Annotated in this window: 117 protein-coding genes and 2 pseudogenes (2 of these 119 cut by a window edge); 42 read left to right on the forward strand and 77 right to left on the reverse strand. The window is 38.0% G+C overall.

The genetic code is table 11. From position 1 onward, the window contains the following. The 5 genes in view from FM071_RS08850 to FM071_RS08870 are tightly spaced (at most 41 nt apart) and all read right to left on the reverse strand, a layout consistent with a single transcriptional unit that may run on beyond the window. Nucleotides 1–1,267 carry the 5' portion of an ATP-binding protein gene (locus tag FM071_RS08850; RefSeq protein ID WP_193110639.1) on the reverse strand. 470 nt of this gene lie to the left of the window's left edge, so only the first 1,267 of its 1,737 coding nucleotides appear in the window; its start codon is at nucleotides 1,265–1,267; its stop codon lies off the left edge, out of view. A gap of 8 nt (nucleotides 1,268–1,275) precedes the next feature. Then, nucleotides 1,276–2,520 carry an OmpP1/FadL family transporter gene (locus FM071_RS08855; RefSeq protein ID WP_193110640.1) on the reverse strand — a complete coding sequence of 415 codons (1,245 nt, stop codon included), beginning with the start codon at nucleotides 2,518–2,520 and terminating at the stop codon, nucleotides 1,276–1,278. A 41-nt stretch (nucleotides 2,521–2,561) separates the two neighbouring features. Then, a complete protein-coding gene (gene nfo / locus FM071_RS08860) occupies nucleotides 2,562–3,452 on the reverse strand; it encodes a deoxyribonuclease IV (RefSeq protein WP_193110641.1) in 891 nt (296 codons plus the stop codon). Next, the gene (locus FM071_RS08865) at nucleotides 3,449–3,919 is read right to left on the reverse strand and encodes a hypothetical protein (protein ID WP_193110642.1); all 471 of its coding nucleotides are present in this window, start codon (nucleotides 3,917–3,919) and stop codon (nucleotides 3,449–3,451) included. The genes nfo and FM071_RS08865 overlap by 4 nt, the downstream gene beginning before the upstream one ends. Continuing rightward, nucleotides 3,919–4,080 (reverse strand): hypothetical protein, encoded by a 162-nt coding sequence (locus tag FM071_RS08870; protein ID WP_193110643.1) that lies wholly within the window; start codon nucleotides 4,078–4,080, stop codon nucleotides 3,919–3,921. The genes FM071_RS08865 and FM071_RS08870 overlap by 1 nt, the downstream gene beginning before the upstream one ends. 102 nt (nucleotides 4,081–4,182) lie before the next feature. On the opposite strand from FM071_RS08870, the gene FM071_RS08875 reads away from it, so the two are divergent. Next, nucleotides 4,183–5,451 (forward strand): Y-family DNA polymerase, encoded by a 1,269-nt coding sequence (locus FM071_RS08875; protein WP_193110644.1) that lies wholly within the window; start codon nucleotides 4,183–4,185, stop codon nucleotides 5,449–5,451. A gap of 32 nt (nucleotides 5,452–5,483) precedes the next feature. After that, nucleotides 5,484–6,434 (forward strand): DUF234 domain-containing protein, encoded by a 951-nt coding sequence (locus FM071_RS08880; protein WP_193110645.1) that lies wholly within the window; start codon nucleotides 5,484–5,486, stop codon nucleotides 6,432–6,434. On the opposite strand, the gene FM071_RS08885 is transcribed toward FM071_RS08880, so the two are convergent. Then, nucleotides 6,404–7,210, reverse strand: a complete 807-nt coding sequence (locus tag FM071_RS08885; protein WP_193110646.1) for a J domain-containing protein — start codon at nucleotides 7,208–7,210, stop codon at nucleotides 6,404–6,406. The genes FM071_RS08880 and FM071_RS08885 overlap by 31 nt on opposite strands. 158 nt (nucleotides 7,211–7,368) lie before the next feature. Here FM071_RS08885 and purF point away from each other — a divergent pair, with 158 nt between their 5' ends. Next, complete coding sequence (gene purF, locus FM071_RS08890) at nucleotides 7,369–8,724, forward strand: amidophosphoribosyltransferase (RefSeq protein ID WP_193110647.1); 1,356 nt, start codon at nucleotides 7,369–7,371, stop codon at nucleotides 8,722–8,724. Then, nucleotides 8,724–9,683, forward strand: a complete 960-nt coding sequence (gene mnmL / locus FM071_RS08895) for a tRNA modification radical SAM protein MnmL/YtqA (protein ID WP_193110648.1) — start codon at nucleotides 8,724–8,726, stop codon at nucleotides 9,681–9,683. Before purF ends, mnmL begins: the two co-directional genes overlap by 1 nt. Before the next feature lie 15 nt (nucleotides 9,684–9,698). Here the strand turns inward: mnmL and FM071_RS08900 are convergent, their stop codons facing one another. The 6 genes from FM071_RS08900 to FM071_RS08925 all read right to left on the reverse strand — a co-directional run bounded on the left by FM071_RS08900 (nucleotide 9,699) and on the right by FM071_RS08925 (nucleotide 14,862). Continuing rightward, nucleotides 9,699–10,244, reverse strand: a complete 546-nt coding sequence (locus tag FM071_RS08900) for a DUF2393 family protein (protein ID WP_193110649.1) — start codon at nucleotides 10,242–10,244, stop codon at nucleotides 9,699–9,701. Further along, complete coding sequence (locus FM071_RS08905; protein WP_193110650.1) at nucleotides 10,241–10,753, reverse strand: DUF2393 domain-containing protein; 513 nt, start codon at nucleotides 10,751–10,753, stop codon at nucleotides 10,241–10,243. The genes FM071_RS08900 and FM071_RS08905 overlap by 4 nt, the downstream gene beginning before the upstream one ends. Nucleotides 10,754–10,762: 9 nt before the next feature. After that, nucleotides 10,763–11,443, reverse strand: coding sequence for a bifunctional phosphoribosyl-AMP cyclohydrolase/phosphoribosyl-ATP diphosphatase HisIE (gene hisIE, locus FM071_RS08910; protein ID WP_193112067.1), 681 nt, complete (start codon nucleotides 11,441–11,443; stop codon nucleotides 10,763–10,765). Between the two features lie 2 nt (nucleotides 11,444–11,445). Next, a complete protein-coding gene (locus FM071_RS08915) occupies nucleotides 11,446–12,534 on the reverse strand; it encodes a prohibitin family protein (RefSeq protein ID WP_193112068.1) in 1,089 nt (362 codons plus the stop codon). 36 nt (nucleotides 12,535–12,570) lie between these two features. Then, nucleotides 12,571–13,497, reverse strand: a complete 927-nt coding sequence (locus FM071_RS08920; protein WP_193110651.1) for a branched-chain amino acid transaminase — start codon at nucleotides 13,495–13,497, stop codon at nucleotides 12,571–12,573. Nucleotides 13,498–13,668: 171 nt separating this feature from the next. Then, complete coding sequence (locus FM071_RS08925) at nucleotides 13,669–14,862, reverse strand: hypothetical protein (RefSeq protein ID WP_193110652.1); 1,194 nt, start codon at nucleotides 14,860–14,862, stop codon at nucleotides 13,669–13,671. A 152-nt stretch (nucleotides 14,863–15,014) separates the two neighbouring features. Between FM071_RS08925 and FM071_RS08930 the strand changes: the two genes are divergently transcribed. From FM071_RS08930 to FM071_RS08980, 11 genes are all read left to right on the forward strand, one after another. After that, nucleotides 15,015–15,308: a hypothetical protein gene (locus tag FM071_RS08930; protein ID WP_193110653.1), complete on the forward strand. Its 294-nt coding sequence runs from the start codon at nucleotides 15,015–15,017 to the stop codon at nucleotides 15,306–15,308. A gap of 158 nt (nucleotides 15,309–15,466) precedes the next feature. Further along, complete coding sequence (locus FM071_RS08935) at nucleotides 15,467–16,645, forward strand: putative porin (protein WP_193110654.1); 1,179 nt, start codon at nucleotides 15,467–15,469, stop codon at nucleotides 16,643–16,645. A 77-nt stretch (nucleotides 16,646–16,722) separates the two neighbouring features. Next, nucleotides 16,723–17,727 carry a phosphate ABC transporter substrate-binding protein PstS gene (gene pstS / locus FM071_RS08940; protein ID WP_193110655.1) on the forward strand — a complete coding sequence of 335 codons (1,005 nt, stop codon included), beginning with the start codon at nucleotides 16,723–16,725 and terminating at the stop codon, nucleotides 17,725–17,727. A 56-nt stretch (nucleotides 17,728–17,783) separates the two neighbouring features. Next, nucleotides 17,784–18,764: a phosphate ABC transporter permease subunit PstC gene (gene pstC, locus FM071_RS08945; protein WP_193110656.1), complete on the forward strand. Its 981-nt coding sequence runs from the start codon at nucleotides 17,784–17,786 to the stop codon at nucleotides 18,762–18,764. After that, nucleotides 18,761–19,564 (forward strand): phosphate ABC transporter permease PstA, encoded by an 804-nt coding sequence (gene pstA, locus FM071_RS08950; protein ID WP_193110657.1) that lies wholly within the window; start codon nucleotides 18,761–18,763, stop codon nucleotides 19,562–19,564. The genes pstC and pstA overlap by 4 nt, the downstream gene beginning before the upstream one ends. Before the next feature lie 11 nt (nucleotides 19,565–19,575). Continuing rightward, nucleotides 19,576–20,358 (forward strand): phosphate ABC transporter ATP-binding protein PstB, encoded by a 783-nt coding sequence (gene pstB / locus FM071_RS08955; RefSeq protein ID WP_193110658.1) that lies wholly within the window; start codon nucleotides 19,576–19,578, stop codon nucleotides 20,356–20,358. Next, nucleotides 20,358–21,020 (forward strand): phosphate signaling complex PhoU family protein, encoded by a 663-nt coding sequence (locus FM071_RS08960; RefSeq protein ID WP_193110659.1) that lies wholly within the window; start codon nucleotides 20,358–20,360, stop codon nucleotides 21,018–21,020. Before pstB ends, FM071_RS08960 begins: the two co-directional genes overlap by 1 nt. A gap of 12 nt (nucleotides 21,021–21,032) precedes the next feature. Continuing rightward, nucleotides 21,033–22,412 carry a sensor histidine kinase gene (locus FM071_RS08965; protein ID WP_193110660.1) on the forward strand — a complete coding sequence of 460 codons (1,380 nt, stop codon included), beginning with the start codon at nucleotides 21,033–21,035 and terminating at the stop codon, nucleotides 22,410–22,412. Nucleotides 22,413–22,541: 129 nt separating this feature from the next. Then, on the forward strand, nucleotides 22,542–23,972 hold the full coding sequence (gene glnA, locus FM071_RS08970) for a type I glutamate--ammonia ligase (RefSeq protein ID WP_193110661.1): 1,431 nt from the start codon (nucleotides 22,542–22,544) through the stop codon (nucleotides 23,970–23,972). A 169-nt stretch (nucleotides 23,973–24,141) separates the two neighbouring features. Continuing rightward, a complete protein-coding gene (gene leuA, locus FM071_RS08975) occupies nucleotides 24,142–25,800 on the forward strand; it encodes a 2-isopropylmalate synthase (RefSeq protein WP_193110662.1) in 1,659 nt (552 codons plus the stop codon). Between the two features lie 10 nt (nucleotides 25,801–25,810). Continuing rightward, nucleotides 25,811–26,743 (forward strand): sensor histidine kinase, encoded by a 933-nt coding sequence (locus tag FM071_RS08980; protein WP_193110663.1) that lies wholly within the window; start codon nucleotides 25,811–25,813, stop codon nucleotides 26,741–26,743. On the opposite strand, the gene FM071_RS08985 is transcribed toward FM071_RS08980, so the two are convergent. From FM071_RS08985 to alaS, 8 genes are all read right to left on the reverse strand, one after another. Continuing rightward, on the reverse strand, nucleotides 26,740–27,216 hold the full coding sequence (locus tag FM071_RS08985; protein ID WP_193110664.1) for a hypothetical protein: 477 nt from the start codon (nucleotides 27,214–27,216) through the stop codon (nucleotides 26,740–26,742). The two genes, FM071_RS08980 and FM071_RS08985, sit on opposite strands and share 4 nt — an antisense overlap. Further along, complete coding sequence (locus tag FM071_RS08990; RefSeq protein ID WP_193110665.1) at nucleotides 27,216–29,222, reverse strand: penicillin-binding protein 1A; 2,007 nt, start codon at nucleotides 29,220–29,222, stop codon at nucleotides 27,216–27,218. The genes FM071_RS08985 and FM071_RS08990 overlap by 1 nt, the downstream gene beginning before the upstream one ends. Next, nucleotides 29,219–29,911, reverse strand: coding sequence for an ATP-binding cassette domain-containing protein (locus FM071_RS08995; RefSeq protein WP_193110666.1), 693 nt, complete (start codon nucleotides 29,909–29,911; stop codon nucleotides 29,219–29,221). The genes FM071_RS08990 and FM071_RS08995 overlap by 4 nt, the downstream gene beginning before the upstream one ends. Next, entirely contained in the window at nucleotides 29,908–30,999 is a 1,092-nt protein-coding gene (locus FM071_RS09000; protein ID WP_193110667.1) for an aminotransferase class I/II-fold pyridoxal phosphate-dependent enzyme, read from the reverse strand. Before FM071_RS09000 ends, FM071_RS08995 begins: the two co-directional genes overlap by 4 nt. Further along, nucleotides 30,999–32,720, reverse strand: a complete 1,722-nt coding sequence (locus tag FM071_RS09005; protein ID WP_193110668.1) for a sensor domain-containing diguanylate cyclase — start codon at nucleotides 32,718–32,720, stop codon at nucleotides 30,999–31,001. The genes FM071_RS09000 and FM071_RS09005 overlap by 1 nt, the downstream gene beginning before the upstream one ends. Before the next feature lie 95 nt (nucleotides 32,721–32,815). After that, nucleotides 32,816–33,370 carry a septum formation inhibitor Maf gene (gene maf / locus FM071_RS09010; RefSeq protein WP_193110669.1) on the reverse strand — a complete coding sequence of 185 codons (555 nt, stop codon included), beginning with the start codon at nucleotides 33,368–33,370 and terminating at the stop codon, nucleotides 32,816–32,818. Further along, on the reverse strand, nucleotides 33,360–33,896 hold the full coding sequence (locus tag FM071_RS09015) for a hypothetical protein (RefSeq protein ID WP_193110670.1): 537 nt from the start codon (nucleotides 33,894–33,896) through the stop codon (nucleotides 33,360–33,362). Before FM071_RS09015 ends, maf begins: the two co-directional genes overlap by 11 nt. Further along, on the reverse strand, nucleotides 33,896–36,448 hold the full coding sequence (alaS, locus tag FM071_RS09020; protein WP_193110671.1) for an alanine--tRNA ligase: 2,553 nt from the start codon (nucleotides 36,446–36,448) through the stop codon (nucleotides 33,896–33,898). The genes FM071_RS09015 and alaS overlap by 1 nt, the downstream gene beginning before the upstream one ends. A gap of 150 nt (nucleotides 36,449–36,598) precedes the next feature. On the opposite strand from alaS, the gene FM071_RS09025 reads away from it, so the two are divergent. From FM071_RS09025 to FM071_RS09035, 3 genes are all read left to right on the forward strand, one after another. Beyond that, nucleotides 36,599–37,426, forward strand: coding sequence for a hypothetical protein (locus FM071_RS09025; protein ID WP_193110672.1), 828 nt, complete (start codon nucleotides 36,599–36,601; stop codon nucleotides 37,424–37,426). A 189-nt stretch (nucleotides 37,427–37,615) separates the two neighbouring features. Continuing rightward, nucleotides 37,616–37,987: a NifU family protein gene (locus tag FM071_RS09030; RefSeq protein ID WP_193110673.1), complete on the forward strand. Its 372-nt coding sequence runs from the start codon at nucleotides 37,616–37,618 to the stop codon at nucleotides 37,985–37,987. A 1-nt stretch (nucleotide 37,988) separates the two neighbouring features. Beyond that, on the forward strand, nucleotides 37,989–38,585 hold the full coding sequence (locus FM071_RS09035; protein WP_193110674.1) for a flavin reductase family protein: 597 nt from the start codon (nucleotides 37,989–37,991) through the stop codon (nucleotides 38,583–38,585). A 19-nt stretch (nucleotides 38,586–38,604) separates the two neighbouring features. On the opposite strand, the gene FM071_RS09040 is transcribed toward FM071_RS09035, so the two are convergent. The 5 genes from FM071_RS09040 to FM071_RS09060 all read right to left on the reverse strand — a co-directional run bounded on the left by FM071_RS09040 (nucleotide 38,605) and on the right by FM071_RS09060 (nucleotide 42,568). After that, nucleotides 38,605–39,309: a c-type cytochrome gene (locus tag FM071_RS09040; RefSeq protein ID WP_193110675.1), complete on the reverse strand. Its 705-nt coding sequence runs from the start codon at nucleotides 39,307–39,309 to the stop codon at nucleotides 38,605–38,607. A gap of 75 nt (nucleotides 39,310–39,384) precedes the next feature. Continuing rightward, complete coding sequence (locus FM071_RS09045) at nucleotides 39,385–39,891, reverse strand: DUF1858 domain-containing protein (protein WP_193110676.1); 507 nt, start codon at nucleotides 39,889–39,891, stop codon at nucleotides 39,385–39,387. A gap of 105 nt (nucleotides 39,892–39,996) precedes the next feature. Further along, nucleotides 39,997–40,560: a Tll0287-like domain-containing protein gene (locus FM071_RS09050; RefSeq protein ID WP_193110677.1), complete on the reverse strand. Its 564-nt coding sequence runs from the start codon at nucleotides 40,558–40,560 to the stop codon at nucleotides 39,997–39,999. After that, a complete protein-coding gene (locus tag FM071_RS09055) occupies nucleotides 40,557–40,832 on the reverse strand; it encodes a DUF134 domain-containing protein (RefSeq protein WP_193112069.1) in 276 nt (91 codons plus the stop codon). The genes FM071_RS09050 and FM071_RS09055 overlap by 4 nt, the downstream gene beginning before the upstream one ends. 23 nt (nucleotides 40,833–40,855) lie before the next feature. Beyond that, complete coding sequence (locus FM071_RS09060; RefSeq protein ID WP_193110678.1) at nucleotides 40,856–42,568, reverse strand: oleate hydratase; 1,713 nt, start codon at nucleotides 42,566–42,568, stop codon at nucleotides 40,856–40,858. Nucleotides 42,569–42,634: 66 nt separating this feature from the next. Here FM071_RS09060 and FM071_RS09065 point away from each other — a divergent pair, with 66 nt between their 5' ends. Further along, a complete protein-coding gene (locus tag FM071_RS09065) occupies nucleotides 42,635–43,585 on the forward strand; it encodes an MBL fold metallo-hydrolase (RefSeq protein ID WP_193110679.1) in 951 nt (316 codons plus the stop codon). Between the two features lie 69 nt (nucleotides 43,586–43,654). On the opposite strand, the gene FM071_RS09070 is transcribed toward FM071_RS09065, so the two are convergent. The 4 genes from FM071_RS09070 to FM071_RS09085 are packed head-to-tail and all read right to left on the reverse strand — an operon-like array spanning nucleotide 43,655 to nucleotide 46,721. Beyond that, nucleotides 43,655–44,098 carry a 2-thiouracil desulfurase family protein gene (locus FM071_RS09070; RefSeq protein ID WP_193110680.1) on the reverse strand — a complete coding sequence of 148 codons (444 nt, stop codon included), beginning with the start codon at nucleotides 44,096–44,098 and terminating at the stop codon, nucleotides 43,655–43,657. Continuing rightward, nucleotides 44,085–45,500: an aldehyde dehydrogenase family protein gene (locus tag FM071_RS09075; protein WP_193110681.1), complete on the reverse strand. Its 1,416-nt coding sequence runs from the start codon at nucleotides 45,498–45,500 to the stop codon at nucleotides 44,085–44,087. Before FM071_RS09075 ends, FM071_RS09070 begins: the two co-directional genes overlap by 14 nt. 34 nt (nucleotides 45,501–45,534) lie before the next feature. Beyond that, nucleotides 45,535–46,215 (reverse strand): YeeE/YedE thiosulfate transporter family protein, encoded by a 681-nt coding sequence (locus FM071_RS09080; protein ID WP_193110682.1) that lies wholly within the window; start codon nucleotides 46,213–46,215, stop codon nucleotides 45,535–45,537. Next, complete coding sequence (locus tag FM071_RS09085) at nucleotides 46,212–46,721, reverse strand: YeeE/YedE thiosulfate transporter family protein (protein ID WP_193110683.1); 510 nt, start codon at nucleotides 46,719–46,721, stop codon at nucleotides 46,212–46,214. The genes FM071_RS09080 and FM071_RS09085 overlap by 4 nt, the downstream gene beginning before the upstream one ends. 87 nt (nucleotides 46,722–46,808) lie before the next feature. Between FM071_RS09085 and FM071_RS09090 the strand changes: the two genes are divergently transcribed. Beyond that, on the forward strand, nucleotides 46,809–47,207 hold the full coding sequence (locus tag FM071_RS09090; RefSeq protein WP_193110684.1) for a thioredoxin fold domain-containing protein: 399 nt from the start codon (nucleotides 46,809–46,811) through the stop codon (nucleotides 47,205–47,207). Here FM071_RS09090 and FM071_RS09095 read toward each other — a convergent pair. From FM071_RS09095 to FM071_RS09105, 3 genes are all read right to left on the reverse strand, one after another. Further along, a complete protein-coding gene (locus FM071_RS09095) occupies nucleotides 47,204–48,187 on the reverse strand; it encodes a hypothetical protein (RefSeq protein ID WP_193110685.1) in 984 nt (327 codons plus the stop codon). The two genes, FM071_RS09090 and FM071_RS09095, sit on opposite strands and share 4 nt — an antisense overlap. After that, nucleotides 48,187–50,355, reverse strand: coding sequence for an FAD-binding protein (locus FM071_RS09100; RefSeq protein WP_193110686.1), 2,169 nt, complete (start codon nucleotides 50,353–50,355; stop codon nucleotides 48,187–48,189). Before FM071_RS09100 ends, FM071_RS09095 begins: the two co-directional genes overlap by 1 nt. A gap of 73 nt (nucleotides 50,356–50,428) precedes the next feature. Next, complete coding sequence (locus FM071_RS09105) at nucleotides 50,429–50,758, reverse strand: YraN family protein (protein WP_193110687.1); 330 nt, start codon at nucleotides 50,756–50,758, stop codon at nucleotides 50,429–50,431. A gap of 89 nt (nucleotides 50,759–50,847) precedes the next feature. Between FM071_RS09105 and FM071_RS09110 the strand changes: the two genes are divergently transcribed. Beyond that, a complete protein-coding gene (locus FM071_RS09110) occupies nucleotides 50,848–51,228 on the forward strand; it encodes a DUF6394 family protein (RefSeq protein WP_193110688.1) in 381 nt (126 codons plus the stop codon). A gap of 9 nt (nucleotides 51,229–51,237) precedes the next feature. Further along, entirely contained in the window at nucleotides 51,238–52,908 is a 1,671-nt protein-coding gene (locus FM071_RS09115; RefSeq protein ID WP_193110689.1) for an NAD-binding protein, read from the forward strand. Here FM071_RS09115 and FM071_RS09120 read toward each other — a convergent pair. From FM071_RS09120 to FM071_RS09170, 11 genes are all read right to left on the reverse strand, one after another. Next, entirely contained in the window at nucleotides 52,905–54,974 is a 2,070-nt protein-coding gene (locus tag FM071_RS09120; RefSeq protein ID WP_193110690.1) for a molybdopterin oxidoreductase family protein, read from the reverse strand. The two genes, FM071_RS09115 and FM071_RS09120, sit on opposite strands and share 4 nt — an antisense overlap. A 124-nt stretch (nucleotides 54,975–55,098) precedes the next feature. Then, complete coding sequence (locus tag FM071_RS09125) at nucleotides 55,099–55,833, reverse strand: SDR family NAD(P)-dependent oxidoreductase (protein ID WP_193110691.1); 735 nt, start codon at nucleotides 55,831–55,833, stop codon at nucleotides 55,099–55,101. 8 nt (nucleotides 55,834–55,841) lie between these two features. Continuing rightward, entirely contained in the window at nucleotides 55,842–57,104 is a 1,263-nt protein-coding gene (locus FM071_RS09130; protein WP_193110692.1) for a homoserine dehydrogenase, read from the reverse strand. A gap of 2 nt (nucleotides 57,105–57,106) precedes the next feature. Then, the gene (locus tag FM071_RS09135; protein WP_193110693.1) at nucleotides 57,107–58,336 is read right to left on the reverse strand and encodes an LL-diaminopimelate aminotransferase; all 1,230 of its coding nucleotides are present in this window, start codon (nucleotides 58,334–58,336) and stop codon (nucleotides 57,107–57,109) included. 71 nt (nucleotides 58,337–58,407) lie between these two features. Continuing rightward, the gene (locus FM071_RS09140) at nucleotides 58,408–59,265 is read right to left on the reverse strand and encodes a hypothetical protein (RefSeq protein ID WP_193110694.1); all 858 of its coding nucleotides are present in this window, start codon (nucleotides 59,263–59,265) and stop codon (nucleotides 58,408–58,410) included. Beyond that, complete coding sequence (locus FM071_RS09145; protein ID WP_193110695.1) at nucleotides 59,259–60,062, reverse strand: hypothetical protein; 804 nt, start codon at nucleotides 60,060–60,062, stop codon at nucleotides 59,259–59,261. The genes FM071_RS09140 and FM071_RS09145 overlap by 7 nt, the downstream gene beginning before the upstream one ends. Continuing rightward, a complete protein-coding gene (gene rlmB, locus FM071_RS09150) occupies nucleotides 60,055–60,738 on the reverse strand; it encodes a 23S rRNA (guanosine(2251)-2'-O)-methyltransferase RlmB (RefSeq protein ID WP_193110696.1) in 684 nt (227 codons plus the stop codon). Before rlmB ends, FM071_RS09145 begins: the two co-directional genes overlap by 8 nt. Before the next feature lie 37 nt (nucleotides 60,739–60,775). Continuing rightward, nucleotides 60,776–61,591, reverse strand: a complete 816-nt coding sequence (rsmI, locus tag FM071_RS09155; protein WP_193110697.1) for a 16S rRNA (cytidine(1402)-2'-O)-methyltransferase — start codon at nucleotides 61,589–61,591, stop codon at nucleotides 60,776–60,778. Between the two features lie 11 nt (nucleotides 61,592–61,602). Continuing rightward, nucleotides 61,603–61,803 (reverse strand): 50S ribosomal protein L31, encoded by a 201-nt coding sequence (rpmE, locus tag FM071_RS09160; protein ID WP_193110698.1) that lies wholly within the window; start codon nucleotides 61,801–61,803, stop codon nucleotides 61,603–61,605. Between the two features lie 106 nt (nucleotides 61,804–61,909). Next, entirely contained in the window at nucleotides 61,910–62,581 is a 672-nt protein-coding gene (locus FM071_RS09165; protein ID WP_193110699.1) for a 16S rRNA (uracil(1498)-N(3))-methyltransferase, read from the reverse strand. Between the two features lies 1 nt (nucleotide 62,582). Continuing rightward, on the reverse strand, nucleotides 62,583–62,996 hold the full coding sequence (locus FM071_RS09170; protein WP_193110700.1) for a hypothetical protein: 414 nt from the start codon (nucleotides 62,994–62,996) through the stop codon (nucleotides 62,583–62,585). A gap of 47 nt (nucleotides 62,997–63,043) precedes the next feature. Here FM071_RS09170 and FM071_RS09175 point away from each other — a divergent pair, with 47 nt between their 5' ends. Then, nucleotides 63,044–64,261 (forward strand): molybdopterin molybdotransferase MoeA, encoded by a 1,218-nt coding sequence (locus tag FM071_RS09175; RefSeq protein WP_193110701.1) that lies wholly within the window; start codon nucleotides 63,044–63,046, stop codon nucleotides 64,259–64,261. Between the two features lie 9 nt (nucleotides 64,262–64,270). Here the strand turns inward: FM071_RS09175 and FM071_RS09180 are convergent, their stop codons facing one another. The 9 genes from FM071_RS09180 to FM071_RS09220 all read right to left on the reverse strand — a co-directional run bounded on the left by FM071_RS09180 (nucleotide 64,271) and on the right by FM071_RS09220 (nucleotide 71,572). Next, on the reverse strand, nucleotides 64,271–64,852 hold the full coding sequence (locus FM071_RS09180) for a 6-pyruvoyl trahydropterin synthase family protein (RefSeq protein WP_193110702.1): 582 nt from the start codon (nucleotides 64,850–64,852) through the stop codon (nucleotides 64,271–64,273). A 113-nt stretch (nucleotides 64,853–64,965) separates the two neighbouring features. Then, complete coding sequence (locus tag FM071_RS09185; RefSeq protein WP_193110703.1) at nucleotides 64,966–65,724, reverse strand: 7-carboxy-7-deazaguanine synthase QueE; 759 nt, start codon at nucleotides 65,722–65,724, stop codon at nucleotides 64,966–64,968. A 9-nt stretch (nucleotides 65,725–65,733) separates the two neighbouring features. Beyond that, nucleotides 65,734–66,699: a GTP 3',8-cyclase MoaA gene (moaA, locus tag FM071_RS09190; protein ID WP_193110704.1), complete on the reverse strand. Its 966-nt coding sequence runs from the start codon at nucleotides 66,697–66,699 to the stop codon at nucleotides 65,734–65,736. A 54-nt stretch (nucleotides 66,700–66,753) separates the two neighbouring features. Further along, the gene (locus FM071_RS09195; protein ID WP_193110705.1) at nucleotides 66,754–67,272 is read right to left on the reverse strand and encodes a hypothetical protein; all 519 of its coding nucleotides are present in this window, start codon (nucleotides 67,270–67,272) and stop codon (nucleotides 66,754–66,756) included. 46 nt (nucleotides 67,273–67,318) lie between these two features. Beyond that, nucleotides 67,319–67,804 carry an RDD family protein gene (locus FM071_RS09200; RefSeq protein WP_193110706.1) on the reverse strand — a complete coding sequence of 162 codons (486 nt, stop codon included), beginning with the start codon at nucleotides 67,802–67,804 and terminating at the stop codon, nucleotides 67,319–67,321. A gap of 80 nt (nucleotides 67,805–67,884) precedes the next feature. After that, a complete protein-coding gene (locus FM071_RS09205; protein WP_193110707.1) occupies nucleotides 67,885–68,853 on the reverse strand; it encodes a c-type cytochrome in 969 nt (322 codons plus the stop codon). Between the two features lie 10 nt (nucleotides 68,854–68,863). Next, nucleotides 68,864–70,078 carry a cytochrome b gene (locus FM071_RS09210; protein WP_193110708.1) on the reverse strand — a complete coding sequence of 405 codons (1,215 nt, stop codon included), beginning with the start codon at nucleotides 70,076–70,078 and terminating at the stop codon, nucleotides 68,864–68,866. Nucleotides 70,079–70,093: 15 nt separating this feature from the next. Further along, entirely contained in the window at nucleotides 70,094–70,630 is a 537-nt protein-coding gene (petA, locus tag FM071_RS09215) for a ubiquinol-cytochrome c reductase iron-sulfur subunit (protein WP_193110709.1), read from the reverse strand. Nucleotides 70,631–70,696: 66 nt separating this feature from the next. Next, nucleotides 70,697–71,572 (reverse strand): hypothetical protein, encoded by an 876-nt coding sequence (locus tag FM071_RS09220; protein WP_193110710.1) that lies wholly within the window; start codon nucleotides 71,570–71,572, stop codon nucleotides 70,697–70,699. A 302-nt stretch (nucleotides 71,573–71,874) separates the two neighbouring features. Here FM071_RS09220 and FM071_RS09225 point away from each other — a divergent pair, with 302 nt between their 5' ends. From FM071_RS09225 to FM071_RS09255, 7 genes are all read left to right on the forward strand, one after another. Next, nucleotides 71,875–72,696 (forward strand): substrate-binding periplasmic protein, encoded by an 822-nt coding sequence (locus FM071_RS09225; RefSeq protein ID WP_193110711.1) that lies wholly within the window; start codon nucleotides 71,875–71,877, stop codon nucleotides 72,694–72,696. Continuing rightward, nucleotides 72,683–74,698, forward strand: a complete 2,016-nt coding sequence (locus FM071_RS09230; RefSeq protein ID WP_193110712.1) for a putative bifunctional diguanylate cyclase/phosphodiesterase — start codon at nucleotides 72,683–72,685, stop codon at nucleotides 74,696–74,698. The genes FM071_RS09225 and FM071_RS09230 overlap by 14 nt, the downstream gene beginning before the upstream one ends. Further along, a complete protein-coding gene (locus tag FM071_RS09235) occupies nucleotides 74,676–75,911 on the forward strand; it encodes an OprD family outer membrane porin (protein ID WP_193110713.1) in 1,236 nt (411 codons plus the stop codon). Before FM071_RS09230 ends, FM071_RS09235 begins: the two co-directional genes overlap by 23 nt. A 241-nt stretch (nucleotides 75,912–76,152) precedes the next feature. Continuing rightward, a complete protein-coding gene (locus FM071_RS09240) occupies nucleotides 76,153–76,803 on the forward strand; it encodes a TnsA endonuclease N-terminal domain-containing protein (protein WP_193110714.1) in 651 nt (216 codons plus the stop codon). Beyond that, nucleotides 76,800–78,677, forward strand: coding sequence for a Mu transposase C-terminal domain-containing protein (locus FM071_RS09245; protein ID WP_193110715.1), 1,878 nt, complete (start codon nucleotides 76,800–76,802; stop codon nucleotides 78,675–78,677). Before FM071_RS09240 ends, FM071_RS09245 begins: the two co-directional genes overlap by 4 nt. Before the next feature lie 7 nt (nucleotides 78,678–78,684). Further along, nucleotides 78,685–79,557: a TniB family NTP-binding protein gene (locus FM071_RS09250; protein ID WP_193110716.1), complete on the forward strand. Its 873-nt coding sequence runs from the start codon at nucleotides 78,685–78,687 to the stop codon at nucleotides 79,555–79,557. Continuing rightward, nucleotides 79,558–80,721, forward strand: a complete 1,164-nt coding sequence (locus FM071_RS09255; RefSeq protein ID WP_193110717.1) for a TniQ family protein — start codon at nucleotides 79,558–79,560, stop codon at nucleotides 80,719–80,721. It begins immediately after the preceding gene. A gap of 31 nt (nucleotides 80,722–80,752) precedes the next feature. Here FM071_RS09255 and FM071_RS09260 read toward each other — a convergent pair whose 3' ends face one another. The 6 genes and pseudogenes from FM071_RS09260 to FM071_RS09285 form a co-directional block, all read right to left on the reverse strand. Further along, nucleotides 80,753–81,274 (reverse strand): carboxymuconolactone decarboxylase family protein, encoded by a 522-nt coding sequence (locus tag FM071_RS09260; RefSeq protein ID WP_193110718.1) that lies wholly within the window; start codon nucleotides 81,272–81,274, stop codon nucleotides 80,753–80,755. A gap of 86 nt (nucleotides 81,275–81,360) precedes the next feature. Beyond that, entirely contained in the window at nucleotides 81,361–81,945 is a 585-nt protein-coding gene (locus FM071_RS09265) for a TetR/AcrR family transcriptional regulator (RefSeq protein WP_193110719.1), read from the reverse strand. Nucleotides 81,946–81,948: 3 nt separating this feature from the next. Then, the gene (locus FM071_RS09270) at nucleotides 81,949–82,392 is read right to left on the reverse strand and encodes a GNAT family N-acetyltransferase (protein ID WP_193110720.1); all 444 of its coding nucleotides are present in this window, start codon (nucleotides 82,390–82,392) and stop codon (nucleotides 81,949–81,951) included. Between the two features lie 3 nt (nucleotides 82,393–82,395). Continuing rightward, a pseudogene (locus FM071_RS10875) lies at nucleotides 82,396–82,677 on the reverse strand (isochorismatase family protein); the annotation flags it as partial. A gap of 121 nt (nucleotides 82,678–82,798) precedes the next feature. Continuing rightward, a pseudogene (locus FM071_RS09280) lies at nucleotides 82,799–82,999 on the reverse strand (IS256 family transposase); the annotation flags it as partial. A gap of 63 nt (nucleotides 83,000–83,062) precedes the next feature. Then, complete coding sequence (locus FM071_RS09285) at nucleotides 83,063–84,613, reverse strand: AAA family ATPase (protein ID WP_193110722.1); 1,551 nt, start codon at nucleotides 84,611–84,613, stop codon at nucleotides 83,063–83,065. Between the two features lie 105 nt (nucleotides 84,614–84,718). Between FM071_RS09285 and FM071_RS09290 the strand changes: the two genes are divergently transcribed. Then, a complete protein-coding gene (locus FM071_RS09290) occupies nucleotides 84,719–85,567 on the forward strand; it encodes a DNA adenine methylase (protein ID WP_193110723.1) in 849 nt (282 codons plus the stop codon). Here FM071_RS09290 and FM071_RS09295 read toward each other — a convergent pair whose 3' ends face one another. From FM071_RS09295 to mnmG, 4 genes are all read right to left on the reverse strand, one after another. After that, complete coding sequence (locus FM071_RS09295; RefSeq protein ID WP_193110724.1) at nucleotides 85,568–87,004, reverse strand: DNA double-strand break repair nuclease NurA; 1,437 nt, start codon at nucleotides 87,002–87,004, stop codon at nucleotides 85,568–85,570. It abuts the gene before it with no gap. 8 nt (nucleotides 87,005–87,012) lie between these two features. Beyond that, nucleotides 87,013–89,097 carry an ATP-binding protein gene (locus FM071_RS09300; protein ID WP_193110725.1) on the reverse strand — a complete coding sequence of 695 codons (2,085 nt, stop codon included), beginning with the start codon at nucleotides 89,095–89,097 and terminating at the stop codon, nucleotides 87,013–87,015. 141 nt (nucleotides 89,098–89,238) lie between these two features. Continuing rightward, a complete protein-coding gene (locus tag FM071_RS09305) occupies nucleotides 89,239–90,900 on the reverse strand; it encodes a hypothetical protein (protein WP_193110726.1) in 1,662 nt (553 codons plus the stop codon). 90 nt (nucleotides 90,901–90,990) lie between these two features. Beyond that, nucleotides 90,991–92,874, reverse strand: coding sequence for a tRNA uridine-5-carboxymethylaminomethyl(34) synthesis enzyme MnmG (gene mnmG / locus FM071_RS09310; RefSeq protein ID WP_193110727.1), 1,884 nt, complete (start codon nucleotides 92,872–92,874; stop codon nucleotides 90,991–90,993). Nucleotides 92,875–92,964: 90 nt separating this feature from the next. Here mnmG and FM071_RS09315 point away from each other — a divergent pair, with 90 nt between their 5' ends. The 5 genes from FM071_RS09315 to FM071_RS09335 are packed head-to-tail and all read left to right on the forward strand — an operon-like array spanning nucleotide 92,965 to nucleotide 97,542. Next, nucleotides 92,965–93,171, forward strand: coding sequence for a hypothetical protein (locus FM071_RS09315; RefSeq protein WP_193110728.1), 207 nt, complete (start codon nucleotides 92,965–92,967; stop codon nucleotides 93,169–93,171). Continuing rightward, the gene (locus FM071_RS09320; protein WP_193110729.1) at nucleotides 93,168–93,854 is read left to right on the forward strand and encodes a tetratricopeptide repeat protein; all 687 of its coding nucleotides are present in this window, start codon (nucleotides 93,168–93,170) and stop codon (nucleotides 93,852–93,854) included. The genes FM071_RS09315 and FM071_RS09320 overlap by 4 nt, the downstream gene beginning before the upstream one ends. Nucleotides 93,855–93,876: 22 nt before the next feature. Then, nucleotides 93,877–94,497, forward strand: a complete 621-nt coding sequence (gene ribE / locus FM071_RS09325; RefSeq protein ID WP_193110730.1) for a riboflavin synthase — start codon at nucleotides 93,877–93,879, stop codon at nucleotides 94,495–94,497. Between the two features lie 9 nt (nucleotides 94,498–94,506). After that, nucleotides 94,507–96,282, forward strand: a complete 1,776-nt coding sequence (recQ, locus tag FM071_RS09330; protein ID WP_193112070.1) for a DNA helicase RecQ — start codon at nucleotides 94,507–94,509, stop codon at nucleotides 96,280–96,282. 12 nt (nucleotides 96,283–96,294) lie between these two features. Continuing rightward, entirely contained in the window at nucleotides 96,295–97,542 is a 1,248-nt protein-coding gene (locus FM071_RS09335) for a hypothetical protein (protein WP_193110731.1), read from the forward strand. Here the strand turns inward: FM071_RS09335 and FM071_RS09340 are convergent. From FM071_RS09340 to rplM, 15 genes are all read right to left on the reverse strand, one after another. After that, nucleotides 97,534–98,298: a tRNA (5-methylaminomethyl-2-thiouridine)(34)-methyltransferase MnmD gene (locus FM071_RS09340; RefSeq protein ID WP_193110732.1), complete on the reverse strand. Its 765-nt coding sequence runs from the start codon at nucleotides 98,296–98,298 to the stop codon at nucleotides 97,534–97,536. The genes FM071_RS09335 and FM071_RS09340 overlap by 9 nt on opposite strands. Further along, nucleotides 98,295–98,786 carry a hypothetical protein gene (locus FM071_RS09345; RefSeq protein WP_193110733.1) on the reverse strand — a complete coding sequence of 164 codons (492 nt, stop codon included), beginning with the start codon at nucleotides 98,784–98,786 and terminating at the stop codon, nucleotides 98,295–98,297. Before FM071_RS09345 ends, FM071_RS09340 begins: the two co-directional genes overlap by 4 nt. Before the next feature lie 10 nt (nucleotides 98,787–98,796). Continuing rightward, complete coding sequence (locus tag FM071_RS09350; protein ID WP_193110734.1) at nucleotides 98,797–99,099, reverse strand: hypothetical protein; 303 nt, start codon at nucleotides 99,097–99,099, stop codon at nucleotides 98,797–98,799. Continuing rightward, a complete protein-coding gene (gene luxS / locus FM071_RS09355) occupies nucleotides 99,090–99,614 on the reverse strand; it encodes an S-ribosylhomocysteine lyase (RefSeq protein ID WP_193110735.1) in 525 nt (174 codons plus the stop codon). The genes FM071_RS09350 and luxS overlap by 10 nt, the downstream gene beginning before the upstream one ends. Before the next feature lie 60 nt (nucleotides 99,615–99,674). Further along, nucleotides 99,675–100,832 (reverse strand): sensor domain-containing diguanylate cyclase, encoded by a 1,158-nt coding sequence (locus FM071_RS09360; protein WP_193110736.1) that lies wholly within the window; start codon nucleotides 100,830–100,832, stop codon nucleotides 99,675–99,677. After that, on the reverse strand, nucleotides 100,813–101,232 hold the full coding sequence (locus tag FM071_RS09365; RefSeq protein ID WP_193110737.1) for a hypothetical protein: 420 nt from the start codon (nucleotides 101,230–101,232) through the stop codon (nucleotides 100,813–100,815). The genes FM071_RS09360 and FM071_RS09365 overlap by 20 nt, the downstream gene beginning before the upstream one ends. Beyond that, nucleotides 101,229–103,112 carry a TonB-dependent receptor plug domain-containing protein gene (locus FM071_RS09370; RefSeq protein ID WP_193110738.1) on the reverse strand — a complete coding sequence of 628 codons (1,884 nt, stop codon included), beginning with the start codon at nucleotides 103,110–103,112 and terminating at the stop codon, nucleotides 101,229–101,231. The genes FM071_RS09365 and FM071_RS09370 overlap by 4 nt, the downstream gene beginning before the upstream one ends. A 168-nt stretch (nucleotides 103,113–103,280) precedes the next feature. Then, nucleotides 103,281–104,237 (reverse strand): thiamine pyrophosphate-dependent enzyme, encoded by a 957-nt coding sequence (locus FM071_RS09375; protein WP_193110739.1) that lies wholly within the window; start codon nucleotides 104,235–104,237, stop codon nucleotides 103,281–103,283. A gap of 9 nt (nucleotides 104,238–104,246) precedes the next feature. Further along, on the reverse strand, nucleotides 104,247–105,470 hold the full coding sequence (locus FM071_RS09380; protein ID WP_193110740.1) for a 2-oxoacid:ferredoxin oxidoreductase subunit alpha: 1,224 nt from the start codon (nucleotides 105,468–105,470) through the stop codon (nucleotides 104,247–104,249). Continuing rightward, entirely contained in the window at nucleotides 105,471–105,866 is a 396-nt protein-coding gene (locus tag FM071_RS09385) for a 4Fe-4S dicluster-binding protein (protein WP_193110741.1), read from the reverse strand. 10 nt (nucleotides 105,867–105,876) lie between these two features. After that, complete coding sequence (locus FM071_RS09390) at nucleotides 105,877–106,434, reverse strand: pyruvate flavodoxin oxidoreductase subunit gamma (RefSeq protein WP_193110742.1); 558 nt, start codon at nucleotides 106,432–106,434, stop codon at nucleotides 105,877–105,879. 110 nt (nucleotides 106,435–106,544) lie between these two features. Beyond that, nucleotides 106,545–107,192, reverse strand: a complete 648-nt coding sequence (locus FM071_RS09395; protein ID WP_193110743.1) for an HAD family hydrolase — start codon at nucleotides 107,190–107,192, stop codon at nucleotides 106,545–106,547. Continuing rightward, nucleotides 107,192–108,691 (reverse strand): peptide-binding protein, encoded by a 1,500-nt coding sequence (locus FM071_RS09400; RefSeq protein ID WP_193110744.1) that lies wholly within the window; start codon nucleotides 108,689–108,691, stop codon nucleotides 107,192–107,194. The genes FM071_RS09395 and FM071_RS09400 overlap by 1 nt, the downstream gene beginning before the upstream one ends. A 96-nt stretch (nucleotides 108,692–108,787) precedes the next feature. Further along, nucleotides 108,788–109,180, reverse strand: coding sequence for a 30S ribosomal protein S9 (gene rpsI, locus FM071_RS09405; RefSeq protein ID WP_193110745.1), 393 nt, complete (start codon nucleotides 109,178–109,180; stop codon nucleotides 108,788–108,790). 8 nt (nucleotides 109,181–109,188) lie between these two features. After that, nucleotides 109,189–109,611: a 50S ribosomal protein L13 gene (rplM, locus tag FM071_RS09410; RefSeq protein ID WP_193110746.1), complete on the reverse strand. Its 423-nt coding sequence runs from the start codon at nucleotides 109,609–109,611 to the stop codon at nucleotides 109,189–109,191. Between the two features lie 251 nt (nucleotides 109,612–109,862). On the opposite strand from rplM, the gene FM071_RS09415 reads away from it, so the two are divergent. The 6 genes from FM071_RS09415 to FM071_RS09440 all read left to right on the forward strand — a co-directional run. Further along, nucleotides 109,863–111,314 (forward strand): OprD family outer membrane porin, encoded by a 1,452-nt coding sequence (locus FM071_RS09415; protein WP_193110747.1) that lies wholly within the window; start codon nucleotides 109,863–109,865, stop codon nucleotides 111,312–111,314. A 17-nt stretch (nucleotides 111,315–111,331) separates the two neighbouring features. Beyond that, nucleotides 111,332–112,084, forward strand: a complete 753-nt coding sequence (modA, locus tag FM071_RS09420) for a molybdate ABC transporter substrate-binding protein (protein ID WP_193110748.1) — start codon at nucleotides 111,332–111,334, stop codon at nucleotides 112,082–112,084. Further along, complete coding sequence (locus FM071_RS09425) at nucleotides 112,081–112,482, forward strand: TOBE domain-containing protein (protein ID WP_193110749.1); 402 nt, start codon at nucleotides 112,081–112,083, stop codon at nucleotides 112,480–112,482. The genes modA and FM071_RS09425 overlap by 4 nt, the downstream gene beginning before the upstream one ends. Beyond that, complete coding sequence (gene modB / locus FM071_RS09430) at nucleotides 112,475–113,167, forward strand: molybdate ABC transporter permease subunit (RefSeq protein ID WP_193110750.1); 693 nt, start codon at nucleotides 112,475–112,477, stop codon at nucleotides 113,165–113,167. Before FM071_RS09425 ends, modB begins: the two co-directional genes overlap by 8 nt. Then, nucleotides 113,164–114,012, forward strand: a complete 849-nt coding sequence (locus FM071_RS09435) for an ABC transporter ATP-binding protein (protein ID WP_193110751.1) — start codon at nucleotides 113,164–113,166, stop codon at nucleotides 114,010–114,012. Before modB ends, FM071_RS09435 begins: the two co-directional genes overlap by 4 nt. A gap of 86 nt (nucleotides 114,013–114,098) precedes the next feature. Next, nucleotides 114,099–115,343: the 5' portion of an EAL domain-containing response regulator gene (locus FM071_RS09440; protein WP_193110752.1), read on the forward strand. It continues 414 nt past the right edge of the window; only the first 1,245 of its 1,659 coding nucleotides appear in the window; it begins with the start codon at nucleotides 114,099–114,101; its stop codon lies beyond the right edge, outside the window.

Consider the following 115,343-nt stretch of genomic DNA (forward strand, 5'->3'; position numbering starts at 1 on the left):
TAGGCTCAGTTTTTGTCTTCTCACTCAGTTCATAAAAGGTGTCGAAAATCTTTCTGACATTCTTTTCACTCTCACCGACATACATGGAGAGAATCTTTGAACAGTCAAAAGCAAGCACCTGACGCTTCAAAGATTTTGCCAGTGAATAAGCCGTCATAGTTTTTCCTGTTCCCGCCGGACCATAGAAAATAATGCGCGCATCAATACCGCTTTTTTTATCTTTAATACCCCATTTTACAAGACGGTTCACCACCTCTTTGTCGACCTGACGCATCAAATTTTCCAATGTCTGACGCGTTTCATTATTGAGTACGACATCTTCAAGTGACGTTTCACTCTCGACAAGTTCAAAGATATCCTGTTCTTCAACAAGTGCATTGAGCTTCAAGCGTGTCACTTTTTTTGTCTTTTGTGGATGCATAATGCTCTGAAGCACATCATCAACGATATAAAAAGAGCGGCTGATACCACCAAAAGGGTTGAGCATCTCTTCATAGTCTATTATCCCGCTGCTAAGCAGATTTGAACCCTCTTCCAAAAGTGAACGGTTCTTGATACGCTCATACTCATCAGTCGAAATCAGATCAATCAGTGTATTCATCTCACGCAGACTCGCATCCGTCGCACTATACTCCTCACGCAAAAGCGCGATAAAAATCACCTGTTCATGATTATTCATCTTCTTTTGTTTAAAGAATTTATCGAGTACAAGACTTTCCGATGTCTGAGCGACTCTCTCTTCAATACGTTTTTCAAGATGTTTGAGTTTGTTTTGAAGTCTGTCAATTCCTAAAGAGTGCTCATGCACATTTTGACGGATGACAGACATCTTTTGGTACAACTCTATACGAAAGAACTGATCTTGAAGATACTCAAGATGATCGGCATACGGCTTAATATCCGGCAAATCAAGATCGAGTGTTCCATCTTGAAGCAGTTTTAAGAATGAAGGAGTAAGCCCCACTGCCGTGTTTAAAAGTTCAAGCGGTGTGACTTCCGAGATCTTCATCGGTGTGAAACTCTGCTGGTGCAGCCAGCCGAGTTCAAGCAGATTTTTCACCTCGATGAGATGATCGAGATGATCGTAATTCTTATCGCCGTAGAGATCTTGCAGCAGCGTAATGACGAGAACATCATCCTGCCCCTCAACATACTTTTTCGCGATAGTGCGCAGAATATTCGCTTCTGCCACACTTGTTTTTAGATGTATGAAAATATCACTCTTTGCTACATCTTGTGTATTTAAAAAATTAACTAATGTCTTCAAATATTTCCTTAAAATTTATAACCGAGACCTGCAGAGATGATCAAAATATCACCATCTGAAAATTCTCCGTTGAGACTTGTATTATGTACTTTTCTGCTTTTATGCATAGAATAAAGACCTGAAAGACCGACATCGATTTTATCATTGATTTTGTAACGTCCACCAAGTGAAACCGATGTTGTGTCTGTATCCGGAAGTTCAAAACCTACTGTTGCTTCAGGAGTTGGTGTTTCATCAATTACCAAACCTGCCATAACAGTTAAATCATTCAGCTCTTGTGTGAGACCAAAACGGAAAGTATTTGTATCTTTCCAATCTTTTGGAATTACTGTACCAAAAATAGCTTCAAGTACCGGACCTTGTGAACCATCATAATCAAAATCTAATTGATTATATGCAGACCACATTGTTCTCTCATATACCATTTCAAGAGTAGTCTTTGTTTCAAAAGTATATGCTGCTGCTATATTCCATGATGCAGGTAGAGGGACACTTACACTTGCTGAACCATCATACGTTGAACCACCAGCAAGACTTGTTGCCAATTTTGCATTACCTTCTACGCTCAAATCAACTTTTGAACGGTATGTAAGCCCTATTTCTAATTCTTTTGTTGGCTGATATGCCAAAGCAAGGTTATATCCAAAGTCCGTAGAATCACCTGTCATATCACGAGAAACTGTTCCTAGACCACCTAAAGCAGGAATATTTGTAATACCATTACTTTTAACAATACCACTAGTATTAACAATCCTAAATCCAACTGCAAAACCTAATTTATCATTAATTTTAAAGGCAGCCGTAGGATTGACTTCAACTATTTCTAGAGTAAACTCTTCTGCAGAAGTTCTTGCAGGTTCAGTTTTCCATTGCTTAGAAAGTCCACCAGGTGCTGTAATACTCACACCTACTCTTGCATTATTTTCACCTAATTTTGGTGAAACATAATGGAGTGTAGGAACAACAAAATCTTCTTTTTCAGAGTGTAAGTTTTGATTTGTCAAAGCACCAACACTTCCTTTATATTTTACTTTATCAAGCCCAATATAAGTCAAATCCACTTCAAGATTATTCTTGTCTTGCATAAAGACCATTTTTGCAGGGTTGTAGTACGCTGCATCCGCATTTTCATGATTGTGTGCAATGTTCGCTGCACCCAAAGCTACTGCATTTGTAGAAGTTTCGGGGATCTTGTATCCGCCTGCCATTAAAACCGAGCTTGCCACAAGTGACATCAAAGCAATTTTTTTCATTTTTCTTCCCTTTTTTTTTATTTTCTGCCAACGATATTACACTATTTATTCTCAAAAGAGTATAAAAGTTCTATTTCCTCTTTCCAGATCGTCTCATCGATCGTCTCTAAAATGAGCGGAATATCATTCATGCGTTCATCGTTCATAATGAACCTAAAAGCATCAAGCCCGATTTCGCCCTTTCCTAAAGAGTGATGTCTATCCACATGGCTGCCTAATGGCGGTTTGGAGTCATTAAGATGCATTCCCATTAAGTATTTAAAACCGACAATCTTGTCAAATTCACTCCATGTTGCATCATAAGCCTCACGTGTTCTTATGTCATAACCAGCCGTGAACATATGACAGGTGTCAATGCAGATACCAATACGGCTTTTATCTTCCACTTTGTCGATGATGTGAGCCAGATGCTCAAATCTCCAGCCAAGGTTGCTTCCCTGCCCTGCCGTATTTTCTATGACAGCGCTCACGCCGCTTGTCTTATCAAGTGCAATGTTGATGGATTCTGCTATAACATCAAGGCATTTGTCCTCTATTGGCTGCATCACTTCACGGTTTTCTTTGTCTTTTTTACTTACTTTTGCCAGATGGCTTCCGGGATGAAAATTGAGTCTGTCAAGCCCAAGTTGCGCACAACGCTCAAGTTCATCAATAAAAGCTGCACGTGATTTTTCAAGCTTCTCAACTTCGGGATGCCCGAGATTGATCAAGTAAGAATCATGCGGAAGAACATGTTTTGGAAGAATGCCGCTCTTTTGAAGATTCTCTTTAAACTTCTCTATGGTCTCACCATCAAGCGGCTTTGCAACCCACTGTCGCTGATTTTTTGTAAAAAGAGCAAAAGCTTTTGCCCCTATCTCCATAGCATTTAACGGTGCATTGTAAACACCGCCGCTTGCACTCACGTGAGCGCCTACAAATTTATTACTCATTGAACATCCTTGATTTTAAATAGTATGTGATTTTTTCTATCTTTAAAATAGATCTCTTTTGGAGTCACACGGTAACTTATCTCCACCTCTTGCGTGAGAATACGCTGCGTAAATCCAAAAGAACTCTTTTCAAAGTTGCTTCCGTTGAAAATCTTTCTGCCAAGCAATATGTTTTGCAGTATATTTTCAGGGTAAGCGCTACTAAGATACGCTTCGTTGAAACTCTTTTTTGAGATACATCCCTCATCGCTCACGCAGATAAGATGATTGATCTCAATTCTTTTAACAACCGTTCCTGCCATAAAGAGTTCCAACTGCAGAGCATCATCTGTGTTTCTGATATAACCAATATCTGAAAATCGAAATTTCTTTGTTTTTATGGTTACAATTTTAGTAGTCGTGTGCTCATAATTCTTGACACTGCATGCCGAAAAAAACAATAATGCAACTACTAAAAAATATTTCATTAGTCGTTTGGTAAAAATTTACCGCATTTTTTTTCAGCCGTTCCGCCGAAACTCTTTACTTCTACCGCTGTACCGTTTTTAACAATCGTTTGTCTTTTACAATCATCTTTTGCTATACATTCTTCATTTTTACATCCAATATTTTCTGCTACTTGTGCCATAATAATCTATCCTTATTTAAAAAAAGTTTTGAAATTATAGTAAAATATTTGCAATTTGTCATAAAAGTACCAAGCGTAAAAAAAATCTAATAAACTTTTAAAATGAAGATCCATATAGATATCGACTGCTTTTTTGTTTCTGCCGCTCGTATTGTTGACCCCTCACTTGAGCATAAGCCTGTCGTTATTGGCGGGAGAAGCGATACAAAAATATTCTCACGTGAGGCTAAAAATCAAACGGTCAATTTTGAGAATTCAGGAAGTTTTGTTCCCACATTTTATAAAGCATACGAAGCAAAGGATGATGATATAGCATCTTTTATGGAAAATGGCAGACTTCGAGGCATCTTGACAACAGCGAGCTATGAAGCTAGAGCCTTTGGTATCAAGACCGCTATGAGTCTGCGTGAGGCAAAAGAGCGATGCCCCGAGGTCATCATCAAAGCACCGAACATGACTTTATACCAAGAACTTTCGCACAAACTTCACGATTTTCTCGCACTGAAAATTCCGCTGATAGAACAGGCAAGCATTGATGAGTTCTACGGTGACTTAGAAGGCTGGATAGCAGATGAAGATGTAGCCGCATTCATCGATGCACTCCGCCATGAGATAAAAAAAGAACTGCAGCTGCCCGTCTCCATCGGTGCTGCCAAAACACGCTACATCGCCAAACTCGCCACTACGTATGCTAAGCCCTTTGGCTCCAAGATCATTACTCCTTGGGACTTTGATACGTTTATCAATCCTATCAAGGTTGAAAACTTTGCAGGTATCGGCCGCAGTATGCGCAAAAAACTTCACGATGCACAGATTCACACACTTGGAGAGCTGCGAAAACGCCGCGGTACACTGGAGTCATGGGGACCTTATGCAACAGAGCTTTATAAACGGGTCAACTGTGAAAGCGATACCCCAATTGAGACTAAACACAAAAGAAAATCCATCGGTATCTCACGCACTTTCGATCCTCTTTTTGATCGTAATGAGCTTCGCAGACGTGTTCATATTTTGGCACGACATCTCAGTTTTGCCATTTTAAAACTCGATGTCATTCCGACCGTTTTTCATCTGAGCATCCATTATGAGATGAATCAAAAATCACACATCAACATTTCACGCGCAGAGATATTTACCGAAAAGAAGTTTGATGCTTTATGCCTGGAGATGCTGCATCAAGCAGACAAACACAGAAGGCTGCAGGTCATTCGCTTAAGCATTAACTGCTCGAGCTTTACAAAACACTCACGCAAGGAGCTCTCTCTCATAGGTTTTGAAGATGAACAGAAAATGCACAACCTAAGTAAACAGGTACAAAAACTACGTGAGAAATATGGCATCGATACTATAAAATTCGGCAGCGAAATGTAAAAAATTCTCTAATCTATGTTACAATTATCTCCATGACAAATAGGAAACTTCTAGAGCAGTTTCGCTCTTTTTACTTTCAAAACTATCCTGACGATATGGAGACGCAGATCTCCTACTTTGCTGTCTTTGGCGGACTTGATTGGGATATTGACACAACAAAGCCCATCTCGGAGCTCATTCAAACACTCATTTTAGACAACTTTGAAGCCATCGATGCAAAGATGCGTGAGCTTACACTCAATGAAACCATTAACAGAAAACTACTCAAAGCACTTGCAACCGGAGACAGACGCATATTTTCAGCTTTTAACAAAGCGGGGCTGAACAACGGAAACGGCGGAGCGGCACTCAACTATCTACAGGAAAAAGGGTTGATCCAACTCGAATACTCACGCGAAGAGCATCCACGTGAGAAATACCCAAAGACAAAACTCAAACGCGAAGAGGCACGCCACCGTATCTCTCATAAAGTTCTCTTTACACATCCCTTCATCCGTTTTTGGTTCTATTTTATCATACCGCATATAAAAGAGATAGAAACAAAAAAATATGATGCTTTTTTAAAGGATTTTGAACTACGCCACAACAGTTACACCAGTCTAGTGTATGAAGAGCTCTCAGAGGTACTGCTGAACTACAATCTGCGTGATGCAAACATTATGAGTTCGGGGAGTTACTGGGATGCCAATCTTGAGATAGATATACTGACACTGACACAAAACGGGCGCATCTATGTCGGCGAATGCAAATGGACAAACCATAAGGTCAATAAAAAAGAGCTGCACAAGATAAATGACAAGTGTAAAAAACTTGGAATCGAACCGACACAGATAGTTTTTTTCTCGAAACGGGGATTTTCAAATGAACTTAAACAGCTGCAGGGAACTTCACTCGCACTCTACAGCAGTGAAGATTTTGAAGCACTTGTCAAAACAAGGCCAAAAGGGAAACTCTATCCGTTAATTACCCGCAATGCCTCATAAGCCTCACGCAGGAGTTGAAACTTCTGTGTATAGTGCTGTACCATATGGGGTGCTTCATGGATGATCTTATCGGGATGATATACTTTCGTCAATTTTTTATAGCTTTTTTTCAAGGCATCCTGACTCGCTCCGACAGGACATTCCAAAATCGTATAGAACTCTTTTTTCTCTTCAAGTTCATCCGCTTTGGCCAAATCACCAAAAGAGAAGTTTGCAAAATCAGAGTAAAGTTTTGACATAAAATGATTGTCATAGGTATATTGAATCTGATAGTGCAGAATATGCCGCTTGTTCAGTGCTTTTTCAAGTCTTGCTTTGGCTTTATAGGCACTCACATCTATCACCATCGAGATGTCAGTCCCGCGTTCTACATAGACCTCGAGCTGTGAACGGAGATAGTTCGTCACCCATGCATTCGGAGAGTCCAAAGAGATAAGTACCGTATTTTTATCATAGGCATAAAGATGCACTTTTATGATCTCCGGTTCTTCCATCTTGTCGAGTTCTATCTTAATAGGCTGTGTGCCGTACTTTAACATAGAACGAAGAAAAAACTCATGATTGAAATCATGAGTGCGTGCATGAAATTTACTCAATTTTCGTATAAATTCTTCACGTACGTCTTTTAATGTTTCATTGCGAAAAACAAGGACAGCCTTAGGTAAAAAGAGCATACCTCTTGTGTGTTGATTTAAGAACTCTTTCATCCACTGGGAATTTAAAGTTTCAAATCCGGTTGTGATGAGAATAAGGTTATTACGTAAAACAATATCCATCTACACTGCCTTTTACACATTATTTATTATTAGTATAGCAAAAAAAGTTCCACTTATGAAGAAAACTATTCTTGATAATTAAGATAGCTTTGAGATTATTTATAGATATTTTGAGTATAATTGCATTATTATTTTACTACCCCTTTTAAGGATAAAATTTGCGCGAAAATATGAATGAAAAATGTGCTGTTGTCGGTATTTTTGGTCACGAAGAAGCTTCCAAGTTAGCTTACTTTTCTCTTCACTCACTGCAGCATCGTGGGCAAGAGGCTGCAGGGATAAGCTCTGCTGACGGCCACAAGGTCCATACTATTAAAGATCGTGGACTTGTGATGAAGGTCTTCAATGAAGAGAATCTAAAGACACTCAAAGGCTCTGCAGCTGTAGGTCACACCCGCTATTCGACTGCAGGCGACGACTCCATTTTAGATGCCCAGCCGGTATTTGCACGCTATGACCTTGGTGAAATGGCAATAGTACATAACGGAAACCTGACAAACGCCGAAGAAGTACGTAACGCTCTTATTGAAAAAGGTGCTATTTTTCAAACCTTTATGGACACGGAAAATCTTATCCACCTTATTGCAAAAAGCATGAAAGAGCATCTGCTTGACAGAATCATCGATGCCGTTCAAAGAATAGAAGGGGCATTTTCTTTGGTATTTTTAAGCCGGACAAAAATGTTTGCAATGCGTGACAGATTTGGATTTCGTCCACTCAGTCTCGGTCGTCTTCCAAACGGTGGCTACATCGTAGCAAGTGAAACTTGTGCTTTTGACTTGGTCGGTGCAACATTCATTCGTGATGTCGAACCGGGTGAACTTCTTGTTTTCGAAGAGGGAAAAGCACCACAAAGTATCAAAATTTACGAGCCACAGCCAAAACACTGTATCTTTGAGTATGTTTACTTCGCACGTCCCGACTCTTCGGTTTTTGGTCAGTCTGTCTATGAAACACGTAAAAACATGGGAAAAGAGCTCGCGCGCATCGAGCCTGTTGAAGCCGATTTAGTTGTCCCTGTTCCAGACGGCGGTGTTCCGGCAGCTATCGGATATGCCCAAGAGAGCAAGATCCCTTATGAGATGGGAATAATGCGAAACCACTACATCGGCCGCACATTCATCGAGCCGACACAAGAGATGCGTGACCTGAAAGTAAAGATGAAACTCTCTCCGATGACAGACATCATCAAAGGCAAACGCGTCATTGTTGTTGATGACTCCATTGTCCGTGGTACAACATCAAAACGTATCATCCGTATGCTTAAAGAGGCAGGAGCTTCTGAAGTGCATATGCGAATCTCATCTCCACCAACAACAGATCCATGTTACTATGGTGTTGATACTCCGGATAAAGACAAACTCATCGCCGCAAATATGAGCACACAAGAGATCTGTGAATTTATAGAAGCGGATTCTCTCGCTTATCTTGATGAAGCATCTCTGCTTAGAAGTGTCAATGCAACAGATGAGAGCTACTGTACTGCTTGTTTTACAGGTAAATACATCGTTTAATGAAGCAAATCTATACATATGGCAGCTACCTGCGTGAGAAGTTTGGTGCCAAAGTTTACAAAGTCGGCATCAACATCTCCGGTTTCACCTGTCCAAATATCGACGGGACTGTAGCAAAAGGCGGCTGTACTTTTTGTGAAAACGACTCATTTTCGGCAAGTACGGATGAAGTTCAAGAGCTCAAAGGTTTTCACCTTAATCTTGATTCAACAGAAAATCCTTTCTTACAAAAGCAGCTGCTGCAACTGCAGCAACAGTTCGATGCCATTTCCAAACGACAAAAAAATGAGTATGGTGCCCAAAAATTTCTCGTCTATTTTCAATCATTTACAAACACCTATGCTCCCTTTGAGACACTCAAAGCACTCTATGAAAAAGCACTCTCTTTTGATGATGTCATCGGTCTTAGCATCGGTACACGCTCAGACAGTATCACCGATGAAACACTTACATACCTCAGTGATATTGCAAAAACAAAAGAGATCTGGATAGAGTTCGGCATACAGTCGGTATATGACAAGACATTACAAAGGATCAACAGAGGCCACGACAGTGCCAATGTCAAAGAATGGATAATGAAGTCCAAAGATGCCGGATTGAATGTTTGCGGTCATCTGATCTTCGGTCTTCCCGATGAAACGCAGGAGATGATGCTTGAAACTGCAAAAGAGGCTTATAACTGGAGAATTGATTCTGTCAAGTATCATCCACTTTACGTCGTAAAACGTACCGCTCTTGCCAATGAATATACTCGTGGAGAGTTTAAGCCTATCAGCGAAGAACTCTACATCGATACACTTATAAAAGCTTTACAGATGAAACCCGAAAATGTAAGTGTGCAAAGAATAACAGCGGGGATCAATGATGATTCTCTCTTAGCGCCGCAGTGGTGTCGAGATAAAAATGAGCAGATCAAACACATCAATCATGCGTTCAAAAAGATAGGTCTCAAATACTAAAAGAGTCTCACTCTGCTAATGTCCCCAAACTTTTGCAAATTGTGCCGTAGAGCTAAAATAAGGCGGATAGTCGAAATAGACTCGAAAGCGTTTTGATTCTCCAGGTTTAAGATTTTTTGCTACGATGAACTCTTTTTCAATTGTCTGCGGCTTGTTAGACATTCCCAGACCGCTAGAGAAAAATGACATAATTCCATTTGGTTTATAGAAATTACCGCCTTTTACATTTCCCGTTGCATGCCCTTTATTTACCAGTTTAATATCAAAGGTCACTTTCCCTATAGGATAGTTTCCGACATTGGTGACAATACCCGTATAGATGATTTTTTCTGTACTTAAAAGACGTTTGTTCTGCATTTTACTGAGTGTGACTTTCTTTGTATATTTATCAACTACAAAAACGGAAAAGACTGCTAAAAAGGCACTGATGAGAGCAGTTGAAAAGAGCATGGAGTACTTCATTTTATCGTCTTTTTGTTGCAGTGATGCAGCGACACCACCTATAAAGATAAGCAGAATGACCCCAAGTACCAGATAGTGCCAAATATTAAAGAGTATCATTTACAATTCGCTCCCAGTGAAATATTGTAATCTCGTTTATATGTAAAAGGTTCGACAATAATTTTAAATTCTTTTGTCTGCCCTTTTTTGATATCTTCTTCAACTATCGACATCTTAGCAAAAGGCTTTAATCTATATATGTAATTCTTATATTTATTTGCTGTCACTTTATAGACATTTGCGGTAATCTTGCAGGATTTAAAATCAAACTTCGAATCATTGGTAATAGTGCCTTTAACGACAACTGCCTGAGAAAAATTGAGTTTTTTCTGTGAGACAAGCTCTGTATGATTTTTAAAAAGAAATTTATGCATCTGCATGTAACCGAGTGTCGGTCCGAGTAAAAACACAGCAAAGGCAAGCAGTACAAAAAAGATAGCCAAAGTCAGCTTTCTTCGTAACAAAACCGCCAAGATGATAAAAAGTACAAAAAGCGCGATAACAGAACCAAAAAGAATGTAATCATAAGGTATGAGCCCATCTATAAAGTTCTGCAGCTTTATCTTCATAGAAATCTTTTACGCTTCTCTTGAATTTTTTTCAGCAATACCGCTTATACCAAAACGGCGTGCAAGTTCTTGTTTGATTCTATCCGGTGAGATATTCTTAGAAGCAAGAGCAACAAGCATATGGTAGGTAAGATCTGCTGCTTCATAGACCATTTCAGCTTCATCATCATCTTTATGTGCAAAACAGTACTCACCGGCTTCTTCCACGACTTTTTTCAAAATCGTATTTTCACCTTTTGAGAGTAGTTTCGCAGTCCATGATGTCTCAGGATCCGCACTCTTTCTCTCTTGAATCGTATGGTAAAGTGTATCTATCACACCGTAAGTATTATTGAGATTCACTTCAACCTCACTCTCTACTTCCCCACTCTCAAGCTCCGTAAAAAAACATGATCTGCGTCCTGTATGGCACGCTACACCGTTTTGCTTCACCTTAATGAGCAGTGTGTCATTATCACAGTCGATATTAAACGACTTTATCTCTTGTGTATGTCCGCTGCTCTCACCTTTTTTCCAGATACGTTGTTTTGAACGGGAAAAATAGTGCGCGATTTTTGTTTTGAGAGAAAGCTCTAATGCTTCACGATCCATATAAGCCATCATCAACACTTCATTTGTCTCAGCATCCTGAACAATGACAGGGAGAAGATCCTGCTTCTGCCAGTCGACTCTATTTAAAACTTCATCCATCTCTATTTCGCCGTCGTTCTTTGCTTCGCGTTTTTCATATCTACCCATATATTTGGAGTAGAACCGCCAGGTGTTAAGAAGATCTTCGCATCTTTATTCTCACGCAATGCGTCATTGAACTTGTTCTGAACTTTCATCTGCTCTAACTGCAACAGTTTCGGTGTCAAAGATTTCGCTATTGCAATGTTTGCTGCTGCATTTGCTTTGGCTTCTATTGTGATGGCATCTGCTTTACCTTGCGCTTCGATTCTCGCTTTTTGTGCAATACCCTGTGCTTCTGCCGCTTTTTTGAGAGCCTCTTGTTTTGCACGCTGCACTTCCTGCTCAGCACGCTGCACTTCTTGTTTTGCTATCTGAACACGTTCAATCTGATCTTTTACTTTTTGCGGTAGAATGATGTCACGAAGCTGAATAGACTGTAAAATTACTGGTTTGTTCTTCAATCCGTCAACACTTTTGCGAATCCCCTCTTCTATCTCGGTAGCAACTTTATTTCTGATAGTCGGCAGTGACTCAGCATCATATTTACCAATGACATTACGAACAATATCACGCACAACAGGGTTGATTATCTTATCTTCCCAGCTAAATCCCCAGTTAGAGATCGTTTGTGCTGCAAACTGAGCATTAAGTCTATACTGCACCGTCAATTCGATTGAAACAGGAAGACCGCGTTTATCTAAAACAGTTACTGCAGGTTTTGTAATGATCCCAGAATTTGTTCTCATACTTACCTCATTGCGTGAGACATAGTTGATGATACGCACTTTTGTATCAACCGTATAAACCTTTTGAATGATAGGAATGATAAAATGCAGTCCCGGTAATAGTGCCTGATCCTGATACTTTCCGTTTGTGCTTAAAATACCGCGCTCACCCTCTTCAATGATGGTAAATGGTTTTGCCAATACTAAAACAACGACAACAGCGACTAAAAAGTACATTAGTGCCGCTTTACCACCGCCGAAGTTGAAGTTCATATTTGGCATCTGTGGACCATTTGATCCCCCGTTACTACCTGAGTTCGACTGTTTAAAACCGCCGCCCTCGCTCTTTTTTTTGTTAAAATAATCGTTCATATCTGAAGCCATTAATATATTATCCTCTTTTTTCATTGCATTTTCTGCTTATAATTCATCAACATACGTTAAGTAATGCTCATATTTTTTGTTTCTTCCAAAGACGATATCGAAATACGAACTTTGGATAATAGCCGTTATCTCACCGCGTGAGCCTATCCCTATCTCTCTTGCATCAACCACAGCAATAGGTGTGATCTCTGCAGCCGTTCCTGTTAAGAACGCTTCATCTGCCACATAGACTTCTTCACGTGTGATACGGCGGCGTGTTACTGTGTAACCCATATCTTCTGCCATCTCAATGACCATTTTTTGTGTGATTGAAGCCAATGCATTATCACTAGGCGGCGTGATGATCTCACCGTCTTTTATCATAAAGAATGCCGCACCGCTCGCTTCTGCCACATACCCCTGATCGTCAAGCAGAAGTGCTTCATCGTAACCGCAGTCAATAGCTTCATATTTTGCCATTTGCGAGTTGAGATAGTTTGCCGTTGCTTTTGCTTTCCCCATATTTGAAGTATTTGCAGGACGTGTCATAGATACAATTTTGAGTCTAATACCTTTACGCATTCCCTCTTCACCAAGGTAAGCACCCCACTCCCATGCAGCAACAGCCGTTTCAACAGGAGCATCTTTATGGTACAGACCCATTACACCGTAACCCAAAAATGAGAAAGGACGAAGATAGACATTATCGCCGGTAAATTCATTTTTACGCACAAGTTCTATCTGTGCAAGATTGAGTTCCTCAACTGTGTAAGGAATGTTAATGAGTGTCATCTTTGCAGACTCTTTGAGTCTTTTTGTGTGATCGTTCAAGCGGAATATTGCATAGCCTCTGTCTGTTTTATAGGCTTTCGTACCCTCGATAACACCATTTCCATAGTGAATAGTATGCGTGAGCACATGCACTTTCGCATCGTCCCATGCTACAAATTTTCCATTCATCCAAATATATTTGGCTGCGTCCATAAATTCTCCAAGCTGTTGATATTTTATAATTGTTGCTATTTTATCTAAAATGGTATTTACATTGTATTAAGGAGTATAAGGATTAAAGGTATTTAATCATAAAGCCCTTTAGAGAGGGCTTTATCTGATTAAACAATAAGGGGAAATGAAATTTTAAAATTTGCGTTTATGTTAGAATTTTACTTCTGCTGTTAGCATATAGTCTACACCATTATAACTATCGGCACCTTGCGTCGTATCAGTCAATGGAAGAATACCTTTATCATAATCTTTTACAGTTGCATTGGCTACCCATTCAACATTTCTGTTTTGTTTCCATGCTGCACCAATGATATAAGATTTTTTATCATATTCTTTATCTCCATCATTAGCTTCAGGTGTCCAAAAATCATATCTTGCAAGTAATTTATACTCTTTTTCTTCACCCATACGAAATTCAGTATTCACAGACCAGCCTTTACCCGCTTTACTTGATGCAATACCGCCTACTTTATTAACATGAGAATCTAAATATTGCGCTGCAACTAGGAAGTTTGGTTGGTTATAAACAGTATGTAAACCGTAAAAGTTCATATCTTCTGATGATCCATTTACAGTTAAATGTTCTTGATTTAATTGACCATAAAATGATGCATCGAAATATGTTTTACTTTCTTGCTTATCTTTTCCACTGACACCTAGTAAGTGAGCAGTAGTTCTCCATTCAAAGCTCATTCCGTTATCACGTTGATATTTATGATATCCTTCACCATTGAAAATACCGATATCTGCCTCAAAGTATTTTGTTCTCGTTTTTGTCATAATACCAAAATCAGCTGAATTTGAAAGATCACCCGCTCTTTTTGTCTCAACGAGAACTTTTGAAATGCTTCTGTAGTACCAAGAGTTATGCTCTTCATAATCATGCCAAGGACGGTGAGCTAAACCAATTTCAACGCCTGTTGCAGGAAGAATATTATTTAGGTAAAGATATGCATATTTTGCACGAACTTTTTCATCACCAGTAACATCTTTAGATACATCGAATGTTATACGATAGTATGATTTTGGATCATCTAACAGGTATGCTTTTAATTGGAAATAAGCACGACGGATTTCAAATTGTGAATCACTAGATTTTTCTGTAACATCATCACCCAACTTGTCGTAATCATTATATTTATAGCCAATGTAAGTCAAACCAGAAAATTTCAGTTTATCAGCTTTTGAAAATACTGATGTCGGAGTTTCAATAAGAGTACGTCCTTCAGCAGGTTTCGTAAAAACTTGACCATTTTCGTCTTGGTATAATTTAGTAACGCCTGCATTTGCAGCAACTGTGCCTAGAGTTAAAGCAGCTAAAGCTGATAAAACGATTTTTTTCATTTGTGAATTCCTTTTGTTTTTCGTTTGTTCGGCGAAAGTATAAAATAGGAAGGTTACATAATGATTACAAGAATACAACTGTTTTGTAATCTTCTTGTAATCTTCTTTTTCTATTATTGCACTATCAATTTACAAAGGAGAGCTAAAAAGTTATGACAAACAACAAAAATAAAATACTTAGTATTGCACTGATTGTTTTTTCTTTATTTCTTTTTACTGCTCCTATTGTAGATACGATTTGTTTTGATGCAGGCAGTGAAAAAGTTTTAGACTTTGACAACGAGACAGAGCCAGAATATGATGATGATAAAAAAGAGGCTACTTTTTTGAACACTTATTCATTTTATAATCTTTTTACATCTAACGAAAAACCTCTCTATCACGTATGCTTCCATAGCCATCATAACAATTCATCTTTATTAAAACCGCCCATACTCCACTCTTAATCACTCACTATTTCATTATATTGTAAAGTTTGAACGCCTGAATATTGTTTTTTATCTGTTTGTTCAATATTTTCGAATTCTATCTCCAGAAGTTCAACTTTACAATATATAAATTCAATTTTATATCTATTACAAACAAAAGAAAAAAGGACTTCACAATGAAAAAAATCGTTTTATCAGCTTTAGCTGCTTGCACTATGACAACAACAATCAATGCAGAAACGACTACAAAGGTATCCAATACAGATACAGAAAAAAAATTTCTGGATAGATTCCATTTCAAAGGTGATTTAAGATTACGATATGAAAGCAAAGAAACCGACTACAGAGACGCAACTGACACTACGAACAAATACACATATCATAATAGATATAGATTACGACTGGTAGGAGCCATAGATTTAACTGACAAATTGACATTCGATATCGGTATGCGAAGTGGTTATGGAAATCCAACTTCCGGTAATCAGACATTTTTAGACGATAAAGCCTTAAGTGACTATTTCTGGCAATCTCTGAGATTCAATATTTTAGATATTGCTTATAAAGATGGAGACAATACAGTAAAAGTCGGAAGACATCCATATATGGTATACAGACCGATCAAGTCTCAGCTTATTTGGGATAACGACATCTCATTCAACGGTGTAAGTTATAACTATGAAAATGATTCTCGCATCATCAACGCAGGTATCAATCAACCAACATACGCAGAAAGAGTCAACGCAAAAGATAGTGTCAATCTTTATTTTGCGCAATATGTAGAGAAAATAAAATTAGAAAACTCTCAATTGAATTTAGGCGCTTCTCTTTATTATTACGATGGTTTAAAAGGCAATACTGCTATGTATTATCCTGAAAAAGGCGGTAAAAAAATGGGCAATACTTTTGTAACAGATGCATCCGGAGTGGATGTATATAAAAATGATTTTCATATTGTAGAAGCGTTTGGAGAGTTCAAGCTCAAAGATATCTTTGGTAAACCGCTCGCACTTGCCGCCAGTATGGCATATAATGCTGCAGCCAGTGATAAGAACTTCGGATATGATCTTGCAGTAAAAATAGGTAAAGCAAAACATGTTCATGATTGGCAACTGAAATATTCTTATACTGACATTCAAGAAGATGCTGTCCTTGGAGATCATAGTGATTCTGACAACTTTGGCGGTGGTACTGCTGCAAGAGGACATGCGATCAGAGCAAAATACAAGTTTGGCAAAAACACCTATCTTGCAGGAACATTCTTTTTCGATACACTTTATGGAAATAGAAATGGTTCTACTAAGCCGGCAGCGGACTATGAACGTGTCCAGTTGGATGCCATCATCAAATTTTAATATGAAAGATTACTGTAATCAATCTGTAACCAAACTGTTTTATACTTTCACAACTTAAAATTTAAAAGGTGTAACAAATGACAAAAGTAATCAAACTTGCTCTTGCAACTTCAGTTTTAGCCGGCAGTCTTATGGCTAACGACGTTCTGAACGGTAGTGGTGCTTCATTTCCATACAGTGTTTACAATGCATGGACAAAGGCATACTATAAAACTACGGGGAACAAAGTAAACTATATCTCAAAAGGTTCTTCTAAAGGAATCAAAGATGCAAAAGCTCGTGCAGTTGATTTTGCAGGAACTGACAAACCTTTAAGCCCGAAAGTTTTGAAGAAAAACGGTCTTTACCAATTTCCTGGTGTTGTCGGTGCGATTACAATGGGTTACAACCTTCCGGGTGTTGACAATCTTAAACTAAGCCGTGCAGCTATCGTTGCCATCTCTGAGGGGAAAGTCGCTTATTGGGATGATGCTGTTATTACTTCAACGAATAAAGGCCTTAAACTACCACATAAACCAGTTACATTCGTTCACCGTGCAGACGGTTCAGGAACTACCTTTAACTACACATATTTTCTTTCAAAAGTATCAAAAGAGTGGAGACACACATACGGTGCAAAAAAATCACTTAACTGGCCGGGACATCAACACATCGGTGGAAACAAGAACACAGGTGTTGCAAGTCTTATCAAACAAACACCATTCTCTGTTGGTTACATTGACTATGCTGATGCAAAACACAACGACATCGTGATGGCTTCAGTTGAAAACAAAGCTGGAAAATTTATCAAACCCTCCCTTAAAGCATTCCAAGCAGCAGCAGCAAAAGCTGATCTTAATCCTAAAAAAGATTTCTACTCTGTAATCGCTGATCCTAAAGGTGCGGATTCTTATCCGATCGTTGCTGCAACATTTGTTCTTGTACCGAAAGAAAAACCGGCGACAGATAAAAAAGTTACAGCTTTTTATGACTGGGCTTATAAAAATGGTCAAGATATCGCAAAAGGTTTAGGTTTTGTTCCACTACCGGACTCTTTAACTGATAAAATCAGAAAATACTGGGAAGCAAAAGGGATTAAATAATCCCTTTGTAATCTATTTTTACTATAATATCACCATTATACTGACTGGAAATTTATATGGAAAAACTCTTTCAAAAGATCTCATTTACCAGTGCCTCTTTGGTACTCGCACTGTTACTTGGAATTTTTGTAACTCTCTTTTTACAGGCAAAACCAGCGATTGATGAATTTGGCTTCAATTTTATTGTAGATAAACGATGGAATCAGGAAGTACCTCTCACGCAGACTGGCAACCTCACGCAAGACACAACTACAGTCGTACAAACACCGGAAGCTGCAGAAGATGATGATATGATCGCTGATGAAGACGATATGATCCTTGATGAAGATGACGAAGATGAAACAGCCACAAAAACAGTTTATGGTGGTCTGGTTCCAATTCTCGGAACGATTTTCTCAACACTCATCGCCCTTGCTTTCGCACTGCCTATCGCCATGGGAATCGCTGTCTTTTTAGCAGAGATGGCTTCGAAAAATGTTGCCAAATATGTTGGTATAGCCATTGAGCTTTTGGCCGCTATTCCGAGTATTATCTTTGGAATGTGGGGACTGTACTATTTTGCTCCTATCATCTCCGATATATTCGGTGGTTTTCAGGTATCACTTCTTACGGCCGGTCTTGTACTTGGTGTTATGATTCTGCCGTTTATGGCAGCCATTACCCGTGACTCGATGAACACTACACCGGATGTTTTAAAAGAGTCAGCCTATGCACTTGGAGCGACAAAGTTTGAGGTCGTCAAAGATGTCATCTTTCCATTCTCAAAAGTTGGTATCATCGGTTCCATCATTTTGGCTTTGGGTCGCGCGCTTGGTGAGACAATGGCCGTTGCATTTCTTATCGGTGCGGTTTACTCCATTCCCGAAAAGATCACCGATCCTACTATTTCCATTCCTGTCGCGATGGCACTTAACTTTGGTGAAGCAAGCGGTCTTGGTGAAAATGCACTCTTTTATCTCGGACTTATTCTCTTTATCTTGAGCTTTGCATTTATCGCTTTTGCAAAATTCTATTTCCTAAAAAGGAGCAGAGTATGAGACTTTTAATAAACAAGATATTCCTCTCTCTTTCTATCCTTTCCGCACTTATCGGTTTGGCTTTTTTAGGTTGGATTTTAGTAACGATCTTCATTCACGGCATCAGTTCTCTACACCTGAGCCTCTTTTTAAACGACCTCGTTGACGGCGGACTTCGTAACCTTATCATAGGACAACTGGTTCTAGCAGGTTTAGCAGGTGCTATCGGTATACCGCTTGGAATGCTTGCCGGTATCTATACACGTGAGTATGGTCATGGAAAATATGCCGAAATCATCAGAGACCTCAGTGATATCATGATGTCTGCGCCTTCCATTGTCATCGGTGCTTTTGTATACGCTTTTGCCGTTGCACCGTTTGGCGGTGCGAACGGATTTGCCGGTGTCATTGCACTCTCCATTATGATGATCCCGATTATCATCAATACAACCGATTCTATGCTCTCCCTTGTTCCAAAAGAGCTGCGTGAGGCCGGTGTAGCACTGGGGGCATCACGTTACAGAGTCATTTTGGATATTGTCATCAAAGCTGCGAAAGTGGGAATCATGACGGGTGTTTTGCTTGCATTTGCAAGAATAGCAGGAGAGACGGCACCGCTGCTCTTTACTTCTGAGACAAGCAACTACTTCTCGCTCGATCTTACTTCAAGTTTTCCATCGTTGACAGTAAGTATCTATAACCTTGCAAACGAACCGCAGGAATCAAGTCGTGACCTTGCATGGGCAGCGTCATTCATACTTACTATGCTTGTACTCATCATCAATCTCAGTGGTAGATATATCACAAGAAACAAAAAATAAGGATAACTTTTATGAATGTAATGAAAATAAAAAAATTCTCTTTTACCTATGCCGGTGTTGACCACCCGTCACTTAGAAATATCACTCTGCCGATAGAACAAAATAAGATCACGGCACTTATCGGTCCAAGCGGATGTGGTAAATCGACACTGCTTCGCTCTATGAACCGTATCCATGATCTCTATCCGGGTAACAAATATGACGGGAAGATCGATCTTTTAGACGAAGAGACAGGAAAATATAAGAATATCCTTAATATAAAAAAAGAGAATGAGTTTATTGAACTGCGTCAAAAAGTCGGTATGATCTTTCAAAAACCGACACCGTTTCCAATGAGCATCTTTGACAATGTCGCCTATGGTCTCAAAATTGCCGGCATCAAAAACAAAAGCGAGCTTGCAGACCGTGTTGAAGCTTCTCTCAAAGGCTCAGCACTATGGAAAGAGGTGTCAGACAGACTCGACAAGTCAGCTATGGGACTCTCAGGTGGACAGCAGCAGCGTCTCTGCATTGCACGCGCCGTTGCCGTAAAACCGGAAGTCCTGCTCTTTGATGAACCGACATCAGCGCTTGACCCGATCTCTACGGGAGCTATCGAAGAGTTGATAGTCGAGCTTAAAAAAGAGGTCAGTATTGCCATTGTTACGCATAATATGCAGCAGGCAAGCCGCATCAGCGACTATACAGCTTTTATGTATCTTGGCGATTTAATAGAGTTTGATAAAACAGAAAACATCTTCTTGAATCCAAAAGAGAAACAGACAGAAGATTATATTACAGGGAGATTTGGATAATGTTACCAACTTTTAAAGAAGACTTAGACAACGTACAGCAGAAGATTACAGACCTTGGCAACGGCCTTGTCAAAGCCAATGAGCTTATACTAGAAGCTCTCAAAGACTGCGACAGCAAAAAGTTCAGCAAAGCGAGAGAGAACATCAAGAACGTAACGTCAAAAACAGATGAGATTGACAACAAGATCATAAAGATATTGGCTCTTTACACACCTGAGGCAAGAGATCTTCGCCGTGTTGTCGGTTATCTGAAGATCACCAACGAGATTGCAAGAGCCTGTTCAAATACACGCAGTTTTATTCGTGGCTTTACAGATGTATGTAACGACCTTGATGTTGAGACTATCAATGAATATGCCCTGCCAATGCAGACATCTACCGTTAATGCCATCAAAACAACCATTGCCATGATGGCTATTCAAGATCCCGACGAGCTGCGTGAGATGTATGACGAAGTTATCATTGATGAGAACAAAGCCGACGATCTCTATGAAATGATAGAGAGAAAACTGGTCGCAGAAGCGGAAAGTTGTAAAACTTCTTTTGAAAAGTATCATAGAATGCTCAGAGCACTCAGAAAAAGTGAGAAGATCGCTTCACGTGCCTTTGCCGTTGCCAGCCTGCTTTTATACATCAGCGTTGGTGGATCCCTCCACAACTAGAAGGAGTTGAGAGTGTTGAAATTTCATCAGATTGTCTTACGAAAGTTTTTAACACTCTTTGTTTTACTCTTTGCTATCGTAGGCGGTATTGTCTATTACTGGACCTATGAATTTTACATACAATCTACAAAAAATGCTTTAGTAGAAGACACCAAACTTCTCTCTCTGCAAATCAACAATACGACAGACTTCGACAAACTTGTAAAACTCGTTCGAAAAAATCTCAATCTTCGCATGACCGTTGTCCGTGATGACGGCACTATCCTTGCCGAATCAGACAAAGATAAAAAAACAATGGACAACCATAGATACCGTGATGAGATTGTTCAAGCAAGAGAAAACGGGATCGGGTTTAAAATACGCCATTCCAACACTGTGAACAAAGATCTTCTCTATGTAGCAAGAAAAATTGTTCTCGATGATAAGATCATCTATCTTCGTCTCGCCAAAGAAGCTGAAGGTATCCAGGCAGAAATTCTGTATCTTGGTCTCAAGATATTAGCTGTCATCATTCTCTTTTTTATTGCCGTCTTTATGGCATCGTATAAATTAAATACAGAGATACAGTATGAAACCAATAAAATAGTCGATTTTTTAAAATCTCTGGTAAAACAGAAAAAATCCACCTATATCAGCTCCGAATACTCTCAGGAATTTGCCTACATTACAAAACTGCTTACAAAGATAGCACAGATCATCGTTAAAAAAGAGAAAAAGAAATCCAAATACACAGAAAAGCTCCAGCTTGCAAACAGCCAAAAAGATGATATCATCTCAGCCATCTCTCATGAGTTTAAAAACCCCATAGCAGTTGTCAACGGCTACTCGCAGACACTTTTGGATGATGAGAACATAAACCCCAATATCCGTAAAAAGTTTCTTGAAAAAATTCACAAAAACGGAACAAAACTCTCAGCCCTTATAGATACGCTCCGCCTCTCTATCAAACTCGATTCTAAACAGCAAAAGATCACAAAAACAGAGGTTAACCTCTTTGATTTGGTAAGTGATTGTGTTGATACGATCAAACCAAATTACCATAACAGAGAAACGATCATAGAAGGCGACAAAGATCTGAGAATTGCTGTTGATGAAGGGTTGTTCGACATTGTACTGTGTAATCTTATTGAAAACGCCTATAAATATTCAGAAGATGAAGTGCATATACGAATCACTCCTGATTCTCTTGAAATCATTGACAGCGGTGTGGGAATAAAACCCAAAGATATTGACAAAATTACAGAAAAATTCTACAGAGCCAATACAAACAAATGGAACAATTCTCTAGGACTCGGGCTCTTTTTAGCGAACAATATCATCAAACTCCACAATTTCACCCTTGAGATAGAAAGTGAAATTAACAAAGGCTCTGTTTTTAGAGTGAAGTTTTAAAGAATAGACATCTGTTACTGTAATAATTTGAAACATATCCTCTTTGTGCATATTTTTTAATCATAATTACATCAAAGATTACAGATTATTGAGATATACTATTACCAGATAAAATTCAGGAGAAAATTAATGGGAAAATTCGTTAATAACATAGAAGAGTTCTTTACATTTTGTAATGAAAATGACGTTCAATTCGTAGATTTAAGATTTAGTGACATCAAAGGTGCATGGCATCACCTTTCATACCGCTACTCTGCAGTAAATGCAGAAATTTTGGAAAATGGTTTTCCATTTGACGGTTCTTCAGTAGAAGCTTGGCAGCCAATCAACCAATCAGATATGATTTTAAAAGCAGACATTGGTACGGCATTTTTAGATCCGTTCACTGCTGATCCGACTGTTATTCTTATCTGTGATGTTTATGACATCTACAAAAATGACCTTTATGAGAGATGTCCTCGTTCTATCGCTAAAAAAGCACTCAAACATGCTGAAGAGATCGGGATTGCAGATGCTGCATACTTTGGACCTGAAAATGAGTTCTTTATCTTTGATGATGTGAAATTTGTTGACAATATCAATGAAGCAGGTTACAAAGTAGATACTGAAGAGGGTGAGTGGAACTCAAATACTGAGTACCCGGATATGTACAATACCGGACACCGTCCTGGTACAAAAGGCGGTTACTTCCCGGTTGCGCCTACTGATTCAACTGTAGATATGCGTGCAGAAATGATGCAGGTACTTGAACAAGTCGGTCTTGAAGTTGTTCTTGGTCACCACGAAGTTGCTCAAGGTCAGGGTGAAATCGGAATCGTTTTCGGTGATATCATCACTGCCGGTGACAATGTTCAAAAATACAAATATGTTGTAAAAATGATCGCACACCTTAACGGAAAAACAGCTACATTCATGCCGAAACCGCTCTACGGTGACAATGGAAACGGTATGCACGTTCACCAATCACTATGGAAAAACGGTAAAAACCTTTTCTATAAAGAAGGAAACTACGGAAACTTAAGTGAAATGGCACTGAACTATGCTGGTGGTATTTTCAAACATGCTGCCGCAGTTGCTGCGTTTACTAACCCATCAACAAACTCATACAAACGTCTTCTTCCTGGTTTTGAAGCACCAAGTATTCTTACTTACTCTTCTCAAAACCGTTCAGCTGCATGTCGTATTCCATACGGTGCAGGTGAGAAAGCGACTCGTATCGAGATGCGTTTTCCAGATTCATCTTCTTGTCCATACCTTGCGTTTGCAGTTATGATGATGGCTGGACTTGATGGTATCAAAAACTCTACTATTCCTGTTGGACCAATGGATGAAGATCTTTTTGAACTTTCTCTTGATGAAATTCGTGAGAAAAAAATTCCTCAAATGCCACATACATTACGTGAAGCGCTTGAAGGTCTTATTGCAGATAATGAATTCTTAAAACCTGTATTTACAGATGAGTTCATCAATGCATACCAACACTATAGATTTGAAAGAGATGTATGGCCTGATGAAGGTCGTCCGACTGCTTACGAATTCAAAACTACATACCAGTGCTAGTTCTTTCTCCCTTTTTGGGAGAGAAAACTCACAAATAATAAAAATTATCCTTTAAAATTCCAACTAACTCCAAAAATTCTTTTTAAAAACTTCCAAATTCGCTATAATTCGCACAATGATAATCAATGTAAGAGTGCATTATCAGAAATTTCAAGTTAAAGGGTTTCTTATGAAACATATACCAAACGGCAAATACAAGCCATATCCTAAAATAGACTTGCCAGATCGTACCTGGCCGGACAATACAATCACAAAAGCACCGCGCTGGTGCAGTGTCGATCTTCGTGACGGAAATCAGGCACTTATCAACCCGATGGATATGAATAAAAAACTTGAACTTTTTGCACTCTTACTCAAACTCGGTTTTAAAGAGATAGAGGTTGGATTTCCATCTGCTTCCAAAATAGAACACGATTTTTTGCGTAAACTCGTCGATGACAATCTTATTCCTGATGATGTAACCGTTCAGGTTCTCGTTCAGGCACGTGAGCATTTGATAGCAAAGACATTTAAGGCTTTGCGCGGTGTTAAAAAAGCAACTGTACACCTTTACAACTCGACTTCCATCGCACAGAGAAAAATCGTCTTTAGTAAAACGCAAGAAGAGATTATTCAGCTTGCACTTGACGGTGTCGATTTGGTTAAAAAGTATGAAGCAGACCATGACGGTAAAATCTTTTTGGAATACTCGCCTGAGAGTTTTACAGGAACAGAATTGGAATTTGCCGCACGTATCTCAAATGAAGTAACAGCTCGCTGGGGCATAGCCGATGACAGACAAGTCATCATCAATCTTCCGGCAACTGTGGAGATGGCAACGCCAAATATCTATGCCGACCAGGTTGAATGGATGAGCAGACATTTAGATAATCGTAAAAATGTCATCATTTCAACCCATACACATAATGACAGAGGCACTTCGATTGCCGCGACAGAACTTGCACTTTTGGCAGGTGCCGACAGAGTGGAAGGGACACTTCTTAGTAATGGTGAGAGAACAGGAAATGTGGATATCATCACTCTGGCTCTTAATATGACTACACAAGGCATAGAAAGTGGTTTGGATTTCTCAGATGTCAATGAAGTCGTCGAAGTAGTTGAAAAAGTGACGGAGCTTCCAACACATCCACGCCATCCTTATGTCGGAGAGTTGGTCTACACTGCATTTTCCGGTTCACACCAGGATGCAATCAACAAAGGTCTTGCCTATCAGCAGGCAAAAGAAGACCCTTTTTGGGAAGTGCCATATCTGCCGATAGACCCTGCTGATGTAGGACGCACATATGAGTCTATCATCCGTATCAATTCCCAATCGGGAAAAGGCGGCGTAGCTTATATTTTGGAAAAAAATTACGGATACCAACTCCCAAAAGCGATGCATCCGGAGATTGGCCGTGCCGTCCAGGCTTTAAGTGATGAAAAAGGGCGAGAGCTTGAACCCGAAGAGATTTTGCAGGTTTTTAAAGATACCTATTTCAACATAAATGAGCATATCAGCTTCAAAGATGTTTCATTAACAAGTGACAACGGTACTTCAAAATGTGTTTTAACCTACAGTTACAATGGTAAGGAAGTCACTTCTGAAGGTGAAGGAAACGGCCCTATAGATGCCTGTAAAAATGCACTAATGAAAGAGTATAACCATGATTTTACAATCAAATCATACTCAGAGCACTCATGTGGTGACAAAAGTACAGCCAAAGCAGTAGCCTATATAGAAATACAGAGCAAAGAAGTTCTTTCTTGCTTCGGTGTCGGTGCAGATAATGACATCACCGTAGCATCGATTAAAGCGATGTTCTGTGCGCTCAACAGGGCATTTTCTTAAAAGATTCTCTATGGAAGAAGATAAAAGTAAAAAAATCCTTCATGAGATAGAGTTACTTTTAAAAAGTACAAAGATCGAGGCACTCCATGAGAGTGCCTGTGATCAAATCCCCCAAAAGATAAATGAACTCGTTGCATCTTACGAAGAGCAAAAAAGACGCGATGCTAAAACCATAAAAAATCAGGCATATTTCATAAAGCAGATAGATAAACGAACTATCAATATCAATGCTACGAGCCAAAGAAAAGATGCCTTGCTCGCACAGCAGTCAAAGATGGCAGCAATGGGCGAAATGATGGACGCCGTAGCACATCAATGGAAACAGCCTCTCAATTCTCTGAGTATGATGAACGATATGCTTATGGACGACTTTAAAAATGATCTTGTCGATGAAGCGTACATTCAGGATGTTACAGAAATGACGCATATGCAGATAGAGCATATGATAAACACACTCAATGAGTTTAGAACATTTTTCAGACCATCAAAAGATGCGCAGGACTTTTCCGTTTCAGAGTGTCTTGAGAGTGTACAGGTACTTATGAAAGATGAACTCCTAAAAAACACTATCTCTGTCAATGTCGATATACAAGAAGATATCACTCTTCATGGACAGGTCAATGAATTTAAACACCTCTTTTTAAATCTTATCAGCAACGCCATTGATGCATTTAACGAAAAAGCGATACAAAACCGCACTATTGAGATCAAAACATTTCAAAACGATCATCACGGAATTATTGAATTTGAAGATAACGCAGGCGGTATTCCACAGCATGTCATCAACTCTATTTTCAAGCCAAACGTCACCACAAAAGCTGATGGCAAAGGAACAGGAATCGGCCTTTATATGAGTTCACAGATCGTGCAAAAGCACAATGGCTCCATCTCTGTCGAAAATGCCAATGACGGCGCACTCTTTCGAATCTCCATTAAATCCTAAAAAGAGAGTCCGACAACAACTTCAGGATAACTATTTGAGCATTCACCCAATCTGTTGCAGTCACTGTAGTACTCTATAATATACCCAAGTCCGACATAAGAGTTTTTACTCGTTGTTATTGCCAAGCCTGCTCTTGCCCCGTATGACTGGTAATCTTTATAACTGCTGACAAATGTATTGCGCCCAAAAACACCTATATAAGGATGAAACTTTCTATTTAAAGGCAGATAGTATGTTCCTTCTAGCTGCAACTCCTGCATGGAGGGTGTACCTCCCATCCATGCTCTGTAACCAACTCCAACAGAAAGATTATCTGCTATAAAATAGTTTCCGTATACCCCCGCTACTGTATAGTTTTGGTTATATGCCCTGCCTGCACCTATAGAAGCACCAATGTTTTTGTTCCCTCGTAAAAAAATATCAGCATTGGCTAATGAAATCAGTGCGACACACAGTATAAAAATTTTCTTCATCAAAATAATAACTCCTCTTCCGGATTATTTACCTGTTCAGATCGCGGCGGTTTTGAAATGTCACTGAAATACTCTTTTTTACCGTTCACATTCACTTCAATAATGCCTTCAGGAACATCGAACTTTCTTTTTATCTGAGGATATAGCTTGAGCACATCTCTAAAATAATTTGCAAACGCAGGTCCCGCGACACGTCCGCCCGTCTCTTTATGATACATCGGTGTATTGTCATCGTTTCCAAACCAGACAACCGTCTCTATGGTCGGTGAATAGCCTGCAAACCAGGCATCGATATTGTTGTTTGTCGTTCCTGTCTTACCGGCGAGTTCTATACCTTTGACACCCGCGCGTCGTCCTGTACCCCGTTTAACCACATCACGCAGGATCGTCGTCATAATGAAAGACTGTGTCGGCTTTGTAATAGGGTATGAGACCTCTTGTTTCTCATAGATAATCTCATTTCTCTTCTCTATTGAGTTGATAAGATGCGGTACTACCTGAACACCGTAATTTGAAAAAGATGTATAGTACTGTGCCAGCTCCAGCGGTGACATAGACATCGTTCCAAGGGAAATAGAAAGATCGTTTGGAATATTTTTGATATGAAACTTTTTCAGCTCTTTTAGGAGTTGATTGAGTCCTATATCATTAACCAGATTGATCGTAGCGAGATTACGAGAGTGAATTAATGCCTCACGCAAGGTAATGAGCCCTTTATAGTTCTTCTCGTAGTTTTTCGGACGCCATTTCATATCTTCACCATTCTTTTCATACTCATATGTTTTTGCAATGTCAACCAACTGTGTTGCCCCACTGTAGCCAAGATCAATAGCCACTTGATAGATAAAGGGTTTAAAAGCGGAACCAGGCTGTCGTTTCCCCTGTGTCGCTCTGTTGTATGAACTCTCTTTATAATCCACCGAACCGACAAGTGCAAGTATATCTCCCGTTTTTGAATCAAGTGATACAAGCGCACCGTTGAGCTGAGACACATTGACATCTTGCAGTGTAAACTCAGTGTCACCTGTACTTTGTGCTTTTTGGAGATCTTTCTGATCTTTTATCTTATACTTCTCAATACGCTCCAAGGCCTTGTTGTAAGCAAATTTTAATGATTCCCGTCCGGCTTGCTGCAGTCCCAGATCAATTGTTGTATAAATTTCATAACCACCTGTTTTAAGATCATCATATCCCATCTTTTTAAAGCGACGTGCCACCTCATCTACAATAAAAGGTGCCTTATTCTGTGTGAGCGTATCATTGTAGACTGTCGGTCTCTCCATCAGTGCTCTTTCAAAAGTTGCATCATCGATCCAGCCGAGTGTATGCATGCGCGTAACAACACGATTCGCGCGTCCCATAGATATCTCATAGTTCTTTGTCGGGGCATAGGTACTTGGTGCCTTTGGAAGTCCTACAAGTATAGCGATCTCTTTAAGCGTCAGATCAGAAAGTTTTTTATGAAAATATCCGTCTGCTGCTGTTTTAATACCATAGTACCCATGTCCAAAATAGATCTCGTTGAGATAACGCTCGAGTATCTGCTCTTTACTCAAAGCATGTTCAATTTTAAAAGAGTAGATAAGCTCTTTGATCTTACGAGAGAGTTTTTTCTCACGCGTAAGCAGTTTATTTTTAACAAGCTGCTGGGTAATTGTACTGGCTCCCTCAACCATCTTTCTCGCTTTGACATCTTTAATGACAGCGCGAAAGATCGCATCGAAATTGACACCGGAGTGCTCAAAGAATGTCGTGTCTTCGATTGCTACAAGCGCTTCAACGACACGAGGCGGTATCTCTTCAAAAGGTGCATAGTAACGATGCTTTTTTCCAAAGATATTGGCTATCTTCTCTCCATTTTTATCATAGATACGGCTTGTCTGTGCCGGTTTATAGTCAGTCAGGGAAGAGATATCATAATTATAAGCGAAGTAGTAGTACGCTACCAGTGCAAACGGTGATAAAAACCCTAAAAGTAAAAGTGTTAAAAATATCTTTTTTATCATTGTCTAAAATTCCTGTTTGAAAAATTCGCCTCGATGAGTATTTTCGTATATGTCTCTTTCGGCGAAGAAATAACTTCCTGCATTGTACCATTTTCTACGATAACACCGTTTTTAATGACACAAATATCTTCACATATTTCTTTTGCCGAGAGTATATCATGCGTAACAAAAAGCATCAAAAATCCCTCTCTCTTTTGCAGCTTTTTGAGCAGTGTGAGTATGACCTCTTTCGTATTTGGATCAAGTGCCGTTGTCGGTTCATCCAAAAGCAGAAGTTTTGGATGTTTTTCCAAAGCCATTGCAATAACGACACGCTGCAGTTGTCCGCCTGAAAGTTCAGGAGGAAAACGTTCCAAAAGATCAAGTGAGAGTCCTACTTCTTCAAAAAGCTCTTTGATTCTCGACTCATCGACAAAGAACTGTTTTTTTATTTTTGTCAGCGGTGAGAGTGCTGTAAACGGATTCTGCGGTACAAAACCGATGCTCTCTCCCGGTATCAGCTCAAATTCACTCTCATAATCCAGCGTAAATTTCATATTTTTAGGCAGCATATCCAGCAGTGCTTTGAGTGTCAGACTCTTTCCGCTGCCGCTTTGGCCGATAAGTGCAAGTGAGCTTTTAATGCTAAATGCAATATCAACAAGTGTTTTGTCATCTAATGAGATGCGCAGCTCTTTTATATCTATCATAACAGACCTACCAGCTCTTGGCATACATTTTGCAATTCAGCCCTGCTCTCACCAAGTCGCGCGATCAGCCTGACAATAGCACTCGGCACTGTCGGCTGACGAATACCGCCTATCGCATAACCTTTTTCTAAAAGTGCATCTTTGATGGTAATGACTTTTCTATTGTCTCCCACAGGAACAGCTGCTATAAGTCCATCCATTTGTATACCTAACTCTTGCTTAACGATGCTTTTTCTCTGCTCTATCTCCTCACGCAGCATATCTGCGTGAGCGAGAATAAATGCAAGTGAATTATGGGCTAAGAGTGTATCATATAAAGAGAGTGAGGTCGCGTAGATGATTGGTTTTGCCCGATTAAGAAGATATGACACAATATGTTCACTAGCCAAAATGAAAGCACCGAAGCTTCCGTATGCTTTGCCGAGTGTTCCCATTTTTATGTGATTTGGTGCTATATCTATACCATAGTGTTCATAAACACCCATAAGTGTTTCACCGACAACACCACTGCTATGCGCCTCATCTACAATCAAAATCGCTTCATTTTCATTACAGACAGCAAAGACCTCACGTGAGCAGAGATCACCATCCATAGAGTAGATGCCTTCAACGGCGACGATATTTCGCTTTGCCTGAGAAGTTTTCAGCATCTCTCGCAGCACGTTCATATCATTATGCGGAAAGAACATAACATCAATGCCGTGAAGCTGTGATGCAAGCACGCCTGAAGCATGGTACAGTTCATCCATAAAGAGCTTGTCACCTTTACGTACGAGTGACTCTATCAGTGCTATATTTGCATTGAAACCACTGCCAAGAACAATGCCTGCTTCAAAACCGTTCGCTTTACATAAAGCATCTTCAAACTCTTTGTGTATCTGATGATAGCCATTGACAAGCATCGATGCCTTGCTTGCGTGAATCTCCGTCTCACCAAGTTGGTCACATGTCTTTTGATGCAGGGTTTTGTTATGTGCCAGACCAAGATAATCATTGGAAGCAAAATCATGTAACTCATTTGAAACAATTTCTCGTGTTCTGTATCGTCCTGCGCGCTTTAGTGCTTCTAGCTCTTTTTTGTAAAACATTATCGAACAACTACTCGATTTCTTCCGCTGTTTTTTGCTTCATAGAGTGCTTCATCAGCTCTTTTATAAAGAAAATCTTCTGATTCTCCCTTAATATACTCCGTTACACCAAAACTCATTGTTATCGGAAGAATTTTTTTGCTTTTTTCTACTAATACTCTTAACTTTTCTGCAATTTTTACGGCATCGTCTTTTGTTGTATACGGCAAAATAATAACAAATTCTTCACCCCCTACTCTACACACCTTGTCAGCCTCACGCAATGACTCTTTGACGAGATTTGCATAATAGATAAGCACTTCATCACCGACACTGTGTCCGTGTTCATCATTTACTTTTTTAAAGAAATCAATGTCAAGCATTATAACACTTAATGCATGCTCGTAACGTTTGGCATTATATATTTCTTCATCTATTTGTGTCTCATAAAACCTTCGGTTATAGAGACCTGTCAAAGAATCCCTTATTGTTATATCTTCAAGTTCTTCTTTATATCTCTCTTCTTTTGTAATGTCGGCAAAGATAACACTGTAATGATTTTGTTCCCTGTCTATCACAGCAGCATTGACTAGGAAATAATAGATCTTCTCTTCTATAATCATCTTGACTTTATAATGCTCATCAGGATGATCTATAACTTTTTCAAGCCAGTTGTATGCAACCGTTCCCTTGGAGAGGTATCCCTCTTCATCGACAAAGAAGTTACACACGCAGGTGTTTTCATCCCTAAATTCATCCAAGGATTTATATTTGCTGAAATATTTGAAAAAAACTTTATTGGTATCAATAATATTTTTTTTATTATTAATGATGATCATATTACTGGAAGAATCAATTATATTTTTATAATATTTTTTTTGTTTTCGCATATTATAGTACATAACAATATTTACGACACCTGCAATAGCCATAAAAAAGAGCAAAGTAAAAACAATCCATCTAAACTGAAAAAATTGTAGATCTTTACTCTCTATATTACTTAACTTTTTAAAAGCCAAATAATGACCGATAGTCTTTTCATTTGTATCCTTTAAAGGGTATGCAACAATAAGGTAACCATCTACAATCCTATATTCTTTATTAAAAAAAGTCTCAATTTTATTATCAGAGAGCAACTTTACCAACGATTTCTTTGCATCTAAATTCGCAATATAATAACCATCTACAAACATTTTCGTAAAAGGATGTGTCAAATGCTTCGCATATTTTTTATCAGCCAAAACAACAGAGTCGATCTCTTCTTTTTCAAAGGTTTTTGCAATTGAGTTAAAATGCGAAATGATCTCTATAAATCCGATAAACCTCTCATGATCAAAAAGAGGAACCATCGCTTTAATACTCATGTCATAACTGCCTACGCTTATAGCAACACTTGCTTTATGCTGTTTTTCCATCTTAGAAATTTCTGCTCTGCTTCCAGAGAGATCGTCTCCCTTTGCCTTAGTCCAGCTTCTATAAAGAGAAATCCCATCTCTATCTATTATCTGTATCCAAATGTTTTGATAGAGTGTATTTGCTTTATATTGATGGATGAGATCAGCATAATACCCTTGTGGTATTTTCTTCTTTAAAATAAATGATCTTATTTTTTCATCAGTTGCCAAAGAGAGCGCGATAGCGAGTGTCGATTTTTCTTTGATCTCTAGAAAATGTGCAATATCACTGCGTATCTCTTTTGTTGTGGCTTTGTATTTTTCAGTTAGTATCTCATCTTGTTTCACTTTTATGTAATCATTGTAAACAAACACGAAGCTTATGAAAAACAAAAAAACAAAGACTGCTGAAATAATGACCCAATTTCCTTTAGAAACTTTCACTATAGTTCTCCAAATGTCTGCAGTACTTCAACAGATAGACCCATGGCAGTACTCTCATATCCACGGACTTCTTTTATATAGGTTTTACAAAAACCTTCCACCATACATGCACCGGCTTTACCGCGCCACTCTCCACTCTTGAGATAGGCATCGAGATCATCTTGGTCGAATTCATCAAAAAGATAATCAGTTTTAGATATATCGACGATCTTTCTATCTTTTGCATGGTAGATCATACAGGTGATAATACTAGTAATATTTCCACTTTGTGTCATTAAAATATTACGAGCATCGTCCTCACAGCGTGCTTTTCTAAGAATGTGATTTTGTGAAGTAACGACCGTGTCGGCAACCAAGAGCGGGTACTCTTCAATGCCAAAAGCCTTAAAATTGGCTTCATACTTTCCCATGGTCGCCTGATAGACAAAGTTTTTGGGGCTTGTTGCAACTATGTTCTCTTCATCGAAATCAACACTCTCTTGAATAAAATCAATGCCGGCCTCACGCAAAAGTATTGCCCGAGTCTCTGAAGAGGAGCAGAGTCTAATACGCATTACGAAGCGTAACTCCCAAATAAATCGCGATGATACCAAGAATAATATTGACAGGAACCATATATTTTCCAATAAGCTCAAGCGCTTTTTTCGCACCTGCCATATCACCTTTGTCAAGAAGCTTTTGCGCTTTGTTTCGGCGCACTATCATAGCAAAGAGATTTGCAGACATAATCATCCAAATTACCTCTTTCGTATGCACAAGATTATAAATATGCATTGCATAATCATCGATGACATTTCCGTTCGCATCGACTGCCGCCGCACGAAAACCAAGCCCAACTGCCATAATGACAGCTGTAGCAATAAGAATAAGCACAAAAGGAGTCACAATAGTAAAAAGACGTTTGAGTGCATGTGAAATGCGTGTCAGTCTATGTACCGGTGATTCTATCTCTACAAAGGACTGATGAGCTGCAAAACGCATAGCAATCATACCCCCTACCCAGACCACGGCTGAGATAACGTGAAGAAAAACAATCTGTGTTCTATAGTCTGCAAACAGTTCAACCATAAACTCTTTCATTACGCCAACGCCTCTTTGATGAAGTTCATTGCTTCCACTTTTGCTTCAGGAAGTTTTGTTTTATCTTTTCCACCCGCTTGAGCAAAGTCCGGACGACCTCCTCCGCCACCACCAAGTATTGGAGCGATTTTTTTGATCCAGTCACCCGCTTTTGCATCACACCCTTTTACACCGGCAGCAATGAGAACTTTATCGCCTTTAACTTGGAAAAGCATTGCACAGAGTTTCTCATTTTGGTTTTTCAGCTCATCTATCTTCTCTTTTATATCACCATTTGGCAGTTCATTGACTACCACGGCAACACCATTGATATCTTCAGCTTTGATCTCGACTTTTGCAGCTGACTGCGCCTCTTTGAGTTCAGATTTTAGCTCATTGATGTTTGATTTGAGTCTATGGATACCGGCGATAAGATCGAGGTTTTTCACTTCTGACTGCGCCTCTTTTAAAAGAGCGCGCTGCTCATTGAAATATCTGTAGGCTGCATTACCGCAGACCGCTTCGATTCTTCGCACACCCGCACTGACACCGCTCTCTTTTGTGATAATGAAATTACCAATATTTGCCGTGTTTTCAACATGCACACCACCGCAGAACTCAACCGAAGTATCTGCAAAACTGACAACACGAACTTCGTCACCGTACTTCTCACCAAACTGTGCTTTTGCACCTGATTTTTTTGCTTCTTCTATGTTCATCACTTCTGTTTTTGCAGGAATAGCACGCATGATCTCCACATTGACACGCTCTTCTATCTCAGAGAGTTCCGCTTCGCTCACAGCCTTTGGATGAGAGAAATCAAAACGAAGTCTATCTGCTTCAACGAGAGAACCCGCTTGAGAGATATGATCACCAAGTACATCAAAAAGCACCGCATGAAGCAGGTGTGTAGCCGAGTGATGTTTTGTAATCTCATTGCGTGAGATATCGACGATTGCATCGACGTTAATACCGATTTTAATGCTTGAAGTGACTTCGATCTTTGAGAGATTTATATCGAAGAATTTCTTTGTATCGAGTACTTTTGCACGGCATTGAAGCTCACCTCTGTCACCGCACTGTCCACCGCTCTCTGCGTAAAAAGGTGTCACATCCAACATAACCCAGCCGGTTTGACCGATGTCTAAAGCATCTATACGCTTAAAGTTCTCGTCTAAAAGAGCAAGCACTTTTGAAGCATGGTGTGTTGTTTCATAACCGACAAATTCATTTGTACCGAACGCTTCGAGTAACTCTTTAAAGTCACCATGAACCGCATCATCACCGCTGCCTTTCCATGCTGCTTTTGCACGGCTTTTTTGCTCCTGCATCAATACTTCAAATTTCGCACTGTCGAGTTTCAAACTCTTCTCACGCAGCATATCTTCTGTAAGATCGAGTGGAAAACCGTAAGTGTCGTAAAGTTTAAAAGCCACTTCACCCGAAAAAACATCCTTCGTATTTTGCAGTTCCATGTTAAACAGTGCTATTCCCGATTCGATAGTTTTGAAAAAGCGTGCCTCTTCAAGCTCTATCTGTTCCTTGACAGCCGGTGCTTTTTTACCGAGATAATCATACTCATCTCCCATGATATCCACGAGCGTATCGACAAGCTTGTGCATAAACGGCTCACGGAATCCTAAAAGATAACCATGACGTACGGCACGGCGAAGAATTCTTCTCAGAACATATCCACGCCCTTCATTTGAAAAGTTCACTCCCTGTGCCAAAAGGAAAACAGCCGTTCTGATATGGTCGGCAATAACACGGTATGACGCGCCGCTTGCATAAACATACTCTTTGCCTATCATATCTTCGACTTTACGGATTATCGGCATGAAAAGAGAAGAACCGTAGTTTGAAAGTGCCCCTTCTTTAATGGCAACGACACGCTCAAGTCCCATACCTGTGTCTATCGAAGGTTTCTCCAGTGGTATTCTCTCGCCACCCGGCTCTTTAACCTCATACTGCATGAAAACAAGGTTCCAGATCTCTAAAAATCTGTCGCCTTCACCACCCATATAGTCTTCAGGTCCGTCAAAATGCTCTGCACCCTGATCGTAAAATATCTCTGAACACGGCCCGCATGGTCCTGTGTCACCCATAGCCCAGAAGTTATCTTTGTCTCCCAAACGCATGATTCTATCCGCTGCAATATGCCTTTTCCAAAGCTCTTCAGCCTCATCATCGCTCTCGTGAACCGTCACCCAAAGCTTATCTTTGTCCAGGTGCAGCACTTGCGTGATGAACTCCCACGCATAAGCAATAGCATCTTCTTTGAAGTAATCGCCGAAACTGAAATTACCCAGCATCTCAAAGAACGTATGGTGACGAGCCGTATGGCCGACATTTTCAAGGTCATTATGCTTCCCGCCGGCACGAATACATGTCTGACACGATGTTGCACGCGGATTTTTGGGACGTGGCACTTCACCGGTAAAGATTGACTTGAAAGGGACCATTCCCGCATTGTTAAAAAGCAGCGTCGCATCATCTGGGACAAGCGGTGCTGAAGCTACTCTTGTGTGATTTTTTGATTCAAAAAATTTTAAAAATTCTTCTCTGACATTCATTATGTTTTTCTCTTTTATAAAATTACGCGATTATAACCAAAATGAGCTAAATTTTTGGATTTTTTCTCTATTTTTTTCGAAATCTCAAAAATAATTCACCTGTTAACTATAATTAATTATAATAGTCTATTTTAAAATATCGGAGAGAAAATGAAAAAAATCCTACTTAGCGGCCTCTTGGCTACACTGCTTGGTTCAACACTCATGGCAGAAAATATCAGCAGTTATGAATATGCCCAATATAAAGAAAAAAACGATGTCAAAAGTATTTTGCGTGACAACAATTTAAAAATCGTCGGTGAATATGATGCAATGCAAAACCCAAACTATCATGTAATCGCTTACACAAATGACACACTCATGGCAGATGCTTCAAAAGATGACGATGATGCTTTTGCGGCTGTACAAAAAGTGATGATCAATAAAGCTGACAAACAACTCGTATTTACAAACCCGGAGTACTTTTTACATGCATTTTTAGAAGATGACTATAAAGCCGATGATGCTAAAAGTCTCAATGCGACCCTTGCAAAAGCATTTGGAAAATTGACACCATCAAAAGATGGGCTCGATGCAGATGATATTGAAGGATATCACTTTATGATGGGAATGCCTTACTATGAAGATATGATAGAAGTAGCAAAAGGAAAAGATCTCGCGCAAAAACTGCAAACAAATGCAGGAGAAAATATTGTCTTTAAAATCGACATGCCTGAAGCTACACTTTACGGTGTTGCAATGCCGAGCGAAAAAGGTGAAAAATATTATGTTTCTGAAATTAAAGGACAAAAAAATGCAGCCTTTTTACCGTATATGGTTCTTATAGAAAAAGATAGCGACGGGGAACAAGAGGCAAAAATCCTTCATCCGAAATATTACCTTGCCATCTCTTATCCAAACCTCAGCATGGGTGAATTTATGGGAATCTCAGGAACACCTGGAGATATTGAAGAGTACTTCACTGCACTTTTCAAATAACCTCACGCATAAGCAGAAAATTTTTCTGCTTGTGTATAAATTTTCTTTTAAATAACCACAAAACTGCACCATTTACACAAAAGACAAATAACACCATAGCTAAATTTTTTTACTATGTTAATTTGAAAAGATTATTTTAATTATAAGTTACTATAATTAACTTAATAATAATATTTTAAGGGATAAAAAATGACATTTTTAGATGAAGATATTTATTCTGCTGTACAAAACTATCTGCCTAAAGTCAGTGAATATGTCCAATCCCATGGAGGGGACATCAAACTTCTTGGTGTAAAAGATGGAACAGTCTATATTGCACTGACAGGTGCATGCGGAGGGTGTTCCATGAGTTTGATGACAACAAAAATGGTTGTGCAGAAAAAACTGCGTGAACTGATTCACCCGGAGCTTAGTGTAGTCAATGTTGATGGAACACCTGAAAATGTTATGCCTGAAGATGCCTATACAGGTGAAGATGAAAGCAGTGATACACAGACTGAACAGTTTTCACAAGAGAAACAAGGTATGGTTGATAAATTAAAACATATCGTAGGACTTTAATATGATCGTAGATTATGCAGACAAAGCCCTCACGCAGCGTTACCAGCTTATGGCACAGACTATCATACCAAGACCTATTGCCTGGATTGTCACTGAAAATGAGAAAGGGATTATTAATATTGCACCTTTTAGTTATTTCATGGGGCTTAGTTCTAAGCCTGCTACCATGATAGTAAGCATCGGACATAAAAGTGACGGCAGTGAAAAAGATACACTGAAAAACATCAAAGAGAGTAAAAAATGCACTATTTGCATGGTAGATGAAGAACACCTTGAATCCATGCATTTTAGTTCAAAAGAGCTGCGTAAGGATGAAAGTGAAGCTAATGCATTTGACATCAAAACAACAAAAATTTTTGAAGATTTTCCGCCTATGGTGGAGGATGTTCCAAGTGCATTTTTTTGTGAATTCTACCAGGAAATAGAACTCAAAGGATCAAAAACAATTCCTCTTGTAGTAGAGATCAAACAACAATTCATAGATGATGAAATCATCACAAACAGAGAAAAAATCACACTCGAATACGCACCAGTTGCAAGAGTTGGCAAAAGTTATGCACTTTTAGGCGAACAGATAACTCCGCCAAAAATACCGTAGTTACTACATAACTGCGGTACTATTTTTTAAATGATAAAATCCACTCAACAATAATTTTCAGATCATCATCACTTAAACTCTTGAATGCAGGCATTATGGCGCCATTGGAACTTGCATACTTCCCTTTGCTTCCATTGTGAATGCTCTGTATTAAACTTTTTTCACTATTACCTTTTGTATTTGCAATGGTTTTAAAAGAGGGACCTACTATTTTCTTATCTACCTTATGACAGGAGAGACAATTGTTTTGTAAAGCTAAACGCTCACCTTTTGGCATAGCATTGAGTTTATTCTGTAATGCTTGGGCATCATTGAGATTTTTCAAAGTAAAATGCTCAAACATATACTCTGCGATAGCTTCAAGCTCATCTTCACTGACCTTTCCTTTTTGAGAAGGCATCACGCCATAACTCTCCAAACTGTGCTTATCACAAAATGATTTGCTTACACTTGGCTTGATTACATAATCTTTGACAAAAGATATTGCCCTTGGAACCTTTTCACTCTCATTGGGTGCTTTGATGAAGTCTCTAATATGAAAAGCAACAGCCATCATAGGTGGTGCTTTCTCATCTTCAAATGTTTTTGGAGGCAGATCCAGATTATGACACTGTGAACATTTTTTCTCTATAAGTTTTTTGCCGTCTAGTCGAGGTTTATGTTGAGTATTGCATCCTATAAACAGAAGAGCTGATAGTATTGATAAAATTATTTTTTTTCTCATTTTAAATCCTTATTTTGTAGTTTGAAACTTACTATTAACCCACAGTCAAGGAGAATCTGCATACTTACACTATGACTATTTTTGCACATAAGTGACAAATTTGTCTTTTGCTACTTCTTGAGAAAAAACCTGATGTCCATTTTTTTCAAACTCTTCTATTAAAGGCTCAGGTTTAAAATCTGATGTTATCTGTAATATCTCACCATTTTGCATTTTACGTAAAATATTATACGATTTTGCTAAAGGATTTTCTTCTTTATCAAGCAGTTCATTGGCATCTATAGACTCTTTTGGCTCATTAGCTATCCATTCAGGTGCTTTTTCTGCTTCTGTTTTTTCTACCGCTTTAACTTCTACAGGAGTTTGTCCTACAGCTACGCGAAGCTGATTAAGCAGATCCATAGGATCCATGCCGCCGACAACTGCAGCCTGACGTACTCCTGCTATTTTTGCAAGTGTTCGTCGCAGTACAGGATTATTAAGTTTTTTAAATTTTGGATTTATCTTAATGAGGATATCTTTCATCCCTTCATAATCATTCAGTAAATCTGCAATTTTTGTCTCTAATGTTATCTCTTTCATCTCTTACTCTCCTTGAAAAGGCCTTCTAAAAGCCTTTTAATAGATCTCTCATCTGATCTTACTGTAGCGATCTGTCTGAAATCCACCTGCATCTTCCACTCCCTTTTATTTTACGATTGTAACAACAAAGGCACCTCTAAAGTCACCTTTTTTATAACCGACTGCTTTGTCATTTGGATATTTCGCTTTGATGAGTTTATATGCTTCGGGATCTCTTGCCTGTGCATCTCCATGACAAGTAAGACAGACACCTTTTTGGATAAAAAGAGGTTTATAAACTTTATAACTGTTTTTAGCAATCTCTTTGACGATCATCTTCGGTACTTTTTTACCGGCTTTCACATCTGCTTGAATCTGCTCTAGTACTTTTACCTCATCTGCTGTTGGTTTATCTGCAGAGTTTCTATATTTAAGTGAAATTCTTCTTGCACTTACACCCTCTTTATAGCTTTTATTTACCTCTGCAACAAGTTTAGAAGCTTCCTCTGAACAAAATTTAGCCGCCTGCACCACTCCACCTACTTTCATATTTTGTTTCATATGATTTTTGAGTGTTTTACCCATTTTCATCATGGCAGCTTTTGCCTCTTGTTTGATTTCCTTGTTTGTTGCAGCACTTAAAAGTGTTGCACTTGCTACTAACATCATTGATAATGCAATTTTTTTCATTTTTCTTCCTTATTTTGAGTTTGCGTTTTAATATTTAACGCTTTTGTATCTAAAAGTGCGTCGGCTATCTTTTTTCTGGCACCTTCGATGAGACGTGAAAAGGTCGTGCGTGAGATACCCATTTTATCGGCACACTCCTGCTGATAAAGGCCTTCATAATCCACAAGACGAATTGCTTCCATCTCATCCTCACGCAACACTACCCACTCCAAATCCGTTTTTCTTACGCCACATGGTTTAAAACAGACACCGCTGTGATCAGCATCTATAATGCGCTCTTCAAAGAAAAAAACCTCTAAAGCAGCTTCTCATAAATTGTATTTTCGAGTTTTTTCTTTATGACACTCTCTACTAATCGCATTAGCAGACCTTCATGCTCACTTTTTATTGTTTTCACCGCTGCTGCTAAAGCTCTGATATCATACTGACTCGGGTAGCTTTCAGGAACTTTTTTATCAAGACCTAGCAGTGTATAAACCGCTGTGATAGCTGAACGGACAGAATACTCAACAGTAAAGACACAATCACCCTCTATTTCACAAAACTGCCCTAAAAAGGCTAGATTTACGCTGTCTTTTGGTACGACCTGCGGTCTGTCCCCTGCAACTCTCGGCATAAACTGGCTTGTGATGTATGGCATCATAGCAGGAATGACTATACACTCATCAACATACACCTGCATATCCTGCTCTTCAATGCCAAAATGATACAGTAACTCTTTGAGCAGCTCTTCTCCTGAGCAATCACTCATCTTTTTATCTATAAAGTCCCCTGTGTTATCAGGAAAAAGTGCATACGCCCAAGCCACGGTATAATCAAAAGGCTGATTTTTAAACTGCGGTTGTCTGTTAACCGTGACGCTCATAAGCCAGCTCGAATCTTTGATGGTAATAATTCCACCCGTTGCCGTTCTGTGAAGCAAAAATTTTCGCTCAGCAAAGCTTTCTAAAAGTTGGCGCAGTTTCGGGCCTTTTGCAGTTATAGTAAATGACTCCCATTTTGTTTTGTCTATGTCACCGCAAAAAACTTCCGGTCTTCCAAACGCAGCATCTTTTTGTGCTATCTTTTTCCACAGCGCCCAGCACGCGCCCTCGCTGCGATTTAAGACGGGAGCCGTGTTCATATCGCCAAGCGTAGAGTTTTCCACCATAGAACCGTTGGTAAAAAAGACAAGATCATCTTCACTTGTTTGTATAACCTCTTCCTTGCCCTCTTTAAGAAGATGTATGGCGGTTACTGTTTTTCTATTTGGCTGGATGTCTATGTCCAAATCTGTTACAGTAGTGTTAAAAACAAAGTTGACACCTTTTTCCTCAAGGAGCGTTTTTAAAGGCAGTGTCAATGATTCATATTGATTGTACTTAGTAAATACCAATCCCCGCATCGTACTCATACCCGGTAAAAGATGGATAAACCGGTGCATATAACGCTTCATTTCAACAACACTGTGCCATGGTTCAAAAGCGAACATACTTCGCCAGTAAAGCCACATATCTGTCTCAAAATAAGAAGACTCAAAATACTCTTCAACACTTAGAGCGCCCAAATCTTCCTCTTTTGTCAAAAGTAGTTTTGTCAGCTCTTTTATATGTTTTTCTTCTAAACCTAAGCCCGTTGAATGCTGCTTTTCACCTCTGTTATAAATCACCCGTACTTTTGAAAAATTCGGATCAATGTCATTGAGTGCCTTAAACTCCTCTAATACAGTTCTGCCCTCTTCCTCAAGTGAAGGCACCGCACCGTAAAGGTCCCATAAACACTCATAATGCTCTTCCATCTCACGCCCGCCACGTGCCACAAAACCATCCTGCGGGTTGCCGGTACCGTCAAGTGCTCCACCCACTAAACCACTCTCTTCAAATATCGTTATCTGAGAGCCTTTCATGTAGCCATCACGCATCAAGTATTCTGCCGCAGCCAAAGAGGCTATACCCGATCCGATTAAAAAAGCTCGTTTATTTTCAATGTCTGCAGGTTTATGTGGATGGACTCTTTGATAATTATTCATGATTGGGTATCCTTTTCATAAAATTTTTACTATTAACCATTATATAACAAAACAGAGGAAGAAAAATTGAAACTGACTTTTTTAGGTACAAGTGCGGGCAAGCCGACAAAAGAGAGAAATGTCACAGCCCTTGCTCTTGAGTTTGACCAGGATAATAAGTGGTATCTTTTTGACTGCGGGGAAGCTACGCAACATCAAATACTCAAAACTTCACTCTCCATCGGAAAACTCTCTGCAATCTTCATCACACATCTCCACGGTGACCATTACTACGGACTTCCCGGACTACTCTCATCAAAAACACTCGACAAAGCCTTTGCTCCGCTGAGCATTTATGGACCAAAAGGCTTAAAGCAATTTATAGAGTGTGTTATGGACATTTCAGAGGAGCATCTGGGTTATAAACTCGAAATAATAGAAATAAAAGCAAATACTGTATTGAGTTTTGACAAGTTTTCACTCAAAGTTCTTCCACTTGTACATTCTGTAGAGAGCTTTGCCTTTTGTTTGCAAGAACATAACATCACAAACAAACTTGATGAAGCCAAGCTGCGGCAGGAAGGTTTGGAGCCCTCGCCTTTCTATGGGGAACTTAAACGCGGAAACGACATAATACATGAAGGAAAAGAGTTTGTCTCAAGTGAATATATGCTCGCACCCGTACAAGGACGAAAATGTATCATAGCCGGAGATAACAGTGAGCCTGATGTTATGGGAGAATATCTTGACAACCTTGACCTGCTTGTTCATGAAAGCACCTATACGCAAGAAGTTTATGATGCCCTGCCGACAAAATTTCTACACACCACGGCAAAAAAGTTAGGTGAAGTTGCACAAAAACATCATATAAAAAATCTTATAGCAACACACATCAGTGCAAGATATTCACAAGGCAGTTCTTATGACGCACAGATGATTTGTGATGAAATAAAAGTTTCTTACACAGATAAATGTTTTGTGGCGAATGATTTTGATATTTTTTATCTTTCAAGAGAAGGAATGCTTGAAAAATTATAAATCATCTCTTTATTACATTATGTGCACTATCATTACATAAAAAGATTTCAAAAGATATAAAGTGCTGCATTAAAGAAGCTCATCTTTTATGGTAACATCTTTATACTTTTCTTCCAGTATCGTTGCCGCTATGCCATTACCATAACGCAAAATATTTTTTTCACTGTCTAAAATCGGTGTTGTTCCATAACCGCATGAAGGTGATTTTGACTTGAGTACTATGGCATCTGCCTGAGGATGCATTTTACAAAAGCTCTCTATCTCCTCACGCAGCAGCTCGGTCACATCTCTATTTGTCTCATCAGTAATAATACGTTCTTTACCATCCACGTCAACAACGTTGATGCGCTCACGCGGCGTTCCAAAAAGAGGAGCCTCAGGGCAGAAAGGAATAATTTCATAATCTTTATAGGCTTCTACTACATCATGAATCTTTTTCGTTTTCCCATCATAACGGCAATACTCTCCTAAGATGCAAGCAGAGATAATGGCCTTTTTCTTAGCAGATGACAACTGATTTTATCTCCGTCATCTCTTCAATGGCAAACTTCGGTCCCTCACGCCCGACACCCGAGAGTTTCACGCCTCCATAAGGCTGAATGTCAAAACGTAGCGTCGGCATATCGTTGATGACAATGCCACCGGCATCAAGTTCATCAATGGCACGGTTTGCCAGATTCAGATCATTTGTAAAAACAGAAAACTGCAGTCCGTATGGAGAGTCGTTCATTCGCTCAATGGCATCATCGAAGCTCTCAACTTTCACAAGTGAGACAATCGGTGCAAAGACCTCTTCACAGACTATTGCCATATCATCACGCACATTTGCCATCACGCACGGATGGAACACTCTTCCCTCTACATGCGGCACAAGCAGAGGAATAGCCCCTTCTTCTATGGCAGACTCAACCCATCCCATGGCACGTGCGCAGGCTTCATCATCTATAAGCGGCCCCATAAAGGTTTCATCATCATAGGGATTGCCGACTTTGAGTCGCTTTGTTGCTGCTGCCATCAATTCGGCAAACTCATCATAGATATCTGCTTCAACATAAATACGCTGCAGCGAGATGCAAACCTGTCCTGAATTGACAAAAGCGCCAAGAACACACTTCGTTGCCGCCTCTGCCAGATCAGCCGATTTTTCTATGAAAGTAGCTGCATTCCCGCCGAGTTCCAAACCTACTTTTTTAATGCCTGCATTTTTTGTGATGATATTCCCAACTGGAACACTGCCCGTAAATGAGATAACGCGAGGAATATCAGAAGTAATCAAAGCACTACCAACCTCTGCATCACCATAAACGACACTCAGTGCATCCGGCACGGCATAATCATTTTCAATAAAGAGCTTGGCAAATTTATAAGCCGTCAGCGGTGCTTCCGGAGTTGGTTTGAGAACAACGGCATTTCCCGCAACAAGGGCAGGTCCGAGTTTATGAGCAACAAGATTCAATGGAAAGTTAAAAGGGGTAATGGCAACAACAACACCTACCGGTTCACGACGGAAAAAAGCCATCGTTTTCTTACCAGAAGGCATCGCGTCCGTATTGATCGTCTCGCCATGCATCGTACGCATCGTCTCAGCAGAGAGCGTCAATGTCTCGATGCAGCGCTCGACCTCAATACGTGCAAAAGTGATAGGCTTACCAACCTCATCGGTAATGGTCTTAGCCATCTCTTCTTTGTTCTCACGCAGCTTCTGTGCTACATCTAGTATCCATGCACAACGTTGTGCAAGTGTTGATTTTTTGGCGAATTTTGCCGCGTCCTTTGCAATGTCAAGTGCTTTTTTCGCATCTTCTTCGCTGCATACTGGAGCACGAGAGACTACTTCACCGTTAAATGGCGACCTTCTCTCGCTCAGTTCCTCTTTTGTTACCGGATCTGAACCAAAAAATATTTTTGCATCCATAATAAATTCCTTCAAATATATTGAAGAGATTATATCATTTAATTAGTTCAATTTCTTCTGAAGAATTGGCATCTGGTCTCTCATCAGCGTCCAATAGTGAAAGATCCGCTTCATCGAGCAGTTCCATATGTGGAATTTTAATCGCTATAACGATAAGCGCCACTCCAAAAATCAAAACAAAATAGGGAGCAAAAGCACCACTCACGTTGGCTAAAGACTCTTTACCGAAATTTGTACCCATCAATGGTTTAAAGATAGTATCATAATATTTTGTAAAGACATATCCGCCAAAAATTCCGCCAATTGCACCGACAAGAACATCAATTCTTCCTTCGGCTATAGAGACAGGACCCGTTCCAGGACATTTTCCAAGTATTGCCATAGATATCCCAAAAAGAATACCTCCGACAATCAGACCAGAGAGGATCATCGGCTTAATATGATACGCAGCATAACCCATCTTTATCTCAAAAAAGAGCCCTATACTGGTGATACCTATCGCTAAAAAGAGCATTTTTGGAATGGTCGTGTCTTTGAGCATTGCAAAGCCGGCAATTTTTTCAAACTTATCTACACGCGTGTACTGAATAATACCACCAAAGATAATTCCTATGATAAAAACAATAGCAAAGGAACCGTGCCCCTCATTTTGTACAATATTGTACATCGCTTCTGTACGTGTCAACACAAAATCAAAATATTCACCTATACTCATTTTGAATCTCCTGATTTGTAAAACAGTTTTCCTGTAATAATTAAAGAGACAAGAACGACACCGCCAAAAATCATGCTGCTAAATGCTGTCTGACTCATACCTGATAAAAAATGTCCCGATGTACAGCCGCCGGCAAGTCTCGCACCTATGATAAGAAAAAAACCTGCTACAAAACTCCAGATAAGACGAGAGATGACAGAACTGTTTTTATATACTTTCCAACCCGTAGGCATGATACTGAAACGAAATGATTTCGTAATGAACACAGAAGTGATAAAACCGCCCACAAGTGAACCTAAAAGCATCACACCTTCCCATGCACCGGGCTTTTCAATCTCTTGAAGGTACGTATAATGCTCTGGATTCATAGCAAAAAGAATCCCCGCATAATACGGTACATATGTCGATGCTCCAAGGGGTCTGCCTGCACCAAAACTTGCAAACGTGTAGAGGAGTAAAAGCGACATTAAAATACCGCCCATCCACCAGGATAATCTTCTTCTCATTAGTTTTCCTTATGATAGATATAAATAATTGCAAAATTATACTCCTATCTCAATTAACAAACGGTAACTTTAGGTTATAATTTCACTATGAAAAAACTATTATTGATACTTATTTTAATAACGACACTTTTCGGATATGAAACGGATAATTGGATTCATGACTATTCAAAAGGCCTCAAGCTCGCACAAAAAGAGCAGAAGAACATCTACCTTTTCATTGGTGCCGATGCCTGTAAATTTTGTAAGATCTTTAAAGAGAAGACACTTTCACAAAAGAGTGTTATGGAAAGACTCCACAAAGACTATATCCTCATCTATCTCTCACGCGACCGTCATTTCATCCCGGATAAATTTCAAAGATATGGCGCACCAAGGCACTACTTTTTAGATCAAAACGGAAAAATTCTCTTTGAAACTTTTGGAGTACTCGAGCCGGCAGGTTTTTTCACAATTCTCGATGAAGCGGATCTAAACAGCGAAAATTAGTAATCAAAAATATGTTCTAATTTAACAATCCCTTTTGGCGGTAAAAAAGTATCTATGACTGCCAATCTTTTATTATTAAGAACGTTTGCAAGTTCTGAAATTTTTACATCGTTGATGCATCTTGCATACTTCTTGTTTGAAAGTATAGGTGTCTGTATCATACACGGCATCGTATCTATAATCTTTTTCTCTCCTACTAAAGAGTACAAAATAGAACTGCTAGCATCATTCCCTGCAATACTTTTAAAAGAATAGCCTTTTCTTGCGTACTTCAAACTTTCATTTTTGAACTTGTCATATCTCGGAAAATCCATATCTAAGAGTACATTATCTTTACTCAGCTCTACTCTTGTAGTCGGCAGAGCTTCCTCATAGCCGACTTCCGTGAAGAAGCCAATAATTTTTGCATAAAGAAACTTTACCGTATACTCCTGTGTCAAAGCAGACTTACGCTCGCATTTACGTAAAAAATCTTTACCAAAGAAACTATTTAGTGTATAAATGCCTCTTATTTTGGAGACAAAATCAAACTCATACCAGAGCCGATTCTTTATAAAATCAACATATTCCTGTGCCACTTTCTGACCATACTCCTGCTCGCTTACTCTCTGAGATGATTGCGTGAGAGCAAAAAATTCTGCGACTGAATGCCCATAGATATATTTAATGAGATACTCAACGCTTGTACTGACACCTATGGTCATGATCATGACGTGATAGCCTGTGTTAAATTCAAAATGTTTCTCTTTTGTCTTGGCATACATTTTTTCATAGCTTCCCCAGAACTGTCCAAGGTGTCCGAGGTAATTAAAATCGTACGAGGGATGATCTTTTAAATAATACGCATACTCCTCAGGACTAAAAACCAAAAACCATTCCGGATAGGTCAAGTAAGTCTGGTCTGCACCTCTTTTATAGCTTGCATCTTGTGAGAAGAGAAGTGTAGCCAAAAGTAATATGGAAAGAAAAAATCTATGCATCAGCTGCTCTTTTTTTCAAAAGCAAGCAAAATATTTTCACTTGGATCACCATACTGTTTCAATCTTTTACCGCTATCTTTAAAACCTGCCATCTCAATATCATCAACTATGGTCTCAATCGATTCGAACTCTCGCACTTCAGACCTTTCATTCTTCAGACTTTCCCCTGTAACTGCATTGAAAACTGCATGAATCAATGAAACGAACTTAAACATGTCATCATCACAAACATCATGCTCTCTTAATATAAATACACCGTTGTTTCTCAGTCGTTTATAAATCAGTTTATGTATTTGCAAACGTTTTTCTTTTTCAATATGATGCAGTCCGCCATACACAGTAATCAAATCCAAACTATTCTCATCAATACCCTGCAACAGTTCAATTAGACTTTCACCTTCTTTAATATAAAACTCTTTTGTAGCTTTTACAGGAAAATTTCCGAGTAATTTGTCTATATCTAACGGAATAGTTTTACTATAAAATTTGCTTGGTTTTTTTATATCTGTCGGTTCAATGAACAGCGCATCATATATATCATGACCCAACAATTCTTTTGTCTGCTCTTTTATCATTTTATTCTGGATCAAAAGTTGTTTTATTATATTTACAGTCGAAGATGGACTTAACAATATTTTTGCCGAAAGTTGACACTCTTTTTGAATATAGTTATATATTTCATCACTATCTTCATATTTTTCAAGCCCTTGCAGCGTTGAATGAAAGACTCTCTTTTCATCACTTCTAAATACATAGAGCAAGAAGTCATACAACTTATCTTTATATTCGTCTTTGTGTAAAATATCATAGAAGTTTTTAGGGTCATATGTATTCTCTTGATAAATATACTTCTCAAACAGAGAATTTCTAAATTTGTATTCAGGATCAAATTCTTTTTTCTTTTTAGCAAAAACTTCAAAATTAGGATATGCCTGAAGCAATTGCTCCTTTGTAGCATGTGGTTGATATGGAAGATAATAAGTTCCTCCTTCACTTATAGCCGCATCAATGGCTTTTCGTGTCCACACAGCCACTGCATCTTTTTCTTTTTGAGATGTTCCTTGTTTATAATAGACGACAAAAGCCAATACCTCACTCCTGCTCCAACTCAGTAATGAATCCGTATTGGCAATTGAATGACGAATGGAAATATTTAAAATATTAGCATTATATGCAACAAATACTTTTGCGATTTTTTGTATAAATGATTCTGCATTCTCTTTTGGAATAAAATATTCTTGCAACACATACGTAGAGTTTTTTCTACTTAATGGTTCCAACTCGGCCACATCATAGCTTGCTTCATAATTTCGCTTATATACCCTCGGCTTTGCAAAAATAACTTTGTCATATAAGTACTCTCTTCTGAGTGGCCCGAATGGAGTTGATGATATTGCCCACAGAGCATACATTTCCAATGGATAGAATTTTCTCACATCCTGAATGCGTTTTTTTTGCGTTACAGCATCTTCAGTTTTAACCCATGTAACAGAATTCACTTTATTATAATGCGGTGGGTAAATATCTGCATTATGAAAAACAGACTTCTCATCTTTTGTTATGAAATCTAAATTTTGCAAATACTCGCTGACTCGCATTTTCTTATTTATTTGCTTGACATTGACATTTTCTGCCAAACAAAGTGTTATATCAGTTACAATACCGATGCTTCCATAACCTCCGACTAACATTTCAAAGTATTCTCTGTTTTTCTCTCTGCTGGCTTTCTGTTCTTCAGCATTCACATCTATGAATCTAAACTCTTTGATAGAAAGTGCCAATGGACCTGCTCCAATATAACGTCCATGAACATTGACACTTAAACTGCCGCCCACTGTAAAGTTGGAATACGTTTGCATTATTGATATAGAGAGATCATATTTGTCTATCTCTTTTTGTATCTCTTTCCATGTTATTCCAGCATTGACTGTTATCTCTTTTTTTTCCGTATCAAGATGAAGAATTTTATTATATTCTCGCATATCAACATGAACAGAATTTTTGCATGCTGTCTGCCCACCCATGCTGTAATGGCCGCCGCCTACAGATATACTTTTGTAATTTTTTACAATATCTTGAATTTCTTCAATACTTTGAGGGTATAAAACACCTGCCACTTTTACAGGGTTAAGAGTTGTAACATCATTGATGCAATTTTTTTTCAACATGATAAACAGCCTAATAATAACTTTTTCTTATTCTATCTAAAAAAAGTGATATTTACCTATATATAACGATATACTAAAATGTAATATTCTCTACTATTTCGATATTATTCGGTGTAACAATAAGTCCATCAAGCATGAAATCAATATCTAAAGCATTTTTTTTCATATATACATGCGCTGTTTTAATAATGCGTGCAAGTTTTGTGGGTGTAATGTTTTGAATAGCGAGCTCATAATCTTCACCGCTTTTTACCTCGATGAAATGAACAACTGCATCTTTTTTTGCAATGATATCCACCTCACCAAAGTGGGAATAAAAATTTCTCTCTATGATGCTGTAGCCATGTTCTAACAGATATTGTACCGCCGTATCTTCTGCTTTGTTACCTTTTGCTCTGCTCATTCTATGTACTTTATTTTTTTTAACTGTATCATACAATAAAAAGTAGTATACTTATAACAAATCAGACTTTTTACAAAAGGATCTCATCTATGAATATGCACAAAATAGTTTCCGGATTTTTCTTTATCCTTGCCATGACCATAAACTTCGGCTTTTTTTATGGAAATCCGGAAGTATTGATTGACCACAGTGCCTATGAGCTTTTTGCAGCGATCGTCGTCAACCTGATTGCAACCGTTTTAAAACTCGGCGACAAGACACAGCTCGGTGCTGTACTGCTTGCAACGAGTCTTGTGGCAGATATCCAGCTTATCGCTTCTGCAACGGTTTGGACGATTGCCTACTATGTTTATCACGACATGGGTCCCGAAGCAACAACGGCCATTGTCTCACTCTCAGGTGGTGCCCTTTTAGCAAACATTGTCTCGGTTATTCTCTTTATCAGCGATACAGTAAAATCTAAAAGATAATACAGCGATATGAATGATCAAATTTTCTGGATTGTTCTTAAACGATTAAGAATACCTTTTCTTGTCATCATTGTCACCTTTGCCATATCTATCTTGGGACTCACGCTTATAGACGGCGTTGATGACCAGGGACATGTTTACCACATGACCTTTTTCGATGCTTTTTATTTTGTCAGCTATATGGCCAGTACCATCGGTTTCGGTGAAGCACCCTACACCTTCACCTACTCTCAACGTATCTGGGTCAGCGGCATCATTTACCTTACGGTTATCGGCTGGTTCTATGCCATCGGTTCTATTGTTGCACTTATTCAGGATGAAGCACTCAGAAAAGCGGTGCAAAGAAATCGTTTCAACAAACAGGTTCGCAGTCTGACCGAACCTTTTTACATCATGCTCGGTTACAACAGTGTCATCAAAAACATCATCAACCGAATCCATGCCAACGATTACCGTTTTGTCGTTTTAGACAAAGACAAAGCAAAGATCGATGCACTAATGTTAGAGAATTTCTACCCTCATGTGCCGGCGATAGACGGCGATGTAACAAATCAGCAAATGCTCAAACTTGCCGGAATCCATAGAAAAAACTGTGTCGGCATTATCTCTCTCTTTCGAGATGATACAAAGAACACACAGATAGCAACGGTCTGTAAACTGCTCAACAAAAAGATTGACATCATTGTAAAAGGGAGTTCACCACAGCACCTTGAACACTTCAAATCGATGAATCTCAAACATATTCAAGACCCCTTCAATACTATCTCAAAGAGAATTTACTACAGTATTACCGCCCCGCATATCTGGCTTTTGGAGATGTGGGCATACGGGCACAGTCTCAATCTTCGAAAACGCGACCTCTTTCCAAAAGGAAAATATATCATTTGCGGTTACGGACGAATGGGACAGGCACTTGAGATCGGTCTGAAAAAAGCAAATATAGAATATGTCACCTATAAAATAGATTCAAAAACATACCAAAAAGAAAAAGGAACGACACTCTTTGGTGATGAAGAAGATACACAAAAACTTCTCGACCTTGGCATCAGCGATGCGGCCTGCATCATCGCTGCAACAAAAGATGACCTGCTCAATCTCACCATCTTGAACAAAGCGAAAAAACTCAATCCTGAGATCTTCACCGTAGCACGTGAAAATGCCATTGAAGAGCTTACAATGTTCCAGGCAGCTAAGATAAATAAGATCTATGTTCTTGAGAAGATTTTGGCCGATACAACCTATACTCTGCTTTCAAAGCCGCTTCTTGATGCCTTTGTACATGAAGTTCGTAAGAGGGATGAAGCATGGGGCGAGATCATCGTAAATATGCTCAACAATATCATAGGCGGTACTCCGGACTATTTTGAGATTGCAGTAAATAAAGAAGAAACGTATGCGCTCGCACTCGAACTGGAAAAAGGAAAAAAAATAACACTGGCAAATCTTCGACGTTCACGTGAGAATAGAGAAGAGCTGCTGCCTATTGTCTTTTTACTTTTAAAACGAAAAGGTGAAATCTTTTTAATTCCCGATTCACAAATGAACATAGAACTTGACGATCAGCTACTCATCGTTGCCGATAATGAAAACAGAGAAGACTTTGAGTACATCATCAACAACATTTATGAACTTGACTATATTTTAGAGATTGAAAGGCCCAAACTTTTTGGGCTCTTTTAGCAGTTTATAACTTCTACTTTTATCGTTTTAAACGCAGCCGTTAAAATAAGCTCATCTCTAGCATCCCCAAAGAGAGCATTAATTCTACTTTTTGCATGATGGAAAGTTGCAAAGAGCGTCTTTGGCTGCACCTTATCAGTGATTTTTACTGTAAGGGGATTTGTCTCTCCGTAGGCTGATTTGAGTATGACTTTTTCACTCGTAAAATCAGCTGCATCATCTTCACATACAAGTAAAATATCTTCATCATATCTGTCATTGAGCTTTTGGGAGCGTTTTGTTTGTGCAGCATTATTATAATGTGCAAGTGTGCGTCCCGTTGTCAAGTGATAACCTTTGAGATTTTTCTCTATAATCTCTTTTATCATACCGCGCAGTTCATACTGTTTGTATTTAAAGTACCCGTAACCATCTTCCGTTCTAAAATCCAACTGATGTAAAATCGGTGTATCTTCGGTATGAACAGGCCACTGCAGTCCACGTTTTCTATGTTTTTCAAGCCGATGATAATCTGCACCGCTGAAACGTCTGTATGCGACGCGCTGCACTTCACTCCAGACATCTTTGCTCGATTTATAATCAGCACTCCCGCCCATTTTATTATCTAGTATCTGCAGCACTTCCCAGTCATCCGGCAGGTCTGATTTGACAAGCGGTTGAGAAAGGTGCAGACGACGCATTGCATTGACATAGACACCCGTCTTTTCATAAGCGGACTTAACGCCCACAACAATATCCGCACGGCTCGCTACATCGGTCATAAACAGCTCCTGTACAAACAGCAGCTCCAACTCCTCAAAAGCACGGTCTATTTTATTGAGATTCGGATGAATATGCGTGAGGTCCTCACCAATATTAAGTACTGCTTTAAGGCGTCCTTCAAGCATTTCATCGACAAGTTCAGGAGTCATAAGTCCCACCTCTTTTGGCTCTTGATAATCAGGATCGTAATACGGAAGCATTCCCATGTCACAAGTTCCCTGAACATTGTTCTGTCCACGAAGCGGCATCAGTCCAGCACCCTCTTTTCCAATATTTCCAGTCATCAGTGCCAAGTGTGTAATGGCCATAACGGCATATGAGCCGTCAAGATGTTCCGTAATGCCAAGTCCCCAAAAGATCATCGATTTTTTAAGTGCATACTCACGTGCAACCTTGCGCACCATTTTTGAAAGATATTCATACCCCTCTATTTCGTTAAAATAGTCAGGATTTGCATACGGGTCGTTCAGTATCTTCTCTTTAAATTCAGCAAAACCTTTTGTTCTGTCTTCGATAAAACTCTCATCATATAACTCTTCGTCAATAATAACGTAAGCGAGCATATTCAAGATAAGAAGATTTGCCTCATGCGGCATGATCGCTTTGTATTTTGCAAAACGATGCAGTTTTATCTCACGCACATCAAAAACAGCCAGGTTGTCTTTTTCCCGAGCAACATCCAAGATACGGTTTGCGATGATAGGGTGCGCTTCGGTAGTATTTGAACCGATAACGATCATAAAATCAACATTATAGATATCATTGTACGGATTCGTTGCCGCCCCTTCACCAATAGTTGCGCGCATCCCTTTGAGTGAAGGTGAGTGGCAAACACGCGCACAGTTATCTACGTGAGGAGAGTTAAGAGTATGACGGGTAAATTTTTGAAACAAATAAGAAGACTCACAAGAGGTACGCGCACCTCCGATGGAAGCGACAGATTTACGACCATACTCTTTTTGAATCTCTCCCAGTTTCATCGCACATGCAGTCGTAGCCGCATCGAGATCACACTCGTACCAGGTATCATCAAAATCAACAAGAGCCGAAGCGACCGCTTCTTTTATATCAGGATTTTTTTCTAAGAAACTTTTACGAATACGAGGCACTCGAAGTCTATCCTCAGCATCAACGAAATCATAGCCGTATTTCCCTTTTATACAAAGTTTTCCCTGACTTACCACACCGTCAGGATGCGCAAATACTTTTTTTATCTTATTCTCTTTTGTATCGATATGTGCCGCTATATCACATCCCACTCCACAGTAGGTACATACGCTGTCTATCGTTTCTATATTTTCCATTTTTCCACCCTTCTCTACTCTTGAGGCTATTTTGCAAGATTTTTAAACAATGTTTTTTGAGGCTCAGACCAAAGGGAGGATTTGTCCTTAAAAAATATTGTTTAAAAATCGGCTTTATGCAATATTAGTTTGAAAGATAGTTTACAATCCTTTGACTTAAAGCTGACGGAAGTAAGTTCATGAACCTGATGATTAAATAAAATCTAAGCGGAAAAGCATAGAACTCTTTTCCTTTGTCAATAGCATTTTTCATTCTTAAAACTCCCTCACTTGTTTCAAGTAAAAAAGGCATTGAAAAATCATTCTTATCAGTCAACTCACTCTTAATAAATCCGGGTAAAAGGGTAATGATCTTTATCCCATACGAAGAATATTTATAACGAAGGCCTTCTGCATAGGCATTAAGTGCACGTTTGGAAGAAGAGTATACCTTTGAAGATGGCATTGAAAAAAGGGATGCCAAAGAGGAGATAAAAACAACTTTGCCGCTTCCATGCTCACGCAGCTTTGGCATCAAAACTTCCAAAATAGCATGATTTGAAAGCACGTTGACATCATAGAGATTTTTAAATGCTGCTATCGTCGGTATATCCTCACTGTGACCCAAAGAAACACCTGCATTGAGAATGAGCATATCAACACTACCGATACTCTCTATCTTCTCTTGCAGTAGAGCAAAGTCTGTCACATCAACAACAATAATTTTAACAGATTTACAGTGTGGAGAGATTTCTTTTTGAAGTTGTTGCAGTTTTGCCTCACGACGAGCCAGTAAAATAAGCTCATTATCTTTTGAAGCATACTGACGGGCAAACTCGGCACCAAGGCCACTACTTGCACCGGTAATGAGGATTTTCATTTCAGAAGTTACACTATCCTGATCATCACAGGTTTTGCATGAACGAAATCAAGAGCTTCAAGTTCTTTCATCATCGCCTGAATATCTTTTTCAACAGCCAGATGTGTAGAGATAAGAAGATTGGCTCTCGCATCTTCACTTGGACGCTGCAGCATTGTTTCTATAGAGATACTGTGTGTTTCAAAGATTTTTGTCAATTTTGCAAGTACGCCCGCTCTATCTGAAACATTGATACGCAGGTAGTATTTTGACTCTATCATATCTGCAGATTTGAGTGTGAGTGTATTGCCTTCCATTGGACGGTTAAATCCCAACATAGGCGTTGATTTTCCACTTCTTGCAATGTCAATGATATTGGCAACTACAGCCGAAGCCGTTGCATCACCGCCCGCTCCAGGACCATAGTAGAGTGTTTCACCCACTTTGTCACCCACAACAGATATACCGTTCATCACACCATCTATTTTTGCGATCATCTCTTCTTGCTTTATCAGACAGGCATGCACACGCAGTTCAACTTCATTGCCGTCTTTTTTGGCGATTCCAAGCAGTTTGACGGCATAACCAAACTCTTTTGCAAAGGCGATATCATCCTGTGTCACTTTGTCAATACCCTCAATAAGAATATCTTCGGGTTTGGCGTCAATGCCGTATGCAATACTTGCCAAAATAAGCAGTTTATGCGCTGCATCAAAACCACCGACATCAAAGGTAGGATCCGCTTCGGCATAGCCTAGTTCTTGCGACTCTTTTAATATAGCGTCATACGCCACACCCTCATTGGTCATCTTCGTCATCATGTAATTACAGGTACCGTTCATGATACCCATAATAGACTCTATATGGTTTGCAGAAAGTCCGTCACGCAAAGCATTGATGATAGGAATACCGCCGGCAACACTCGCTTCAAACTCAAAGGGAATATTTCCTGCGAGGTCCTGCAGCTCATATCTGTGATATGCCAAAAGTGCTTTGTTCGCAGTGACAACTGCTTTACCGCTTTCAAGAGCGCACTTGACAACTTCAAACGCTTCATCGACACCACCCATGAGTTCTACAACGATATCTATCTCATTATCGTTTAGAATATCATCGACATTGTCCGTGAGTGTGATGTCAAGTCCTCTCTCTTTTGCAAGATTTTTAACAACACCGCTTTTAACAACAATGTCACGTCCCGCACGTGCAGAGATGACATCTGCATTCTCTTTTAAAATGTTTGCGACACTTGTCCCAACTGTTCCGACACCAATAATTCCGACTTTTATCATAGTTACTTACTCTCTTGATTACAGCCGTCAAACTGTTTTAAAAATTCTTTGATATTTCTTGCCGCCTGACGAATGCGATTGTCATTTTCAATCAAAGCGATACGAACATATCCTTCTCCATACTCACCAAAACCGATTCCAGGTGCTACAGCGACTCCCGCTTCTGTGAGCAGACGTTTTGAAAACTCCAACGAACCTAAATGCGCTACACAATCAGGAATCTTCGCCCAGCTGAACATTGTCGCTTCATTTTTTTCAATATGCCATCCCGCACGCCCAAATGCTTCAATAAGAACTTCCTGACGATGGTTGTACTTCTCTGTAATATCCCAAACACACTGCTGGTCTCCATTAAGTGCGACTGTAGCTGCCACCTGAATCGGTGTGAACATTCCATAATCTAGCCACGACTTTATCTTTTGCAGTGCACCGATAAGTTTCGGATTACCAACAAAGAAACCGACACGCCAACCTGCCATATTGTATGATTTTGAAAGTGTAAATGATTCAACGGCAACATCTTTTGCACCCTTTACCTGCATAATTGACGGTGTTTTATAGCCGTCAAAGGTAATATCTCCATAGGCAATGTCAGAGATAATATAAAAACGTTTCTCTTTGGCCATAGCAACAAGACGCTCATAGAACTCCGGTGTAACTGTAGCCGTTGTCGGATTATGCGGGAAATTGACAAGAACATACTTTGGTTTTGGAGAGCTCTCTTTAAAAACCTTTTCCAAGTTTTCAAAAAACTTGTCTTCATCAAGTCTATAGTGTTCATCGAATTCGATGCCGAATTTAATGACATTTCCCCCTGCCAAAATGAAAGAGTATTCATGAATAGGGTATGTAGGATCAGGAACGACAGCAACATCTCCAGGGTTCGTAATAGCATACGTGAGGTGTGCGTACCCCTCTTTTGAACCCATTGTAGCGACACACTCAGTTTCAGGGTCAAGATGACAGTCATAACGACGCTCATACCAGTCTGCAATTGCTTTTAAGAGTTTAGGGATACCTTTTGATGTAGAGTACCCGTGTGTTTTCGTTTTCTGGGCAGATTCAACAAGTTTGTTTCTTATGTGTTCAGGAGTAGGTCCATCAGGATTTCCCATAGAAAAGTCTATAACATCTTTTCCTGCACGGCGTTCAGCCATTTTAATATCATTAACTTCCGCAAAAACGTACTTTGGAAGTCTCTCAACTCTGTTAAATTTAAACTCATCAAACATAATTAACCCTAGTAAAAATATAGATGCTATTTTAGCGAAAAATATTTAGAATAAGATAACACAGTCGTAAACTAACGTCTTCCTTTTGGCAGAAGAATGAGTTCATCACGAACATTTTTCAAGGTATAAAGATCAGATATTTTGATATACGTTGCATTTTTTGGAATATTTAGCAGAATCTCTTTGTAAATCTTATCTCTTTTGAGAATTTTTACAAGATGCAAAGAGCTGTCATAGTAAGCGATATAAGGGTACCAACTATTACGTCTAGAGCTTTTTATCTTGAGGCTTCTGATCTTGGAAACATCAAGCCAATGCGCATAGAGCGAACGTTTTAGCTTTACCTCTTGTGAGGCTTGTAGCATTTGCACATTTAGTTTTGCTTTGGTAATATCGATCACATAGGTCCACTCTTTTGGTCCGTTTTTCTCTATGTCGATAATATTACAGGAGCTTTTTTGCAGTTGCGTTTGCAACACCAACGGATCCGTTGCATATTCCGATGTAAGATTGATACTCCAGGTAAACTCTGAAGAGTCCAAATTTGAAGCAGTTGTCACATAACGATAGTAACCTATACTTCGCAGTGTATCACCCATCAGCTTGACAAAAAAGAGCGGAGAACCATTTGTCTTGAAATTGAGGCGAAACTCCTGAGGCTTTTTAAAAAAAAGTTTTAAAAGACCGTTCTCTTTGAGTGTTTGTACAACTTTAACGGCATCAACTCTGTCATTTTGATAGAACGATGATTTTGGATCAAAGATAACGTTGATAAAACCTTTGTTCTCTTCGTATGTTTTATCATTCAAAAAACTTTTTATTTTCGTTGTCAAATTGTCATCTTGACTGCTTACCTCTTCTAAAACAACTTCATCTTCTGCAAAAGCAAATGTACATAGCAGCAGGAGTGAAAGTAAAAATTTTACCATGCACTACCTCTGTTCAATTTTTTAAACTCGTTAAGTGATATCTTTGAAATCCTGCCTTCTTGATAATGGAGTCTCAAAGTGTCTTTTGAACTAAATACCTCTTTTTTACCATCAACAATGACATCTATGTAGCCATGGCCGAAATAGAGCAGCCACTCTTTTGAAGGATCAAGTTCAAATTCACCTTCAAAAGTCTTTTGGTACTTTTTATCGGTAGCGACATCGATATAGCCCATCCATACTTTCGTTCGTGCATTGATCTTCAAGCTGTGCACAACAGCTTTTGGCTCCGGAATTTTTACAGCTGTTACATTGGCATCAACACTTACTGCAGTTGTATTTTCATCACTTGCATTCTCTTCACTGCTATTTGTTTCAACAACGATATTTTTCTTGACATCTTGGATGATTTGATGCTCATTAAGAGCATTTTGCATGCTCTCATCTGCCGATTTGGTTGTATAAAAAATAGCGACAATAAAAAGAATAATGGCAATCACAATATAAATAATGGTCAGATTCTTTTTCTTTGATGAGGGCTTGAAAATAGTCTCATCAGTTATCAAGGCATCTGAATTATTTTTTTCATCAAAATAGCCTATTCCGCGTGAGCGTGTACTGCTTAAATCTTCGTCATATTCTCTCTCAAGTATAGATACGAAACCAACAAACTGTACTTTGCTCAGTCCATCAAAACTTTCATACAGAATTGCCTGTACATGTTCGACCGGAATATGCGTATCTTCATAAATCTTCTGCGCGCCAATATCTTTCAATCTCTCTAAAGCATCACTCATATCTCATCCTATCCATCAAAATTGCACCTGCCACACTAACATTGAGTGAATCAAAGTCATGTGTCATTTTTATGCTTACTATCTTGTCGAGCTTTGCACTCACGCGTGAGGTCAGACCTTCTCCCTCGTTGCCAAGAACGAGAACCCTTTTTTTGACAATTTCCGCTTTGCGTATATCTTCACCGCCCATATCCGCGCCATAACTGATGAAACCTGACATTTTCAGATCATTGAGAACATTATGGATATTGTGCTCGACGGCAAAGGGCATATCAAAAAGTGCTCCGGTACTCGTTCGAAGCAATGGCTCGATATTTAACTTTTTTATACCGCAGGCGATAATGGCATCCACACCCAAAGCATATGCACTTCTAACAATAGCACCGATATTGCCGACATCGGTAAGTCCTGCCAAAACAAGTACGAAATCTTTATCAAAAAAATCTTTATAGTTCTGCGGCAGATAATCTTTCACCTCAGCCAAAAAGCCTTGATGATTGGCATTTTTGCTCATCTTTACCGCTGCTTCATTTGGTATTCGTTTGATTTCAAAGCCCATTTTCATGAGTCTTGAATACTCTTTTTTATCAAGTTCACGCGCCAAATACAGCGTTTTTATTTTCTGCGGGTAGTGATTGATGAGATAGTAAATTGGTTGCTTTGCATAAATTAACATGTAAGTATTTTATCTAAAAAACTGTTACAATGAAAATTTAAATTTCAAGTAAGCGTTGATAGCAGGATTTTGTATTTTCTCCTGTTATTTTTGATATCAATTTTGCCTGTACTTTTTTCGGAAGATCAAGAGCCAAAATATCTTTTTCACTCACAGCAGAACTTGCATGGGTATCTCCTGCCTGTATGACAACGACCCATTCACCTTTAAAGTTACCGTTGAGCTTTGTTAAGATATCTGCCGCTTCGCCGTGCAGATATGTTTGGTATTTTTTTGTAAGCTCTTTAGCGACAAAAAGTTCTCTTTGGTCATCAACCTTGTCTATCTCACGCAGCAGTTTTTCTATTCTATGCGGCGATTCATACAAAACGGTCGTATAACCGTTATACATCGCCTCTTGAAGTTGCTGCTCACGTGAGCTGCCTTTATGATCCAAAAAACCAAAAAAGAGCATCTTTGTCTCTATGAACCCACTTGCGACAAAAGCGGTAAGTACGGCATTTGCTCCAGGAAGGACATCATACTCCACATCATTTTCTATACAGTAGCGTATCAATGTCTGTCCGGGATCACTCACACCGGGCATACCGGCATCACTTGCATAGACAATATTTTGTTCAAAAAAAGATGGTTCTAGTTTTTCAACAAAATCTTGTTCATTGTGAGAGTGAAGTGAAATAAATTCCTGGTTTTCTTTAAAAGAGGTGTTATAACGTTCTTTGAGGATATTGATGAGTTTCTTTGTGACACGGGTATCTTCACAAAGTAAAATGTCAGCCTCACGCAGAGCTTCAATAGCTCTAAGCGAGATGTCGCCTATATTTCCAATTGGGGTTGGAACAAGACTAAGCACAAGTTAAAAAATTACTTTTTAGCGTAACGTGCTTTAAATTTCTCGATACGTCCGGCAGTATCAACCATACGCTCTTCACCTGTGAAGAATGGGTGACATTCGTTACAGATATCGATTCTCATCTCTGGTTTTTGACTTTTTGTTACAAAAGTGTTTCCGCATGCACATGTTACTGTACAATCAACTAATTCTGGGTGAATACCTTTTTTCATGCTTTTACCTTTTGCTACACGTCTTGTGTACGTATAACTATATATTTTTTAATTCCGTATGGGAGCGGAATTTTATGAGGCGGATTATATCCAAGTTTTGCTTAAATTACAAAAGTATTTTTGATGCAACTGCCAATACAGCTGATTCTGAACGCAATATCATCGGGGTATCGAGTCGAAAGACTTCCTGATCTTCTAAGAACTCTTTCTCATTTTTCGAAAAACCACCTTCACAGCCTATGAGCACTGTTTTAAAATCACTCTCGCAGCCGAGTGTTTTTTCTGTAAAGTCAAATACTTTCATATCGGGATTTTGTGACACGAATTCCTGAAGGGTTTTGCATGTATCAAACTCCATAAGCTCTGTGCGTCCGCACTGTTGATTGGAAGCTTCGATTATTCGCTCAAAACGCTTAAAGTCAGGTTTGAAATTTTTCTGTGAACGTTCACAGTAGATAAAAGTAATCTTTTTCACCCCTGCTTCGTTTAGTGATGCAAGGACTTTCTCTACCGATTTGTTATCAATGACACACCAGCCGATGTGCAGCTCTTTTTTTGCTTTTATCTCAACTATCTCGGAGTTGATCAGCTCAAAATCTACACTTCTTGGCTCTATGCTGTTCAGTCTATAACGATGCAGTGTCTTTATATCTTCTTTATTGCGAAAGCCAAGTTCATCACCGACAGTATGACGGCGAACTTTAATGAGATACTTGAAATCTTCTCCCTTTATTACGAGCCTCTGACTGCCTGCTTTTTCATTGAAGAGATAGATCATTTTAAACGAACCACATCCAGAGTGACATCAAAAGCACCAAAATGAACTCTGCTTGTAAAATTGTACGTCCAAAAGGTTTATAGACATTAAAAGCATTCTCTTTTTTCGTACTGAGATACTTTAAAGCTTTCAAACGTTTTGCTTCCAATACGATCAAAACAATTCCAAGAATTATCATCGCGATATTTTCTACACTGAATTCAAGATGCTTCGCCGCCATCATTACAACCCCTGTAAAGAGCAGTGAACCAAGCACTGTTATCTCCAAAGGCACCCAATAAAGTGAGTTTGCTCTTTTATATTTCGCCAGATCCTCTGAAGAGATCAAAATAAATAAATTGATAAAAATCATTACCAAAACCGCAATCGCACTCCAACTATGTAGGGCTAAACCCATATTATACATTTCATTCATAACGAAATTATATTATAATATGCTAACGAAAGAAAGGGTTGCACAAAATGGCAGTTACAATTGAAAAAGCACTTGAATTAATCTATACAAATACAAAACCAAAATCTTTAAAAATCATACCCATCGAAGAGGCTCTTGGCTACATTCTTGCCGAGGATATCACAGCGGTACACAATCTACCGCCTTATGACAACTCTGCAATGGACGGTTACGCCGTTAAAATAGAAGACAGCGGTAAATGTGTTACAGTGCACTGCACAATTTTTGCAGGCGATGACTTTAAAGGCGAGCTATCTTGCGGTGAAGCAATAAAGATTATGACAGGAGCGCGTATTCCGCTGGGAACACAGTGCATCGTTCCCATAGAAGATACTCAAATTTGCGATGGCGGCGTAAAACTGCCTGAGAACCTGACAATAAGCAAACATATCCGTTTTGCAGGTGAAGATATTAAAAAAGGGCAGAAACTCTTAAGCAGAGGAGATAAAATTGACGCTCACCAGATCACACTCTTAGCTTCACAGGGGATCAGCCATATAAAAGTCTATAAAAAACCACGTATAGCACTCTTTGCATCAGGAAATGAGCTGAAGATGCACTTTGAGCAGGTAGAAGAGTATCAACTCTACAACACTAACACGCCGACACTGCTCGCACGTGCCAAAGAGTTGAGATGTGAAGTTGAGTTCATCGGCACTGCTGTTGACACACTTGATGATATACATACCCACATAAAAAGTGCACTTGATTGTGACATTATCATTACAAGCGGCGGTGTGAGTGTCGGCGATGCCGATTTTACAAAAGAGGCCTTTGGAAACTTCGGCTATGAGATACTCTTTGACAAAGTAGAGATAAAACCGGGAAAACCAACTACCGTTGGTAAAATAGGCGATAAAATGATACTCAATCTTCCTGGAAATCCACTTGCAGCAGCACTGAATTTTGAGCTTTTTGGACGCAGTATCATCTATGCTATGAGTGGAGCAAAAGCAAAGTTCATCAATCCAATAAGAGCAAAAATGAAAAATGACTTTCAGCTGCGTCCCGGCAGACGATCTGTCATTCCGGGATATTTTGACGGAGAATTTTTCACTGTTTGTGAGCAATATGCACCAGGGATGATCTCACCTCTTGCTCAGGCAAACAGTTTTATCATCGCAAGCCAGACATGTGATTTTATCAAAGAAGGAAGCAGTGTGAAAATCATTTCAACAAAATTCAGTTTTACTGCTAAGGAGTTTCAAGAACTTGTCACTCCTTAAAAGAAATTTTTAAACAGAATCAGGATTGACAAAAGTCTCCTCATTTAAAATCTTTTCCCACAATCTTCTATCTTTAAAATCCTCTTTGACCTGTGGAGAAAAATCTATCTCACAAAGATTGATGTCACCCATCTCTTTGGAGTAGGCATCAGCTTCAAAACACTGTGCATAGCCTGTATCTGTTTCATGGACAATGACAGAGTGCAGTTTCACCTCTTTTTCTCCATTTATTTTAGAGGTAAGACCAAGCAGTTTGTCTATCATAACAAAAATAACACGTGAGAACTGTTCTGCAGAAGGAGAAACCGGAAGTTCAACCCAACGTGCAGAGTGTTTTTTCATATCACGCAGATACTCTGCATCATCCTCACGCCACAATGCAATCGCATGATCAAAACTCTCAACAAGATCTTTCATGTTCTGTTTCATCAGACCAAAATCATAAACCATCTGACCATTGTCCAAAAAATTTGATTCAAAAAGGATCTCAACTTTATAGGAGTGCCCATGGACAGAACTTCTGCATTTTACTGTCGAGCATCTACGAACTACGTGAGCGTTTTCAAATTTGAATAATTTTCTGATTATCATACTTCTCTCCTTAAGAGTTTTCCCATTGTTTTGTAAGATTATTTATAAGGCTCAGACCAGCGGGGAGGATTTGTCCTTGTAAATAAGCTTACAAAACGATGTCAGCAAGAACTCTACACTCCTTTATTCGCATCCCAGATACGTATATGCAGTCTGTCGCTAAAATTGTAGCCTTTTGCCTTGCAAAACTCTATAAGCGGCTCAGTATTGGCTTCAACTTCTGCTTTTGTACCGCCAACAGGCATGCAGTAGACCTTTGTTTTTGGTGAATGGATCCGGATGCTTTCTATCTCATCTTCGAGTGCCAGATCGATAGAGTCTCTATCTATGGAAAACTTAAAAAAAGCATCTTTTGCATTTGAGGCAATATTGTAAATGACATCTCCGCGAATACGTTTGGAAAGAGGCTCTTTTGAATTGGCAAGTTTTACCGACAAAGCGAATACACACTCTTTATAGACCGGATAGTGCTCAAAATCAATATTTAGCGAACCGTTCGTCTCAAATGTCACCTGATGCCCTCTGGCAATCAAAAGCTCAAGGAAAGTCACAAAGACTTCATCATTGGCATATATCAAAGGCTCGCCACCGGTCAGGACAATATCTACAGCACATGGCAGATCATAAAGTTCCAAAACACTTAAGAGTTCCTGCGGCTTTGTGATTGGTATCCAAGTATGGGAAAAATGTTCTTTATTGACAGCATAGACAGTATCGCAACCAAGGACCTCAACGCCGTCATCCGCTTTTTCAATACAGCCAAAACCCTCACAACGCATATTACATCCGCCAAAACGAAAAAAAAGTGAAGGAGTACCTACATATTTTCCTTCGCCCTGAATGGAGTAAAAATGTTCAACGAGATAGACCATTATGCTGTATCATCCACCGGTTTCATAAAATGCACGGGTAGATACTTCATCATCTTCTCCGCCCCAGCGGTTTTTCTCTGGTTTTGTACGGACGACTTCTTTGAGTACAGCTGCCGCTCCTTTAATATCACCCCGCTTGACAGACTCTGCAATGCTCATCGCTTCATCAAAATAGAGGCATGGAATAAGCTGTCCTTCCGCTGTCAATCTAATACGGTTACACTGCTTGCAAAAGTCATCTCCATAGGGCTCGATAATCCCGAATCTGTATCCATCATCCATTTTATAATACTTCGCCGGAGAAGCTCCATCATAGCCCTCAGAGACAAAACTGTACTTTTTGGAAAGTTCATCTAAAGCTTCTTGTCCGCTTAGTTTCGAAATGCCCGCCTTTGCGTAAGCATTTTCCATATACTCTATAAAACGTACCGTAATATCACGAGCTTTGCAATATTCCAAAACATCTGAAATCTCATCAGCATTCATACCCTTCATAGGCACCATATTCGCTTTTACTTTCAGTCCTACTTTGAGTGCTTCATCGACACCTTCGAGTACATTTTTCAAGACATCTTTACCCGCAATTGCCTGTGCGACTTCCGGCTTCAAAGTATCTATACTTACGTTTATTCGCTTAAGTCCGGCATCTTTTAGCTTCTGTGCCGTTCCTTTGAGTAAAAATGCATTGGTTGTCATTGCCAGATCAACATCGGGTGCATAGTCATAGATCATTTTAATGAACTTATCAAGGTCCTCACGCAGAAGCGGTTCTCCACCTGTTATACGAATCTTCTTGACACCTTCATCAATGGCTACTTTCATAAATTCAAAAAGTTCTTCAAATGAGAGCAGATTCTCTTTTGGCACCCATGAAAAAGGTTTTTCCGGCATACAGTACTGGCATCTGAAGTTACATCTCTCTGTCACCGAAACACGAATATAATCGACGACTCTGTCATAGCTGTCTATGAGCATATATTTTCCTATTGTTTATTATTTGTATTATATCCGCTCTAGTTGAAATTTGCTTTACTCACCTTCAAGCGGATCATAGTAAAAGGTTGTTTCACCCTCTTTATTTTGAGGTTCAGATTTTTTTTCTACTTTTTGTGTTGCTCCTGGTTTTTCATCTTTCTCATCTACATACAAAGGAGTATTTTTTACATTATCACCGATTGACTCTTGGATTATATGGATGATTTCCATTTTGCCATGGCTGTCTTTTTGAACACGCAGATAGTAATTCTTCGAAGATTTCAGCTGCATCGTAACCGCTGCTTTTTCATTACCGTGGTGTATCTCTATTGTTGTAGTTCCCGGCTTTATTCCAAATCGTGTTTTATATCCCGGCATTAAAGATATCTCTGTATCTTCTCCATTGATATAGACCTCATACTTTTCATTAGAATCCATATCTTTATCGAGATAGATATAGACTACTCCACCCTGGTAAAAGATGCTCTCTTCTTCAAATCCAACTTCCACATTCGAACATGAAACAAAAAATAGCGACATCATTGCTGCAATCAACAAATATATTTTTTTCATATTAACCCCTTTATATAAAAGCCATTATACTCAAAGATGGAAAATATTAAACGCTTAACGGTTTATCGACACTTATTTCTATTGTAGAGCAGATGATATCATGCAGTGCTTTTTTATCTTTGCGATAAAAAGGAGTTAAAAGTCCAAGCAAAATTGTTGCCGAAAACAAAAAAGCTATAAAACGGACAAATGCGCGAATGAAGCTGATATTTTCATGTGTTGTATCATCCACGACTTTAATATCATAGGCTTTTTTACCCGGAGTTTGCCCAAATTTGGAAATTAAAAGTGCATAGATGAGGGCATAGAGTGTCACACCCAAAAACGGTGCCCACTGAGAAGATTGAAACGCCTCTTTACTGCCCATGACTACATAGGTGATAAAATAGAGTATAGGGGCATATATCATAAACATATCAGTAATGAGCGCCTTGATACGATCGGGATACGAGGCATAACGTATCTGTGTTTTATTTTTTTCTTGAAGTTGTTGTTTGCGTTTTTTATTTTTTTTAATATCTCTGAATCTCATAAAAAAGATTGTAACGAAGTTTTTCTTTAAGGGGAGTAATGTAGAGGAGCAAAAGGGAAAATTCCCTTTTGCGTGAGTTGTTAGTGAAGATCTCTCCAGACCTCTTTTTTCCAAAGAATAGCGAAGATTGCAAAGATAAACATAAATATCATTACATTTCTACCGACTTCTTCTCTTTTAAATCTTTTTGAATCACCGACATCTTCAAGGTGTTCAATAACTTTCTCAGCAGCAACAGCATTTACACCAACACGTGGCATTGCAGTTCCTTTGAGGTAGTTTTGAGGATTTTCAACAAAAGTTTTAATGTAGTGCTCACCGCGTGAACGGATATACATACTTAAATCCGGTGGTAAAGTTCCCATATATTTTTTCAATGCATCTTGATAATCAAGTACATTTTTCTCAAACATCAACTCATCTTGTTTATGTTTAAATGCAGGTTTTTCACCGATTTGTGTCCATGCAGGATGTAATTCACCCTCTTTGTTGTATTCATAATGAATAGCGTGACATCTACCACAAGCAGTTTCGAACGCTTGATTTGGTGTCAATTCCTCAGGTTTTGGAGCGATAGACTGTAGGTAAGCAACCATGTCAGCAACTTCCTGATCTAAATCTCCACCTGCACCATAGAATTGTGTCATTGGGTGCATTTGTCCTTTTGCAGGGTCAAATTTGTGCTCTACCATTAAAGCGTGAGCTGGGTTTTTAATGAGCGCTGCTAAGAATTTAGGATCAAATACAGCACCTGCATTTGAAAGATCCGGTGGATTAACACCATAACTTTGTGCTGCAGTAACAGGATCCATAGGAGCCGGCATACCAGCTGCTTTGATACCATGACAACCAGTACATGCACCGGCACCCATAACTAGATCTTTACCACGAGCTGCGTCACCTTTTTTAGTGAGTGCAGGAAGATCTTTGTAAGCAAAACCTTCACTCTCATAATGTTTGTGCATTTGTGAATGTGCAAAAGGCTCAACTAACCAATATGTTAAAAGAGTAAAAACAGTTACAACCACTAATATAAATAATTCTTTCACTTTTTACTCCTTAAACTTTTTTTTCAAATTTAGTGATGAATGGAAGTGCTATCCATAGACCAATAAATGTTAGTGCTGCATAAAGTCCAATTGTACTAAACAGACCTTCAGGTGGAACTTTACCCATTGCAGTCAGTATGATCATATCAATAAGCATTGCCCAGAACCAATATTTAAACAGACCACGACGTGATGCAGGAACTGCATTTGGACTTCTGTCTAAGAACGGCAGCATAAAGAAAATAACCTGTGCAAAAGCAAACGCAATTAGACCAACATTCGTTGAGAATGGACGCAAGATCTCATAAGACCATAGGAAGTACCACTCAGGATAGATGTGCGTAGGAGTTTTGAGTCCATTTGCAGGGTCAAAGTTCACCGGATCCATTGCGAAATCATAATGATAGAAGACTAAATAGAAGAAGAAAATCAAATAGATTCCAACAACCATCATATCTTTAGACATAAAGTCATTTGCAAATCTGATTACTTTAGAACCTGCTTTATCACCAGACAAATATTTTTTCGCTTCTGCATCAAAATCGATTTCTTCACCATCTTGATTATTTACGTGAGGAATACGGAGTGCACCGAAGTGAAGACCGATAAGTCCTAAAATAACCAAAGGAATAAGAAGAACGTGAAGCATAAAGAAACGGTTCAAGAATGCCTGTGCAGGAACATAATCCCCACGAATCCACTCAACTAAACCATCTGCATGCAGTGAACCACCAGAGAAAAGGTTAGTAATAACCATACCTGCCCAGTAAGACATTTGCCCCCATGGAAGCATGTAACCAGAAAACGCTTCTGCTGAGAATGCAACAAAAAGAAGCATACCAGAAAGCCAGATAATCTCACGGCCGTTCTTGTATGAACCGTAATAGATCCCAGTAAACATGTGAATATAGATCACAAGGAAGACTACTGATGCAGCCACACCATGAACGTGTCTCCATAGCCAGCCATACCCGACTTCTTGCATGATCGTGTAGTTAACACTGTCAAATGCCAAATTAACATTTGGTTGGTAATACATCAATAAGAAGATTCCAGAAATTAACAATAGACCAAAAGTGATAGCTAAAACCATCCCCATTGCCCATAAGAAGTTAATGTTCTTCGGAATCCAATACTCAGTTGCTAAAACACGACGAAGCGTATCAATTGCTAAGCGTTGATTGAGCCAGTCATGCAGGCTTGTTGCTTTTGTAAAATGTGCCATTTATTTTCCTTTCACCTATACTTTAAGAGTAACGCCAGTTTCTAGCATTTTCTTATATTCAGGTCCTTCTTCACCAAGAACTATCTTCATACCATCAATTTTAAACGGAGGAATATCAAGTCCACGTGGTGGTGGAGCTTTTGTCACTTCTGCAGTAAAATCATACATACCACCATGACAAGCACAAAGGAAACTCTGTTCATCAGGGTTATATCCAGGGATACAACCAAGGTGTGTACAAAGACCTACACATACCATAAAATAGTCATTTCCTATTTTAATAAGTCTTTCCATATCTTTCGGATTTGCTTGCGCTTTTTTAACCATTTCTGCATTTTGCTTGAGAACAAAGATAGGTTTCCCTCTCCATTTCTCAGTAACAAGTTCATTCTCTTTATATGCTGACATATCAAGAGTCGTAAATCCCGCTGCTTTTACGCTTGGTAAGGGATCCCACGTTCTTTTCATAGCATATAAAGAAGCTACTGCGCCAACGCCGGCAACAGCACCAAATGCTTTACCCATAAAACCTCTACGGCTACTATTTTTCATGTTCGCTCACTTCTTGTGAAATTTTTATTCTAAAGTCTTATTATATACCAAATAAGTTTTAATTATTTATAAATTTAAGCTATCTTTTATAAAATTAGCAATTTTGTTACTATTTCTTTCAATTTTTTCATATTTTCTATTTTTTATTGTTTCAATTATCTCAAATAGGTGATTTTTATCATAATTATTTACAATCGGAACACCTAAGTTCTCAAACAACGGCACAAAATCTTTTGTATAGTCCTCTCTTTGAAAATAGACAGGCTTGCCTCCACCGGCCAGCGAATCAAATACCGCTTGCGGGGAAGCCGTGATGAGTGTTTTTGTAGATTTAATCATCGCCTCATACTCTTCAAATTCAAAATGATTTACAAATTTTTCTTTCAATATATCTTCATAATCTAAAAAATAATAAAATCCCAGTTGAAGATTTGGATTTAACTCCTCAATAAAGTCAAAATGCTTTTCAAGATCTTTTTCATAATCATCATCACCGAAGAAATAGGTCAACTCCACACTCTTCTCAAAATTGCCGAAATATCTCTCATCAACAGGAATACAAGTGCAGATACCTTCTCCCTGCAAATAGGGAGATACTAAAAACTCTTTTGCTGCCTTTACATCATTTTTATCATCACTGATACGAACAAATCCCGAAAAATAATCCCGCATATCTTCAAGCATTAGAGGATTTGCTTCCTCTGAATCAAAGATTAAATTATCACCATTATGTGATATCTGAGGAATATTACGAACGACATCAATGCCCACACTCTTTTGGATGCCAAAATCACGGGCAATCTGTGCAATTCTATAATCACTTGTCAAGAGTGTAATATCTTCATCCTCTAAAGTATTTAAGATAGCAGCAGCCCTGCGAAATCTGTCCAATCCTATACGGTGACCTGTATGTACATAGTAATAAGTCTTTTTATCAAACATTTTTTTTCTCTTTTTTTTACAAGATTATACAATAACTAAAGTCTACTCTTTATCTTTTTGAATGATTTTTGCATATAAAATATAACTCTTTTAAGTATAAACACTAAGAGCAATCTAAAAAAAATAATTTAAGTTAATTTTTGAGTGGAAGGGAGTACAATTAAGAAAATAGCTTGATGATGGAGACTTACTATGCAATTAGTCACATATATCTATAAAGACAATAAATGGAATGATATATTTGACACTTCATTAAACTCTAAAAATACTCTTATTTTAATCTTTGCCTCGAAGGAGCAAAAATGAAAATTTTACATTTTTTAGTAGCAATACTCTTAATATTTTCTTCTGTCAAGGCAGATAGCAGTAAGGCTTTTTATTGGACTGATGACGAAGATTATCCACCACTCATCTACCGTGGTGCTGATGGAAAACCTACCGGTATCCTATACGATATTATGAAAGAAGCGTTTCATCGTCTTGATACTCCTTTGAAAGTTGACGTCTATCCATGGAACAGATCACAAAAAATGGTAAAAAATGGAACTTCCGATGGGATGGTCTCCCTTGTAACTAAAGAGAGAAGTTTGTTTACAAAAGCATCCGATCCAATTTTGCTAAGTAGTGAATATATATTTGTCAACAAAAACAATCCTCATCTACATGAAATAATGTCCGTACGCTCATTAAAAGATTTAAAACCTTTTAAAATCGTCGAAGCACTTGGTGCGGGATGGACACAGGCAAATTTAAAAGGATTCAAGATAGAGTGGGTTCCAAATATAGGGAACGCATTTGAGATGCTGATTAAAGAGAGAGCTGATATATATATTGCCAACGGTTACACAGCTACAGACTTTATTGAGAAAAAAGTACGTATCGGAAATACGCTTTCGCAAGGGTACAAAAAGATTATCATGAATCCATACCCAATAAAAACAGTAGCATTCAGACTACTTATCAATAAAAATTCGACATATGTCGATATACTGGATAAATTTAATAAAGTCATCAATCAGATGAAAATGGATGGCACCATTGACGCTATTATCGCAAAGCGAAGATCGTATAGTGTGAACAAAACAAGTATCATTGAAAAAGAGAATAGTATTGAATACAATTGATAAAAAAAGTAGACTTTCAAGTCGTTTTATACTCCATGTTACAAGTATCATAATCATATCAACCCTACTCTTTTCTCTCATGCTTGCCTATGAGCAGTATCAAACAAAAATTTCTGAAATAACAAATAGTGTTGAAAACACACTCACTAGCAATAAATCAATCATATCGCAAGCTCTTTGGAGAATTGATACCCAAGCACTTAAAATTAAAGCACAGGAATTTTTACTTGATAGCTCGATAACATTTGTACAAATAAGTGATGAAAACGGCAAAAATATCATCAAGCTTGGAAATAGTGAAGATGTAAATATAAAAAAATCAGTTGATTTGTACCATAATGATAATGGAAAAAAGATTTTTCTCGGAAAACTTACACTTGCAGGTTCAACGAAGTCGATATTAAAAGATATTGAATCATCTGTTCTCATTCTCGTACTGCAGAGTATATTGCTTATTGTGATAATCATATTTTATATTACCTATATATTTAAACGATTGATCTCTGATCATCTCGTAACAATCCAACACTATGTCAACAAAATCGACATAGAAAAAAAACAGTCCCCATTGGCATTGCAAAGATCAAAAAACAAGTTTGCCGATGAACTTGACGATACAGTAAAAGCCATTAATTATATGCGCCAAGAGGCTCATACGCATTACCAAAAAGTTGAGTATCAAACACTTCATGATTCACTGACGAATCTCTACAATCGAAAAGCAATTGAAAAACAGATAAAAGAGATAGTGCAGCATAAGTATCTAAAACAGCAGTATCATGCACTGTTTCTTATCAGTATAGATCACTTCAAGTTCATCAATGACTCTTTGGGACACCAAATGGGTGATTTTGTTTTACAAGAGGTTGCACAACGACTTCTTTTGCTTAATATCAACGAAAAAGATGTCGGTCGTCTCGGAGGTGATATTTTTATGTTTGTTATTGAGGATATGGGCACCAATATTGAGCAAGCGAAAAAAACAGCACTCGATTATGGACAACATATCCTAGAAGTTATACAAGAGCCTCTCAAAATAAAGCAACTGGAATATCACATTAGTGCTAGTATTGGCATCAAACTATTTGGTAAAGAGAGTAACGTTGATACAATAATCAAAAATGCGGACAATGCACTCCACCGCGCCAAGCTAAAAGGTGTAAATCAAATAGAACTATTTTATCCCAAAATGCAAGTTAGTATCGACAGACGTCTTAGAATTGAAGAGGTACTTAGAGAAGAGATTAAGAACAACCGTTTGATTGTCAATTTTCAACCAAAATGTTATTTAAATGGAGTGATTTATTCTGCAGAGTCATTGGTTCGGATGCAATCAGTTGATGGCGAGTTCTTCTCTCCTGCTGAGTTTATTCCTATTGCTGAAGATATAGGTTTGATTATTGAAATTGGAAAACAGGTGATGATGAAAGTTTTTGATTTCATTCATCAGAATCGAGCACTTATAGAGCAATCGAGCATACAAAGCATCGCCATCAATATATCGCCTACACACTTTGCCATTGATGGATTTTGTGATCAACTTACCGCATTATCAAGACAATACAACCTGCCTGAGAATTTTATTACTATTGAGATAACGGAAGAAGCAACCGTTACAAATATACAACACCTCATTGATATCATGAATTGCCTCAAAAAGAGCGGATTCAATCTCTCCATCGATGACTTTGGTACAGGGTACTCCTCTTTACAGTATCTGCAAAAATTTCCTCTTGATGAACTTAAGATCGATAAATCTTTCATCGATGAGATTGTCACAAAGCCTCAATCCCAGGCAATCGTTAAAACGATTATCACTATGGCGCACAATCTGGATTTTCATGTTGTTGCAGAAGGGGTGGAGGACGCAGAACAGTTGGCATTGCTAAGAGAGTATGGATGTGACCTTATCCAAGGATACCTCTTTTCCAAGCCATTGGATGAGAAAGCTTTTATAAATAAACTCATGAAGAGTTATCATGAAGCTGTTGCAAATTCATAAAAAGAGCTATCTTGTCACATATTGTTTTTTACTCCTGGCACTTAGTAATAGTGCCATAGCCTCTACAAATCAATCAGATTCCATCTACCAATCGCTTCACAATGGAAAAATCTCTTTTGACACAAAACTTTTCTATATGGTTCGAACCTTTGAGAAAACACCGGATCCAAGCACAAAAGCACTCACTTTTGGTGGTATTATGAAGTATGAGAGCCTGTCCTATCGGGGTTTAAAGATTGGCATCGGCTACTATGGGAACTTCAACACCGGTCTCTATTCCGACTACACCGCTGCAAATCCAAAAGGTGGTACAAGTCTTTTGGAGAGAAAAACAGGGGATGATATCAACTTTTTAGGTGAAGCTTATCTACAATATAAGTACCAAAACACCGAAGTGAAAATAGGCCGTCAACAATTAGAAACTCCCATTATAGATATACTACAGCTTAGAACACTTCCTGCTGTTTATGAAGCTTGTGTTGTAAAAAATAGAGATATAGCAAATACGATGATAGAGCTATCTTATGTCAGAGCCTACAGCGGTTTTGCTTCCAAAGACAACGGGTTTTTACGCCATGATGACGAATGGGGTAAAGATGGTCTTGGCTCTCTCTATATTACAAATAAAAGTATCCAAAACCTTTATATAAGTGCTCAGTATGTTCTACCACTCTCAAAAAAGAGTAATAGCGGCAGCCATATTGCTATAGAAGATTACAGCTATCTTGATGCAAAATACAGCTTGCCTTATGGAGACGTGAGTTACATAAAATTTCAAGCCGGCGGTAACAGATACGACAAAAAATCTGACTCTAAAATGATAGGTGCAAGAGTAGGCGGCATGTTCAACAAAAAGATTGGAGCTGAACTCTCTTACAACCAGATCTTTTCCAACAGTTTTGCAACAATTCTGTCTGCGCCTATGTATACCGATTGGCAGCAGGGCTATAGCAATTATGAACCAAGTATGGCATATGGTGCAAGGTTCATACTCTATCCTCTGAAAAATTTGAAAATAAAAGCAGGCTCTGTCAATGTCAATGCCGCATCAGGTTATAATAGAGATAACTACATAGAGTCCATCTTTTACGGTGCCTATACTTTGAATAAAGCATCAAAATTTGAACTGCTTTACTCATTCAAAGACCAAAAAGCTGGTTCATCCCGTGAGAGTAGACAGGATTTTAGAATGGTTTATAATTTTAATTTTTAGAGCTGCCCTTATCTTAGATATATTCTCATACTTTATTGGATCTTGCAGCCATTGATAGATTCAAAAAAGTATGAGAATATTCATTTTGCATGTTTAAAGCCTTGTTTTTAAGTATTATACAGTTATCTAAATTAATTTTTTCCTTATCTTTCTTAATTATAAGCATCATTAAAGATTGATATTATATCAATAAAGTATGATAATAGATATGTTTACTTTCGTATAGTATAATTTAAACACTATGATTACTTTTCCTCAACGCAAAATTAAGAAGAACTATCGCTCTGTCACAGGTCATTTTCCCAGTATAAAAAATGGTAAGTCGGTTGCTTATGAATCCAAGCTGGAGAAAACTTTCTTTTTAACACTGGAATTTGATGACAATGTTATTTCATATCAGGAACAACCTCAAATCTCTATAGATTTCCAAAAGAGAATAAAAACATACAGTGCAGACTGTTATGTCCGGTATGATAAAGCAGCGAATATAGATGATTCGCTAGTCGAAGTAAAATATACGCAGGAACTCGAAAAAAAGAAAGAATACTTTGAGGAAAAATTTGCATCTATTCGCCAAGCATGTGATGATCTTAACTTAGACTTTCAAATTTTTACAGAGCAAAACTATCCGCAAGTCTATATAGATAATTTGGATTTCTTGTATCGCTATAAAACTCATGGCAGAGAAAAAAGATATGATAATCAGATTTTATCATTCAATTTTACAGATGCTACTACCGCCTCAAAGATAGCAAACACTTTAACTAATGATCCAAAAGAACTTATTATCGCAGCCAATGCTATTTGGGGATTGGTCGCTGCCGGTAAACTCACAACCGACTTACATAATACAAAAGTCAGTATGTATTCCATTATAGAGCCGGCTTTATGAGTATCGTCCGTTTTGATATAGGTCGGAGAATTATTTATAATGACACTCCATATGTCATCAAAGGATACGCTTCTTTTAGTGAAGTGCTTGCAAAAGAGGTGCACCCTCCATACAAAGAAAAAATCATAAAAATCAATGAAATTATCAAAGATCCAAAGAATATCACTGCTTCGAAGAAAACGCTTGTTGATATAAGTGATACGGAATTTTCAGAAGCAAAAGAGCGTTATCTCATTATCAAGCCACTTTTAGAACTTGAAAAACGAACCACAAAAGATGTTCAAAAAATTGCAAAACAACACAAAAAAAGTCCGGCAACTCTTTACAGATGGATAAAGAAGTTTGAAGCATACGGAACAATCACTGCTCTTGCCAACTCATTCGATAACTGTGGAGCGAAAGGTAAAGGAAGACTTGATCCATCGATTGAAGCAATTATACAGTCTGTTATAGATGAACTCTATTTAAACAAACAACAATATTCACTTTCATATATCCATTTAAAAATCCAAAATAAATGCCAAAACGCAGGGCTTAAAGCACCAACTTTAAATACCGTTCGAAACCGCATTGCACAACTTAGTCCAAAACTAGTTGCAAAAAATAGAAAAGGACTCAGTGTTCGAGATACTCGAGGGACACCGGGAAAATTCCCCGATGTACATATGCCGCTTGATGTAATACAGATAGATCATACTCCTATGGATGTCATAATCGTAGATGAAGAGTCACGCCAAGAGATAGGAAGACCATATATAACTTTGGCAATTGATGTCTACAGCAGAATGATCTTTGGATTTTACATTTCTCTTGAAGCGCCAAGCTATTTCAGCGTCGGACAGACACTTCTCAATGCTATTCTTCCAAAAGATGACCTTTTGCAATATCATAATATTCAAGGGGAATGGCCCGTCTATGGATTACCAAGAGCGATCCATATGGATAATGCGGCTGAATTTCGTAGTGAAAGCCTCAAAAGATTTGCCGAAGAGTACCGCATCACACATATTTTACGCCCTGTTGCAAGACCGGAGTTCGGCGGACATGTAGAAAGTGCCATAAAAACGGCTATGGGTAAAGTACACCAATTACCCGGAAGTACTTTTTCAAACATCAATGAAAAAGGTACTTACAATTCTCAAAAAGAGGCATCGTTAACACTCAAAGAACTTGAACAATGGTTTCTTGAATTTATTGTCAATATTTACCATAAATCAGTTCACAGCTCAATCGGCATGACACCGGAAGAGAAATTTTACCAAGGAATGCTCGGGGTTGAAGACGGTGCCATACCTTTTCTGCCAACGGTACCCGCTAATACACTCAAGCTGCGTATGGCACTGCTTCCTGCAATGGAGCGTACAGTACAGAAAAACGGTATCACTATCGATCATATCACCTATTTTTCCGAAACACTGCGTAAATGGATTATTCCGGTAAGCTATAAAAAAATTACAAAAAATATTCATCCAAAAAAAGTACTCTGCCGAAGAGACCCCAGAGACATTAGTAAAATCTATGTTTTTGACGATGACGTTAACGATTATATCATTGTTCCCTATGCAGATATAAAACGACCGGCAATCAATCTCAAAGAGCTTCGCCGTGCAATCTCCGAAGCGAAAAAAGCTGTAACGGGAAGAGGGATAGAATCACACGATATTTTTGAAGCACATGAACGGCTATATCAGTATGCTCAAAAATCAAAGAGAGAACAAAAATCGGTAAGGCGGGCTAAAAGTTCCAAAAAGCATATGAAAAGAACAATAGAGTTTGAAAAAAAACAGATTCCTGAGGTGGCAAAAAACACAGCTCAAAATCATACTATCATTGAAAACGATGATAGTGATTTTGAGTATTATCCTGTAGATTGAGAAAAAGATGACACAAAGAAGATTAACAAGAAAAGCACACGAATACCTAGACAAAAGCGATGAAGAACGAATTATCTGCTGCAAGGAGGATGTTTGGATAGGTTACAGTGCGGCAGTCACTTTACTTGAGCTACTCGAAGACAAATTCAACGATCCAAAACAGCTTCGCCATGAAGGACTATTGATTTATGGAGACCCTCATAACGGTAAAACAGCCATTTTGAGAAAATTTTACGATCTGCACAAAACAACTTTGGATAAAGTTGATGAAAATGGTGATACTATTTACGAGATACCCATTATTTACTTTGAAGCTCCAAACAGCCCAAATGAGAGTAAACTCTACAGCTATATTCTTGACCAACTACATGTTCCCCATAAAGGAACAGAAAAAGTGCTTGAGAAAGCAAGATTAGCAGAACACTATCTCAATAAGCTCAATACAAAAATGATCCTAATAGATGAGATACACTCTGCACTTACAGGCAACCTCACAAAACAGCGCGCTTTTGTGAATGATCTTAAACTACTCAGTAACAAACTCTCTTTGAGAATTGTTCTTGCCGGTACACGAGAAGCACATTCCGCACTCAACATAAGCGGAGAGACGAGTTCTCGGTTTCCTTCTATCGAACTGCCACGATGGAGTAATGACAAAAAATTTCGTTCTTTTGTTGCAACTTATGAGACCTGTCTTCCTTTAAAAGAGGCATCCAATCTTGTCAAAGATGCTGAAATTATGAGTGCCTTGTATTATGCATCGGAGGGGCTTATAGGTCGTACAGTCAATCTGTTAAAAAAAGCGGCAGTCAAAGCGATAAAATCCGGACGAGAAAGAATCGTTCTCGAAGATATAGAGTATCTACCGACACTCTCTTAAATGTATAAACGCAAACGGAACTGGATAGAGGATTACAAGTTTCATATCATCCCAAAAATCCTTCCGGATGAACTGCTTAGCTCATGGCTAACACGCACCGCATTTGCACACAGCAGAACCCTGTCGCTCTTTACAACCACCTACATTAAAAACGAGGGAGCAAATCTCAGCAGAATCGATCTTGACTTTAGATATGACGAACAACTGTTTGCTATTTTGGCAGATAAAAGCCGGCTGTCTGTTTCCGAAATTTTAAAAATGTCTTTACGAAATGAAGAGGGATATTTGTTTGCATGCAATAAGTGCCTCTACCCTCCAAAACAGATCAGAAAACTGCTGGACAAGCGCACACACTATGGGCTTATGTTTTGCCCTATATGTTTGAGAGAAGACAAAACACCCTATTTTCGAAAACAGTGGCGCTATCTTTTTTATAATGCTTGTCCAAAGCATCAAGTGTATCTTGTTGATAGATGTGGAGGTTGCTTTGAACGAATACGGTTTCACAAAATGGCTCTGAGTGATGCAATTGTGTACTGCCACAACTGTGGCAGAGATTTACGAAAAACACGACCGAAAAAAGTAAATGACAAACATCGTTACGGCATCCAAGCTGTTGAATGGTTTGAAACAGGACTCAAAAACGGCTATTTTATTATTGATCATGAAAAAATCAACTCTCTGTGGATTTTTCAAGCTTTCACAAACTTATACGCTATGTTAAAATCTCTTAAAAATTTACAACTGAGCAATTTTCCACTGCTTCATGAATACCAAGAGTTGCAAGCCAAACTTAGTAAGTATAATTCAAAAAAAGCTTCCCTGATTTATGAAAACTTTTTACTAACTGCGATGGTATATCATCTTTTCCAAAATTTCCCTCGTAATTTTCGTGCTTTTATCAAAGAAAACAACTTGACGCATAGAGATTTTATTCATGGTTTTAAAAATATACCGTTTTGGTATCTTGGCATAATTCAAGACCTTGTTCCCGTAGAAAATAAAATTGGTAGAGAGATTAGTGAATCTGAAGTCATAGGAGCTATTAACTATCTCAAGCAAAATAATCAAAAAGTTACCCAACAAAGTGTTGCTCATGTTGTTGGATGTCATTTTAGTATTCATAAGCAGTTCGTAAAAATTTATCAACGGCGAGCCGACTAGGATAATGATTTTACGCTTCCCTCAAGTAATTCTATTTTAAATAGACCTCTATCATCTTACTCTTTGCCATAAAATTTGTTCCGTAACCTAGCAGCTCATAAAAATCTTTATCGCTAAAACCTACACTATACAACTCTTCTAAATCATCCCTACTAAATTTATCAGCATTATATATGGCATCAATAACTTTACTAAGTAAAAGTTTTTGTTTTACATCAAATGGCAATTTGGAAATATTAGAGCATATGTCACCAAGTATCGCTTTATCTACTCCCATCTCTTGTAACATTTTTGTATTAAAACTTATACAATACTTCCTACACTCTTTTTGAGCTATACAGAGTCGCAAATATGGCAATAAATCTTCATCTATATTTGAATGATTTTTAAAGTACAGATTGTACTCTATAAAATCCATCAAAGATTTAGCATCAATTGTTGCAAATAATTCAAAGTGCGGCGGTACAAATCCAAGTGTTTTTTGAATTTTTTTATATATAAGTTTTAACTCACCTGTTGCTTCTTCTGCTTTTATGGGTTTTATAATAAACATTACCTACCTTTAGTTTAAACTAGACCTATCGGTCTGTTTTAAAAGTATAGTAATTTTATTCTTCAATTAGACTGAATGGTCTAATTTTAGTTTTTAAGTGATTGCAAATAATTTATAAGGTGTTGTACCGAGCTAAGATATTGCTCTTGAGAGGAATTTGAAGGACTAAGAGAGAGTGCACCCCATACTGTCGTTATGATATATGAAGAAAGAGAATCTTTATCTATATTTTGTTGTATTGAAGAGAAATTAAGAACTTTTTTTATTTTTATTTTTATATTTTTATAGATAATGTTGATTGCATTTTCAAAATCTTTATCTCTCGGTGACATCTCTTGATTCAGTCGATTGAGTGGACATCCATATATTAAAAGGTTCTCTTTTTGTGCTACTTGTAAAATTGATTCTATTACAGTATCTATACCATCTTTATCATCTCTTACATCAAGCGAATAAAACTCGTCCATTCTAGGTAAAAGTCGCTCTTTTATAACAGCTAGCACCATATCTTTTTTTGATTTAAAATGATGATAAAGTGAGCCTTTTGGTATACCGCACTCTTTAAGTATCATCGACATACTTGTACCGTTATACCCATGGATATAGACAAGTTCAAAGACTACATCAAGGATTTTTTCTCTGGTTGGTTGATTCATTTGTTCTTTACCCATTAGCTAAATAACCTTTTGTAGAAGCTGCCACTCAAAAGCCTGTTCTTGATTTTTAAAGATAGCCATAGCAGTATTCATTTTTGCAAATCCAAGCTTGCGATAGAAATCTTCTTTCCCTGGATATGAGTAGAGAATTATTTTATTATAACCGTTAGAAAATTCAACAAGTTTACCGACTATACTCTTGCCTATTCCTTGTCCTTGATACCTAGGATGTATCGCAACATCGCAAATATAGGAACAATCTACACCATCTGCCAAAGCTCTTCCGACACCTATTAGTTTCTCTTCTACATACACAAAACATTTATACAAACTATTTGAGAATACTACTTTTAAATCTTCTGCTTTTTTATCACCAAGCAAAGTTATTTTGTATAGGTTTGAGAGTTCATTATAATCTATACTCTCACAATCATATACCCATCGTATTGCTTTATTTTCCATTATTTACCTTAGTGTATTTACTGTCATGCTTACCTTACAAAAAATCCCATTTAACGAAGCCATAAAAGCACAATGTACTTCCTCAGCTTTTATCACCTCTTTGTGAAATATCAAGTCCTTCGTCGCACAAGCATTACTTATAAGTTCAATATTATAGCTTAAATTAAATCTAGCTCTCACTGTTGTATCTACACACATATGTGTCATAACACCGCAGATTATGAGATTGTTTATCTCTCTGCTTTGTAATTCCTCTTGTAAATTTGTCCCACGAAAACTATTTAATGGTGCTTTGTGACAACTGTGCTATCATTTATGTTAAAAGAAGGATGCAGCTCTACACCTTCACTATTTGGCAGAAAAAAAGTCGCGCCTTTTCTCATAGAGATATGCTGTATAAAAAATATTTCGTATTAAAACCGTTATATCTATTTGGTTTGCCGCCAAGTACATCATTGGCTATATGAGATTCAACCTCTGCTTCGAGTGTAGCTTCTGTAAGTTGTTTTATTAGTGGTGCTAAAAGCCCACCTTTACAGGTAAGCTTTTTTCCATTTCTGAATTCTTTTAAAATTTCATCAAAATCAAATTCTACTTCTTCATTCATTGTCAGTCCTTAATAGTATTTTATCAAACTGACACGGAATTTCTAACACTCCCTTTAAGTATACTAATTTTTTGGATACTTTGATAATATTTCTTGAAAATTTTTTAAAAAATTTTGAACTTCTTCTGGATTTTCCTGCATCCATAGATTAATAATTTTTACGGATTCTCGTCCCCAATATTTTTCTTGAGATTTAAACCATTCTTTAGCTTTTACTCTGTTTGTTTTTATTTCATTGTAATCTATATCTTTAAATGCTATTTGTCTCGTATAATCTGAATAAATTTTTTCAAGTTTATTTTCATCGATATTTTGAATTAAATCTGCTAGTAATAATTCTGGTGGATTCTGTCCTGGTAGTAAAATTATATTCTTTACTTTTTGAATTTTTTTCATTTGTTTTGCATTCCTTTTCACATCACCATCCAATACAACTAATGATTCAGGGAAAACAAACGAAGGTATTTTAAAATCAACTACTAACTGAATTAAATTATTACATCCAGTTGCCATCTTAATAAAATTAAATTTTGAAGATTCTCTTTTTATTAAACATTTAAAGAATAATCGACACTCATTATCTTCTGAAAATAAAAGTATTTTATTATTTTCTTTCTTCTTGCTATCTAATGCAACATTTAAATTTTGTTTTATTCTATTATAACTAATTCCATTATCGATAATAATTTCATTATTCCTAATTTTTAAAAATACAACTTTTACTTGTTCTTTGATTTTTTCATCAAATTGCCATTCACAAGCCTTATTTAAAATCTCTAATGAATGAGTTGTTACAATTACTTGAATATTAAGTTTAGCAGCAAACTTTTTCAGGAATTCAATAAGCCTTACTTGTGAAGCAGGATATAATGTAGCATCAACTTCATCAATGGCCAATATACCTCCCTTATAGTATTCTGGATATTTATCTTTTAATCGCTTAAAAGATAAAACAGCAAGTATAATTTTCCCTACGTTATCTTGCCCAGCAGAATTCATCTTCCAGTCATAAAATTCTGTATTGGCTCCGATAGTTTTTTTCAATTTACTATCGAGATAGTTAATATTTTGGATATTTAAATTTGGAATAATTAAAATATTGTTATGCCAAGTTTCATAAAACTGTTGCTCTTCCTCTGTGAGAACAATAGAATCACTTTCTGATAAAACCTTATCTTCTCCTATTGGCAACAACCTGGATAAGCTTAAATAAATAACTGGCAACTGGATATACCCAGATCCTTTCTCTTTTGTTCCTTTTTTCCAGAACCGTATAGTGTTATTTCTTGGAATACTTTCTATTGTAAACTCAGAAATTTCTGCTATGGATTCATTTAAATGCAGCGTCCATTGATGCATTTTGGGTTTATCAAATTCTTCTGACAACTTAAATTTATCTGCAAAAGCTGATTTATAATTTCCTCCAGACAAAGGCTTTTCGTTCTTTATCGGATTAGCCTGATCTGTTATTGAAAAAGGTTGGCTTACCATCCCTAATAAAGTTGTTTTTTGTGTACCATTCTGTCCAGCTATCACAGTTAACTGGCTACCAATTACAAACTTTTGATTTTTAAAGCCACGGAACTTATCTATCATAACATCATTAATAATCATCTGGAAATCACTTTTTTCATTTTATATTTTACTATGCAATATTCTATTTAAATTTATATTAATTATTTCTGGCCTTTTTCTCTTTTTTTCACTATACTTTCAATTATGATAAAATCAAAAAAAATAGTCACAAGTCCTTTGCGATATCCAGGTTCAAAACAAAAGTTTTGTACAACTTTACAAAAGATTATGCAATCTAATGGCATAAAACCAGATTTATTCATTGAACCGTTTGCTGGTGGGGCTAGTGTATCTTTGTATATGCTTCAACACAACTATGTGAATAGAATTGCTCTTATTGAAAAAGATCCATTGGTAGCATCTTTTTGGCATACTGTTTTTTTTGAATCAGCGTGGTTGGTCAAAGAAATTCAAAAGTTAAAAGTTTCGCTAGATGAATGGCATCACTTTAAGAAGTACAAACCAAAAACCAAAAGGACACAAGCTTTAAAATGTTTATTTTTAAACAGAACAAATTTTTCTGGTATTTTGAAAGCTGGACCAATAGGAGGACAAAAGCAAATTTCACAATATAAAATAGATTGTAGATTTAACAAAAAAGCCATTATTGAAAAAATAGAAAGATTGTCATCTTATCGCGATAGAGTACTCTTTATAGACGAAGGTGACTATCAAGATTCTTTAAATAATAGACAGCAATATATTAATGACAATACTTTTATCTATTTTGATCCACCCTATGTTAATAAAGCTAAAGATTTATATAACTTTTACTTTACAGAAGAGGATCACTTATCCTTAAAACAATTCATTGAAAATTTAAATACAAAATGGCTTCTTAGTTATGACTACGAACCACCATTGAGTGATTTATATAAAAGCTTTGCCCAATATGGCTTTTTTGATATTCGATATACTACATCATCAAATAAAGAAAGAATTTTTAAAAAAGAATTTATTGCGAGCAATTTGAATCTAAATATTACTTTGTAATCATTTCTTATTAAAAGCATCTGTCGTCAAGATATCTAAAACCTTTCCACCTGGACGCAAACTAATCGATGTATGTTTATGAGCTAGTACAAGTGGAACAACAGAGTTTTCATATAAATCCGCTTCTAGTTCATGTATTACAGCTAGAGCCTGAGCAATTTTTTTATATTTGCTTAATTCTATTTTTCTTTGCTGAAAGTCTGCACCTTTTTCTCTAAATGGATATGCTAAACAAATTACAAAACGTCCACCTTTCTTTGTTTTTACAAAAATATCTTGCCCGTAGTATGTGCCTTCTCCATGATTTTTTTCATGATTTTTTTGTGCAGAATCAATAAATCTATACCTATACTCATCACTAATCATAAAAAAAGTATTTCTAGGAATAAAATCTTTTTTCTCTTCCTTATCAAATACTTTAATTTTATCTACTTTTAAAAAATGCTCATATACCCTTCCACTTTTTGACAATCCCATGACCAAAGGCTCATCAAGACCAACTTGTCTAGCCTCTTGTCTTATATCGTCAAGTAAAAGCATTATTGCTTTTCTAAATACTGCACTAGGTCCAAAAATAGCTAATGGTCCATCTAGAAATATACACATTTGAGAAAGTAGCTGAAGATTGTTCTTCCACAAATAATATATATAATGCACCGATAATAAATGTTCAAGAAAACTCATAATACGACTATAGGCTTGAACATTACTCTCTGTTTCTGAGAACTCTTCAAAGGTTCGTAAAACATCTGATGCATAATTTTTGCACTTACAAATAGGACAAACCCCCACCCCCGTCTTAATATCTAAATATATTTTAAAGTTCTTTTTCTCACCCTCATGACAATTATTCACTGAACACTTTGAAAAAACAATATGTTTTTCTCCATTTTCATTTTCACTTATTCGCCCCAAATAATCAATTAAAATAATTAATGTATCGTAAAGACTTCTGCCATGTAGCTTGGTTGTATCGCCTTGCAGATAGTCTAATAATGTCTTTCTAAAAGTTTCTGTTACAGTGTCGCAATCTGGCAATCTAACATAGGCACCTGGTAGAGCTAAACTCACAGTATCTATCTCTTTTTGTAATTTAGCTATTTCTCTAGGATTTATATATTTACTCTTTGTCATACCAACATCTAAGTATTTTTCCATATTTAATAACACTGAACTGATTTTAATGTAACCCACTTGCCTACTTGGATATTCTTCATCAACAAAAGATTCGTAAAATGATCCATCTATGGCCAAAAGTAATTTTGGTAAAGTTGCATTATAATCATCAATACTCTGAAATTTTTGAATATATTTCTCTAGATCTATTTTTGTAGGAACATCTACATCTGGACATTTTTCGAGAAATTTCTTGACATCAGGATTCGATGTTATTTGAGCATGTCCATGTTTACTTGCTGATTCATTTTTAAAAGGCATAACACTTCCTAGCTCGAAATGATTTGTTTTAATTTTTGTGGTTCAAATTTTAATATTTGAGTTGGAACAACATAAGGAGATGAAAGAGTTTTAATTCTTGCAAAACCAACATCTTGTGCTTTTTTCAAGGATGATACAAAATCACCAAAATCATAATATTTAGATAGTGCTCGTAATTCATCGTCATTATTTAAATGCGTAATAAAAAAGTTTTCAGTATTGGCCATAATATTAGGATGTACAGAAGATGGTTCTTGCGTAGCATATACAAGAGCTATGCCAAATTTTGCACCCTCTTTAGCAATTCTTGGCCAGATTTCAGTTAATTCTGCTTTTTTACCAATTAAGTTATGAGCTTCTTCTATGTAAGTAACTATTTGCATTGGTTTATTGCCCTTGTTTACATTTTCTGATGCTTGCAATAACAAATAAGTAGCTATTTGTTTGGATATTCTTTCTTTAACTTTTTGGTCACCTATAGATAGGTCTAAAATTACTATTTTTCCATTCTTCAAATGGTTAAAAACATCTCGTGGTATATTGTCACTTCCATGTTTCGAATGAAATATTTTAAATTTTCCTATAGTACCTGTAGATCTAATAAAGGTATCATTTTCTGATTTTCCAACTAATAAATTTAATAATGATCTATCAATATCACTTAACCATGATTTTCCACTTGATGAAACAAGTCCTTTTGGTAAATCACCTTCTTGTTGCCTAATCTTCTTGTTGGCAGTTCGAACATTACCAAAAAAATCAGTAGCATCATGTAATGATAAGCCAATACTTGGATCTCCAAATGATTTTTTTGCTGAATCTATTTTATCTTTTTTTAACTTCTTACTTCCATCATCCAATATAGCATCATACATTTGCTCAAAAATACCATCACCAACTTTAAATTTTATAAAGTTATCATCACTACCATGCTCATAACCTGACTTATACAACAAACACTTATAAATTGCAGCTTGCTTTTCCCACCTTAAATGTTCTGATTTATCTATTCTATCAGGTTCGTCAAGACTCATATTTATTAAATTTTGCATATCTTGCCCATTATTAAAACCATCTTCACTAAGTACTGATTGCAAAATATTTAGTCCGGCACTCAAAGATTTATAGAAATTATCTCTCAAATCTTCAAACCCTATTGTTGGAAGCCCACGATATCGAACAACATTATCTTCAAAGACTTCAGCAATTGATGAGCCATCATCTTGTCCCGTAGCATTGGCATACTCGCCATTTAAATCAAAAATTAACTGCCCTATATTTAAATCTGATTTAATTGCGGCCAAAGCCACAGCCGAAACAGTAGTTTTGATGGTATTTGATTTACCAGTTCTTGTCATACCTAGAACCGCGGTTCTTCTGCTTAAAAAATCAGTCGGTTGTATTTTTACAATAACATTATTTGTACCTTCTTTTTTTTGTATTCTATTTGTAGATGTATATCGTACATTTCCTATTTGAAATGCTTCTGGCATTTTAGAAAAGCCCATTTTCATAGCTGAAGATTCCATACTGTGTATTTTGATGGGATCAATAAAGTTAACAATTGTAGACAACGCTTCATTCGATGGTTTGTATACTCTTAAGTGTGCTACAGATTGAAAGTCCTCAATGTCTGCACCCAAACATAATCGTCCAAGTTCATCTAAATAAAAGCAGCCTAATATACTGCATGTCAAACCACCAAACTGTAAAATTGAATGAGTAATTTGTTCTATACCATCCCGGTTATCTGCCGGAATAATATCATCTAGACTTTGAAAATGTTCAATAATTGTATTTAAATTAACATCATCTTGAGGCAATTTACAAGAATCTTGAACCCGCAATAATAATATCATCTTATCAGTATCTTGTGAATTTTCAAAGTTATTGGGATTAAATGCAGTTGCTAATAAAAAACTATTTTGAGGAACACCACCTGCTGTTTCTTTAAAAAAATCATTAGTTAAGATATCTACCGTATCATATGCCATTCTTATTACAAAGCCCACATGAAGTTTTTCAATATTTGTAATAAGTTTTACTAAATTATTTTCTCTACTAAATTGTTGTCCTATACTTTCTAAAGCCATTTTGCATAATCCATGTTGATTTTACAATGATTTTATCCTAAAAAAAATATACACAACCTTTATTCATTAAAAATAATACTATTTTTATAAAGAACCCTATTTATAGAAATTTAATTCGAAAGCCGCATGTTTATTAACTCACTATCTTAACTTTATTAATTTCCCCAACACCCCAACCATCCATCGAGCTAAATCTTCTTTACTAAGTATCTCATTTCTCTCATGATTTTTAGTAGCAAATTTCAATTCACTATTCTCCTTATACAATTCTTTTATATCATTGATATTCATTTTCTCATCAACATAGTAATGCAAAAACTTATCAAACACCATTTGATTTACTGGTTTTTTTGATGAAATCACCCAAGTGCTTGCAGCACCTCCTGAAGCGTTTTCAAGTTCCAAAAGTCCAACATATACACTACCATATTGAAATGTTGCCGTGATATACTGTCTTTCTCTACCTGCAATACTGCATCTTACATATGCTCTATCGGTTGTCGGATCTATTACCTGTTGCATTTTTTGATTACCATGAACTATAAGATTTTTTATGCTCTTTCGAGTGGCCAAAAAATTCATATATTGAGAAAATTCATCAAAGTTATGAGTGTACTCTTTTTTCTCCTGCTCTTTTTTTTCATATTCATTAGATATGCGTGTTTTGCGGATCTTTTTCTCTAAACTTTTCGATGACTCCGTTAAACTTTGATCGACAACTTCATTTGCCATCTCCTCCTGATATATTTTTAAAACCTGTGGAATATCTTCACTCGCCACAGTATCTTCTATGATTTCAATATCATCAAGACTACTGCAAGATCTTCTTTTTGAGCGAATTGTTCTATGTTGCTTTTTCTTGCTTGCACCTTCAACTTTTAAGATCTCTGTTGTCACTCCCGGTATCTCTTTTTTCACCGTTGGAAGATTTTCAAACTCATCTAAATTAATAGAGCTTGTCTTACTTTCTCGTAATACCTGGAGTTTTTTGAACCCAATATCTGAATTATCATCTAAAATTTCATGCACATAGATAATTCTCTTGCCACTATTCCAAAACTCATGCACTTTTGCTTTTAAAGAAAAATCCTCATCGACAGGCAGTTTTGCTTTAATTGGCATATCATTTGGTGATCTTGAAGTTTTTTCTTGCGTATAATCGATATAAACATTTATAAAGTTTCCCATCCTATCAAACATTTGTGTGGCATACTCGATTGTAGCAAAGCGACAGATAAACGGTGCTTCTGCTTTAGTAACATATTTTGGAATGGTTATTGAAGCTTGAACACCATCATTATGTACTGCAATGTATAAGTCATCTAACTTACATCTAAGTGCTGCTTCACGCATAACAGTTGTTCTATAATAGTAATAAATTGCAACTGCATAATGAGGAATAATTATTGTCTCAAATCTATTGTCAATTTTAAAACATGGTGTTTTTTTGGTATCATTTAAATAGGTTCTTTTCCAGCCCAAAAGCTCAACAATTTTGTCTTCATCTATCAATTTATCGAGAATTATATCTTTGTCTATTATCTGATACTGGGAAAGTTCAATTTGTTTTTTAGTTATTAGCAGATTGCTCTTGCTTTTTTTGTCTTGTTTACCATTTTTATATGGCTGATGAAATCGAAACTTTGTAAAGAAGATTTCGGGAGAGAGATGCACATCAAAAAATTCATTTTTCGTAATGTTTTTAACAGCTACTTTAAACATAGAGTTTCCGTAATCTTCGTAGTCAATTTTTAAACGAAGCGGCATCAAAAACATAAAAGTATCATCTTTATTTTTTGTCATAAACTCAGGAATGATACTTTTTGGTTTCTTCATCTTGCTATCTCATTCTCAAACTTTATTGTAACTATTCGCATACTTTAATGAACATTCTCACACTTTATTGGATCTTGCAGCCATTTTTATATAGATGTGCAGTATCTCAATCGCAGCAGGGGTAATACCGCTGATGTTCATTGCCGCTTGCAGTGTCGGCGGGTTGAAATCCGCCAATTTTTCCTGTACCTCTTTTGAGAGTCCGCTAACAATGGTAAAATCAAAGCCTTCAGGAATTTTTACTTTAAGATATTTCTTCATTCGCTCTATCTCTTCACTCTGCTTATCGATGTAACGCGCATACTTTCCTTCGACAAGTATCTCATCTTGAATGTATGCATCAAATTTTTCAAGTTCCGGAACGATTTTGAGCATCTTCTCAACCGTAAAGCTTTTACGCGCTACAAGCTGCTGTGCAGTTGAAACATCCTTGAGCGGTTCTTCATCCATAGAGGCAAGCAGTGTATTGAACTCTTTGTTTGGAGTAAATCTTGTCTCCTCCAAAAGCTGCGCACCGTAACGAATCTGTTCATCTTTTTGCTTGACACGTTCATAGAACTCATCTGAAATAAGCCCGAGTTCGTGACCGTAATGAGCCAGACGGGTATCGGCACTCTCCTCACGCAAGAGCAGTCTGTACTCCGCACGGCTTGTAAACATACGGTAAGGCTCGTTCGTTCCTTTAGTAACAAGGTCGTCTATGAGCACACCAATATAAGCTTCATCACGACGTAGTATCAACGGCTCTTTATCCTGCAGTGACAGGCTTGCATTTATCCCTGCCATGATTCCCTGCGCAGCCGCTTCTTCGTAGCCTGTCGTTCCGTTTATCTGTCCGGCACAATAGAGTCCTTTGATCTTCTTCGTCTCGAGTGAATGTTTAAGCTCACGCGGATCGACAAAATCGTACTCGATAGCATAGCCGTAACGCACGATCTTCGCTTTTTCCATCCCTTTTACCGAGTGAATCATATCACGCTGCACATCAGGCGGCAAAGAGGTGCTCATACCGTTGATATAGCACTCCGTATTGTCCGCAGTCTGGGGTTCTATGAAAAGATGGTGTCGCTCTTTGTCCGGAAATTTATCTATCTTGTCTTCGATTGAAGGGCAGTATCTTGGTGATTTCCCTGCAATCTGTCCTGTAAAGAGCGGTGCTCTGTAGAAATTCGATTCAATGATGTTGTGTGTATTCTCATTTGTATAGGCAATGTAGCAAGGCAGTTGTTTTTTTGTCGCACGAAATTGCTCTCTATCAGTTCGAAAAGAAAAAGGGTTCGGCAGTGCGTCACCGTCTTGTTTTTCCATTTGGTCAAAGTCGATAGTGGAGCTGTCTATACGTGCACAGGTTCCCGTCTTTAAACGTGCCATAGTAAGCCCTGCATCATTTTTCAGTGAAGCTGAAAGTCCTACACTTGTCTGCTCTCCAAAGCGTCCGCCAACCTGCTGAATCTCACCGACATGGATGATGCCGTTTAAAAACGTTCCGCTTGTTATGATGACCTTTTTGGCTTGGTATTCATTTAAAAGAGCGGTTTTTACGCCTTTTACTTCTCCATTATCAATGATTAACGACTCCACTGTATCTTGAGCGAGGTCAAGATTTGGTGTATTTAAGATGGTATTTCTTGCGATGACACGGTACTTGTCCATATCTATCTGTGCGCGGCTTCCTCGAACTGCAGGACCTTTTGTCTGGTTAAGTATGCGAAACTGTATGCCCACTTCATCCGTTATGAGCCCCATCTCTCCACCGAGTGCGTCTATCTCACGTACAAGGTGTCCTTTTGCCAAACCGCCTACGGCAGGATTACAACTCGTCGCACCTACATTTTCAGCGAGCATAGAGACCAAAAGTGTTTTATTTCCCATTCGAGCAGAAGCAAGCGCTGCTTCAATACCTGCGTGACCGCCGCCTACTACTATTACATCATAATTCATAAAAAATCCGTTCATTATTTCTTAATGCGAATTTTATCATTTTTCAGTATCATTTGCATAATATAAACGAAATTAATTGAGGTTTTTAAGTTGAGTGACGATTTGTTTAAAGATTACGTTCCGGAGATACTTGTCTATGATGAGGCAGTTGACGGAAGCGGTGAATACAAGATAAGAGATGAACACTTAAATACAAAAGAAAATCTACTCGAAAAGATACGTCGAAAAAAAGCTGCCGCAAAAGGCAATAAAACAGTTTTTCGACAAAACATCAGAACAGAGAATGAGGACAAATGATACAAGAAGCAAATGCTGCATATAATGCAAAAGATTACGAAAAAGCCTATGCGCTTTTCTCACAACTCGCAGAAGAAGGAAATGTCGATGCTATGACCTCTCTTGGCTATATGCATCAAATGGGACAGGGGTGTGAAGTCGATGAAGCAAAAACTCTTGAGCTCTACACAAAAGCAGCAGAGGCGAAACAGCCATATGCCCTTTTTAACCTTGCTATTCTTTACGAAAACGGTGTCGGCGGTGTTGAGCACGATATGTTCAAAGCCCATGAACTGCATATGGAAGCAGCTGTACGAGAAGTTCCCCCTGCCATGTATGAAGTAGCCCTTATGCTTGAGAGAGGTCTTGGATGCATACAAAACTATTCAGAGGCGGCATTTTGGTATGAAGAGGCAGCAAAACGCGGTCACGCAGCCGCTTTTAACAACCTCGGTACGCTTTATAAAGAGGGACACGGAGTTGAACAGGATGATGCAAAATGCTTTATCTGCTTCTCACGCGCTGCCGAAGCAGGTCTTCCCGAAGGTCTCTACAACTTAGGTCTTTTGTACGACCAAGGAGTAGGCTGTGAGATGGACAATGACAAAGCACTGGACTTGTGTCGTAAAGCTGCTTATGCAGGTCATGAAAAAGCAAAATCAATCATAAAAAATCTTCAAGAAGATGGCAAGATAGTCTTTTGATCTTTAATAAAAAGGTATTCATGTGTTTACAGGTCTCATAAGAGAAGTCGCCACTGTCAAAAGTTTTGCAGGCTCGAAACTCAGTATAAAGTCAAAGTACAAAGCCGCTCTTGGTGACTCTATTGCCATCAATGGTGCCTGCTTGACAGTTGTCGAAGTAACACATGACGGCTTTGCAGTAGAACTCTCTCCCGAGAGTCAAAAGCTTCTTGCGATCGAGAACTATAAAAACGAAGTGCATATTGAACCGGCAATGGCGATGGGCGATAGATTTGAAGGGCATATTGTCCAAGGGCATGTCGATACCATCGGTGAGATAGAAGCCATGAAGAACAATGGTAACTCCTATGATGTTTTTGTCAAAGTAGATAAAAAGTTCATCCCTTACATCGTGCCAAAAGGCTCTATTACCATCGATGGTGTAAGTCTGACCGTTAATGATGTCAGCAGTGACAACTTCCGCCTGACGATCATCCCCCACACTATGAAAGAGACACTCTTTAAAAACTACAAAAAAGGCTCACGTGTCAATGTGGAGACCGATATGTTCGCCCGTTACATCGCCCATATACTCAAACACCAGTCAGGCTCAAAAGATTCTCTTTCTTGGGATGAAGTCGATGCAATTTCCGCTGCATTTTAAGGCAAAATTATAAAAAATCAAGTTTTAAAAGACACCTTTGGGCATAACGATTTTCGCTCCCTGCAAGAAGAGGGAGTCGATGCTATTTTAAGCGGACAGGATCTTTTAATGATACTGCCAACAGGTGGCGGAAAATCACTTGTCTATCAACTCCCAACCATGATGATGTCCGGTATTACCATCGTTATCTCACCGCTAATAGCACTTATGCAGGATCAGGTCGCTTCACTTGTCGCACAGAAGATTCCGGCAGCTATGATAAGCTCAGCACAATCGTATGATGAGATAGAGAGTATCCTCACGCAGGCGCACAACAACGAGTTGAAGTTTCTCTATCTCTCTCCGGAGAGACTCAACTCCAACAACACGATAGCAATACTGCAAAACCTGTCGATAAACTTCTTTGTCATTGACGAAGCACACTGTATCAGCCAGTGGGGACATGAGTTTCGTGATGATTATCGACTGCTTGGCAACTTAAAAGCAAACTTTCCGGACAAAAGCATCGCCGCTTTTACAGCAACCTCAACGGACAATGTCACCGATGATATCCTGCGTGAGCTTCGCTTGCAAGACCCGCTGCTTTTAAAGGGAAGTGTCTTTCGTAAAAACATCTTTATCTCAGCCGAGCGACGCATTAGCAATGGTCAGGCACAGCTTAAAAATTTCCTACTTCGTCACCAGAACGAAAGCGGCATCATCTATGTAAGCTCACGCAAGAAAGCCGAAGAACTAAGTACCTTTTTAAATCAAAACGGCTACAGATCACTCGCCTATCATGCCGGAATGCCACAGCATGTACGAGAGCAGAACTTTCGAATCTTTATTAATGACAAAGTGGATATCATAGTCGCAACCATCGCTTTTGGTATGGGAATAGACAAAAGTGATATCCGCTTTGTGGTGCATATGAGCCTGCCGAAATCTTTAGAGAACTACTATCAAGAGATTGGGCGTGCAGGACGTGACGGCGAAGACTCTGAAGCACTGCTGCTCTTTAACGCAGCTGATATGATGCAGCATAAACGCTTTTTGCAAGAGATAGAGAGTGAAGAGTACAAGGAACATCTCGCCTTGAAAATAGACACCATCTACAAATATGCAACAGGTGAGATCTGCTTTCACAAACAGCTAGCCGAATACTTCAACGACTCGCTTGAAAGCTGTCAAACACGTTGTGACAACTGTCTTAGCTCAGATGACAAGCGTCAGGACATCACAAAAGAGGCACAGATGCTGCTGAGTGCCATCTATAAAACGAACCAGAGCTTCGGAAAGAACTACATCATAGACATTCTAAGAGGATCGAACGAGCAGAAGATTCTTGCCAATGGAGCGGACAAACTCTCCGTCTATGATATCGGTACCCATTTGAGTAAAAAAGAGTGGTTCGTCATTGTTGAGCGGCTTTTAGAGCTTAAAATCATTACCTTAGGAGATTTCTCGACACTCAAACTTACCAATGATGCCATAGCGATTTTAAAGTCACAAAAACTCATTGACATTAAATCATCACGCCTGCAGGTTGATAAAAAAGCAAAAGCGGTGCGTCAGGTCGAGGAGTTTGACTTTGACAGAGAGCTTTTTGAGAAGCTGCGTGAGAAGCGCACAGAACTAGCAAGTGAAATGGGCGTTCCGGCTTACATCATCTTCTCAGATAAAACACTCAAACACCTAGCCAACGATATGCCGACGAATAAAGAAGAGATGCTTGAGGTCAATGGCGTTGGAATGAAAAAGTACGAGCAGTTTGGTGAAGAGTTCTTAACTGTCATCAACAACTAAAGAAAAACGAATATGGCTGTACTGCAACTCTTTAGTCTTCTTTTAGCAATACCACTTATACTTTTTTTCATGTTCGTCTTTCCGGAAAAATTTTATGCGACACTACTCTTTTTTTATGAACCGCAAACTCGCATACCATTTATTTTACTTTTTACTCTCCTATTCCTGTGGCGACACCTAACAAAAAGACATAAAGAGCATACCTATGACTATTTTGATGACCTTTCTCTAACCGAAAAACGCATTGATGGAAAATTTTATCACTATAGTAATTATATTGATGCCAAAGACAAAGGTGCCAACTTTACACTTTTTATCGATGGAAAATGTGGTTATGACTTTATGCTCAAGTATGAAAACAGATTTGAGAAGCTGTTAAAATCACTGCACTTGAGTTATGAATGTCAAAGCGGCAATAAAAAATTTGATGATACGATATATATTCTGTCTGATGATAAAATACTGTGCCGGGATTTAAAAACTGATACACAGCTGCAAACGCTAATATTTGAGCTTTTTTGGAATCTAAAAGAACATAACTTTACTCTGAAGTATCTCCAGTATTATGATGGACGACTTATTCTTCATGCAGCAACAAAAGAATCAAATGACCGGACACTCCAAGAGATAGAAAAGCTGTGTGATATGGCAGCACCCATAATGAGAGAAGTCATTATGCATCTGCCTGATAAAACAGAACAAAAAAATCATAACATCTATAGAGAAAAAAGCAGTAGAATGATCACAATTTCTCTTGCACTTTTTATAGCACTCTTTTTAAATGGTGCAATCAAACTTCTTTTGGAAAGCGCTTCCATCTTTTATACACCAAGACTTATAGAAAGATATCACTTTTTAGTTCCATCACTTGAGATCACACTACTGTTAGTCTCCGTATATAGTATATTTGTACTTATCTATTTTTATAAAAGTTCACGTCTTGCTTTGGCTCTTTTTATAGGTATTTCTTTAGGTTCTGCTGCTCTTTTTCTAACAAGCATAACAGCGTTAAAAGAGATGAATATCTATCTTGACACAAGTAAAGCACGAGTAGAACTTCATCGTGTTACAGATACACGTGCCGTAAGAGGTAGAAACAGCCGTTATTATGTTACATTTGATAAATTAGACGAAATGCGAGTGCCCTATGGGGTATATAAACAGTATCAGAAAAACAACTTTTCAATTATCTATATAAGACAAGGCTTTTTAGATGCGCCTTGGATATATTCTATTAAGAGGGTCAGTCATTCACAATAACTGACTATCTCTCAGTGGCTTTGTATCCGGATTGCATGCAATTTTATGTTCCATATTGACACATTCATACCCGCTTAGCTCACGCAAAGATGCAAGCGTGGCACTTCTAAAATTTTCGCCCTTGTTCAAGTAAACATGAAATCCATTTTCATAGAGCGCCAAACGGGTTTTAAGCGCTATGGAGTATGTAGTCAAAATACCGTCTTCTTTTATAGCATTTTTAATATCTGCAAAATACTCTTTTGTCCAAAGAAGAGGATTTACAGTTGGTGAAAAAGCATCCTGATAGACTATGTCGAATCTGTTTTGAAATTTTTTGATATATTCTCGCGCATTGCCTAAAAAGAGTTCTACAAACAGGTTGTCATCTTCATATCTTCCAGTAGTGCTGAGCGATACAACAACCTCACGCAGCGCTTCAAACTCTTTGGGATACGTAAAATCTTTCAATGACGCGACCAGATCTGCATCGAGTTCTGGTGAGTATATGGAAAGTTTCATCTGAGGTGCATGCTCTTGATAATAAAGTATAGTCGCCAAGGTATTAAAACCCAATCCGTAGCAGATATCTAAAACGGTAACCTCATTTTTATCCGATACATGCTTATACGCAGGGATAATATGTTTATAGAGCGATTCACTCAGCGCACCATCTTTTGTTGAGTGATAGTGTTCATCGTACTCTTTCGAATATGCCGTAAAAGAGCCGTCTTCACTCAAAGCAAGCGAATGAAGTTCATCTTCAAAATTACTCAAAGACCATTCCCCCACATATGCATTTTTTTTGCCATCACGAGGTCATACTCTTCTAGGACATCAATGGCATTGGGTGCACGAAACTCAAATTTGTCCAGCAGTTCTTTTGTTTTTTCAATATCCAAAGTGTTTTTTTTCTCCATAATGATGATATCAGCGGTATTTGCCAGTGTCGTGTAAGCGATACGAAGCAGGAGTTCCGGATTTGCGTGAGTGTTCAAAATATCTTTTAATATTACGATGTCATTATCACGAGGCAGAGCTCGAAAAGGGGTTTTAAAGTTTTTTACAAACTGTACTTTTGCATTTTTTAATTCAGAACTTAGAGGGAACTCTTCTTCAGCATATACGGCTAAACGAAATTCTCCATTAACTTCCTCAAGTAAAGAGGCCAAAGCAGCAGACGTTGCATCCGGCTTAGTAGTTACCTGTATGTAATGGTTTCCCGGAAGCGGGTTAAAAAGTTCTAAAAACTGTTTTAACTCCATAAAGAATCTTTTAGTAGGCTAAATCGTGAAGCTCACGGAAAAGAAACGCTTCGACTATCTCATCAATGCTCTTTTGTGTATGCGCAACTAAAACCATCATGGACATATTTATAAAATCCATAACCGGTTCACCGTCACTATGCACAACAACAGCTTCATTCCACTCTTCAAAAGCATCATAGGCATCTGCGTGAAGGACTTCAACAAGTTCACCCTCTTCTATACGCAGCTGTGCCCATGTTTTAGCTTCTAAAACAGGTGTTATCTTTGCCTCTTGTACATCCGTTGAATCCATTGGAACGGCTACGAGCATGATTTATTTATCTCTTTTAGTTTTTTCTTGCTAAGTTGCAGTTTTTTGTTATCCATCACGCCTATTTTGTGCGACAAGATATCTGATGCTATCTTTTTCGCATTTTTCAGTGAGTGCATTTTATATGTACCACATTGGTAAACATTCAACTCCGGAATATCTTTTTTACTTTTTACTTTTAAAACATCTTCCATCGCTTTTTTCCATGCTTTGGCAACTCTTGCCTCACGCGGCGTACCTATGACAGACATATAAAAACCTGTGCGGCATCCCATTGGGGAAAGATCAATAATCTCTACACCTTTGCCGTTTAAATGCTCACGCATAAATCCCGCAAACAGATGTTCAAGCGTATGAATCCCTCGGCCATCCATCTTATCTTCATTTGGTTTATAAAAACGAAGATCAAATACTGTAATTTTATCTCCGCATTGCGTCTTCATCACTTTTGCTTTTCTAACTGCAGGAGCAGGCATAATTGTATGGTCAACTGTAAATGAGTCTAATAATGGCATATTTCATTCCTTGAATTTATTTATATCGATATTTTACCGACTTTTAGTTTATAAAGTATATTACTCACTAAGATATACACGATCCCTACCGGACATCTTCGCTCTATAGAGTGCTTCATCAGCTTTTTTCAACATTTCATCAAATGGTTTTTCATTACGTGCATATGGATTAACACCTATGGAAACTGTGATACGGCATTCAATATTTTTATAGTATATGGGCTCTTTTTTCACATGTTCACGCAGACGCTCTGCAAATGCTTTACTCTGCTGTGCATTCAGCTTCGTTGTATATATCACAAACTCTTCCCCACCATAACGAATAATAGAATCTTCGTTGCGTGTTAAACTTTTCAGTCTCTTGGCGACCTCTTGCAGTATAACATCTCCTGCATCATGCCCATAGGTGTCATTGACTTTTTTAAAATGGTCAATATCAACCATAAAAAGCTGGTATCTGCGTGAGAGTTTTTTGATCAATATATCATAGAGGTATTTACGATTATACACATTGGTAAGAGGATCCCTGTAACCTTCATAATATTTTTTCCTAAAATAGAGTGTCAAGATATAGTGTGCAACAAAAGTCAATAGACCTATAATAACCAACCATAGAAAAAATCTATTGAAGCTCTGCAGACGTGTCTGCATAATCAAGTCAAGATTATGTGAAATATCTGCACCTATTAATGCTACTGTTTGATTATTTTCAACAATTGGGTATGCAATAGTAATCCAAAGATTCGTTCCTTGCTTATGATGAAAGACCTCCACCTTTTTTTGTTTATAGGCCTCATCCCAAAAATTCCCCAAAGGACTAAAAGGTTCAAAGATATTCGCCCGTGTTGTAAGATTATTATCACTGTCCAAAAGAAAATAATAATTACCATCTTCATCTTTTGTAATAACAAAAAGATTTTGAATAGTGGAGATGCGAATAAGTCGAAGCATATCCTCAAAATTATGACGTAATTTAGCATTTGTTGTAACACTTTGTAGAAAATGACACTTGCTGTCCTTTTCATATACATGTGAAAGTTTCGAAAAAGTCTCTGTATGAAGATGAATAATTTTTGTATTTAACTCATGAGTGGTTTTTTGAAGAGTCTTTGCATACTCTGTATAGGCGAGAATAGAAATGAATGTAATAATAAGGAGTAAAACAGTAAACTGAATAATCGGTCTGCTAATTATATTCTTAGTTTCTTGTTGAGACAAATTTTAACAACTCCCCTTTTACTTGTAATCCAAACTGCTGTAGACGTTTGGATGAAAAACGAATTGTTGGACGTCCCTTTTGCCAGAAAAAGACACCAACTGCCTTTGGGTCTTTAAGATATTTTTCATAACTAAAAACAATAATTGGTTTCTTGCATGACTTTTGAATACCCTTATCAGAAAGCACAAAGTCTGCTTTTTCACAGTTCTTCACCACGAAGATTTTTTCTGAATCGGCAGCAATATGCTCTAAATGTGTATCATGAGAATAGACTCTGATTTCACTTTTTGTACTCATGCCCTCTAGCATTTTTTTGATAATGAGTGCCTCCCAATGGGAATCGGAAGCAGAGACATCAACAACCAAAAGCATAAGCAAAAAGAGAGTAAAAGTTTTCAAAAGCTATACTCCATTCCGACTGTAAAAGTTTGGTCGATTGGAAAGATATAGAGTGATTTTTGTTCGGGAACAAAACCGTTCATTTTAATATAACTGTATCTGCTCTTGGCAGCACTGTTAAATATATTTGTCCCTTTTACAGAAAAGATGAGTGAAGCAGTAGGCTTATAACGAATACCAACATTATAATTAATGCCATTTATCGGTGTCTTTTTTACACGGTAATAATCAGCTTCATTATAGAAGTCAAATTTTCGCCATGTATTGAGAAAACGTACAAAAGCACCATTTACTCTCTTATCCTCAGTTGTTGCAGGATCATGATATCTATTGGCATAGAGCATTGATTTGAGATTGTTAAATGCATCAAACTTATAATCATACTTCACGCTGGCACTATAGTTATTATAATATTTCGGTGCACCTTGTGAAATGGTTATTCGCGAATTTTCATTTTGAATATACTCTAAACATGCGCCTATTGTATGATTTGCAATATTTTTATTATATTCAGCAGAAACATCTCGAATGCGAAGCACTTCTATTGCAGCGTTTGCTGCACTTGATAAAGCATACTGTTCCGTTGGTAGCTGCATCTGTGATGCAAAAGCTTTAAATGTACTCCCTTTCGAAGTAACAATATATCCAAGACGTGCCTGAAATGTATCAAAATTACGTTGTGTTGCATTTGATTTACTGTGATAATAATTTTGTTTTATAGAGGCGGTCAGCATTTGACTTTCAGTGAGAATATAGTCATCTTGAATATACAATGAAAATATAGAATTGTCTACAAAAGTTGGATTACTCTCTAAAATTCCATTATTGTATGCGACAGTATCATGAAGAGATTTTTTAATATATTCAGAACCTATAATAAAATTATTTGCTTTATAAGCAAACTTTTTATCAACTTTCACATTATAGACGTCATCAATACTATTAGAATGTAAACTATCTTGCGGCAACAAAAGCTTAGCAGGATTTGTAGTCCATCGCGTCCTATCCATATTGAGGTTCAGGTATTCATTAATTCTGATAAATGAGAGGGAAAGTTTAAGCGAATCATCATTTAAAAAGGTGCTTGTTGCACTCACTCTTTTAAGTTTATAATCAATATCACCATTCTTAGGTGTTGCAAACATACTCAATGATAAAAATGGATCCATCTTATGGTCAATGTATTCAGCGCCTACTTTAACATTTTTATAATTCACTGTCATAAGTGCATGTTTGTTTTGATAATCACGGGAAAGATCATAGGTATCATGAGTATAATCTGTTCTCTCTACTTTACTATGGCTCGCATATGCATAATATTTCAGATCATCTGATGCTGCAGCATAGGATATATTTTCATGATGAGTACCCCTAGAACCTGCATATGCCTGAATGTTGGTTCCAACTTCTCTCGCCGGATCTTTAGAGTATAATTTGATTGTAACTACAGAGGGTTCAGAGTTTACAGAACTTGATGTACTCCCTTCATATACCTCAACATGGTCAACAAACCCAAGATCAATGTTACCATATATAAAAAGGCCGCTTCCCGCAAAAGCAGATGTGATTTCATGATTGTTTATAAATATTTTAACAATATCACTTGCATACGTTGCAGGATCAGCATGCAAAACATCAGGCATGCCAAACAAATTTTCATCATAGCGAAAAGAGCGCAAAGAGTTAAGCAACTCACTTAAATTATGTGCCTGCATTCTTTCAATATCATCCCGAGTATATACAGTTAGATGCCCGAGTGATTCATTTTTTGTTTTTTTGGAAAGGTCACTCTCTTTACGGTATAAATCAAGAATCTGATCTATATTGTAAGCTTGCAACAGTGTAGAAAAAAGTATGACTAATAGAAAAAATAATTTCATTATTACTCTTATATTGTTTATTATTTATTGTATCAAAAATGTTGCTAGTAAGAACTTAAAGTGGAATTTTTATCAAGAGAAATAAAAGAAAATATCCAACAAAGGCTAGACTATAAGCCTGCCATGTTGGATTTTTATGCAATATGCGTGAAAGCTAGAAGTTCGCGACTAAACTCTCGCTTCTTCGCGTCTGTTTAGATATTCCCAGTTTTTATCTACACGCTCCTGCCACTCTTTGATTAAGTATTTATACTCATCTTTGAAAAGGTGTCTAAAACGTCCTTGTGCTGCTAGATACTCTTCAACAGGAACAACATTTTTCGGTCTGTAAGTAATATTCAGTTCATGACCATCAATGATCTCATAAAGTGGGAAAACCAATGAATCTGTTGCAAGATCAGTTAAATGCATAGTGTCTTTAGGATCAAATTTCCACTCAGTGGTACAAGGAGAAACTGCATTGATAAATACTGCACCTTCAGTGTTCATACCATGCTGAATTTTCTTAACCATATCTTTCCATTTATTTGGAGCTACTTGTGCTGCATATGGAATATTATGAGCAGCCATAATGCCCATCATATCTTTTTTATTTCTTGTCTCACCATAAGAGATTTTACCTGCTGGCGTGGTTGTAGCACTTGCGCCTATTGGTGTAGAAGATGAACGCTGCCCACCTGTATTTGCATAGACTTCATTGTCAAGAACAACATACATCATGTCATGATTTCTTTCCATACAACCGGAAATCCATTGGAAACCAATATCATAAGATGCACCGTCACCACCAAAAGCTATAAACTTAGGGTTACGGTCAGGCTGTTTCAAACGACCTTTTGTTTTGAGTGCTTTATACATTGCTTCAGCACCTGCAACAGCAGTAGAACCATTCTCAAATCCAATATGAATCCAAGAAGCATCCCAAGATGTATATGGGTATACAGCTGTACAAACTTCAAGACAACCGGTAGAAGCTGCTAGAACTAAATCATCATTTGTTGCATTTAAAACTTCACGAACGATGATAGAGTGAGCACAACCAGGACAAAGAAGATTTGCACCTTCAAAACGGTCAGCTGATGTCGAAAACTCTTTTAAGTTTTTAATTTTTTTCATTTCACTCATCTTATCTTCCTATAAAAAAGCTAGTTTCGGTCCACGAACACCGATAAACTGTTGTTGTTTAGTTAATAACTTACCTGCATCAGCATTTGCTTGAAGCTCAGTATATAGATCTACTAAATGTTTTTTTGTTAAATCACGACCACCAAGTCCATAGATGTAACCAGAAAGCAGCATTTTACTATCTGTGTTAAAAAGTGAACCCGCAATTTCGTTAAATAACATACCCGCAGCACCACCTGGAGCTGAACGGTCAAGTGCAGCTACAGCTTTTACATCTTTTAATGTTTCAGCTATCTCCATAAATGGGAATGGACGGACAACACGTAGACCGACTACACCTGCCTTAATGCCTTTTTCTCTCATTTCACCTGCAACTTCACGTGCAGTTTCAACTGATGTACCCATACAGACAACAGCAACATCCGCATCATCCATATTATATTTTTCAACTTGATTATATTTACGACCTGTAAGTTTTTCAAATTCAGCAAATACTTCATCAATTTTTCCAGGAACAATGTTCATCGTATCAGCATGTTGACGAGCTTTATGCTCAAAGTGCCAATCTTCTTCAGTCTGAACACCATGAGTAACAGGATGTTCAAAGTCAAGCATATCGTTCATTGGTTTATATTCACCAACAAAATTAAATGCTGCATCATCACTTAGTGTGTGTACACCTTGTGCTGTATGAGAAGTTAAAAAGCCATCTTGATTTACTATAGCCGGAAGTCTAACCTCATGATCTTCACTTACTCTAAAAGCAATAAGGTTTAAATCATACGCTTCTTGTGGAGAAAATGCATCAAATTGAATCCAACCACTGTCACGGACCATATACATATCTGAATGGTCACAGTTAACATTAAGTGGAGCTGCTAATGCACGGTTTACGATATTTAAAACGATTGGCAAACGCATACCAGAAGCCTGATACAATGTCTCAGCCATAAGAGCAAGACCTTGAGAAGCTGTAGCAGTTGCAACACGACCACCTGCAGCAGCAGCACCAATACAACCACTCATTGCGGCATGTTCTGATTCAACCATTACAAATTCACCCTCAACAAGGTTATCTGACTTAAATTTTGCATATCCCTCAACAATAGCGGTTGATGGCGTAATTGGGTAAGCTGATACAACATCAACCTGAGCTTGTCTTAAAGCTTGTGCTGCTGCATAATTTCCATCCCATACTTCTATTTCATTTAATTCTAATTTATCAAATGCCATCTATTTCTCCTTCTCTTCTTTACTAGGCCATCTAGCAATTTCTGTCTCTTCATCTGCCTGTTCTGGGAACATCAACAATGATTTTGGATTTGTAGGACAAACCTCAACACAGATACCACACCCTTTACAGTGATCCATATCAATACCTATCATTTTTTTATCTCTTGAAATAATCGAAATATCCGGACAATATACCCAGCAAAATTGGCAATCAATACAATAGTCTTTATTGAAAACCGGTTTAATAAGTCTCCAATCAGCTACACTAGCAGTAAAAGAACTGTTTTGTGTATAGTGTCGATCTTCCTGGAGTGTTCCTGCGATATCTCCAGCTTCACCTTCAAATGTACGAAGCATAGCTCCGATTTCAAATTCGTCCCAACCTGTGTTTGCCATCATCAGCTCCTTATTTCACTTCATCATATGCACGCTGAATAGCAATCATATTCGCGTCAACAATTTTTTGAGGTAATTTTTTCAAAATTCTCTTCATGCTCTCTTTGAAAAATTCAATATCATACATACCGGAGACTTTCATAAATGCACCAAGCATCGGTGTATTTGGAATAGGACGGCCAATAGTCTCATTTGCAATAGTAATACAATCGAGTGTATATACTTCTTTACCCTCAAGTTTTGGCTGTGATGCTATTAACTCATCTGTAGTCATGTGTGTTGTGATAATATATTTTGTATTTTCTTTTCCATTAACAGTTACATCTGTTGTGTAAACCAAAGCAGGATCAATTACAAAAACATAATCAGGCTCCATATATTTTTCATGATTCAAAATCACTTTATCATCAACACGATTATATGCAGTCATAGCAGCCCCGCGTTTAGCCGAACCGTAAAATGCAAATGCCTGCACTTCTTTTCCAGTTGTAGAAATAACGTCTGCTAAACCTTTAGCACCAGTTACAGCACCTTGACCAGCACGACTATGCCATCTAATTTCTAGCATAAATTCTCCTTTTCTTTTCTCAAGAAACATTTATTTTTTCTATTTATCTGTATTTTAGGTAAACGGCACTTAAATGTAGCTTGATGATATAATGTAGCTTATAACATCAGTTACGTATGTGATATTTTTCTACGCTTTAACCACTTTACAGCTTCATAAGCATCATTAAAAACAACATCTGTAAATTTTTTCAGTGTATCACGTGAATCATATCCGCTTGTTACAGCTATGGCATTGACACCGGCTGCTTCTGCCGCAACCATATCCATCTGTGTATCACCTATCATCCATACATCTTTATCTTCAATATCAAAAGCTTCAAGTGCTTTTAAGATAGGCTCTGCGTGAGGCTTGGGATGTTCGACATGCTCGCGGCCGATAAGCACCTTGAACTTATTCATAATGCCGAAATACTCCATTAATACCTTAGAGTACTTTCCGGTCTTTGTTGTCACAATACCAAGTTTTGCAAAAGTGGCAGCCAGTTCAACAGCTTCTCTTGCGTGAGGCAGCAGTACCGTCTTTTGCGTCGATATCTCTCTATAGTGTTCTTTATAAACAGCCACAAAATCCCAGACTTTTTCGTCCTCGACACCGAGTTTTGCAAACATATAGTCCAGTGGATGTCCTATCAGTGCTTTTATTGATTCATCATCAGGATGTCTATAACCGTAAAAATCAAAAGCATAATGAAAACTCTCCAAAATCGCTTCCGTTGAATCTATGAGTGTGCCATCCAAATCAAATAGTATTATCATTAATCTTTTTCCCATGAAATATAGTTGTGCCAGATACCGCCGAGTGCCGGTTCTATATGTTTTATCTTTTTATTGACCGCCGTAATGGAGTTTGGAATGTATAAAAAGAGGTAGGGATTATCATGCGTGATGATGGCAAACATTTTACGCCACATCGCCCCGAGTTTCTCTTTATCTATAACAGACTGTGATTTCTCTATAAGCATGTCTATTTTTTTATTATGATAGCCGACAAGATTGAATCCGCCCTTCTTATCACTCTCGCTATGCCAAAAAAGATACGGATCGGGTGTCGGAGAGAGTCCCCAACCAAGAAGAACTGCATCGAACTTATGCGGAAAGACGACCATATTTAAAAAAGCCTGCCACTCCATCACACGCAGTTTGACGACAACCCCCGCTTTTTGCAGCTGATACTGCAGTATCTCTGCCGCATAAGGACGGATGGAACTTGAGTTTGATGTTGCTATCTCAAAAGTAAAGGGGTGCTTTTCATTATAGCCTGCCTCACGCAGCAGCTCTTTAGCTCTCTTTATATTCTGTTTAGGGGTTTTTACCTCAGAATTGAAAGCTTTCGTTCCCGGTAGAAATGGTCCAGTGCAGACCTTCGCATGTTTAAAGAAAAGTATATCTACCAGCTCTTCTCTGTTGATGGCCAAAGAGAGTGCCTCACGCACACGCGGATCTTGAAACTTTTTCTCACGCAGGTTAAAACCAAGATAGGTATAAGAGAGCGAGATCTTCTCATAGATGTTAAAGTGTTTAAAAAAATCTTTTTTAAGCTGTCGCTCCATTACAAGCGGTTCAACAGTTCCAATGTCTAGTTCATGGTTTTTCAGCATCAAAAGGCGTGTCATCGGATCGGCTATGACATGAAAAGAGATCTTGTCAATCTTGGGACGCCCTTCAAAATAGTCATCAAAAGCCGAGAGCTCGATATTTTTAGAAAATTCCAGCTGCGTGAGCCTGTAGGGGCCCGTGCCTATTGGATGCGTATTAAAAGTCGAATTCATAAGATTTTTTTCATCTTTTAAGATATGCTCAGGAAGTATTCCCATCATCCAGGTCTCAAGTGCTTTAAAATAAGGCTTTTTATAATCAACTTCAACGGCATAATCATCTAAAGCTTTGACATCTTTTACAAAACGAAAGCCAGTGCTGTAAGGGGAAGCTATCTTATCTGAAATGAGTGTCTTATAGGTAAAGAGGACATCTTTGGCAGAAAAATCTTTGCCATCATGCCATTTTACATTATGGCGCAATTCGAAGATAAGCGTCGTATCATTTTTAAAATAAAACTTCTTCGCCAGATCACCGATGATCTCTTTAGAGTCTTTGTCATACTTTACAAGCCCGTTAAATAAAAATCCCGTTATCTCTGAAGATGATGAATCAGTTGCCAGTATAGGGTTTAAGCGTGAAGGATTTGCAGAGGTTGCCAGCTGCAGCGTTGAAGCAAAAAGCTCTGTAAAGAAAAGAAATACGAGTAATATTTTCATAGTGGTGAAATTATAGTATAAAAATGAAAAAAGTTTGGGAAGTTTAAAAAAAAGAGAGATTTTACCAAGAGAAAAAACTCTTGATAAAAAAGAATATTAACGTTTTGAGAACTGGCGAGAACGACGTGCTTTACGTTTACCTGGTTTCTTACGCTCAACAACACGTGAATCACGAGTCATCATACCCTCTGGTTTGAGGATAGTTTTTAATTCAGGGTTGAACGCTACAAGCGCACGGCTGATACCGTGACGAAGTGCATCTGCCTGACCACCGAAACCACCACCTAAAGTAGTAGCAACGATATCTACGTTTTCATCTTGTTTTGTTAGTACAAGCGGTTGTTTTACACGAAGTTTTTTCGCTTCAAGTCCACCTAACCATGCGTCTAATGAAAGACCATTGATAGTGATTTTACCACTTCCTGGAGTTAACCATACTTTTGCGATAGACGCTTTACGACGACCTGTTGCATAAATTTTATTTGCCATGTTAATCCTTACTTAGCAATTTGTGCAGTGTGAGGATGCTCAGCACCTGCATATACTTTTAATTTTTTAAGCATTTTAGCACCAAGCTTAGTTTTAGGAAGCATACCACGAGTCGCTAATTTGTATAGTTTCTCAGGATTTTTCTCTAAAAGCTCAGTCAATTTAACACTCTTAGTAGAACCGAAGTAACCAGAGTGAGAGAAGTACTCTTTGTTAGCGATTTTTCCAAGACCGTTGAATTTTGCTTTAGAAGCGTTGATGATTACTACATAATCACCACAGTCAATGTTAGGAGTAAAACATGCTTTGTTCTTACCACGAAGTATAGTAGCTACTTCAGTGATCATACGACCAAAAGTTTTACCTTCAGCATCAATCAAAACCCATTTTTGATCGATTTGTTCAGGAGTTGCAATTTTTGTAAATTTCATTCTTGAACCTTTCTTTAGGAATTTTTATAACAAACACTATAAATGATTCTATAGTAAACATCTGTTTTAGTGGCGAAAGTATAACTGCATAAACTTATAAATAGCTGAATTTAAGTCATTTATAAGCTTTTTATTGTTGAAGCAAGTTGAGAATGAAATTATAACATATCTCCAATATTTACACTATTTTTCAGATACTTCGTACTATACTACGTCATTATATTAACAAGATTATAAGGAAAGAACTTCCAATGAAACGCAGATATTCATTATTGTTACTCTTCACTTTAACAGCATCTTTATCACAGGCAGAAGCAACACTTCCAAAACAGGCACTCAAAACAAATGGGCAGCTTATATACCAAGAACAAAAAACTGCAGAGATTTTCAAGGAGATGTTTCAGCAGGGTGATTTTTACGGCCGCCTTCGCAGTAACAACTTTTACTTCGGTTATGACCATGATGACAGCGGACACGAAAGTAATCTTGTCAGCTCCGTTGGTGCAAGTTTTGTTTTCAGATCTGCTTCTTTGAACAATTTTGACTTTACACTTGGCCTCTATGGATCCCAGGCTTTTTTCTCTGCCGATGATTTTAAGAACAACATATCTTTCGCAAAAGCGGCAAAAGATACTTTTAGCAGATACAAATACATAACAAACGGCTCAAAATCTCTCTTTGCATTCGGACAGGCCAACATCAGCTACAGCTACTCAAAAACAAACTTCAGAGCCGGCCGCCAGCTTGTTGAGACTTTTTATACAAAAAGCAATGATACGAAGATGATTCCAAACAGTTTTGACGGTCTTGTTGTCTCTTCAAAAGATATCAAAAAAACAAAATTAACACTTGCCTATCTTGCTAAGCAGAAACTGCGTGACCATGAGTCTGCACACTCTGTTTTGATGTATGATGATTCCAATAGTGCCAACCACTCACAATGGACAGGCAATGATGATTCGGCAATGCACAAAGGATTGAGTTATACAAATCTAAAAGCAGCAGGAAAAAAAACAGATGCACCGCTTATTATTTTAGATGCACAAAACAACTCTGTAAAAAATCTTAAAATAAACTTCTCCTCATACGTTGTTCCCTCCTTGCTTTCTCAGGTAATGGGTGAACTCAACTACAAAATAGCACTTAAAAGCTTTTCCATCACACACAGTGTACGCTATATAGAACAGTTTGACAATGGAGCAGGAGATGTCGGTGGTGCTTCCATCACAACAGATACAACAGGCTACAAAGATCCAAATTCACTAAACAGTGGTATGATTGCAGCAAGAATCGTCACAAAGATAGATGACTATAAACTAAATCTCGGTTACACGCAAGTACTCGACAAAGCAGACCTTGTAACACCGTGGCGAGGTTTTCCGACAGCCGGCTATACCCGTTCGATGGGAATGTATAACTGGCGTGCTAATGTCAAAAGTTATAGAATCGAACTTGTAAAAGGTGCCAATGCAAAAGGAATCTATACAAAACCTTTTTTGCAGACTTCTGTTTTATATATGGACGGAGATACAAATAAAAAGGAAACTGATTCTATGTTCTACTATGCAGGTATCGTGCAGAACATTCCTTCCATGCAGGAACTTCAGTACAGAGTTCGTTTAGGCTGGCGTGATTTTATCGGTGATTCTTCCCAAGTATCAGATTATCTTGATGCCCGGTTTGAGCTGAACTATCTCTTTTGAATACTTAAAGGAATATGGTGAAAAAAATATTTATAACGCTTTTACTACTGAGTGTAACACTTTTTGCACAGAAGATTACTATCTTTGCGGCAAGTGACCTGAAGTTTGCGCTTGACACCATTAAAGCAGATTTTTTAAAAGCCCACAAGAACGACACCATCAACATCATCTACGGATCTTCCGGTAAAGGGCGTGTCCAGATAGAACGCGGTGCACCCTACGACATCTATTTTTCGGCAAATATGGATTATGTAAAGTATCTTTACAACAAAGGCTTCATCATCACCAAGCCAAAACTTTACGCCATCGGCAGACTCGTTATCTGGAGTAAGAACAAAAATTTTCAATCAGCAAAAAGTTTTGAAAACTTCACACAGCCATGGGTCAATAAGATTACCATTGCAAACCCAAACCACGCTCCTTATGGACAAAAAGCAAAACAGGCACTGCAGAGCATGCATCTTTATAAAAAACTAAAGCCAAAGATCGTCTTTGGAGAAAACATCTCACAAACTACCAATTACATCAACATCAAAGCGGCAGATATCGGCATCATCGCTCTTTCACTTGCTCTTGCTCCAAACATCAGACAAAGTCCGTTTCATGACTATTACCTCATCGATGATAGTCTGCATGAGCCACTTTATCAGGGGTATGGCATAACAAGTCATGCAAAATCCTCCTCTTTGGCACAGGAGTTTATCAGCTTCTTTCAGCAAGCCGATTCGCAAAAGATCATGCGTGCCTACGGATTTAAAGTAGCAAAATGAACACAATTGTCACAAACGTCACAGCCATAGAAAATGTCAACAACCTGACACTGCTTCACTGTGAATCCCATACGACAGCAATTGTTATGATGAGTTTGAAGCTCAATCCAGACATCAGACAAGGCAGCCAGGTAGCACTGGCTGTCAAGCCAACAAATATCATCCTTGCAAAAGAACATCCACAACAAACAAGCTGCGAAAATATCCTTCACGCAACTGTAAAAACAGTCGAAGCCGGTGAACTGCTCTGTAGTGTAACCGTATCTTTTGAAGAGACAATCCTTGAAGCGATCATAACTCGCGAAGCACACAACAGACTTCTTTTAAAACAAGGGGATGCCGTTTCACTTCTCATTGGGGCAAATGATATCTACATTCAGGAGATACTCGATGTTTAAGACTCTTAGCAACCTTGATTTCATGCCCTTTCTCATCTCTTTCAAACTGGCATTTATCACCTCTGCTATTCTTTTTGTCTTTGCTCTGCCTTTAGCTTGGTATCTCTCACAGACAAAGTCACGCTCAAAGCCTTTTATTGAAGCAGTGACTGCCCTGCCTATTGTTCTGCCCCCTTCTGTTTTAGGTTTTTATATGCTCTGGGCATTTTCTTTCAACTCGCCGCTGGGTGCTTTTTTTGAAGATATCTTCGGCGTAAAACTCGCCTTTAGTTTTACGGGCATCGTCATTGCAAGTTGTTTTTACTCCCTGCCATTTATGGTACAGCCGCTGCAAAACGGTTTTGAAAGTCTCAACAAAAATATGCTTGAAGCCAGTTACATCGCAGGCAAAAGCAAAGTGACAACGCTTTTTAAAGTTGCCCTGCCAAATATGAAACCAGCACTTCTAACGGCCATCATTGTCACCTTTGCCCATACTGTCGGTGAGTTCGGTGTTGTTTTAATGGTCGGAGGCAGCATACCGGGTGAGACAAAAGTCGCCTCAGTCGCTATCTATGATATGGTAGAGGTTATGGACTATACTGCTGCGCATATCTACAGCGCTATCATGCTTATCATCTCTTTTATCGTGCTCTTTAGTGTCTATCTTTTCAATGCACGTCAAAACAAAAGGTTTGGATTATGATAGATATCAAGATTCAAAAAAAGCTCTATGGCGCAAAAGGTCTTATGCCCCTTCAGGTAGATCTGCAGATACAAGAGGGAGAATTCGTTGCACTCAGCGGTACAAGCGGCAGTGGGAAAACAACACTCCTGCGAATCTTGGCAGGTCTTGAAGAAGCATCAGGCGAGATTCAGGTCGGCAGTGAAATCTGGCTGCGTGAGCAAAAAGCACTGCCGCCGCAAAAAAGAGAGATAGGCTTTGTATTTCAGGATTATGCCCTTTTTGAGAACATGACCATCGAGCAAAATCTCCTCTTCGTTGCCAATAATACAAACCTTGCTGCACATCTTTTGGAACTTACCGAATTGCGTGAGCTTAAAAACAGGTACCCCTCTTCACTCAGCGGGGGACAAAAACAGCGCGTGAGCATCTGCCGCGCTCTGATGCGAAAACCAAAAATCTTGCTGCTCGATGAGCCTCTCTCCGCACTCGATGCTGCCATGCGTGCAAAACTCCAAAATGAACTGCTCACACTGCACAAAGAGTTTGGTACGACTACCATTATGGTCAGCCACGATCCAAGTGAGATATATCGCTTGGCTTCACGTGTTGTTGTCTTGGATAACGGCAGCATAACCAATGACGGAAAACCGACCGAAGTCCTTCTCAAACGCCAAGGGAGTCAAAAGTTCTCATTTGAAGGAGAATTGCTTGAGATAAAAAAGGTTGATGTTATTTATATTGCTATTGTAGCCATCGGTCAACAGTTAGTCGAAATTGTAATATCACAAGAAGAAGCAAAAAACCTTCAAATCGGAGACACAGTCAATGTTTCAACAAAGGCTTTCAACCCAAATTTAACATAATTATCCCCCCTATATTTTTAATAATTTTTTAATATTAAAAGTGATATTATGATTAATATAACTATTTTTAATATTAAGGATAAAAATTGTCCTCTAATTTTTGGGAAATATTACTAGTTGATGACGATGAAAAATTTCATCAGATAGTAGCAGAAAGTTTTGATGAAATTTTCATAAACGATAAAAAAGTAAAAATGCTTCATGCCAGAAATGCACAAGAAGCAAAAAAAATTTTACAACAATATTCTGATATTGCCATTGCCTTTATAGATATTGCCATGCATACACCTGATGCCGGCTTAGACTTAGTAAACTACATAAGACAGACACTTTACAATAGTTCTATGCGAATTGTAATCATTAACAGTGATGATTCACCTGTACCCGCAAGTGATATTATAGCCCATTATGATATCAACGATTATAAAGACAGCCGATGCATAAAATCCCAAAGACTTTTTACAACTATTCGTACGGCTATTAAACAATACCAACAATTTAAAGACCTCAAAGACAAAAGAGATGAAATCTATAAAAAAATGACGACGAATGAAATCACCTCATTACCCAATAGAATGAAACTCAGCGAAAATCTTGACACTATCGGAGGGAAATCTCTTATCCTTATCAATATTGATGATTTTAGCCTTATTAATAATCACAACGGTTTTGAATTTGGTGATGAAGTTTTAAAATCTTTTGCCAAATTTCTCATTGAAAAATATTCCAGATATGCTGAAGTCTATCATTTAGAAGCAGATAAATTTGCTTTATTATGCCTGCAATCAGACACGAGTCATACGCAAGAAGAGAGTATATCAATAATTAAAGAAGATATATACAAACATGAATTTAATGTAAAAGATGTAAAATTTCACTTAACCGCAACACTTGGAGCTGTTTTAGATGAGCGAGGCAATATCATCCAAAAAGCTGAATTTGCATTAAAAGAAGCAAGGCTTTATGGTAAAAACAATGCAAAGAAATATAGTGATGACTTACAGATAGTAAGAACAATTCACTCAAATTCCATATGGACAGGTCGTATTCGAGAAGCTATTGCACACAACAACATACTAGCATACTTTCAACCCATACAAAATGCTAAAAATGGAAAAATAGAAAAATATGAAACCCTTGTCCGCTTAAAATATGAAAATGAAATATACTCTCCTTTTCATTTTTTAGATGCCGCGCTGTATAGCGGACAAATGTTTGAAATATTCAAAGTAATGTTAAGTGGAGCCTGCCAAAAAGCACAGACAACAGCTTCTGTTCTCAGTATTAATATAAGTGAATATGATTTAAAACATCCTAAATTTCTTCAAACC

This window comes from Sulfurimonas paralvinellae (genome assembly GCF_014905135.1).
GTDB lineage: Bacteria > Campylobacterota > Campylobacteria > Campylobacterales > Sulfurimonadaceae > Sulfurimonas > Sulfurimonas paralvinellae.

What these genes read in the sequence shown, in the direction of transcription:
- FM071_RS08855 (WP_193110640.1), bottom strand. Translation starts at nt 2,520, where the DNA reads ATGAAAAAAATTGCTTTGATGTCACTTGTGGCAAGCTCGGTTTTAATG.
- nfo (WP_193110641.1), bottom strand. Translation starts at nt 3,452, where the DNA reads ATGAGTAATAAATTTGTAGGCGCTCACGTGAGTGCAAGCGGCGGTGTT.
- FM071_RS08865 (WP_193110642.1), bottom strand. Translation starts at nt 3,919, where the DNA reads ATGAAATATTTTTTAGTAGTTGCATTATTGTTTTTTTCGGCATGCAGT.
- FM071_RS08870 (WP_193110643.1), bottom strand. Translation starts at nt 4,080, where the DNA reads ATGGCACAAGTAGCAGAAAATATTGGATGTAAAAATGAAGAATGTATA.
- FM071_RS08875 (WP_193110644.1), top strand. Translation starts at nt 4,183, where the DNA reads ATGAAGATCCATATAGATATCGACTGCTTTTTTGTTTCTGCCGCTCGT.
- FM071_RS08880 (WP_193110645.1), top strand. Translation starts at nt 5,484, where the DNA reads ATGACAAATAGGAAACTTCTAGAGCAGTTTCGCTCTTTTTACTTTCAA.
- FM071_RS08885 (WP_193110646.1), bottom strand. Translation starts at nt 7,210, where the DNA reads ATGGATATTGTTTTACGTAATAACCTTATTCTCATCACAACCGGATTT.
- mnmL (WP_193110648.1), top strand. Translation starts at nt 8,724, where the DNA reads ATGAAGCAAATCTATACATATGGCAGCTACCTGCGTGAGAAGTTTGGT.
- FM071_RS08900 (WP_193110649.1), bottom strand. Translation starts at nt 10,244, where the DNA reads ATGATACTCTTTAATATTTGGCACTATCTGGTACTTGGGGTCATTCTG.
- FM071_RS08905 (WP_193110650.1), bottom strand. Translation starts at nt 10,753, where the DNA reads ATGAAGATAAAGCTGCAGAACTTTATAGATGGGCTCATACCTTATGAT.
- hisIE (WP_193112067.1), bottom strand. Translation starts at nt 11,443, where the DNA reads ATGGATGAAGTTTTAAATAGAGTCGACTGGCAGAAGCAGGATCTTCTC.
- FM071_RS08915 (WP_193112068.1), bottom strand. Translation starts at nt 12,534, where the DNA reads ATGGCTTCAGATATGAACGATTATTTTAACAAAAAAAAGAGCGAGGGC.
- FM071_RS08920 (WP_193110651.1), bottom strand. Translation starts at nt 13,497, where the DNA reads ATGGACGCAGCCAAATATATTTGGATGAATGGAAAATTTGTAGCATGG.
- FM071_RS08925 (WP_193110652.1), bottom strand. Translation starts at nt 14,862, where the DNA reads ATGAAAAAAATCGTTTTATCAGCTTTAGCTGCTTTAACTCTAGGCACA.
- FM071_RS08930 (WP_193110653.1), top strand. Translation starts at nt 15,015, where the DNA reads ATGACAAACAACAAAAATAAAATACTTAGTATTGCACTGATTGTTTTT.
- FM071_RS08935 (WP_193110654.1), top strand. Translation starts at nt 15,467, where the DNA reads ATGAAAAAAATCGTTTTATCAGCTTTAGCTGCTTGCACTATGACAACA.
- pstS (WP_193110655.1), top strand. Translation starts at nt 16,723, where the DNA reads ATGACAAAAGTAATCAAACTTGCTCTTGCAACTTCAGTTTTAGCCGGC.
- pstC (WP_193110656.1), top strand. Translation starts at nt 17,784, where the DNA reads ATGGAAAAACTCTTTCAAAAGATCTCATTTACCAGTGCCTCTTTGGTA.
- pstA (WP_193110657.1), top strand. Translation starts at nt 18,761, where the DNA reads ATGAGACTTTTAATAAACAAGATATTCCTCTCTCTTTCTATCCTTTCC.
- pstB (WP_193110658.1), top strand. Translation starts at nt 19,576, where the DNA reads ATGAATGTAATGAAAATAAAAAAATTCTCTTTTACCTATGCCGGTGTT.
- FM071_RS08960 (WP_193110659.1), top strand. Translation starts at nt 20,358, where the DNA reads ATGTTACCAACTTTTAAAGAAGACTTAGACAACGTACAGCAGAAGATT.
- glnA (WP_193110661.1), top strand. Translation starts at nt 22,542, where the DNA reads ATGGGAAAATTCGTTAATAACATAGAAGAGTTCTTTACATTTTGTAAT.
- leuA (WP_193110662.1), top strand. Translation starts at nt 24,142, where the DNA reads ATGAAACATATACCAAACGGCAAATACAAGCCATATCCTAAAATAGAC.
- FM071_RS08980 (WP_193110663.1), top strand. Translation starts at nt 25,811, where the DNA reads ATGGAAGAAGATAAAAGTAAAAAAATCCTTCATGAGATAGAGTTACTT.
- FM071_RS08985 (WP_193110664.1), bottom strand. Translation starts at nt 27,216, where the DNA reads ATGAAGAAAATTTTTATACTGTGTGTCGCACTGATTTCATTAGCCAAT.
- FM071_RS08990 (WP_193110665.1), bottom strand. Translation starts at nt 29,222, where the DNA reads ATGATAAAAAAGATATTTTTAACACTTTTACTTTTAGGGTTTTTATCA.
- FM071_RS08995 (WP_193110666.1), bottom strand. Translation starts at nt 29,911, where the DNA reads ATGATAGATATAAAAGAGCTGCGCATCTCATTAGATGACAAAACACTT.
- FM071_RS09000 (WP_193110667.1), bottom strand. Translation starts at nt 30,999, where the DNA reads ATGTTTTACAAAAAAGAGCTAGAAGCACTAAAGCGCGCAGGACGATAC.
- maf (WP_193110669.1), bottom strand. Translation starts at nt 33,370, where the DNA reads ATGCGTATTAGACTCTGCTCCTCTTCAGAGACTCGGGCAATACTTTTG.
- FM071_RS09015 (WP_193110670.1), bottom strand. Translation starts at nt 33,896, where the DNA reads ATGAAAGAGTTTATGGTTGAACTGTTTGCAGACTATAGAACACAGATT.
- alaS (WP_193110671.1), bottom strand. Translation starts at nt 36,448, where the DNA reads ATGAATGTCAGAGAAGAATTTTTAAAATTTTTTGAATCAAAAAATCAC.
- FM071_RS09025 (WP_193110672.1), top strand. Translation starts at nt 36,599, where the DNA reads ATGAAAAAAATCCTACTTAGCGGCCTCTTGGCTACACTGCTTGGTTCA.
- FM071_RS09030 (WP_193110673.1), top strand. Translation starts at nt 37,616, where the DNA reads ATGACATTTTTAGATGAAGATATTTATTCTGCTGTACAAAACTATCTG.
- FM071_RS09035 (WP_193110674.1), top strand. Translation starts at nt 37,989, where the DNA reads ATGATCGTAGATTATGCAGACAAAGCCCTCACGCAGCGTTACCAGCTT.
- FM071_RS09040 (WP_193110675.1), bottom strand. Translation starts at nt 39,309, where the DNA reads ATGAGAAAAAAAATAATTTTATCAATACTATCAGCTCTTCTGTTTATA.
- FM071_RS09045 (WP_193110676.1), bottom strand. Translation starts at nt 39,891, where the DNA reads ATGAAAGAGATAACATTAGAGACAAAAATTGCAGATTTACTGAATGAT.
- FM071_RS09050 (WP_193110677.1), bottom strand. Translation starts at nt 40,560, where the DNA reads ATGAAAAAAATTGCATTATCAATGATGTTAGTAGCAAGTGCAACACTT.
- FM071_RS09060 (WP_193110678.1), bottom strand. Translation starts at nt 42,568, where the DNA reads ATGAATAATTATCAAAGAGTCCATCCACATAAACCTGCAGACATTGAA.
- FM071_RS09075 (WP_193110681.1), bottom strand. Translation starts at nt 45,500, where the DNA reads ATGGATGCAAAAATATTTTTTGGTTCAGATCCGGTAACAAAAGAGGAA.
- FM071_RS09080 (WP_193110682.1), bottom strand. Translation starts at nt 46,215, where the DNA reads ATGAGTATAGGTGAATATTTTGATTTTGTGTTGACACGTACAGAAGCG.
- FM071_RS09085 (WP_193110683.1), bottom strand. Translation starts at nt 46,721, where the DNA reads ATGAGAAGAAGATTATCCTGGTGGATGGGCGGTATTTTAATGTCGCTT.
- FM071_RS09090 (WP_193110684.1), top strand. Translation starts at nt 46,809, where the DNA reads ATGAAAAAACTATTATTGATACTTATTTTAATAACGACACTTTTCGGA.
- FM071_RS09095 (WP_193110685.1), bottom strand. Translation starts at nt 48,187, where the DNA reads ATGCATAGATTTTTTCTTTCCATATTACTTTTGGCTACACTTCTCTTC.
- FM071_RS09100 (WP_193110686.1), bottom strand. Translation starts at nt 50,355, where the DNA reads ATGTTGAAAAAAAATTGCATCAATGATGTTACAACTCTTAACCCTGTA.
- FM071_RS09105 (WP_193110687.1), bottom strand. Translation starts at nt 50,758, where the DNA reads ATGAGCAGAGCAAAAGGTAACAAAGCAGAAGATACGGCGGTACAATAT.
- FM071_RS09110 (WP_193110688.1), top strand. Translation starts at nt 50,848, where the DNA reads ATGAATATGCACAAAATAGTTTCCGGATTTTTCTTTATCCTTGCCATG.
- FM071_RS09115 (WP_193110689.1), top strand. Translation starts at nt 51,238, where the DNA reads ATGAATGATCAAATTTTCTGGATTGTTCTTAAACGATTAAGAATACCT.
- FM071_RS09120 (WP_193110690.1), bottom strand. Translation starts at nt 54,974, where the DNA reads ATGGAAAATATAGAAACGATAGACAGCGTATGTACCTACTGTGGAGTG.
- FM071_RS09125 (WP_193110691.1), bottom strand. Translation starts at nt 55,833, where the DNA reads ATGAAAATCCTCATTACCGGTGCAAGTAGTGGCCTTGGTGCCGAGTTT.
- FM071_RS09130 (WP_193110692.1), bottom strand. Translation starts at nt 57,104, where the DNA reads ATGATAAAAGTCGGAATTATTGGTGTCGGAACAGTTGGGACAAGTGTC.
- FM071_RS09135 (WP_193110693.1), bottom strand. Translation starts at nt 58,336, where the DNA reads ATGTTTGATGAGTTTAAATTTAACAGAGTTGAGAGACTTCCAAAGTAC.
- FM071_RS09140 (WP_193110694.1), bottom strand. Translation starts at nt 59,265, where the DNA reads ATGGTAAAATTTTTACTTTCACTCCTGCTGCTATGTACATTTGCTTTT.
- FM071_RS09145 (WP_193110695.1), bottom strand. Translation starts at nt 60,062, where the DNA reads ATGAGTGATGCTTTAGAGAGATTGAAAGATATTGGCGCGCAGAAGATT.
- rlmB (WP_193110696.1), bottom strand. Translation starts at nt 60,738, where the DNA reads ATGTTAATTTATGCAAAGCAACCAATTTACTATCTCATCAATCACTAC.
- rpmE (WP_193110698.1), bottom strand. Translation starts at nt 61,803, where the DNA reads ATGAAAAAAGGTATTCACCCAGAATTAGTTGATTGTACAGTAACATGT.
- FM071_RS09165 (WP_193110699.1), bottom strand. Translation starts at nt 62,581, where the DNA reads ATGATCTATCTCTTCAATGAAAAAGCAGGCAGTCAGAGGCTCGTAATA.
- FM071_RS09170 (WP_193110700.1), bottom strand. Translation starts at nt 62,996, where the DNA reads ATGAATGAAATGTATAATATGGGTTTAGCCCTACATAGTTGGAGTGCG.
- FM071_RS09175 (WP_193110701.1), top strand. Translation starts at nt 63,044, where the DNA reads ATGGCAGTTACAATTGAAAAAGCACTTGAATTAATCTATACAAATACA.
- FM071_RS09180 (WP_193110702.1), bottom strand. Translation starts at nt 64,852, where the DNA reads ATGATAATCAGAAAATTATTCAAATTTGAAAACGCTCACGTAGTTCGT.
- FM071_RS09185 (WP_193110703.1), bottom strand. Translation starts at nt 65,724, where the DNA reads ATGGTCTATCTCGTTGAACATTTTTACTCCATTCAGGGCGAAGGAAAA.
- moaA (WP_193110704.1), bottom strand. Translation starts at nt 66,699, where the DNA reads ATGCTCATAGACAGCTATGACAGAGTCGTCGATTATATTCGTGTTTCG.
- FM071_RS09195 (WP_193110705.1), bottom strand. Translation starts at nt 67,272, where the DNA reads ATGAAAAAAATATATTTGTTGATTGCAGCAATGATGTCGCTATTTTTT.
- FM071_RS09200 (WP_193110706.1), bottom strand. Translation starts at nt 67,804, where the DNA reads ATGAGATTCAGAGATATTAAAAAAAATAAAAAACGCAAACAACAACTT.
- FM071_RS09210 (WP_193110708.1), bottom strand. Translation starts at nt 70,078, where the DNA reads ATGGCACATTTTACAAAAGCAACAAGCCTGCATGACTGGCTCAATCAA.
- petA (WP_193110709.1), bottom strand. Translation starts at nt 70,630, where the DNA reads ATGAAAAATAGTAGCCGTAGAGGTTTTATGGGTAAAGCATTTGGTGCT.
- FM071_RS09220 (WP_193110710.1), bottom strand. Translation starts at nt 71,572, where the DNA reads ATGTTTGATAAAAAGACTTATTACTATGTACATACAGGTCACCGTATA.
- FM071_RS09225 (WP_193110711.1), top strand. Translation starts at nt 71,875, where the DNA reads ATGAAAATTTTACATTTTTTAGTAGCAATACTCTTAATATTTTCTTCT.
- FM071_RS09235 (WP_193110713.1), top strand. Translation starts at nt 74,676, where the DNA reads ATGAAGCTGTTGCAAATTCATAAAAAGAGCTATCTTGTCACATATTGT.
- FM071_RS09240 (WP_193110714.1), top strand. Translation starts at nt 76,153, where the DNA reads ATGATTACTTTTCCTCAACGCAAAATTAAGAAGAACTATCGCTCTGTC.
- FM071_RS09245 (WP_193110715.1), top strand. Translation starts at nt 76,800, where the DNA reads ATGAGTATCGTCCGTTTTGATATAGGTCGGAGAATTATTTATAATGAC.
- FM071_RS09250 (WP_193110716.1), top strand. Translation starts at nt 78,685, where the DNA reads ATGACACAAAGAAGATTAACAAGAAAAGCACACGAATACCTAGACAAA.
- FM071_RS09255 (WP_193110717.1), top strand. Translation starts at nt 79,558, where the DNA reads ATGTATAAACGCAAACGGAACTGGATAGAGGATTACAAGTTTCATATC.
- FM071_RS09260 (WP_193110718.1), bottom strand. Translation starts at nt 81,274, where the DNA reads ATGTTTATTATAAAACCCATAAAAGCAGAAGAAGCAACAGGTGAGTTA.
- FM071_RS09265 (WP_193110719.1), bottom strand. Translation starts at nt 81,945, where the DNA reads ATGGGTAAAGAACAAATGAATCAACCAACCAGAGAAAAAATCCTTGAT.
- FM071_RS09270 (WP_193110720.1), bottom strand. Translation starts at nt 82,392, where the DNA reads ATGGAAAATAAAGCAATACGATGGGTATATGATTGTGAGAGTATAGAT.
- FM071_RS09285 (WP_193110722.1), bottom strand. Translation starts at nt 84,613, where the DNA reads ATGATTATTAATGATGTTATGATAGATAAGTTCCGTGGCTTTAAAAAT.
- FM071_RS09290 (WP_193110723.1), top strand. Translation starts at nt 84,719, where the DNA reads ATGATAAAATCAAAAAAAATAGTCACAAGTCCTTTGCGATATCCAGGT.
- FM071_RS09295 (WP_193110724.1), bottom strand. Translation starts at nt 87,004, where the DNA reads ATGCCTTTTAAAAATGAATCAGCAAGTAAACATGGACATGCTCAAATA.
- FM071_RS09300 (WP_193110725.1), bottom strand. Translation starts at nt 89,097, where the DNA reads ATGGCTTTAGAAAGTATAGGACAACAATTTAGTAGAGAAAATAATTTA.
- FM071_RS09305 (WP_193110726.1), bottom strand. Translation starts at nt 90,900, where the DNA reads ATGACAAAAAATAAAGATGATACTTTTATGTTTTTGATGCCGCTTCGT.
- mnmG (WP_193110727.1), bottom strand. Translation starts at nt 92,874, where the DNA reads ATGAATTATGATGTAATAGTAGTAGGCGGCGGTCACGCAGGTATTGAA.
- FM071_RS09320 (WP_193110729.1), top strand. Translation starts at nt 93,168, where the DNA reads ATGATACAAGAAGCAAATGCTGCATATAATGCAAAAGATTACGAAAAA.
- FM071_RS09335 (WP_193110731.1), top strand. Translation starts at nt 96,295, where the DNA reads ATGGCTGTACTGCAACTCTTTAGTCTTCTTTTAGCAATACCACTTATA.
- FM071_RS09345 (WP_193110733.1), bottom strand. Translation starts at nt 98,786, where the DNA reads ATGGAGTTAAAACAGTTTTTAGAACTTTTTAACCCGCTTCCGGGAAAC.
- FM071_RS09350 (WP_193110734.1), bottom strand. Translation starts at nt 99,099, where the DNA reads ATGCTCGTAGCCGTTCCAATGGATTCAACGGATGTACAAGAGGCAAAG.
- luxS (WP_193110735.1), bottom strand. Translation starts at nt 99,614, where the DNA reads ATGCCATTATTAGACTCATTTACAGTTGACCATACAATTATGCCTGCT.
- FM071_RS09370 (WP_193110738.1), bottom strand. Translation starts at nt 103,112, where the DNA reads ATGAAATTATTTTTTCTATTAGTCATACTTTTTTCTACACTGTTGCAA.
- FM071_RS09375 (WP_193110739.1), bottom strand. Translation starts at nt 104,237, where the DNA reads ATGAGTGAAATGAAAAAAATTAAAAACTTAAAAGAGTTTTCGACATCA.
- FM071_RS09380 (WP_193110740.1), bottom strand. Translation starts at nt 105,470, where the DNA reads ATGGCATTTGATAAATTAGAATTAAATGAAATAGAAGTATGGGATGGA.
- FM071_RS09385 (WP_193110741.1), bottom strand. Translation starts at nt 105,866, where the DNA reads ATGGCAAACACAGGTTGGGACGAATTTGAAATCGGAGCTATGCTTCGT.
- FM071_RS09390 (WP_193110742.1), bottom strand. Translation starts at nt 106,434, where the DNA reads ATGCTAGAAATTAGATGGCATAGTCGTGCTGGTCAAGGTGCTGTAACT.
- FM071_RS09395 (WP_193110743.1), bottom strand. Translation starts at nt 107,192, where the DNA reads ATGATAATACTATTTGATTTGGATGGCACACTCATAGATTCAACGGAA.
- FM071_RS09400 (WP_193110744.1), bottom strand. Translation starts at nt 108,691, where the DNA reads ATGAAAATATTACTCGTATTTCTTTTCTTTACAGAGCTTTTTGCTTCA.
- rpsI (WP_193110745.1), bottom strand. Translation starts at nt 109,180, where the DNA reads ATGGCAAATAAAATTTATGCAACAGGTCGTCGTAAAGCGTCTATCGCA.
- rplM (WP_193110746.1), bottom strand. Translation starts at nt 109,611, where the DNA reads ATGAAATTTACAAAAATTGCAACTCCTGAACAAATCGATCAAAAATGG.
- FM071_RS09415 (WP_193110747.1), top strand. Translation starts at nt 109,863, where the DNA reads ATGAAACGCAGATATTCATTATTGTTACTCTTCACTTTAACAGCATCT.
- FM071_RS09425 (WP_193110749.1), top strand. Translation starts at nt 112,081, where the DNA reads ATGAACACAATTGTCACAAACGTCACAGCCATAGAAAATGTCAACAAC.
- modB (WP_193110750.1), top strand. Translation starts at nt 112,475, where the DNA reads ATGTTTAAGACTCTTAGCAACCTTGATTTCATGCCCTTTCTCATCTCT.
- FM071_RS09435 (WP_193110751.1), top strand. Translation starts at nt 113,164, where the DNA reads ATGATAGATATCAAGATTCAAAAAAAGCTCTATGGCGCAAAAGGTCTT.